Annotated in this window: 106 protein-coding genes and 1 pseudogene (1 of these 107 cut by a window edge); 67 read left to right on the top strand and 40 right to left on the bottom strand. The window is 59.0% G+C overall.

The features are described from left to right. Window positions 1-30, top strand: the end of a protein-coding gene (locus tag BMX68_RS15330) for an NAD(P)H-quinone oxidoreductase (RefSeq protein WP_017133013.1). The gene continues 933 nt to the left of window position 1, outside the view; 30 of the gene's 963 nt are visible here — the last part of the coding sequence; its start codon lies off the left edge, out of view; its stop codon occupies window positions 28-30. A gap of 51 nt (window positions 31-81) precedes the next feature. Here the strand turns inward: BMX68_RS15330 and BMX68_RS15325 are convergent, their stop codons facing one another. The 6 genes from BMX68_RS15325 to BMX68_RS15300 form a co-directional block, all read right to left on the bottom strand. Continuing rightward, complete coding sequence (locus BMX68_RS15325) at window positions 82-735, bottom strand: HAD family hydrolase (RefSeq protein ID WP_017133012.1); 654 nt, start codon at window positions 733-735, stop codon at window positions 82-84. 49 nt (window positions 736-784) lie between these two features. Then, complete coding sequence (locus BMX68_RS15320) at window positions 785-1,774, bottom strand: ABC transporter ATP-binding protein (protein ID WP_017133011.1); 990 nt, start codon at window positions 1,772-1,774, stop codon at window positions 785-787. Next, window positions 1,771-2,586 (bottom strand): ABC transporter permease, encoded by an 816-nt coding sequence (locus BMX68_RS15315; RefSeq protein ID WP_017133010.1) that lies wholly within the window; start codon window positions 2,584-2,586, stop codon window positions 1,771-1,773. The genes BMX68_RS15320 and BMX68_RS15315 overlap by 4 nt, the downstream gene beginning before the upstream one ends. Further along, a complete protein-coding gene (locus BMX68_RS15310) occupies window positions 2,573-3,418 on the bottom strand; it encodes an ABC transporter permease (RefSeq protein WP_017133009.1) in 846 nt (281 codons plus the stop codon). Before BMX68_RS15310 ends, BMX68_RS15315 begins: the two co-directional genes overlap by 14 nt. After that, entirely contained in the window at window positions 3,415-4,221 is an 807-nt protein-coding gene (locus BMX68_RS15305; protein ID WP_017133008.1) for an alkaline phosphatase family protein, read from the bottom strand. The genes BMX68_RS15310 and BMX68_RS15305 overlap by 4 nt, the downstream gene beginning before the upstream one ends. Window positions 4,222-4,296: 75 nt before the next feature. Next, window positions 4,297-5,364: an ABC transporter substrate-binding protein gene (locus BMX68_RS15300; RefSeq protein ID WP_017133007.1), complete on the bottom strand. Its 1,068-nt coding sequence runs from the start codon at window positions 5,362-5,364 to the stop codon at window positions 4,297-4,299. A gap of 383 nt (window positions 5,365-5,747) precedes the next feature. Between BMX68_RS15300 and BMX68_RS15295 the strand changes: the two genes are divergently transcribed. Further along, the gene (locus tag BMX68_RS15295) at window positions 5,748-6,461 is read left to right on the top strand and encodes a UTRA domain-containing protein (RefSeq protein WP_017133005.1); all 714 of its coding nucleotides are present in this window, start codon (window positions 5,748-5,750) and stop codon (window positions 6,459-6,461) included. Window positions 6,462-6,497: 36 nt separating this feature from the next. Here the strand turns inward: BMX68_RS15295 and BMX68_RS15290 are convergent, their stop codons facing one another. The 7 genes from BMX68_RS15290 to minC all read right to left on the bottom strand — a co-directional run bounded on the left by BMX68_RS15290 (window position 6,498) and on the right by minC (window position 13,226). Beyond that, a complete protein-coding gene (locus tag BMX68_RS15290) occupies window positions 6,498-8,654 on the bottom strand; it encodes a mechanosensitive ion channel family protein (protein WP_026013286.1) in 2,157 nt (718 codons plus the stop codon). A 63-nt stretch (window positions 8,655-8,717) separates the two neighbouring features. Then, window positions 8,718-8,900, bottom strand: coding sequence for a hypothetical protein (locus BMX68_RS15285; protein ID WP_017133003.1), 183 nt, complete (start codon window positions 8,898-8,900; stop codon window positions 8,718-8,720). Window positions 8,901-9,050: 150 nt separating this feature from the next. Continuing rightward, window positions 9,051-10,340 carry a M18 family aminopeptidase gene (locus BMX68_RS15280; protein ID WP_074862343.1) on the bottom strand — a complete coding sequence of 430 codons (1,290 nt, stop codon included), beginning with the start codon at window positions 10,338-10,340 and terminating at the stop codon, window positions 9,051-9,053. A 146-nt stretch (window positions 10,341-10,486) separates the two neighbouring features. Next, entirely contained in the window at window positions 10,487-11,122 is a 636-nt protein-coding gene (locus tag BMX68_RS15275; RefSeq protein WP_017133002.1) for an RluA family pseudouridine synthase, read from the bottom strand. A gap of 92 nt (window positions 11,123-11,214) precedes the next feature. Beyond that, window positions 11,215-11,469 carry a cell division topological specificity factor MinE gene (gene minE / locus BMX68_RS15270; protein WP_007898843.1) on the bottom strand — a complete coding sequence of 85 codons (255 nt, stop codon included), beginning with the start codon at window positions 11,467-11,469 and terminating at the stop codon, window positions 11,215-11,217. Window positions 11,470-11,472: 3 nt separating this feature from the next. After that, window positions 11,473-12,285, bottom strand: coding sequence for a septum site-determining protein MinD (minD, locus tag BMX68_RS15265; RefSeq protein WP_017127819.1), 813 nt, complete (start codon window positions 12,283-12,285; stop codon window positions 11,473-11,475). Window positions 12,286-12,488: 203 nt separating this feature from the next. Further along, complete coding sequence (gene minC / locus BMX68_RS15260) at window positions 12,489-13,226, bottom strand: septum site-determining protein MinC (protein ID WP_026013285.1); 738 nt, start codon at window positions 13,224-13,226, stop codon at window positions 12,489-12,491. 120 nt (window positions 13,227-13,346) lie between these two features. On the opposite strand from minC, the gene BMX68_RS15255 reads away from it, so the two are divergent. Beyond that, window positions 13,347-14,282, top strand: coding sequence for a lipid A biosynthesis lauroyl acyltransferase (locus BMX68_RS15255; RefSeq protein WP_017133000.1), 936 nt, complete (start codon window positions 13,347-13,349; stop codon window positions 14,280-14,282). 72 nt (window positions 14,283-14,354) lie between these two features. Beyond that, complete coding sequence (locus BMX68_RS15250; protein WP_017132999.1) at window positions 14,355-15,542, top strand: patatin-like phospholipase family protein; 1,188 nt, start codon at window positions 14,355-14,357, stop codon at window positions 15,540-15,542. On the opposite strand, the gene BMX68_RS15245 is transcribed toward BMX68_RS15250, so the two are convergent. The 3 genes from BMX68_RS15245 to BMX68_RS15235 all read right to left on the bottom strand — a co-directional run bounded on the left by BMX68_RS15245 (window position 15,539) and on the right by BMX68_RS15235 (window position 18,535). Next, window positions 15,539-16,342 carry a Cof-type HAD-IIB family hydrolase gene (locus BMX68_RS15245; RefSeq protein ID WP_017132998.1) on the bottom strand — a complete coding sequence of 268 codons (804 nt, stop codon included), beginning with the start codon at window positions 16,340-16,342 and terminating at the stop codon, window positions 15,539-15,541. The genes BMX68_RS15250 and BMX68_RS15245 overlap by 4 nt on opposite strands. A gap of 113 nt (window positions 16,343-16,455) precedes the next feature. Further along, on the bottom strand, window positions 16,456-17,244 hold the full coding sequence (locus BMX68_RS15240; protein WP_017132997.1) for an MlaA family lipoprotein: 789 nt from the start codon (window positions 17,242-17,244) through the stop codon (window positions 16,456-16,458). Further along, entirely contained in the window at window positions 17,237-18,535 is a 1,299-nt protein-coding gene (locus BMX68_RS15235; RefSeq protein ID WP_017132996.1) for a serine protein kinase PrkA, read from the bottom strand. The genes BMX68_RS15240 and BMX68_RS15235 overlap by 8 nt, the downstream gene beginning before the upstream one ends. A gap of 235 nt (window positions 18,536-18,770) precedes the next feature. Between BMX68_RS15235 and BMX68_RS15230 the strand changes: the two genes are divergently transcribed. After that, entirely contained in the window at window positions 18,771-19,127 is a 357-nt protein-coding gene (locus BMX68_RS15230) for a hypothetical protein (RefSeq protein WP_017132995.1), read from the top strand. Between the two features lie 93 nt (window positions 19,128-19,220). Here BMX68_RS15230 and BMX68_RS15225 read toward each other — a convergent pair whose 3' ends face one another. Beyond that, the gene (locus BMX68_RS15225) at window positions 19,221-20,798 is read right to left on the bottom strand and encodes a glycoside hydrolase family 17 protein (RefSeq protein WP_051000663.1); all 1,578 of its coding nucleotides are present in this window, start codon (window positions 20,796-20,798) and stop codon (window positions 19,221-19,223) included. Between the two features lie 333 nt (window positions 20,799-21,131). Between BMX68_RS15225 and BMX68_RS15220 the strand changes: the two genes are divergently transcribed. From BMX68_RS15220 to BMX68_RS15210, 3 genes are all read left to right on the top strand, one after another. Further along, on the top strand, window positions 21,132-21,983 hold the full coding sequence (locus BMX68_RS15220; RefSeq protein WP_026013284.1) for a glycine betaine ABC transporter substrate-binding protein: 852 nt from the start codon (window positions 21,132-21,134) through the stop codon (window positions 21,981-21,983). A gap of 205 nt (window positions 21,984-22,188) precedes the next feature. Then, window positions 22,189-22,500: a DUF485 domain-containing protein gene (locus tag BMX68_RS15215; RefSeq protein ID WP_017127829.1), complete on the top strand. Its 312-nt coding sequence runs from the start codon at window positions 22,189-22,191 to the stop codon at window positions 22,498-22,500. Then, the gene (locus BMX68_RS15210) at window positions 22,497-24,155 is read left to right on the top strand and encodes a cation acetate symporter (RefSeq protein ID WP_017132992.1); all 1,659 of its coding nucleotides are present in this window, start codon (window positions 22,497-22,499) and stop codon (window positions 24,153-24,155) included. The genes BMX68_RS15215 and BMX68_RS15210 overlap by 4 nt, the downstream gene beginning before the upstream one ends. 190 nt (window positions 24,156-24,345) lie before the next feature. On the opposite strand, the gene gltA is transcribed toward BMX68_RS15210, so the two are convergent. Beyond that, window positions 24,346-25,635 carry a citrate synthase gene (gene gltA, locus BMX68_RS15205; protein WP_017132991.1) on the bottom strand — a complete coding sequence of 430 codons (1,290 nt, stop codon included), beginning with the start codon at window positions 25,633-25,635 and terminating at the stop codon, window positions 24,346-24,348. Window positions 25,636-26,001: 366 nt separating this feature from the next. Between gltA and sdhC the strand changes: the two genes are divergently transcribed. The 10 genes from sdhC (at window position 26,002) to brnQ (ending at window position 39,137) form a co-directional block, all read left to right on the top strand. Beyond that, on the top strand, window positions 26,002-26,376 hold the full coding sequence (sdhC, locus tag BMX68_RS15200; protein WP_017132990.1) for a succinate dehydrogenase, cytochrome b556 subunit: 375 nt from the start codon (window positions 26,002-26,004) through the stop codon (window positions 26,374-26,376). Next, window positions 26,370-26,738, top strand: coding sequence for a succinate dehydrogenase, hydrophobic membrane anchor protein (sdhD, locus tag BMX68_RS15195; protein ID WP_017132989.1), 369 nt, complete (start codon window positions 26,370-26,372; stop codon window positions 26,736-26,738). Before sdhC ends, sdhD begins: the two co-directional genes overlap by 7 nt. A gap of 3 nt (window positions 26,739-26,741) precedes the next feature. Then, window positions 26,742-28,514 (top strand): succinate dehydrogenase flavoprotein subunit, encoded by a 1,773-nt coding sequence (sdhA, locus tag BMX68_RS15190; protein ID WP_017132988.1) that lies wholly within the window; start codon window positions 26,742-26,744, stop codon window positions 28,512-28,514. Between the two features lie 11 nt (window positions 28,515-28,525). After that, window positions 28,526-29,230 (top strand): succinate dehydrogenase iron-sulfur subunit, encoded by a 705-nt coding sequence (locus BMX68_RS15185; protein ID WP_017132987.1) that lies wholly within the window; start codon window positions 28,526-28,528, stop codon window positions 29,228-29,230. A 276-nt stretch (window positions 29,231-29,506) separates the two neighbouring features. Further along, window positions 29,507-32,338: a 2-oxoglutarate dehydrogenase E1 component gene (locus BMX68_RS15180; protein WP_026013283.1), complete on the top strand. Its 2,832-nt coding sequence runs from the start codon at window positions 29,507-29,509 to the stop codon at window positions 32,336-32,338. 41 nt (window positions 32,339-32,379) lie between these two features. After that, a complete protein-coding gene (odhB, locus tag BMX68_RS15175) occupies window positions 32,380-33,597 on the top strand; it encodes a 2-oxoglutarate dehydrogenase complex dihydrolipoyllysine-residue succinyltransferase (RefSeq protein ID WP_017132985.1) in 1,218 nt (405 codons plus the stop codon). Between the two features lie 112 nt (window positions 33,598-33,709). Further along, entirely contained in the window at window positions 33,710-35,146 is a 1,437-nt protein-coding gene (lpdA, locus tag BMX68_RS15170) for a dihydrolipoyl dehydrogenase (RefSeq protein ID WP_017132984.1), read from the top strand. 331 nt (window positions 35,147-35,477) lie between these two features. Then, window positions 35,478-36,644 (top strand): ADP-forming succinate--CoA ligase subunit beta, encoded by a 1,167-nt coding sequence (gene sucC, locus BMX68_RS15165; protein WP_017127972.1) that lies wholly within the window; start codon window positions 35,478-35,480, stop codon window positions 36,642-36,644. Beyond that, window positions 36,644-37,525: a succinate--CoA ligase subunit alpha gene (sucD, locus tag BMX68_RS15160; protein ID WP_017132983.1), complete on the top strand. Its 882-nt coding sequence runs from the start codon at window positions 36,644-36,646 to the stop codon at window positions 37,523-37,525. The genes sucC and sucD overlap by 1 nt, the downstream gene beginning before the upstream one ends. Window positions 37,526-37,823: 298 nt before the next feature. Next, window positions 37,824-39,137, top strand: coding sequence for a branched-chain amino acid transport system II carrier protein (brnQ, locus tag BMX68_RS15155; protein ID WP_060783433.1), 1,314 nt, complete (start codon window positions 37,824-37,826; stop codon window positions 39,135-39,137). Between the two features lie 104 nt (window positions 39,138-39,241). Here the strand turns inward: brnQ and BMX68_RS15150 are convergent, their stop codons facing one another. After that, window positions 39,242-39,487, bottom strand: a complete 246-nt coding sequence (locus tag BMX68_RS15150) for a hypothetical protein (RefSeq protein WP_017132981.1) — start codon at window positions 39,485-39,487, stop codon at window positions 39,242-39,244. A gap of 367 nt (window positions 39,488-39,854) precedes the next feature. On the opposite strand from BMX68_RS15150, the gene htpG reads away from it, so the two are divergent. Together htpG and BMX68_RS15140 are read left to right on the top strand one after the other, a co-directional pair. Continuing rightward, on the top strand, window positions 39,855-41,759 hold the full coding sequence (gene htpG / locus BMX68_RS15145) for a molecular chaperone HtpG (RefSeq protein ID WP_026013282.1): 1,905 nt from the start codon (window positions 39,855-39,857) through the stop codon (window positions 41,757-41,759). A 66-nt stretch (window positions 41,760-41,825) separates the two neighbouring features. Then, a complete protein-coding gene (locus BMX68_RS15140) occupies window positions 41,826-42,554 on the top strand; it encodes a dienelactone hydrolase family protein (protein WP_017132979.1) in 729 nt (242 codons plus the stop codon). 123 nt (window positions 42,555-42,677) lie between these two features. Here the strand turns inward: BMX68_RS15140 and fabB are convergent, their stop codons facing one another. The 5 genes from fabB to BMX68_RS15115 all read right to left on the bottom strand — a co-directional run bounded on the left by fabB (window position 42,678) and on the right by BMX68_RS15115 (window position 49,620). After that, window positions 42,678-43,898, bottom strand: a complete 1,221-nt coding sequence (gene fabB / locus BMX68_RS15135) for a beta-ketoacyl-ACP synthase I (protein WP_017132978.1) — start codon at window positions 43,896-43,898, stop codon at window positions 42,678-42,680. Between the two features lie 11 nt (window positions 43,899-43,909). Beyond that, entirely contained in the window at window positions 43,910-44,425 is a 516-nt protein-coding gene (fabA, locus tag BMX68_RS15130) for a 3-hydroxyacyl-[acyl-carrier-protein] dehydratase FabA (protein ID WP_060783431.1), read from the bottom strand. A gap of 238 nt (window positions 44,426-44,663) precedes the next feature. Next, a complete protein-coding gene (locus BMX68_RS15125; protein WP_017132976.1) occupies window positions 44,664-46,559 on the bottom strand; it encodes an ATP-binding protein in 1,896 nt (631 codons plus the stop codon). Continuing rightward, window positions 46,556-47,470 (bottom strand): ABC transporter substrate-binding protein, encoded by a 915-nt coding sequence (locus BMX68_RS15120; RefSeq protein WP_017132975.1) that lies wholly within the window; start codon window positions 47,468-47,470, stop codon window positions 46,556-46,558. The genes BMX68_RS15125 and BMX68_RS15120 overlap by 4 nt, the downstream gene beginning before the upstream one ends. A 23-nt stretch (window positions 47,471-47,493) precedes the next feature. Then, window positions 47,494-49,620, bottom strand: a complete 2,127-nt coding sequence (locus BMX68_RS15115) for a TonB-dependent receptor plug domain-containing protein (protein WP_017132974.1) — start codon at window positions 49,618-49,620, stop codon at window positions 47,494-47,496. Between the two features lie 199 nt (window positions 49,621-49,819). On the opposite strand from BMX68_RS15115, the gene BMX68_RS15110 reads away from it, so the two are divergent. From BMX68_RS15110 to sixA, 3 genes are read left to right on the top strand one after another with little or no spacing between them, the layout of a single operon-like run. Beyond that, window positions 49,820-50,845 (top strand): NAD(P)H-dependent glycerol-3-phosphate dehydrogenase, encoded by a 1,026-nt coding sequence (locus BMX68_RS15110; protein ID WP_017132973.1) that lies wholly within the window; start codon window positions 49,820-49,822, stop codon window positions 50,843-50,845. 21 nt (window positions 50,846-50,866) lie between these two features. Further along, entirely contained in the window at window positions 50,867-51,202 is a 336-nt protein-coding gene (locus BMX68_RS15105; protein WP_017132972.1) for a DUF4389 domain-containing protein, read from the top strand. Further along, entirely contained in the window at window positions 51,199-51,648 is a 450-nt protein-coding gene (gene sixA, locus BMX68_RS15100) for a phosphohistidine phosphatase SixA (RefSeq protein WP_017132971.1), read from the top strand. The genes BMX68_RS15105 and sixA overlap by 4 nt, the downstream gene beginning before the upstream one ends. Before the next feature lie 209 nt (window positions 51,649-51,857). Here sixA and BMX68_RS15095 read toward each other — a convergent pair whose 3' ends face one another. Continuing rightward, window positions 51,858-52,535: a pentapeptide repeat-containing protein gene (locus BMX68_RS15095; protein WP_017132970.1), complete on the bottom strand. Its 678-nt coding sequence runs from the start codon at window positions 52,533-52,535 to the stop codon at window positions 51,858-51,860. 482 nt (window positions 52,536-53,017) lie between these two features. Between BMX68_RS15095 and BMX68_RS15090 the strand changes: the two genes are divergently transcribed. The 5 genes from BMX68_RS15090 to BMX68_RS15070 all read left to right on the top strand — a co-directional run bounded on the left by BMX68_RS15090 (window position 53,018) and on the right by BMX68_RS15070 (window position 57,301). Further along, the gene (locus BMX68_RS15090) at window positions 53,018-53,461 is read left to right on the top strand and encodes a hotdog fold thioesterase (protein ID WP_017132969.1); all 444 of its coding nucleotides are present in this window, start codon (window positions 53,018-53,020) and stop codon (window positions 53,459-53,461) included. A 106-nt stretch (window positions 53,462-53,567) separates the two neighbouring features. Beyond that, window positions 53,568-54,377, top strand: a complete 810-nt coding sequence (locus BMX68_RS15085; RefSeq protein ID WP_074862340.1) for an alpha/beta fold hydrolase — start codon at window positions 53,568-53,570, stop codon at window positions 54,375-54,377. Then, a complete protein-coding gene (locus BMX68_RS15080) occupies window positions 54,374-55,228 on the top strand; it encodes an alpha/beta fold hydrolase (protein ID WP_017132966.1) in 855 nt (284 codons plus the stop codon). Before BMX68_RS15085 ends, BMX68_RS15080 begins: the two co-directional genes overlap by 4 nt. A 129-nt stretch (window positions 55,229-55,357) precedes the next feature. Continuing rightward, window positions 55,358-56,176 carry a DUF4892 domain-containing protein gene (locus tag BMX68_RS15075; RefSeq protein WP_026013281.1) on the top strand — a complete coding sequence of 273 codons (819 nt, stop codon included), beginning with the start codon at window positions 55,358-55,360 and terminating at the stop codon, window positions 56,174-56,176. 72 nt (window positions 56,177-56,248) lie between these two features. Next, window positions 56,249-57,301, top strand: a complete 1,053-nt coding sequence (locus BMX68_RS15070) for an AI-2E family transporter (RefSeq protein ID WP_017132964.1) — start codon at window positions 56,249-56,251, stop codon at window positions 57,299-57,301. 99 nt (window positions 57,302-57,400) lie between these two features. Here BMX68_RS15070 and BMX68_RS15065 read toward each other — a convergent pair whose 3' ends face one another. Next, entirely contained in the window at window positions 57,401-58,459 is a 1,059-nt protein-coding gene (locus BMX68_RS15065; RefSeq protein ID WP_017132963.1) for a HAMP domain-containing sensor histidine kinase, read from the bottom strand. Continuing rightward, entirely contained in the window at window positions 58,459-59,223 is a 765-nt protein-coding gene (locus BMX68_RS15060; protein ID WP_017132962.1) for a response regulator, read from the bottom strand. Before BMX68_RS15060 ends, BMX68_RS15065 begins: the two co-directional genes overlap by 1 nt. 367 nt (window positions 59,224-59,590) lie before the next feature. On the opposite strand from BMX68_RS15060, the gene kdpF reads away from it, so the two are divergent. The 6 genes from kdpF (at window position 59,591) to BMX68_RS15030 (ending at window position 67,559) form a co-directional block, all read left to right on the top strand. After that, window positions 59,591-59,680, top strand: a complete 90-nt coding sequence (kdpF, locus tag BMX68_RS15055) for a K(+)-transporting ATPase subunit F (RefSeq protein ID WP_017128001.1) — start codon at window positions 59,591-59,593, stop codon at window positions 59,678-59,680. Window positions 59,681-59,691: 11 nt separating this feature from the next. Beyond that, the gene (gene kdpA, locus BMX68_RS15050; protein ID WP_017132961.1) at window positions 59,692-61,401 is read left to right on the top strand and encodes a potassium-transporting ATPase subunit KdpA; all 1,710 of its coding nucleotides are present in this window, start codon (window positions 59,692-59,694) and stop codon (window positions 61,399-61,401) included. Between the two features lie 11 nt (window positions 61,402-61,412). Then, a complete protein-coding gene (gene kdpB / locus BMX68_RS15045; RefSeq protein WP_026013280.1) occupies window positions 61,413-63,467 on the top strand; it encodes a potassium-transporting ATPase subunit KdpB in 2,055 nt (684 codons plus the stop codon). 75 nt (window positions 63,468-63,542) lie between these two features. Further along, entirely contained in the window at window positions 63,543-64,094 is a 552-nt protein-coding gene (gene kdpC / locus BMX68_RS15040) for a potassium-transporting ATPase subunit KdpC (RefSeq protein WP_017132959.1), read from the top strand. A gap of 63 nt (window positions 64,095-64,157) precedes the next feature. After that, entirely contained in the window at window positions 64,158-66,809 is a 2,652-nt protein-coding gene (locus BMX68_RS15035; protein ID WP_017132958.1) for a DUF4118 domain-containing protein, read from the top strand. A gap of 36 nt (window positions 66,810-66,845) precedes the next feature. Beyond that, window positions 66,846-67,559: a response regulator gene (locus tag BMX68_RS15030; RefSeq protein ID WP_017132957.1), complete on the top strand. Its 714-nt coding sequence runs from the start codon at window positions 66,846-66,848 to the stop codon at window positions 67,557-67,559. Window positions 67,560-67,599: 40 nt separating this feature from the next. Here BMX68_RS15030 and BMX68_RS15025 read toward each other — a convergent pair whose 3' ends face one another. Beyond that, window positions 67,600-68,640 carry a patatin-like phospholipase family protein gene (locus BMX68_RS15025; protein ID WP_017132956.1) on the bottom strand — a complete coding sequence of 347 codons (1,041 nt, stop codon included), beginning with the start codon at window positions 68,638-68,640 and terminating at the stop codon, window positions 67,600-67,602. A gap of 245 nt (window positions 68,641-68,885) precedes the next feature. On the opposite strand from BMX68_RS15025, the gene BMX68_RS15020 reads away from it, so the two are divergent. From BMX68_RS15020 to BMX68_RS15000, 5 genes are all read left to right on the top strand, one after another. Further along, a complete protein-coding gene (locus tag BMX68_RS15020) occupies window positions 68,886-69,164 on the top strand; it encodes a hypothetical protein (RefSeq protein WP_017132955.1) in 279 nt (92 codons plus the stop codon). Window positions 69,165-69,253: 89 nt separating this feature from the next. Further along, entirely contained in the window at window positions 69,254-70,171 is a 918-nt protein-coding gene (locus BMX68_RS15015) for an AAA family ATPase (protein WP_017132954.1), read from the top strand. Then, window positions 70,141-71,124, top strand: a complete 984-nt coding sequence (locus tag BMX68_RS15010) for a DUF58 domain-containing protein (protein ID WP_026013279.1) — start codon at window positions 70,141-70,143, stop codon at window positions 71,122-71,124. The genes BMX68_RS15015 and BMX68_RS15010 overlap by 31 nt, the downstream gene beginning before the upstream one ends. Continuing rightward, the gene (locus BMX68_RS15005) at window positions 71,121-73,091 is read left to right on the top strand and encodes a transglutaminase TgpA family protein (RefSeq protein WP_074862336.1); all 1,971 of its coding nucleotides are present in this window, start codon (window positions 71,121-71,123) and stop codon (window positions 73,089-73,091) included. Before BMX68_RS15010 ends, BMX68_RS15005 begins: the two co-directional genes overlap by 4 nt. Window positions 73,092-73,097: 6 nt before the next feature. Next, complete coding sequence (locus BMX68_RS15000; protein ID WP_017132950.1) at window positions 73,098-73,862, top strand: CHAD domain-containing protein; 765 nt, start codon at window positions 73,098-73,100, stop codon at window positions 73,860-73,862. A 154-nt stretch (window positions 73,863-74,016) separates the two neighbouring features. On the opposite strand, the gene BMX68_RS14995 is transcribed toward BMX68_RS15000, so the two are convergent. Continuing rightward, window positions 74,017-74,250, bottom strand: a complete 234-nt coding sequence (locus BMX68_RS14995) for a hypothetical protein (protein ID WP_017132949.1) — start codon at window positions 74,248-74,250, stop codon at window positions 74,017-74,019. A 187-nt stretch (window positions 74,251-74,437) separates the two neighbouring features. After that, a complete protein-coding gene (locus BMX68_RS14990) occupies window positions 74,438-75,244 on the bottom strand; it encodes a TatD family hydrolase (RefSeq protein ID WP_060783413.1) in 807 nt (268 codons plus the stop codon). A gap of 239 nt (window positions 75,245-75,483) precedes the next feature. On the opposite strand from BMX68_RS14990, the gene BMX68_RS14985 reads away from it, so the two are divergent. Then, the gene (locus tag BMX68_RS14985; RefSeq protein ID WP_017132947.1) at window positions 75,484-76,920 is read left to right on the top strand and encodes an MltF family protein; all 1,437 of its coding nucleotides are present in this window, start codon (window positions 75,484-75,486) and stop codon (window positions 76,918-76,920) included. A 239-nt stretch (window positions 76,921-77,159) separates the two neighbouring features. Then, the gene (locus tag BMX68_RS14980; protein ID WP_017132946.1) at window positions 77,160-77,468 is read left to right on the top strand and encodes a hypothetical protein; all 309 of its coding nucleotides are present in this window, start codon (window positions 77,160-77,162) and stop codon (window positions 77,466-77,468) included. Window positions 77,469-77,574: 106 nt separating this feature from the next. Here BMX68_RS14980 and BMX68_RS14975 read toward each other — a convergent pair whose 3' ends face one another. The 5 genes from BMX68_RS14975 to BMX68_RS14955 all read right to left on the bottom strand — a co-directional run bounded on the left by BMX68_RS14975 (window position 77,575) and on the right by BMX68_RS14955 (window position 83,609). Further along, window positions 77,575-78,567 carry an ABC transporter substrate-binding protein gene (locus BMX68_RS14975; RefSeq protein WP_074862333.1) on the bottom strand — a complete coding sequence of 331 codons (993 nt, stop codon included), beginning with the start codon at window positions 78,565-78,567 and terminating at the stop codon, window positions 77,575-77,577. Beyond that, window positions 78,564-79,787, bottom strand: coding sequence for a Gfo/Idh/MocA family protein (locus BMX68_RS14970; protein ID WP_039792720.1), 1,224 nt, complete (start codon window positions 79,785-79,787; stop codon window positions 78,564-78,566). The genes BMX68_RS14975 and BMX68_RS14970 overlap by 4 nt, the downstream gene beginning before the upstream one ends. Continuing rightward, window positions 79,787-81,106: a Rieske 2Fe-2S domain-containing protein gene (locus BMX68_RS14965; protein WP_017132943.1), complete on the bottom strand. Its 1,320-nt coding sequence runs from the start codon at window positions 81,104-81,106 to the stop codon at window positions 79,787-79,789. Before BMX68_RS14965 ends, BMX68_RS14970 begins: the two co-directional genes overlap by 1 nt. Before the next feature lie 61 nt (window positions 81,107-81,167). After that, complete coding sequence (locus BMX68_RS14960) at window positions 81,168-82,142, bottom strand: PDR/VanB family oxidoreductase (RefSeq protein ID WP_017132942.1); 975 nt, start codon at window positions 82,140-82,142, stop codon at window positions 81,168-81,170. A 111-nt stretch (window positions 82,143-82,253) separates the two neighbouring features. Continuing rightward, the gene (locus BMX68_RS14955) at window positions 82,254-83,609 is read right to left on the bottom strand and encodes an MFS transporter (protein ID WP_017132941.1); all 1,356 of its coding nucleotides are present in this window, start codon (window positions 83,607-83,609) and stop codon (window positions 82,254-82,256) included. A 200-nt stretch (window positions 83,610-83,809) separates the two neighbouring features. On the opposite strand from BMX68_RS14955, the gene BMX68_RS14950 reads away from it, so the two are divergent. Beyond that, window positions 83,810-84,397 (top strand): MarR family winged helix-turn-helix transcriptional regulator, encoded by a 588-nt coding sequence (locus BMX68_RS14950; protein WP_026013277.1) that lies wholly within the window; start codon window positions 83,810-83,812, stop codon window positions 84,395-84,397. 22 nt (window positions 84,398-84,419) lie between these two features. On the opposite strand, the gene BMX68_RS14945 is transcribed toward BMX68_RS14950, so the two are convergent. After that, complete coding sequence (locus tag BMX68_RS14945; protein WP_017132939.1) at window positions 84,420-85,358, bottom strand: LysR family transcriptional regulator; 939 nt, start codon at window positions 85,356-85,358, stop codon at window positions 84,420-84,422. Between the two features lie 87 nt (window positions 85,359-85,445). On the opposite strand from BMX68_RS14945, the gene BMX68_RS14940 reads away from it, so the two are divergent. From BMX68_RS14940 to BMX68_RS14925, 4 genes are all read left to right on the top strand, one after another. Continuing rightward, the gene (locus BMX68_RS14940) at window positions 85,446-86,393 is read left to right on the top strand and encodes an amidohydrolase family protein (RefSeq protein WP_081503050.1); all 948 of its coding nucleotides are present in this window, start codon (window positions 85,446-85,448) and stop codon (window positions 86,391-86,393) included. 49 nt (window positions 86,394-86,442) lie between these two features. Then, a complete protein-coding gene (locus BMX68_RS14935; RefSeq protein ID WP_051000660.1) occupies window positions 86,443-87,765 on the top strand; it encodes an MFS transporter in 1,323 nt (440 codons plus the stop codon). Window positions 87,766-87,924: 159 nt separating this feature from the next. Next, window positions 87,925-89,286 carry an MmgE/PrpD family protein gene (locus BMX68_RS14930; RefSeq protein WP_017132936.1) on the top strand — a complete coding sequence of 454 codons (1,362 nt, stop codon included), beginning with the start codon at window positions 87,925-87,927 and terminating at the stop codon, window positions 89,284-89,286. A 95-nt stretch (window positions 89,287-89,381) separates the two neighbouring features. Further along, a complete protein-coding gene (locus BMX68_RS14925; RefSeq protein WP_017132935.1) occupies window positions 89,382-90,743 on the top strand; it encodes an OprD family outer membrane porin in 1,362 nt (453 codons plus the stop codon). A gap of 105 nt (window positions 90,744-90,848) precedes the next feature. Here the strand turns inward: BMX68_RS14925 and BMX68_RS14920 are convergent, their stop codons facing one another. After that, window positions 90,849-92,549 carry a sigma-54-dependent Fis family transcriptional regulator gene (locus tag BMX68_RS14920; protein WP_017132934.1) on the bottom strand — a complete coding sequence of 567 codons (1,701 nt, stop codon included), beginning with the start codon at window positions 92,547-92,549 and terminating at the stop codon, window positions 90,849-90,851. Window positions 92,550-93,252: 703 nt separating this feature from the next. Here BMX68_RS14920 and BMX68_RS14915 point away from each other — a divergent pair. Continuing rightward, the gene (locus BMX68_RS14915) at window positions 93,253-93,933 is read left to right on the top strand and encodes a GntR family transcriptional regulator (protein ID WP_017132933.1); all 681 of its coding nucleotides are present in this window, start codon (window positions 93,253-93,255) and stop codon (window positions 93,931-93,933) included. Between the two features lie 68 nt (window positions 93,934-94,001). Here BMX68_RS14915 and BMX68_RS26395 read toward each other — a convergent pair whose 3' ends face one another. Together BMX68_RS26395 and BMX68_RS26665 are read right to left on the bottom strand one after the other, a co-directional pair. After that, window positions 94,002-94,124 carry a hypothetical protein gene (locus BMX68_RS26395; protein WP_256218795.1) on the bottom strand — a complete coding sequence of 41 codons (123 nt, stop codon included), beginning with the start codon at window positions 94,122-94,124 and terminating at the stop codon, window positions 94,002-94,004. A gap of 20 nt (window positions 94,125-94,144) precedes the next feature. Beyond that, a pseudogene (locus BMX68_RS26665) lies at window positions 94,145-94,324 on the bottom strand (NIPSNAP family protein); the annotation flags it as partial. 168 nt (window positions 94,325-94,492) lie between these two features. Between BMX68_RS26665 and BMX68_RS14905 the strand changes: the two are divergent. From BMX68_RS14905 to BMX68_RS14820, 18 genes are all read left to right on the top strand, one after another. After that, window positions 94,493-95,386, top strand: coding sequence for an NAD(P)-dependent oxidoreductase (locus BMX68_RS14905; protein ID WP_017132932.1), 894 nt, complete (start codon window positions 94,493-94,495; stop codon window positions 95,384-95,386). Window positions 95,387-95,444: 58 nt separating this feature from the next. After that, a complete protein-coding gene (locus BMX68_RS14900) occupies window positions 95,445-96,875 on the top strand; it encodes an aldehyde dehydrogenase family protein (RefSeq protein ID WP_017132931.1) in 1,431 nt (476 codons plus the stop codon). Between the two features lie 113 nt (window positions 96,876-96,988). After that, complete coding sequence (locus tag BMX68_RS14895; RefSeq protein ID WP_017132930.1) at window positions 96,989-97,384, top strand: carboxymuconolactone decarboxylase family protein; 396 nt, start codon at window positions 96,989-96,991, stop codon at window positions 97,382-97,384. A 57-nt stretch (window positions 97,385-97,441) separates the two neighbouring features. After that, the gene (locus BMX68_RS14890) at window positions 97,442-98,776 is read left to right on the top strand and encodes an MFS transporter (RefSeq protein ID WP_017132929.1); all 1,335 of its coding nucleotides are present in this window, start codon (window positions 97,442-97,444) and stop codon (window positions 98,774-98,776) included. A gap of 41 nt (window positions 98,777-98,817) precedes the next feature. Beyond that, window positions 98,818-99,729, top strand: a complete 912-nt coding sequence (locus BMX68_RS14885) for an NAD(P)-dependent oxidoreductase (RefSeq protein ID WP_026013275.1) — start codon at window positions 98,818-98,820, stop codon at window positions 99,727-99,729. Further along, window positions 99,726-100,115 (top strand): cupin domain-containing protein, encoded by a 390-nt coding sequence (locus BMX68_RS14880; protein ID WP_017132927.1) that lies wholly within the window; start codon window positions 99,726-99,728, stop codon window positions 100,113-100,115. Before BMX68_RS14885 ends, BMX68_RS14880 begins: the two co-directional genes overlap by 4 nt. Window positions 100,116-100,182: 67 nt before the next feature. After that, window positions 100,183-100,938 (top strand): carboxymuconolactone decarboxylase family protein, encoded by a 756-nt coding sequence (locus BMX68_RS14875; RefSeq protein WP_017132926.1) that lies wholly within the window; start codon window positions 100,183-100,185, stop codon window positions 100,936-100,938. A gap of 93 nt (window positions 100,939-101,031) precedes the next feature. Then, the gene (locus BMX68_RS14870; protein ID WP_017132925.1) at window positions 101,032-101,880 is read left to right on the top strand and encodes an N-acyl homoserine lactonase family protein; all 849 of its coding nucleotides are present in this window, start codon (window positions 101,032-101,034) and stop codon (window positions 101,878-101,880) included. Further along, window positions 101,877-102,656, top strand: a complete 780-nt coding sequence (locus tag BMX68_RS14865; RefSeq protein ID WP_017132924.1) for an SDR family oxidoreductase — start codon at window positions 101,877-101,879, stop codon at window positions 102,654-102,656. The genes BMX68_RS14870 and BMX68_RS14865 overlap by 4 nt, the downstream gene beginning before the upstream one ends. Window positions 102,657-102,704: 48 nt before the next feature. After that, a complete protein-coding gene (locus tag BMX68_RS14860) occupies window positions 102,705-104,099 on the top strand; it encodes an MmgE/PrpD family protein (protein ID WP_017132923.1) in 1,395 nt (464 codons plus the stop codon). Window positions 104,100-104,124: 25 nt separating this feature from the next. Next, on the top strand, window positions 104,125-105,009 hold the full coding sequence (locus BMX68_RS14855) for an NAD(P)-dependent oxidoreductase (RefSeq protein ID WP_026013273.1): 885 nt from the start codon (window positions 104,125-104,127) through the stop codon (window positions 105,007-105,009). A gap of 538 nt (window positions 105,010-105,547) precedes the next feature. Continuing rightward, on the top strand, window positions 105,548-105,802 hold the full coding sequence (locus BMX68_RS14850; RefSeq protein ID WP_017132921.1) for a phenol hydroxylase subunit: 255 nt from the start codon (window positions 105,548-105,550) through the stop codon (window positions 105,800-105,802). A gap of 44 nt (window positions 105,803-105,846) precedes the next feature. Continuing rightward, the gene (locus tag BMX68_RS14845) at window positions 105,847-106,842 is read left to right on the top strand and encodes an aromatic/alkene monooxygenase hydroxylase subunit beta (protein WP_017132920.1); all 996 of its coding nucleotides are present in this window, start codon (window positions 105,847-105,849) and stop codon (window positions 106,840-106,842) included. Next, on the top strand, window positions 106,839-107,111 hold the full coding sequence (locus BMX68_RS14840) for an MmoB/DmpM family protein (RefSeq protein ID WP_017132919.1): 273 nt from the start codon (window positions 106,839-106,841) through the stop codon (window positions 107,109-107,111). Before BMX68_RS14845 ends, BMX68_RS14840 begins: the two co-directional genes overlap by 4 nt. A gap of 56 nt (window positions 107,112-107,167) precedes the next feature. Continuing rightward, window positions 107,168-108,724, top strand: coding sequence for an aromatic/alkene/methane monooxygenase hydroxylase/oxygenase subunit alpha (locus BMX68_RS14835; protein ID WP_017132918.1), 1,557 nt, complete (start codon window positions 107,168-107,170; stop codon window positions 108,722-108,724). A gap of 73 nt (window positions 108,725-108,797) precedes the next feature. After that, complete coding sequence (locus BMX68_RS14830; RefSeq protein ID WP_017132917.1) at window positions 108,798-109,157, top strand: phenol hydroxylase subunit P4; 360 nt, start codon at window positions 108,798-108,800, stop codon at window positions 109,155-109,157. Window positions 109,158-109,167: 10 nt separating this feature from the next. Beyond that, on the top strand, window positions 109,168-110,229 hold the full coding sequence (locus BMX68_RS14825; protein ID WP_017132916.1) for an NADH:ubiquinone reductase (Na(+)-transporting) subunit F: 1,062 nt from the start codon (window positions 109,168-109,170) through the stop codon (window positions 110,227-110,229). A 90-nt stretch (window positions 110,230-110,319) separates the two neighbouring features. Continuing rightward, complete coding sequence (locus BMX68_RS14820; RefSeq protein ID WP_051000658.1) at window positions 110,320-111,231, top strand: SphA family protein; 912 nt, start codon at window positions 110,320-110,322, stop codon at window positions 111,229-111,231. Between the two features lie 255 nt (window positions 111,232-111,486). Here the strand turns inward: BMX68_RS14820 and BMX68_RS14815 are convergent, their stop codons facing one another. Continuing rightward, complete coding sequence (locus BMX68_RS14815) at window positions 111,487-112,449, bottom strand: LysR family transcriptional regulator (protein ID WP_017132914.1); 963 nt, start codon at window positions 112,447-112,449, stop codon at window positions 111,487-111,489. 339 nt (window positions 112,450-112,788) lie between these two features. Between BMX68_RS14815 and BMX68_RS14810 the strand changes: the two genes are divergently transcribed. Beyond that, on the top strand, window positions 112,789-113,325 hold the full coding sequence (locus BMX68_RS14810) for a carboxymuconolactone decarboxylase family protein (protein ID WP_017132913.1): 537 nt from the start codon (window positions 112,789-112,791) through the stop codon (window positions 113,323-113,325). A gap of 91 nt (window positions 113,326-113,416) precedes the next feature. Then, complete coding sequence (locus tag BMX68_RS14805) at window positions 113,417-113,962, top strand: carboxymuconolactone decarboxylase family protein (RefSeq protein ID WP_074862328.1); 546 nt, start codon at window positions 113,417-113,419, stop codon at window positions 113,960-113,962. The last annotated feature ends 705 nt before the right edge of the window (window positions 113,963-114,667 follow it).

Below are 114,667 nucleotides of genomic sequence, written 5' to 3'. Positions count from 1 at the left end.
GTACTGGTGATCGACGAAACGCTGGTGTGAATCCACCGTAGGCCTGTGGCAGCGGCGTTGCGCTTCGATAGGCACGAGGGGCTATTTCCAGTGATGGACAGGCCAGCCGGCTCCTTGTGCCTGTTCGCGTAAAACCGGGTCGGGGTTCACCGCGTGCGGATGGTCGACCTTCAGCAGCAATGGCAAGTCGTTGTGTGAGTCGGAATAGAAACTCGCGCCCTCGAGGTTTTCCTCTTCGGCGTCCAGCCACTCCAGCAGACGAGTGATCTTGCCTTCGCGGTAGGTCAGGGTGCCGGTGGTATGGCCGCTGTAGACACCGTGCATGATCTCCAGCTCGATGCCCAACACTTCATCGATGCCCAGGCGTTCGGCAATCGGTTTCACCAGGTGGGTGCCGGAGGCGGAAATCAGCAGGATCCGATCGCCCGCTGCCCGATGGGCCGCAATCGCCTTGCAGGCATCACTGTAGATCAACGGCTCGATCACCTCTTCGACCCAGGGTTCGACTAAATGCTCGATCTCTTGCGGGGTGCGTCCGGCCATGGGCTCCAGGCTGAACAGCATGTAGTCCTCCATGGCCAACTCGCCTGTATCGTAGGCGGCCATCAGTTCATTGTTGCGGCGCATGAAGGACTCCGGATCGACCCAGCCCAGGCGCCCCATCTGCTCGCTCCAGAGCGTCGCGCAGTCACCGTGGATCAGGGTTTCATCGAGATCAAAAATTGCCAGGGCCATCAACGACACTCTCTCTTCAAGAAGACGTTCTGCAAACGCGTCAATAACATCAGGCTACCTCACGCAGGGCCGTTGGATCGATAGACAGCGCCAGGCGCCGACCATCGGGGTGCAGATCGGCGGCTGAGCGGTTGAGCACATCGACCACCAGTTCCACGCCCCGCGCCTCTACCCGGTAGCGAATGACGTTGCCCAGCAGGCTATGGCTGCGGATCAGCGCATCCAACTCGCCGTCGATGCTCAGTTCGATGGCTTCCGGGCGAATGGCGATGCGCCCGTTGATCGGGCGCTGCAGCAGGCGGCTGGCGGCGTCGGCATCGAGCAGGTTGTAGTTGCCGATAAAACCGGCGGCAAACACGTCCACCGGCGCGGTGTAGAGCGATTCGGCGTCGCCGCTCTGGACGATCTTGCCCTGGTTCATCAGGAAGATCCGGTCGCTCATGGTCAGGGCTTCTTCCTGGTCGTGAGTGACGAAGAGGGTCGTCAGGCCCAGCTCACGCTGGATCGCCCGAATCTGCTCGCGCAGGTGCTTGCGGATCCGGGCATCGAGGGCCGACAGCGGCTCGTCGAGCAGCAATAGACGTGGACGGGTAACCAGCGAGCGAGCCAGGGCCACGCGCTGGCATTGACCGCCGGATAGCTGGTGCGGATAGCGAGCGGCTAAGTCGTGTAGCTCTACCAGCTTGAGGGCTTCGATCACTCGTTGGTGGCTCTCGTCGGCATTGACCTTCTGCATTTTCAGACCGAAAGCAACGTTCTGTGCCACGGTCATGTTGGGGAACAGCGCGTAGCTCTGGAACACCATGCCAATCGCGCGTTTCTGCGGGCTGAGGGGAACGATGTCCTGACCGTCGAGGCGGATCTTGCCGCTGTCCACCGCAGTCAGGCCGGCAATGCAGCGCAGCAGCGTGGACTTGCCGCAGCCGGACGGGCCGAGCAAGGTGATGAACTCACCCTTGGCGATGTCGCAGTCGATGTCGCTGAACACCGTGGTGCCGGCGTAGGTTTTCTTCAGGTTCTGGACACTGAGGAAGCTCATTGGCTTTTGTCCTTCTCTTTTGGTGAAGCGTTCAAATGATTGGCGACCCAGGTGAGCGCCAAAACAAAGAGGAAATAGGAGATCACCAGGGCGCTGGTGAAGTGGCCGCTGCTGTTACGCATGTTGTTCAGGTACACCTGCAGGGTTTCATAGCGAGTGCCCACCAGGATATTGGCGAATACGAATTCGCTGAACAGGAAGGAGAACGACAGGAGCAACGCGACCATCAGACCTTTACGCAAGTTGGGCAACACCACCAGGAGCGCGGCCTGCCAGGTGCTGGCGCCGAGCAGATGGGCGGCGTCCATCAGGTCGCGCAGGTTGATCGCCTGCAAGTTGTTGGTGATGGCCCGGTACATGAATGGCAAGGCTACGGTGAAGTAGCAGCCGATCAGGATCCACGGCGTACCGACCATGGCGAACGTCCCGGAACCGTACAGTTGCAACAGTCCCACCGAGGACACCACGGGCGGCACCGCGAAGGGCAGCAAGATCAGGATATTCATCAGCGCGTCGAGCTTGGGGAAGTGGTAGTGCACCACGAACAGCAGCGGTAGGATCAGCACCGTCGACAGCACCAGCGAGCCGACGCAGACGATCAGCGACTGGCCGAAGGCGCTGAGAAAGCGCGGGTCGCTCCACAGCTGCAGGTACCACTTGAAGGTGAAACCGCTGGGCAGGATGGTCGCTGACCAACTGCTGGCAATGGAATAGACCAGAGTGCCGGCCAGCGGCAGCAGCAGGATCAGGAACAACAGGTAGACCACTACGCGGTGGTACAAAGCGCCGGAGCCGGGTTCAACGCGCGACATGATAGTGCCTCTTCAACAGCCACTGGTGGATCACGGTCACGAAGGTCATCAGGCTCACCAACACCACCGCCAGCGCACTGGCCATGTTCGGGTCGAGACTGATGTCGCCGGAGACCATGGCGGCGATACGGATCGGCAACACGTTGAAGTTACCGGTGGTCAGGGCATAGACCGTGGCGTAGGCGCCGAGAGCGTTGGCCAGCAGGATCACGAAAGTGCCCAGCAGTGCCGGGGTCAGCACCGGCAGGCCGATGTGCCGCCAGAACTGCCAGCTATCGGCACCGAGCAGCGCCGCGGACTCGCGCCAGTCCTCGCGCAGGGCATCGAAGGCCGGGTAGAGCAGCAGCACGCCCAGGGGAATCTGGAAGTAGGTGTAGAGAATGATCAGGCCCGTCTTCGAGTACAGGTTGAAATCCTGGATGATCCCGGCTTGTTTGAGCATCAGGGTGAAGGTGCCGTTAAAGCCCAGCAAGATAATGAACGCGAAGGCCAGGGGCACGCCGGCGAAGTTGCTGGTCATGTTGGCGAAGGCGTTGACGAAATCGCGCAGGCGCGAGTCGACTCGGCGCAGCGAGTAGGCGCCGAGCACCGCGATAAACATGCCGAACACGCTCGACCAGAAGCTGATCTCCAAACTGAACTGGATCGCCTGTAGATAGAACTTCGAACGCAGGATTTTGCTGAAGTTAGCCAGGCCCCAGCCGCTTTCCTCCGATTGCAGGCTGTTGATCAACACCCATACCAGCGGTGCAATCTCGAACACAATAAAGAACAGGGCAAAGGGCACCAGGCAGAGCACGGCGAGTGATTTGCCACGTATGAGTGAGTTCACTTCAATAGCTCTCGGCAAACAGGCTTGTCATGGGGAACGCCCAGCAGCTCGCAGATCGTGCCGCAGAGCTGCGTCTGTTGGGGCGCGGCGTCGGGATTGAAACTGAAGGCAGCGCCGAGAACGAACAGCGGCACGGCGCGCTCTTCGGCCAGCAGGCCATTGTGGGAGCGGTCGTTGTTCATGCCGTGGTCGGCGGTCACCAGCACTTGGTAGCCAGCGTCGAGCCAGCCTTGCAGGTAGTCGGCCAGGATGATGTCGGCCGAACGCGCGCTGTTGCGGTATTGCGCGGTATCGAGACCGTGCTGGTGACCGGCATCGTCGATATTCATCGGGTGTACCAGTAGGAAGTTCGGCGCGTATTGCAGGCGCAGGCTTTCGGCATCGGCGAATAGATGGGAGTCGGGATAATGATCGACCCAGTAGAAGTGCCCATATTGGATCGGCAGACTGTCGTTGCGAGTATGGCGGTCGCGGGCCGCGACGAAAGGCGAGCGGTTGTACAGTTCGCTGATCCAGTGATAGGCCGCCGCGGCGGTGCTCAGGCCGGCGTCGCGGGCGTAATGAAACACGCTGCGCTGGTTGGACAGGCGTGAGACATGGTTATGCACAATGCCGCTCTGGATCGGAGCCACACCGGTGAGAATGCATTCGTAGAGCGGTCTTGACAGCGCAGGTAACTCGCATTCCAGTTTGTACAACGCTGCGCGTCCGGCGCCTGCGTAAGCCTGGAGATGGCCCATGGCGTGGCGGGCGACCTCGTGGTTCAGGCCATCGAGCACCACCAGGATAACGTTGTGCCGCATAAGCCGGACCTCGTGACAAGGGGGAGACCCCAACCCCTGTGGGAGCGGGCAAGCCCGCGCACAGGGAGGATGGTGTTATGGCATGTTGATGATGACTTCTTCCTGCCATTGCTGTGGCAGCGCCTTGGACGTCTTTTCCCAGGCATCGGCGTCTTTGATTGGTGTGACTTTCTGGTACTGCTCATTAGGCAGCAGCTTGGCTTTCACGTCTTCCGGCAGGGTCAGGTGCTCGGCACGGATGGGGCGTGCGTTGCCGCGAGCCAGGTTGGTCTGGCCGGCATCGCTGAAGATGTACTCGCGGGTCAGCTTGGCGGCGTTCGGGTGCTTGGCGTATTTGTTGATAAGGGTGGTGTAGCCGGAAATCACCGAACCGTCCGATGGGATCAGCACGACGTAGTCATCCGGATTAGTCATCTTGGCCTTGTAGCTCAGGCCGTTGAAGTCCCAGACCACGCCGACTTCGACTTCGCCTTTTTCCATGGTAGCGATGGTCGGATTGGCGAGCGACAGGCGGCCTTGCTTGGCGATTTCGGCAAACATCAGCAGCGCGGGCTGGATGTTCTTCTCGTCACCACCGTTGGCCAAGGCGGCGGCCAGTACGCCGTTGGCGGCCTGCGCGGCGGTGCTCACGTCACCGATGGAGACCTTGTATTTGCCGGTCTTGAGGTCCGCCCAGCTTTTCGGGGCAACGGAGCCATGCAGCAACTTCTTGTTGATGATGAAAGCAATGGTGCCGGTGTAGGCCAACGCCCAGTTGCCGTCCTTGTCCTTGGCCCAATCGGGGACCTGAGCCCACGTGCTCGGCTTGTACGGTTGGGTCACACCCTGCTTGACCGCGATGGGGCCGAATGCGGCCCCGACGTCGCCGATGTCGGCGCTGGCGTTGTCTTTTTCCGCCGCGAACTTGGCCACTTCCTGGGCCGAGCTCATGTCAGTGTCGATATGCTTGAGGCCGTACTTGTCGCTGAGGTCCTTCCAGGTACCCACCCAATTCGCCCAGTCATCGGGCATGCCAACGCTGTTGACGGCGCCTTCTTGCCTGGCGGCGGTTTCGAGTGCCTGCAAATCGGTGTCGGCGGCCATGGCATAGGTGCACAGGGCAATGGTCGAGCCTAACAATGATGCCAGGAAAAGCTGTTTCATCCGAAGCTCCTTTGGGCGTTTTCAACCCTGAGATTTTTATCGACGGTTTTTATAAAAATAGTGCGACGGCGCGGATTGTTTGGTCTAGGTCAGCAATACCTGAGCCAATTTAAGCTTGCCGGATGACACTTTGATGTCGGCATCAGTCCCAGGAAGTTTTTTCCGGTAGCGCTCATGGTTGCTGAACTCAGCGTAGACCATCTTTAATTTATTGAAATTTAAGTTAATTTTTTTCATAAAATAGTTGTTAAGGCGTACCGGTTCGTCGCTTTGTCACATATCAGTCATCTGTATTGCCTAGGCTGAGTACTAAAACCAGAGATCGCGATCTTGCGCAACTTTGCTCTCGAACGCTGCTGGACTAGTCCAGATGGGTAACATTGATGCGCGCAGAAACACCCAAAGCGGTGACAGCCATCGCTCAGGCGCTCCATGAGCAGATCGAACACGGGTTGTTGCCACCGGGAAGCAAGCTGTTGGCCGAGCGCAAGCTCAGCGAGTTGTTCAGCACCACTCGGATCACCGTGCGCGAGGCGTTGTTACAGCTGGAGGCCCGAGGGCTGATCTATCGGGAGGAACGCCGGGGCTGGTTTATTTCGCCGCCGCGACTGGCCTACAACCTTATGCAGCGTAGCCACTTTCACGCGATGGTCAGCGCCCAAGGGCGGGTGCCCTCCACCCAGGTAATATCCGCGCGCCTGCAACCGGCTTCGGCGGCGGTGTGCGACTGGTTGCAACTGCCGGCGTTGTCCAGCGTGATCCAGATCTGCCGGGCGCGACGGATCGACGAGCGGCTGGTGCTGTATGTCGAGCACTACCTCAATCCGCGGTATTTTCCGGGCATCCTGGAGTTCGACCTGAACCAGTCGATCACCGAGCTGTATGCCCGCCACTACGACCTGCATTACGGGCGGGTGCGCTTCGAAATCGTGCCGACCTCGTTGCAGGTGGAAGCGGCTGCGGCGTTACGGGTATCGGCGGGTAGCCCGGGCCTACGGATTGCCCGGGTCAACTACGACCAGCATGAACGGCTGATCGACTGTGACCTGGAGTTCTGGCGACATGATGCGATTCATGTTGGGGTGGATGTGGTGTAGCCCGCTCGCCGCCAATAACGCTCGGCTTCGATCGCCTTATTCTTTCTCCAGACCACCCCCGGCGGTCACCACCTGTACACTCAGGCGTGGGGTCGCCAAGTCCATGCCGGCCTCGTCCATGGTACGTTTGAGCGACAGGTTGAATGCCCGTGACACTTCCCATTGCTTGATCGGCGCGGTCTTGAAGCGGGCCCGCAGGATCGCGCTGCCGGACTCGAAGCTCTCGACGCCCTGGATCTCCAGTGGCGACCAGATGTTGCGCCGCTGCAGCGCATCGGTGCGCATCTTCTGGCCGACATCGCGCATCAGCTTGATCGCGTCGTCGATGGGCATGTTGTAGGGGATCGCCACCCGAAAGATCGCATAGCCGAACTCTCGCGAGTAGTTCTTGATGCTCTTGATTTCGCTGAAGGGAATGGTATGCACGATGCCGTCGATGTCCCGCAGCCGCACGGTGCGGATGGTCAGGCCCTCGACAGTGCCGAGGTGGCCGCCGACATCCACGTAGTCGTCGATGGCCAGGGAATCCTCGATAATGATGAACAGCCCGGTGATCAGGTCCGCCACCAGCGACTGCGCGCCAAAACCGATGGCCAGGCCGATCACACCGGCACCGGCCAGCAGTGGCGTGACGTTCATGCCCATGTTTGCCAGGGCGACGATCAGCGCGATGATGAAGATCGCCACGAACAACACGTTGCGGATCAGCGGCATCATGGTTTGCGCCCGGGCATTGGCCAGGCCCTTGCGCGAGCGGGTCAGGGCATGGTGCACGGCGGTGTCGCTGAGGATCCACACCAGCCAGGCGAAAATCAGTGTGCCGCCGAGGCTGAACAGCCGGACGCTGACTTCATGACCTTCGCCTTCGGTAAAGCGGATCAGCGACATGCCCCAAACCCGTAGGCCCAGCTCGATAAAGACCAGCCAGACAAACAGATGCACCAGGGTGTAGCAGAAACTCTTCAACCGCTCGGAATACAGCGCATGGCGCTTGTGCCCGCGCTGCGGCTTGAGGGCATGGCGTCGGACCAGGCCATTGATCACCATGCACAGCACCACCAGCACGGTGCAGATCAGCGACTGACGCAGGGCAGTGCTGGTATCGCCAGCGGAGACAAAGGTGGCGAACAGCGAGATTGCCACCAGGATCAGGGCCGGAACGAACCAGAAGGTGCCGAGAATCTCGATGGTATCGCTGAGGGCGCGACGGGTCAGGCGTCGCGACAGCGGCTGGTTGCGAATCAGGTGGGCGATGGGGCGTCGGAAACGCAGAATGAACAGTCCGGTGGACAGCGCCGCCATGACATTGGCGAAGGTCGCGGCGGTATGGGCCAGGTGGCTGCCGAGGGTGGCCACCAGGCGCGGATCGCCGAGGGCTTCGCCGAACGCGGCGAAACTGCCGATCAGCCACAATGGCCGAAAGGCCCTGTGGCGCAGGATATGCAGCGCCTGGTGGCGGTGTGGACCATCGAGCACGGAGAAGGCGATCACGCAGATCGCCGAGAAACAGGTCCCGACCACCAGCGCATAAGCGAGCACCATCGCCAGGTCCTTGCCCAGGGACGATGGCAGGGCATAGCTCAGGTACACGGTAATCAGCAGTGCAATCATCCAGGGACCGAGCTTGCGCAGGGCGAAGCGTAGCAGGTCGACCGTGCGCGGATGCTGAGGCAGTTCCTCGGTAAGGCCGAAGCGCAGGCGGACCCGGTGACTGAGCCAGATCATGGTCCAGGCGAGGAAGCTCCAGAGCAGCAGAATCAGCGCGAAGGCGAAGATGATCGGTAGCCATTCACTGAGCGGAAGCATCAGCGCGAGCATTTCTTCCTTGGCCTGATCGAGCTCCTGCGACCAGCGATTGAGCGGGCTGTCAGTGCCGGTGAACTGTTTTTCAAAGTTGGAAAGGGTACTGCCGATCAGGCCGAGCACACCCTCCTCGGTGACCGGCTGGGCCTTTTGAGTACTGTCCCGGAGTTTTTTCAGGTCGCTCAGCAGCTTGCTGCGCTGCTGGTCGTTCTCCAGGTTCTTGATCACTTCGTCCAGCGATTGGGCCAGGGGCTCGACCGGTTGCGGCTGGTTTTTTTCGGCGCTGCTTAACAGGCTGGGCAGGCCGATGGCCTGGGCGGGAGCCAACGGCATCAGCGTCAGTAAGCAGATAAACAGACAGATGGGCAGAGCGAAAAGACGGGCGAACACTAGGCAGTCAACCATACAAGATGCGGATTGATCGAGTGTACGCCAGCCTCAGGCGCCGCGCATTTATTCAGCTTCTGCCAATTTGGCGAGGATCTTGTACACCACGGTGCCGAGAATGCACAGCATCCCGAGCCAGATCAACACCGGACCGGCATTGCGCTCACGGAAATTGAAGCCGACGGCCAGCATCAGCATGCCTGCCAGGATCGGAATAAGCATGGAGTGAAACGCAAACTGGCTGATCATCGCGACGGCCTTGTCGAGGGAGGTACTGTGAGTCTAGGTCGCTTTGGCGCAACTGCTGTGGATGTGTATCAGGCGCAATATGGGAGGAAGGCAGCCTGGTGGCGAGCGAGCTTGTCCGCTCGCCACCAGGCTGGGTTGCCAGGCGGATGGCTACGGCAACTCGCGGCTGGCGAAGAAGGCGCTGAGCACTTTGACCAGGTGCGCCAGGTCATGGCTGCCCGCCAATTCGCGGATCGAGTGCATGGCGAAGGTCGGCAGGCCGATATCCACGGTGCGCACGCCCAAGTGGCTGGCGGTGATCGGCCCGATGGTCGAGCCGCAACCCATGTCGCTGCGGACCACGAAGCTTTGCACCGGGACTTCTTCGGCCATGCACAGGTGACGGAAGAAACCAGCGGTTTCGCTGTTGGTGGCATAGCGTTGGTTGCTGTTGACCTTGATCACCGGGCCGGCATTGAGTTTCGGGCCGTGATTGGCGTCGTGCTTGTCGGCGTAGTTCGGGTGTACGCCATGGGCATTGTCGGCCGAGACCAGCAGGGACTTCTGGATCGTGCGCACGAATTCGTCGCCTTCTGGCAGCAGGCGGCGCAGGGTTTGTTCGAGCATCGGGCCATCGGCGCCGCAGGCGGAGCAGGAACCGACTTCTTCATGGTCGTTGCAGACCAGTATGCAGGTTTCCTCGGTGTCGCTGGTGAGCAGTGCCCGCAGGCCGGCGTAGCAGGACAACAGGTTGTCCAGGCGGGCACCGGCGATAAAGTCGCCGTTCAGCCCGATCACGGCGGCGTTCTGGGTGTCGTAGAAGCTCAACTCGTAGTCGAGCACCACATCGGCGTTGAGGCCATGTTCGCGGGCCAGTTGCTCGGTGAGCACAGCGCGAAAATCCACCCGCACGTCACCCGCGAACTGCGCGAGGATCGGCGGCAGTTCGTTCTGGGCATTGATCGCCCAGCCCTGGTTGGCTTCACGGTTGAGATGAATCGCCAGGTTGGGAATGATCGCGATGGGGGCCTTGAAGTCGATCAACTGGCTTTCGACCTTGCCGTCGCGGCGAAAGGTGACGCGCCCCGCCAGGGACAGGTCGCGGTCGAACCAGGGGGCGAGCAGGGTACCGCCGTAGACTTCGACACCCAGTTGCCAGAAGCCCTGGCGCTGTAGCTCGGGCTGTGGCTTGACCCGTAGGCACGGGCTATCGGTGTGGGCGCCGACCATGCGAATGCCGTCCAGCAGCGGCGAGGCTTGACCGAGCTTGATGGCGATGACGGAAGAGTCGTTGCGGGTGACATAGTAGCGACCGTTGGCTTCGGTGTTCCAGGTCTCGCGTTCGTCGAGGCGTTGATAACCCGCCGCTTCCAGGCGCTGGACCAGGCTGGCGGTGGCATGAAAAGGGGTGGGAGAGGCCTTGAGGAAATCGATCAGGCCTTGGTTCAACTCTTCGCGCATAAGTAGCTCCAGACAGCAGTGTCGGAAGTTTACCGTATTGCTGGGTAGTTTTGCCGAGGACTCAAGATTGAAGTCATTCTTTAGCGTCGGATGCACCACGGTGAGCGATTTTACGATGGCTTCGCCGAGCACGGCGGGTACGGTCGTCAGAACGGTGCCGGGCACTCGAAGCGCAGGCGTTCGCCACTCTGTGGATGGGTGAAGCTCAGCATGCTCGCATGCAGGCACAGGCGTGGCCAGGCCGCCAGGGCCTGCGGGTGCGCGTAAAGGCCGTCGCCGAGCAGTGGATGGCCAATGGAAAGCATATGCACCCGCAACTGATGCGAGCGTCCGGTAATCGGGGTCAACTCGACGCGACACCCCTCGCCACGGCGTTCCAGCACTTTCCAGAACGTCAGTGCGTGCTTGCCGAACTTGTGGTCGACCACATGCCGGGGCTTGGTCGGCGGGTCGTAGCGCAATGGCAGGTCGATGCTGCCGCTGTCCTGTTCCGGCTGGCCCCAGCAGAGCGCGGTGTAGGCTTTTTCGGTTTCCCGGTCGTGGAACTGTCGCGACAATTCACGATGGCTATCGGCATCGCGGGCCAGCAGGATGATACCCGAGGTTTCCCAATCCAGCCGATGCACGATGCGGGCTTCGGGGTAGCCGTTTTCCTGCAGGCGCGTAATCAGGCAGTCCTTGTTGTCATCGGCCCGGCCTGGAACGGAGAGCAGCAGGGTCGGTTTGTCCACCACCAGTACGGCGGCGTCCTGGTGGATGATGCGGAGAGTGGACAACGGCATTAAAACAGTCTCGTGACAAACGCCAACGGCGGCTCAATCGCCTCCATCCTGGAGTGAAGGCGATTGAGCCGCCGTGGCTGCAACCGGATCGATCAACGATCGGGCAGGGTGATATTGAGTTCCAGGATCGAGCAACTGCCCTGGTTTTCCAGGGCAACGTGCACGTCATCAGACCCGATATTGACGTACTTACGGATCACCTCCACCAACTCCTTTTGCAGGGCAGGCAAGTAGTCCGGGGTACTGCGTTGGCCGCGTTCGTGCGCCACGATGATCTGCAGACGCTCTTTCGCGACCGACGCGGTGCTTACTTTTTTGCTGGCACGAAAGAAGTCAAAAAGGTTCATTGCTTAATTGCCTCCAAACAGGCGCTCGAAGAATCCCTTCTTCTGTGCATCGAGGAAACGATGCTCGACGGTCTTGCCCAGCAGACGGTCAACTGCGTCGCTGTAAGCCTGGCCAGCATCGCTCTGGTCGTCGAGGATCACCGGTACACCCTGGTTGGAGGCCTTGAGCACCGCCTGGGATTCCGGGATCACTCCCAGCAAGGTCACCGCCAGGATTTCCTTGACGTCTTCGACACCGAGCATTTCACCCTTGCTCACGCGCTCCGGGTTGTAGCGGGTCAGCAGCAGGTGTTCCTTGATCGGCTCTTCGCCTTTCTCGGCACGACGCGACTTGCTGGCCAGCAAGCCGAGCATGCGATCGGAGTCACGTACCGAAGAAACTTCCGGGTTGGTCACGACAATCGCTTCGTCGGCGAAGTACATCGCCAGGTGCGCACCGGTCTCGATGCCAGCCGGGGAGTCGCAAACCACGAACTCGAAGGTTTCCTTGAGTTCCATCAGGACTTTTTCCACGCCTTCCTTGGTCAGTGCGTCCTTGTCACGGGTCTGGCTGGCCGCCAGCACGTACAGGTTTTCCAGGCGTTTGTCCTTGATCAGGGCTTGCTGCAGGTTGGCTTCGCCGTTGACGACATTGACGAAGTCATACACCACGCGGCGTTCGCAGCCCATGATGAGATCGAGGTTACGCAGGCCGACGTCGAAGTCGACGATGACTGTCTTGTGGCCGCGCAGCGCGAGGCCGGTGCCGATGGCGGCGCTGGTGGTGGTCTTACCCACACCACCCTTGCCGGATGTAACCACGAGAATCTTGGCCAAGGTGTTTCACCCCTAAGGAAAAAGGACTTTCCAGTCCCTGAAGAACGTCACTGAAAAACAACTGTAGTCGTGCAGCTTCAACTGGGAGGCGCCGAAATGTTCAAAGTGCCGTCGGTAAATGTTTACATTTCGTGTTTTCTTACGTCGTTGAAGCTATTTTCGCTACGAGAAGGCGACGTTTTGGAAATGGCGCCAAGTATCCGTTAAAGACGGATGATGTTCAACACGTCGCCGGACAAGCTGATCTGAACGCCTGCACCCCATAGCGGATCGCGGCGCAAATCCTCGGAAACCTTGTACTGGCCGGCAATCGAGATCAGTTCGGCACTCAACTGTTGGCAGAAAATCCGCGCCTGGGCGTCACCCTTGACGCCGGCCAGGGCGCGCCCCCGCATCGGTCCGTAAACATGGATGTTGCCATCGGCCAGAAGTTCCGCGCCGGGGCTGACGGAAGACACCACCACCAGGTCGCTGCCCTGGGCGTAGACCTGCTGGCCGCCACGGACCGGGGTGGTGATGATCTTGGTCGGTTTGAGCGTTGGTTCCGGCGGTTTTTCCGGTTTTTTCTTCACGGCGCCTTCCGTCGGACCGAGCGGCCGTTCGCGGGCACCGGACGGCGGCAGTACGGGCAGGTCGATGGCAATGGCGGCCGCGATATCTTCGATGCGGTTGGCGCGGATCGCCAGGGTCCGCAGGCCGTGCTGTCGGCAAACACGCATCAGGCCGGGCAGGTCGATGGCACCTTGGTCGGCGGGCAGCTGGTCCAGTGCCAGGACCAGCGGCGTGTTGCTGAAGAAGTTGGGGGCTTGGGCTACCTTGGCGGCCAGTTGGCGATCAAGCACATCGAGGTTGTTCTGCGACAGTTCCAATACTGTGATGGCGAGCATGCTGCCCTTTAGCTGGAACACGGGATCCTGGTCTAGCGGTTCGGTTTGGCTCATGGTCGGCATAACGCGGCTTTTCACTAAAAGTGCCGAGACTTATAACGAGAACGCCCGCGCCCCGCAAGCCGGGTCGAACCGTTGTAGAATGCGCGGCCCTGTGTCTGTCCGGAATCATTAATGGATCGCCCGCGTTTTCGAGCTGCTTTTTTTCACCCGCGCTACTGGTTGCTTTGGTTGGGTCTGGGGCTATTGTGGTTGATTGTTCAGTTGCCTTATGGCGCCCTGTTGTGCAGCGGTCGAATGCTGGGCGCGTTGATGTATCGGGTTGCCGGTGAACGCCGGCGGATCGCCGCGCGCAACCTGGAATTGTGCTTTGTGGAAAAGTCCGCCGCCGAGCGCACGCGACTGCTCAAGGAAAACTTCGCCTCCACCGGCATCGCCTTCTTCGAAATGGCCATGAGCTGGTGGTGGGCCAAGCCGCGCCTGGCGCGTCTGAGCCACATCGAGGGTCTCGAACATCTGAAGCAGGCTCAGCTCGAGGGCAAGGGGGTGATTCTCATGGCCCTGCATTTCACCACCCTGGAGATCGGTGCGGCCCTGCTCGGCCAGCAACACACCATCGATGGCATGTATCGCCAGCACAAGAGCGCGGTGTTCGACTTTATCCAGCGACGGGGGCGTGAGCGGCATAACCTCGATTCCCTTGCGGTCGAACGCGACGATGTTCGCGGCATGCTCAAGTTGCTGCGCGCTGGCCGGGCGATCTGGTACGCACCCGACCAGGACTACGGCATCAAGCAGAGTATCTTCGTGCCGCTGTTCGGGATTCAGGCGGCGACCGTTACTGCCACCAGCAAATTTGCCCGCCTGGGTAAAGCGCTGGTGGTGCCGTTCACCCAGGAGCGCCTGGCCGACGGCAGCGGTTACCGGCTGGTGGTTCATCCACCGCTGAAGGATTTCCCCGCCGAGTCCGAGGAGGCCGATTGCCTGCGGATCAATCGGTGGATTGAGGCATCGTTGCGTGAATGCCCCGAGCAGTACCTTTGGGCCCATCGCCGATTCAAGAGCCGACCGCCGGGCGAACCCAGGCTCTACGATAAAAAAGGCCGATAATCTGTCGTCGACGCTTGCTGGCGAGGAGGAGCCTGGTGTATCAGGTAACTACCTGATTGAAGGAGTGTCGCGATGAGCCTAAGTGAACCGGTGACTGGCTTGATTCTCTCGGGTGGGGGCGCACGAGCTGCGTATCAGGTAGGCGTGCTGGCGGCGATAGCCGAGCTGTTGCCGCCAGGGGCGGCTAATCCGTTTCCGGTGATCGTCGGCACTTCGGCGGGTGCGATCAATGCAGTCAGTCTCGCCAGTGGGGCGATGAATTTCACGGCGGCCATCGAGCGCCTGACTGCTTTTTGGCAGAGCTTTCGCAGCCACCGGGTATTGCGCAGCGACTGGCCGGGGGTGATTCGTCAGGCGACCCGTTTTATCGGTCACAGCCTTTTCGGCCTCGGCGCCCAGGTACCGGTAGCTCTGCTCAACAGCTCGCCACTGCGTGATCTGCTTAACGAAAAGATCGATCTGCCGGGGATCGAACAGGCCATCGAGCACCAACAATTGCGTGCCGTGGCGGTGACCGCCTTCGGTTATGAGTCGGGCCAGGCGGTGACTTTCTACCAGGGCAAGGGCACCATTGGTTCCTGGTTACGCCATCGGCGTATCGGCCAGCCGACACAATTGACCGTCGAGCATCTGTTGGCCAGCTCGGCCATTCCGTTGTTGTTCGAGCCGGTCAAGCTCGGCCAGGAGTATTTCGGCGACGGCGCTGTACGGCAATCGGCACCCATCAGTCCGGCGTTGCACCTGGGAGCCAATCGCGTGCTGGTAGTCGGGGTCAGCGGCAACCCGCGAGGTGTCGATACCCAGGCCGGCATCGAACGTATCTATAGCGGGCAGCAGCCGAGCCTGGCGCAGATCGGCGGGCATATGCTCAACAGTACCTTTATCGATAGCCTGGAAAGCGATATCGAATTGTTGCAGCGTCTGAACCAGTTCAGCCGGTTGTTGCCGTTGCAGTCGTGCAGCCTGGGCCTGGCGCCGGTGGAGGTGCTGGTGATCGCGCCGAGCCAGCCGATCGATGAGATTGCCGCGCGCCATCGTCATGAGCTGCCGTCGGCGTTACGCCTGTTCCTGCGCGGGCCGGGCGCCACCAAGACCAGTGGTGCCGGCGTACTCAGTTACCTGCTGTTCGAGGCCGGTTATTGCAGTGAATTGATCGAACTCGGCCGCCGCGATGCGATGGCCAAGCGCGATGAGTTATGCCGATTCCTCGGCCTGCCCCAACGGTCGCCGGCCTTGCAGGTAGCTTCAGTCAGCAGCTAGAGCAGATGCGCCGCCAAGTACCGGGCCACCGACTCGTCGGTGCAGGCACCGATTGTTTCGTGCTCGGGCAGCGCCTGCATCACCTTGTGGTGAGCGGTGCCCATGATCAGGCCCTTGCCGGCTACCGTGAGCATCTCCACATCGTTCATGCCGTCGCCGAAGGCGATACATTGGCTCATGGGCACATTGAGGAACGCGGCGAGCTTTTTCAGGGCATTGCCCTTGGACACCGTGCTGGCCATCATTTCCAGGCACCAGGGTGCTGAAAAGGTGCTATGCACGGCCTGACCGACCAAGGGCTTGAGTTGTTCGTCGAGTAGCACCAGCGCATCGTGGTCCTGGTCTCTGTGGATAAAGAACACTTTCTCGACGGCCTCGAGCGGAAACGCTTCGACATCCAGGACGGTTGGCTGGAAGTGGTGGTTATGGTTGAAGTCCTCCAGCAGCTGACTGTCGGCGTTGGTGATCCAGCGCGAATCGCAGTAAACGTTGGTCACCAGGTTCGGATCAGCCTTTGTCGCGTCGAGCAATGCCCGTACCACGGTTTCGGGCAGGTGCTCGCTGGCCGTCAGGGTTTTGCAAGCGCTGGTGATGCGGGCGCCGTTGGAGGTGATCAGGTGCACCGGCAACGGATAATCGCGCAGGATCGATTCGACATCGGATTGGCTGCGACCGGTGGCGATCACCACGTGCCTGCCGGATTCGACGAGCCTGTCCAGGACTGATCGGGAAAACTCACCGATGCGCTCGTCCGCAAGCAGCAGGGTTCCGTCCAGGTCGGAAGCGATGAGGCGGTACATGCTGTTGTCCTTAACCGTATGGAGTGTGCAGGAGTCTGCCCGGCGGGACTGTAGAGATCAATTGTGTTATTCGGTTGATAGTGGCCCGTCTCAGCTGAGGCGGGCCTTGGCGTTTATTCGGCGATCTGCAGCTTGCGCGCCTCGGTATACACGTAGCGTACCTTCTCGTATTCGAACGGCGAGTTCAACTGACCGTAGCGCAGGCTTGTGGTGTAGCGCTTGTCGATGGCCCGTAGGGCATAAATTTCCGGATGGTCGTCGCTGGCCTGGGAGACGTTGAGGAAGTTGATCTGCGATTCGGCGGTGAAGTCGAAGATCAGCCCGCCGGTGTCGCGCAGGTTCGATGGCCCGAAGAACGGCAGCATCAGGTAGGCGCCGCCCGGTACACCATAAAAGCCCAGGGTCTGGCCGAAGTCTTCGGTTTGGCGCGGTAGGCCCATCCTGGTCGCCGGGTCCCACAGGCCGGCGACACCGAGGGTAGTGTTGAGCAGCAGGCGTCCGGTGGTTTCCAGTGAACGCTTACCCTTGAGCTGGAACAGGCTGTTGAGCAGGTTGGAGATATCCCCCAGGTTGCTGAAGAAGTTGCTCACTCCCTCGCGCAGGAAGGTCGGCGTGACATAGCGGTAGCCGTCGACCAGTGGCAGGAACACCCACTCGTCGAAGCGATAGTTGAAGTGGTAGATGCGGCGGTTCCAAGACTCCAGTGGGTCATAGACGTTCAGTGCATTGAGCGTCGAGCGTTCGAATTCGCGCTGGTCCAGGCCTGGGTTGAACTTGAGCTGTTTCATCGGCTCGGTGAAGCCGTCCGGATCGGGCACCACCGGATCGTGGGCCTTGCTGTTGTCCGCCTGGGCGTAGCCTGCGCAGAGCCAGGCAGCGATAAGCATCAGATGTTTAGCCACGGAAAAACTCCAGCATGGCGTCTGCGTTGACGCGGTAATTGAGGTTGCCGCAGTGGCCGCCGTGGGGGTAAACGGTCAGGCGATCACCAAAGGTGCGGCGCAGAAAACCCAGGTCGCCCGGACCGAGGATGACATCGTCGGCGTTGTGCATCACGGCAATTTTCGGGCTGTCGCGCAGGTAGTCCTTGAGGGCATAGAGGCTGACCTGGTCCACCAGCTGCAGGAGGCTGCCGCCGTCGGTACGGGCGCGCCACATCGGGATCACCTGTTCGGTCAGATAGCAGTCGAAATCGCATTGCAAGGCGCGCTTGAGCATTGGGGTCAGGCTGGTACCTTCGGTGATCGGGTATTTTGGTGGAGTGATCAGTCCGCGACGGTTGATCAGGTCCGACGTAAAGGCGATGTCCGCGGCCGAGAAACGGAAGGAAGTACCGATCAGCATCGCCATCTGTTCATTGGTCAGGTGCTGCTTGGACTGTTGGAAGTCGTAGAGCAAGGCGTCGTTGAGGTCGATATAGCCTTTCTGCTGGAAGTAGCGGGTCAGCTTGGCCAGGACCAACTCATAGAAGGTCGTGGTGTCGTTGATGTCCTTGACCTCGGTCTGGACCATCTTGTCGAGGTTGGTGATAGAGGTATAGAGGTTGACCGGGGGGTTGAGCAGCAGGACTTTCTTGAAGTTGAAGCTGCGACGGGTCTCGTCCAGCTTACTGACAAAGGCTGCATCCAGCGCGCCCAGGCTGTAGCCGGTGAGGTAGTAGTCGGTCACCGGCAGTTTCGGGTTTTGCGCCCGCACGGCCTGCATCACCCGATACATGTCCTCGGCGTCTTCCTGGCTCACTCCAGGAGTGGCAAAGCGCGAAGCGGCGCTCATGAAGTCGAAGCTGGTGGGCGATGATAGCTGGACGACGTGATAGCCGGCCTTGTAATAGAGCTTTTTCAGGTACTCGTTGAGGCTGCTGTCATAGCGTGCACCGGTGCCGGCGATCAGGAAGATCAGTGGCGCGGCGTGGTCCTGCCTGGCGAGGCGGTAGGTGAGTTTCTTCACCGCCCAGAAGTTGTCCGGAAGGGTGAACTCGCGTTCCGGTCGTAGTTTCAACTGGTAGTCGGACTGATCGATGTCGTCATCGCTGGGCAATTGCGGGCGCAGTTCTGGCGGAGTCGTGGCGAGGGTCGCTTCGAACGGGTTGGTCAACGGATAGCCATAGCTGGCGGCGTCGACATCGACCGCCAGCGCAGACGCACTCAGAATGAGGCCGCCGATGAAAGCCGCGAGGCGCAGAAAACGGAACATGACTACATCCCTTTAAAGGAAAATGCCGAATGGATGGCGCGGGCTATGACCACTGGACTACTGTCAAGTGCCCTGTTTCATTGCATAAATAGTGCAATCGGAGCGCGTTCATCAGACCATAGCTTACAGACGATACACTTTGCCTCATTTTGCGGGCCCGCCGCGAGTGGTTAACGCTTGCATACGCCGTCCTGGCGACTATGCTGGGCGCCGTTTTCGCCTATCGGAGTTGTTCATGTCCCACCGTTTGCCGCTGATCCTGCTGCTTATCGTCCTGCCCCTGTGGCTGATCGCCAGTTACGGCGTGCGCTACGGGTTGATGGAGGATGGGCAGTGGGTTGGCATTTGCGTCGACGAGGCGCTGCGCTGGGAGTGTCAGGCGCGGTCGAATTTGGGTTGGTTGATTCATTTCCAGGTATTGGGCTGGGCCGCTTTGGGCGCGGCGGTGCTGGGGTTCCTGGTGCCGGGCCGGGCCGGTCGGGTACTGGCGGTGCTGACGTTGCTGATCGGCTTTCCGGCGTTGGCGTTGTACAACACCAGCCTGGCGGTGTTTGCGGTGGTGCTAGGCGGGTTGCGGTTGGTGAGGTCCTGAGGCTGTCTCCCTGGTTCGGCATGGGGTTGTGGCGAGCGGGATTGTCGGTACGCCGCACCGCCACGCTCTGCCTGATTCCCGATTTTTGCGGTTTTAGGGGGTTTCGCCCCCAGCGCGGGCAAGCCGGCTCGTCACCAGGCTACGCCATAGCGCGGCAACCATCAGCACGCTGACCGCCGCCCAGCCCCAGGCCTGTGGGTTTTCCAGGCCTTCGCGATACAACTGCGGGGCGATCCCGGCACCGATGATAAAGGCCAGCAGGGCGACTTCTCCACGCGGTGCCCGGACCGGACGAAACAGAAAGACCAGCGCCGGCAACAGCAGCGCCGCACTCGGGAAACTGCGGTAGCGCGGGTCCAGTACCAATTCCAGCATCATCACTGCACCAGCGAATCCGGCACCCGCCAGCAGCCAGCCGGCCCGTTGTTCCAGCCGGTTGAAGGCAGCCGCGCGCCATCCCGCCCGGCTGCCCAGGGTCAATGCGGCATAGATCAACACCAGCAGGTTCAGGACCAGCAACAAGGCTGCCCAAATCCATTCGCCGGCAAAGCGGCTGGTCACCCGTGCCAGCTCTCCCCAGGCGCCGATGGAACAAGCGGCCAGTGCACCGAGCAACGGCAGGGCCAGGGCGGTTCGAGTAGCGTGTACGCGCCCGCCGACCAGCAGGGTGCCGAGGAAAACCAGTCCGCCAACTGCCAGCCATTGTGGCCAGTACGGCAGGTTTGACACCGGCCCGGCGAGGATGCCTTTGTCCTGGCGGTCGGCGTCGAATAGCCCCCAGTAGCCGCCGACCGCACCTTCGCTGCCTCGCTTCCAAGGTTGGTCGAAGGCTTCGATCAGGTTGTAGTGCCAGCCGTTCTGCTCGGCCAGGGTGACAAAACCGCGAATGAAGCGGGCTTCGTTGACGCGGCTTGGCAGCGCGGTTTCCCGCTGACGACCTTCGCTCGGCCAACCGGTTTCGCCGATCAGGATATCCTTGGGAGCAAAGCGCTTACCGAAGGTCTGGCGGATCTGCGCCACATGGTCGATGGCTGCGTCGATTCCGGCTGGGTCATCTTCCCAGTAGGGGAGCAGGTGGATGGTCAGGAAGTCCACCGCCGGCGCGATTTGCGGATGGCTGAGCCAGAACTCCCAGACATCGGCGTAGGTCACTGGCTGTTTCACATGCTCCTTGACCTTGTGGATCAACCTGACCAGTTGCGGCGCCGTCACTTCCTTGCGTAATAGGGTTTCGTTGCCGACGATCACTGCCGTGACCACGTCGGCGTTGGCATTGGCCGAGGCGATCAGGGCATCGACTTCCTTTTCCGTGTCCACCGGATTGCTGTTGACCCAGGCACCGATTATCAGCTTCAGGCCGTGCTTGCGCGCCAGCTCAGGCAAGGCTTCAAGACCGGTCATGGAGTAGGTGCGAATGCACTCGAAGCGGCTGGCCAACAGGGCCAGGTCGGCATCCATGCGTTCCGGGCGAGGCTTGAAGGGTTGGTCGAGGGGCGACTGGTCCTTGTCGAACGGCGTGTAGGACGCGCATTGAAGCTTGTGTGTCGGCGTCGCGGCGTCCGGCAGGATTACCGGCTGGCCGAGACCATACCAAAAACCACAAAGGGCAAAGATGCCCAGCAGGCAGGCGAACAGATAGGGCAGGAGCGGGAAGCGGGTGGTGGCGGGCATGGTCAGGCCGTCTGGGAACAAAGCTGCGCATATTACCCGGAATCATCCTGGTCTTGGGCCTGCGCAGTATTTTGTCATGCAAAGTTCGGGCGCAATAAATGAGCCGCTGTCTCGAAGCCCTGATTGCTGGCGTTCTGATGTCGTTTCTCGCTGCCTTGAGGTCGCTGCCAGAGCAGGTCGATTGGCGGGCCGGGTTGATGATCAGGGCGTCAGTACTCCGCTGATGATCGAACGGGTTTTGACCCTGGGGCGTGAAGGGGGCGCCGTGCACCCTAACTATCATGTTGATGTTGCTCGACAGCCGTCGGGCGCAGCACTTTCGGGGAAGTAACGATGAAGATACGACGACTCTTAGGCGTAGGTGCCGCTCTGGTGTTTGCGGTCAGTTCCAGCTTGGCCGGTGCCGATGCAAAGACGGTGACCATTGGTTATGTCGATGGCTGGTCCGATAGTGTTGCCACCACCCATGTGGCTGCTGAAGTGATCAAACAGAAGTTGGGTTACGACGTGAAGTTGCAGGCCGTGGCCACCGGGATCATGTGGCAGGGCGTTGCCACCGGCAAGCTCGATGCCATGCTTTCGGCCTGGCTGCCAGTGACCCATGGCGAGTACTGGGCCAAGAACAAGGACAAAGTGGTCGACTACGGCCCCAACTTCAAGGATGCCAAGATCGGGCTGATCGTGCCGGAGTACGTCAAGGCCAAATCCATCGCCGACCTCAAGGACGACGCGACCTTCAAGAACAAGATCGTGGGTATCGATGCCGGCTCGGGCGTGATGCTCAAGACCGAGCAGGCCATCAAGGACTACGGTCTCGATACCTACAAGCTGCAAGCTAGCTCGGGGGCGGCGATGATTGCGGAACTGACCCGTGCGCACGAGAAGAACGAATCCATCGCCGTGACTGGCTGGGTACCGCACTGGATGTTCGCCAAGTGGAAACTGCGTTTCCTCGACGATCCGAAGAGCGTGTATGGCGCGGCTGAAACGGTGAACAGCATCGGCAGTAAGGGCCTGAATAAGAAAGCGCCGGAAGTGGCGGCTTTTCTGAAGAAATTCCAGTGGGCTTCGAAAGACGAAATCGGCGAAGTCATGCTAGCGATCCAGGACGGCGCCAAGCCTGAAGCGGCGGCCAAGGAATGGGTAGGCAAGCATCCCGATCGCGTCGCCGAGTGGACCCAGTAATACTTCGAAGGCCTCAGGCGAAGGCGGCCTGGCCGTTCTGCCCGGTGGCCTTCGTGTTGCCGTCTGTTGAAGATTTGCCTCATTGCCCACCGCTGTTCCGAATCTGGACTAGTGTCGTTCTAATACTAAGGTCGTCTGGTTTCGCTTCCCCAGCCGCCTAAAGTAAAAAATGTTTCATCTCATCTGTGCTGCGAGGATAAAAACAATGAACGACAGCATTTACCTCTCGATTCAGAACAGCCCGCGCTTCAAGGAGCTGGTCAGGAAAAGGGAACGATTCGCCTGGATTCTTTCGGCGATCATGCTTGGGTTGTATTCGGGCTTCATTCTTTTGATTGCATACGGGCCGCAAGTGCTGGGTGCCAAGCTCAGTCCGACGTCTTCGGTTACCTGGGGAATACCGATTGGCGTCGGGCTGATTGTCTCGGCTTTTATTCTCACTGCAATCTACGTGCGTCGCGCCAATGGTGAATTCGACGACCTTAACAATGCGATTCTCAAGGAGGCTCAGCAATGATCCGGCATCTTCTAGCAGCCTTGGGCCTCATGGCCTTCGCTTCCACCTTGTGGGCCGCCGATGCGTTGACGGGCGAAGTGCACAAACAACCCCTTAACGTCTCAGCAATCGTGATGTTCATCGCGTTTGTCGGCGCTACCCTGTGCATCACTTATTGGGCTTCCAAGCGCAACAAATCGGCCGCTGACTATTACGCGGCGGGCGGCAAGATCACCGGCTTTCAGAACGGCCTGGCAATTGCCGGCGACTACATGTCGGCGGCGTCCTTCCTGGGGATTTCCGCGCTGGTGTTCGCTTCGGGCTACGATGGCCTGATCTACTCCATCGGTTTCCTGGTGGGCTGGCCGATCATCCTGTTCCTGATCGCCGAGCGCCTGCGCAACCTGGGCAAGTACACCTTTGCCGACGTGGCATCCTACCGCCTCGGACAAACCCAGATCCGCTCGCTGTCGGCCTGCGGTTCGCTGGTGGTGGTGGCGTTCTACCTGATTGCCCAGATGGTCGGTGCCGGCAAGCTGATCCAGCTACTGTTCGGCCTCGACTACCATGTCGCGGTGATCCTGGTGGGTATCCTGATGTGTCTCTATGTGTTGTTCGGCGGCATGCTGGCAACCACCTGGGTACAGATTATCAAGGCGGTACTGCTGTTGTCGGGCGCCTCGTTCATGGCGCTGATGGTGATGAAGCACGTCAACTTCGACTTCAACACGCTGTTCGCCGAAGCGATCAAGGTTCACCCCAAGGGTGAAGCGATCATGAGTCCGGGCGGGCTGGTGAAAGATCCGATCTCAGCGTTTTCCCTCGGCCTGGCACTGATGTTCGGTACCGCCGGCCTGCCACATATCCTGATGCGCTTCTTCACCGTGAGCGACGCCAAGGAAGCGCGCAAGAGCGTGCTGTATGCCACTGGTTTCATCGGCTACTTCTATATCCTGACCTTTATCATCGGTTTTGGCGCGATCCTGTTGGTCAGCACCAACCCGGCGTTCAAGGATGCCGCAGGAGCCTTGCTCGGCGGTAACAACATGGCCGCGGTGCACCTGGCCGACGCAGTGGGCGGTAGCGTGTTCCTCGGCTTCATTTCGGCGGTGGCGTTTGCGACCATCCTCGCGGTAGTAGCGGGCCTGACCTTGGCCGGTGCGTCGGCGGTGTCCCATGATCTGTATGCCAGTGTGATCAAGAAGGGCAAGGTCAACGAGAAAGATGAGATCCGTGTCTCGAAGATTACCACCGTCGCTCTCGGCGTGCTGGCGATCGGCCTGGGTATCTTGTTCGAAAGCCAGAACATCGCGTTCATGGTCGGCCTGGCGTTTTCCATTGCCGCCAGTTGCAACTTCCCGGTGCTGTTGCTCTCCATGTACTGGAAGAAGCTGACCACCCGTGGCGCGATGATCGGCGGCTGGATGGGGCTGCTCAGCGCAGTGGGGCTGATGATCCTCGGCCCGACCATCTGGGTGCAGATCATGCATCATGAAAAGGCGATTTTCCCTTACGAGTATCCGGCACTGTTCTCGATGGTCATTGCGTTCATCGGGATCTGGTTCTTCTCCATCACCGATAAGTCGGCGGCGGCCGAGAACGAGCGGGCGTTGTTCCTCCCGCAGTTCGTGCGTTCGCAGACCGGCCTGGGGGCGAGCGGGGCGGTTTCTCACTAAGGGGTACAGGCGTCTATATAGGCGATGCCGAAACGAAATGCCCTGATATGAGATCGGGGCATTTTTTTGCCGTCATGGTGTCCGCGAAGATGGCAGAGCAGGCTCGGCAGGGCTAGAAAGAGCGCCACAAACAGAAACGGCCCCTATCAAGGGGCCGTTTTCGATGCAGCTAAAGTCTCAGCGCCAGACTTTACTTGCGGTCTTCCAGTCGGCTGATGTCACGCGACTCGTAGCCGGTGTACAACTGGCGTGGGCGGCCAATCTTGTACGGGCTGGAGAGCATTTCCTTCCAGTGGGAGATCCAGCCCACGGTCCGCGCCAGGGCGAAGATCACGGTGAACATACTGGTTGGAATGCCGATTGCCTTGAGGATGATCCCCGAATAGAAGTCGACGTTCGGGTACAGCGAGCGCTCGATGAAGTAGGGGTCGGTCAGGGCAATCTCTTCGAGACGCATGGCCAGTTCCAGCTGTGGATCGTTGGTGATGCCCAGCTCTTTGAGTACTTCGTCGCAGGTCTGCTTCATCACGGTGGCGCGTGGGTCGCGGTTCTTGTAGACCCGGTGGCCGAAGCCCATCAGCTTGAACGGATCGTTCTTGTCCTTGGCCTTGGCAATGAACTTGTCGATGTTCGAGACATCGCCAATTTCATCGAGCATGGTCAGGACCGCTTCGTTGGCACCGCCGTGGGCGGGGCCCCACAGTGCCGCGATGCCGGCGGCGATGCAGGCGAACGGGTTGGCCCCCGAGGAGCCTGCCAGACGAACGGTAGAGGTCGATGCGTTCTGCTCGTGGTCGGCATGGAGGATGAAGATGCGGTCCATGGCCTTGGCGAGCACCGGGCTGATCGGTTTGATCTCGCACGGGGTGTTGAACATCATGTGCAGGAAGTTTTCCGCGTAGGACAGGTCGTTGCGCGGGTACATCATGGGTTGCCCCATGGAGTACTTGTACACCATGGCTGCCAGGGTCGGCATCTTGGCCACCAGGCGGACCGCGGAGATTTCGCGGTGTTGGGGGTTATTGATATCCAGGGAGTCGTGGTAGAAGGCTGACAGGGCGCCGACCACGCCGCACATGACGGCCATCGGATGGGCGTCGCGGCGAAAGCCGTTGAAGAAGGTCTTCAACTGCTCGTGCACCATGGTGTGGTTCTTCACGGTGCTGACGAACTTGGCTTTCTGCTCTGCGGTCGGCAGTTCGCCGTTGAGCAGCAGGTAGCAGGTTTCCAGGTAGTCGGATTTCTCGGCCAGTTGCTCGATCGGGTAGCCACGATGCAGCAAAGTGCCGTTATCGCCGTCGATATAGGTGATTTTCGACTCGCAGGACGCAGTCGACATGAAGCCAGGGTCGAAGGTGAACCGACCCGTGGCCGTCAGGCCCCGCACGTCGATTACGTCAGGACCCACGGTGCCGGTTAAAATGGGCAGCTCGACGGGGGCTGCGCCCTCGATGATCAACTGCGCTTTTTTGTCAGCCATATGGCCTCCTATTTATGCTTGAAATCATCAGACAGGCCCCCCACGCAGGGCCCGCACCACTATAGTGAGATAAATTCGAAAGTCAATTTGCCAAAAGTCATGTGCCAGAGCGCTTGGAGTGCTATTTTTCCTCGAAATTGACCGCTATTTACGCCTTTTATCCCACTAATGCAATGCACCACTGGAGGTAGTCCTTTGCGTTGTCATTAGTAGCCTAACTGTCTATACTCGGCGTCCGACCGCCAGAGGCTTTTGGGCCTGTTTTTATTGGGGGTCGTCACTCCCTGGGTGGTGGGTACCTGACCAGTGCACTTGCCCAACAACTTTGCCCTGATTGTTAGGGGCTCTTCAGTGTGAAAAAAAGCCGTGAAAAGCCAACGACCTGTAAACCTAGACCTAAGGACCATCAAACTCCCAGTCACTGCTTACACGTCCATTCTTCACCGTATTTCCGGTGTCGTCCTCTTTGTCAGTCTGGCCATCATGCTCTATGCATTGGACAAGTCGCTGAGCTCCGAGGAAGGCTTCGGTCAGGTGAAAGCGTGTCTGACCAGTCCGCTAGCCAAGCTAGTGATTTGGGGCATCCTATCCGCCTTGTTGTATCACCTGGTTGCCGGCGTGCGCCATCTGATCATGGACACGGGCATCGGCGATACGCTTGAAGGCGGCAAGCTGGGCTCGAAAATCGTTATCGCTGTTTCCGTAGTGGTAATCGTTCTGGCAGGAGTCTGGATATGGTAACTAACGTCACGAACCTCTCGCGTTCGGGCCTCTATGACTGGATGGCACAGCGCGTGTCGGCGGTCGTTCTCGCGGCTTACTTCCTGTTTCTGATCGGATACCTCATCGCGAACCCGGGCCTGGGCTACGCCCAATGGCACGAGCTGTTCTCTCACGGTTGGATGCGCATCTTCAGTCTGCTGTCGCTGGTGGCCCTGGGCGCTCACGCCTGGGTTGGCATGTGGACCATCGCGACCGACTACCTGACGCCGATGGCGCTCGGCAAGTCCGCGACTGTAGTGCGTTTTCTTTTCCAGGTGGTATGCGGCATTGCGATGTTCGCGTACTTCGTCTGGGGTGTGCAGATTCTCTGGGGTATCTGATTCATGGCTAACATTCCAACGATCTCTTTTGACGCCATCATCATTGGCGGCGGCGGCGCAGGCATGCGTGCCGCACTGCAGTTGGCTCAGGGCGGCCACAGGACGGCCGTGATCACCAAGGTGTTCCCGACCCGTTCACACACTGTATCGGCTCAGGGCGGCATCACCTGCGCCATTGCTTCGGCCGACCCGAACGACGATTGGCGCTGGCACATGTACGATACCGTCAAGGGGTCCGACTATATCGGCGACCAGGACGCTATCGAGTACATGTGTCAGGAAGGCCCTGCCGCGGTGTTCGAGCTGGATCATATGGGCTTGCCGTTCTCCCGCACTGAATCCGGTCGTATCTACCAGCGCCCATTCGGCGGCCAGTCCAAGGACTTCGGCAAGGGCGGCCAGGCGGCACGTACCTGCGCGGCGTCCGACCGCACCGGTCACGCCCTGCTGCACACGCTTTACCAAGGTAACCTGAAAGCCGGCACCACCTTCCTGAACGAGTACTATGCCGTTGATCTGGTGAAGAACCAGGACGGTGCGTTCGTCGGGGTGATCGCCATCTGCATCGAAACCGGTGAAACCAGCTATATCCGTGCCAAGGCCACTGTCCTGGCTACCGGCGGTGCCGGTCGTATCTACTCGTCCACCACCAATGCCCTGATCAACACCGGCGACGGCGTCGGCATGGCCCTGCGCGCTGGCGTACCGGTGCAAGACATCGAAATGTGGCAGTTCCATCCGACCGGTATCGCCGGCGCCGGCGTGTTGGTGACCGAAGGTTGCCGTGGTGAAGGTGGTTATCTGATCAACAAGCACGGCGAGCGTTTCATGGAGCGTTATGCGCCGAACGCGAAAGACCTGGCCGGTCGCGACGTGGTTGCCCGTTCGATGGTGAAGGAAATCATCGCCGGCAACGGTTGCGGTCCGAATGGCGACTACGTGATGCTCAAGCTCGACCACCTTGGCGAGGAAGTGCTGCACAGCCGCCTGCCAGGTATCTGCGAGCTGTCCAAGACGTTTGCGCATGTTGACCCGGTGACTGCTCCGGTCCCGGTTGTGCCAACCTGCCACTATATGATGGGCGGCGTTGCCACCAACATTCATGGCCAGGCCATCACCCAGAACGCCGAAGGCGTCGACACCATTATCCCTGGCCTGTTCGCGGTGGGAGAAGTGGCGTGCGTATCGGTTCACGGCGCCAACCGCCTGGGCGGTAACTCGCTGCTCGACCTGGTGGTATTCGGTCGTGCGGCCGGCCTGCACCTGGAAAAGGCCCTGACCGACGGTATCGAATACCGTGACGCCAGCGACACCGACGTCGAAGTTGCCCTGAACCGCCTGGCCAAGCTCAACGAGCGTACCGACGGTGAAGACGTGGCTACCCTGCGTCGCGAGTTGCAAAGCTGCATGCAGAACTACTTCGGTGTATTCCGCACCGGTGAATACATGCAGAAGGGTATCGCCCAGTTGGCTGGCCTGCGCGAGCGTATTGCCAACGTCAAGATCAACGACAAATCGCAGGCATTCAACACCGCACGTATCGAAGCCCTGGAGCTGCAGAACCTGCTGGAAGTGGCCGAAGCCACAGCCATCGCTGCAGAAGTGCGTAAAGAGTCCCGCGGTGCCCACGCCCGTGAAGACTTCGAAGACCGCGACGACGAAAACTGGCTGTGCCACACCCTGTACTTCCCGGGTGAGAAACGCGTTGCGAAACGTGCCGTGAACTTCTCGCCGAAGACCGTTCCGACTTTCGAACCTAAAGTCCGGACTTATTAAGGGTGACCGCTATGTTGCAAGTCGAAGTTTATCGTTACAACCCCGACACCGACTCGGCACCGAAAACCCAGGTTTTCCAGGTCGATACCGGCGGCAAGGACCTCATGGTGCTGGACGTGCTGGCGCTGATCAAGGAGCAGGACGAGGGATTCTCCTATCGTCGCTCCTGCCGTGAAGGCGTTTGCGGTTCCGATGGCATGAATATCAATGGCAAGAACGGCCTGGCGTGCATCACGCCGCTGTCCGCCGTGGTCAAGGGCAACAAGCTGGTTGTTCGTCCGTTGCCTGGTTTGCCGGTTATTCGTGACCTGGTCGTCGATATGAGCATCTTCTACAAGCAATATGAGAAGGTTAAGCCATTCCTGCAGAACGATACGCCGGCTCCGGCCATCGAGCGTCTGCAGTCTCCGGAAGAGCGTGAAAAGCTCGACGGCTTGTACGAGTGCATCTTGTGCGCTTGCTGCTCGACGTCTTGCCCGTCCTTCTGGTGGAACCCAGACAAATTCCTGGGCCCGGCCGCTCTGCTGCAAGCCTACCGCTTCCTGTCAGACAGCCGCGACACCAAGACTGTCGAGCGTCTGGCTTCGCTGGATGACCCGTTCAGCGTATTCCGCTGCCGTGGGATCATGAACTGCGTCAACGTATGTCCGAAAGGCCTGAACCCGACTAAGGCCATCGGTCACATCCGTCTCATGCTGCTGCAAAGCGGCGTGTGATTGGATTGCTGTAATCCGGTTGTTGTAAATGCAGTACCGCTGTACCTGTAGAGAGCTGCGGCGCGGGCTTCAACCGGCGCCGTAGTTTTAACCTGAGCGACGGCTCATAAAGCTGTGGCTCTTATTTTGAAGAAATGAGACCAGCAGGGGCATCCGGGCTGGTACCCGGACTATCAGCGTGATCCTAAGTGACTTGTTCAAGTCGCGGCATTCGGACTTTTGCAAGCTTGCTCGGTGTTTTCGCCGATGGTGTCCCCTAACCGAGGGTGACCAAGCATGCAAGAAAGCGTGATGCAGCGCATGTGGAATAGCGGCTATCTTTCAGGTGGTAACGCTGCCTATGTGGAAGAGCTCTATGAGCTCTACCTGCACGACCCTAACGCTGTGCCAGAAGAGTGGCGCACCAAATTTCAGACGTTGCCCGCTGACGGCAACGCTGCCACCGATGTATCGCATTCTACAATCCGCGAGCATTTCGTGTTGCTGGCAAAGAACCAGCGCCGCGCCCAACCGGTTTCCGCCGGTAGCGTGAGCAGCGAGCACGAGAAGAAGCAGGTTGAGGTGCTGCGACTGATTCAGGCCTACCGGATGCGTGGCCACCAGGCAGCCCAGCTCGACCCGCTGGGACTGTGGCAGCGTCCTGCACCCGCGGATCTGTCGATCAATCATTACGGCTTGACCAATGCCGATCTTGATACAACCTTCCGTGCCGGCGACCTGTTCATCGGCAAAGAAGAGGCGAGCTTAAGCGAAATTCACGAAGCGTTGCAGCAGACCTATTGCCGCACCATCGGTGCCGAGTTCACCCATATCGTCGACTCCGAGCAACGCCACTGGTTCCAGCAGCGTCTGGAAAGCGTGCGCGGTCGCCCGACCTTCTCCCCGGACGTCAAGAGCCACCTGCTCGAGCGCGTCACCGCCGCTGAAGGTCTGGAAAAATACCTGGGTACTAAATACCCAGGCACCAAGCGTTTCGGTCTGGAAGGTGGTGAGAGCCTGATTCCGATGCTGGATGAGATGATCCAGCGCTCAGGCTCCTACGGTACCAAGGAAATTGTTATCGGCATGGCCCACCGTGGCCGTCTGAACGTGTTGGTCAACACCTTCGGCAAGAACCCACGCGAGCTGTTCGACGAGTTCGAAGGCAAGAAGAAGGTCGAGCTGGGCTCCGGTGACGTGAAATACCACCAGGGCTTCTCATCCAACGTGATGACCACAGGTGGCGAAGTGCACCTGGCCATGGCGTTCAACCCGTCCCACCTGGAAATCGTTTCCCCGGTGGTCGAAGGTTCGGTTCGTGCCCGCCAGGATCGTCGCAACGATGTGACCGGTGACAAGGTGCTGCCGATTTCCCTCCACGGCGATGCTGCATTTGCAGGTCAAGGCGTGGTCATGGAAACCTTCCAGATGTCGCAAACTCGCGGCTTCAAGACGGGCGGCACGATCCACATCGTGATCAACAACCAGGTCGGTTTCACCATCAGCAACCCGCTGGACTCGCGCTCCACCGAGTACGCCACCGACGTCGCGAAGATGATCCAGGCTCCGATCCTCCATGTGAATGGTGACGATCCGGAAGCCGTGCTGTTCGTCACTCAACTGGCGGTCGACTACCGCATGCAGTACAAGCGCGACGTAGTGATCGACCTGGTCTGCTACCGTCGTCGTGGCCACAACGAGGCTGACGAGCCAAGTGGCACTCAGCCGCTGATGTATCAACAGATCACCAAGCAGCGTACTACCCGCGAGCTGTACGCCGAGCGCCTGGTCCAGGCCAAGGTGCTGGACGAGGCACGTGTTCAGGCGAAAGTCGACGAATACCGCAACGCCCTGGACAACGGCCTGCACGTGGTGAAGAGCCTGGTCAAGGAGCCGAACAAGGAGTTGTTCGTCGACTGGCGTCCTTACCTGGGGCACGCATGGACTGCCCGTCACGACACCCGCTTCGATCTCAAGACCCTACAGGAGTTGTCCGCCAAGCTGCTGGAAACCCCAGAAGGCTTCGTGGTCCAGCGCCAGGTCGCGAAAATCTACGAAGACCGCCAGAAGATGCAAGCCGGCGGCCTGCCGATCAACTGGGGTTATGCCGAAACCATGGCCTACGCGACCCTGGCGTTCGAAGGTCACCCGATTCGCATGACCGGACAGGACATCGGTCGCGGTACGTTCTCACACCGTCATGCCGTGCTGCACAACCAGAAAGACGCGGGCACCTACATCCCGTTGCAGAATCTGTATGAAGGTCAACCACGTTTCGACTTGTACGACTCCTTCCTTTCGGAAGAAGCGGTGCTGGCGTTCGAGTACGGCTACTCGACCACCACACCGAACGCCCTGGTTATCTGGGAAGCCCAGTTCGGTGATTTCGCCAACGGTGCCCAGGTGGTGGTCGACCAGTTCATTACCAGTGGCGAGCACAAGTGGGGCCGTTTGTGTGGCCTGACCATGCTGCTGCCGCACGGTTATGAAGGTCAGGGGCCGGAACACTCTTCGGCCCGTTTGGAACGCTACCTGCAACTGTGCGCCGAGCACAACGTTCAGGTCTGCGTGCCGACCACCCCGGCGCAGATCTACCACCTGCTGCGCCGTCAGGTTATCCGTCCATTGCGCAAGCCACTGATTGTGCTGACGCCGAAGTCGCTGCTGCGTCACAAACTGGCAATCTCTACCCTGGAAGATCTGGCCGAAGGTTCGTTCCAGACCGTTATCCCGGAAATCGACGCCCAGGATCCGAAAAAGGTCCAGCGCCTGGTTCTGTGCAGCGGCAAGGTCTACTACGACCTGCTGGAAAAACGCCGTGCCGAAGAGCGTGACGATATCGCCATCGTGCGTATCGAGCAGTTGTACCCATTCCCCGAGGACGACCTGATCGAAGTCCTGGCACCGTACAAAAACCTGAAACACGTCGTCTGGTGTCAGGAAGAGCCGATGAACCAGGGCGCCTGGTACAGCAGCCAGCACCACATGCGTCGCATCATTAGCTGCCACGACAAGTCGCTCATACTCGAGTACGCCGGTCGTGACGCTTCTGCTGCTCCTGCTTGTGGTTATGCATCGATGCACGCTGAGCAGCAGGAAAAACTGCTGCAAGATGCCTTTACTGTTTAACGCCTCGCGCACCTGAAACCGAATTTAAGGAACCACAGATAATGGCTATCGAGATCAAAGCCCCCACTTTCCCGGAATCGGTTGCCGATGGCACCGTTGCTACTTGGCACAAAAAGCCGGGCGAGGCAGTCAAGCGTGACGAACTGATCGTCGACATCGAAACCGACAAGGTGGTCCTGGAAGTCCTGGCCACTGCCGACGGCGTGGTGGGCCCTATCGTCAAGAACGAGGGTGACACCGTTCTGTCCGACGAAGTACTGGGCTCCATTGTCGACGGCGATGCCGTTTCTGCTCCGGCTGCTGCGCCTGCCGCCGCTCCATCTGCTGCCCCAGCCGCCGCTGACGGTGAAGATGATCCGGTCGCTGCTCCGGCCGCGCGCAAGCTGGCTGAAGAAAACGGCATCGCCATCGCTTCCGTTGCCGGCACCGGCAAAGGCGGTCGTGTGACCAAGGAAGACGTGGTGGCTGCCGTTGCCGCGAAGAAGGCCGCTCCGGCGGCGGCTCCGGCCAAAGCTGCCGCCCCGGCTGCCGCTGCTCCGGTATTCGCTGCTGGCGACCGTACCGAGAAGCGTGTACCGATGACCCGGGTACGTGCCACCGTGGCCAAACGTCTGGTCGAAGCCCAGTCGAACATGGCGATGCTGACCACGTTCAACGAAGTCGACATGACCGAAGTCATGGCCCTGCGTTCGAAGTACAAGGATCTGTTCGAGAAATCCCACAATGGCGTGCGCCTGGGTTTCATGTCGTTCTTCGTGAAGGCAGCCACCGAGGCGCTGAAGCGCTTCCCGGCGGTCAACGCCTCGATCGACGGTGCCGACATCGTCTACCACGGCTACGCCGACATCGGTGTGGCTGTTTCCAGCGATCGTGGCCTGGTGGTACCGGTACTGCGTAACGCCGAGCTAATGAGCCTGGCCGAAATCGAAGGCGGTATCGCCACTTTTGGCAAGAAAGCCCGTGACGGCAAGCTGTCCATTGACGAAATGACCGGCGGTACGTTCACCATCACCAACGGTGGTACATTCGGTTCGATGATGTCGACCCCGATTGTCAACCCGCCACAAGCGGCGATTCTGGGGATGCACAACATCATCCAGCGTCCGATGGCAATCAATGGTCAGGTTGTGATCCGTCCGATGATGTACCTGGCTCTGTCCTACGATCACCGTTTGATTGACGGTAAAGAGGCTGTGACCTTCCTGGTTACCATCAAGAACCTGCTGGAAGACCCGGCTCGTTTGCTGCTGGATATCTGACTTTACCCAGGGCGGGCGCCTGGCGCCTTGCCCTCGGTGTAAATGACCAGCTTCGTCCCACGACGGTCGCGTAAAGGCGACCGTCCGGTTTGATTCGATAAAGGAATGACACATGACTCAAAAATTCGACGTGGTAGTGATCGGCGCGGGTCCTGGCGGCTATGTCGCTGCCATCAAGGCCGCGCAACTTGGTCTCAAGACCGCCTGCATCGAGAAGTACCAGGACAAAGAAGGCAAGCTGGCCCTCGGTGGTACTTGTCTGAACGTTGGCTGCATTCCTTCCAAGTCGCTGCTGGACAGCTCCTGGAAGTATCATGAAGCCACTGAGGCTTTCGCCGTTCACGGCATCACCACGGGGGACGTGAAGGTAAGCGTTCCGACGATGATCGGTCGTAAGGACAACATCGTCAAGAACTTGATCGGCGGTGTTGCTACCCTGTTCAAGGCCAATGGGGTGACTTCCATTCAGGGTCACGGCAAGCTGTTGGCCGGCAAGAAAGTTGAAGTAGTCGGTCCCGATGGCGTTGTACAAATCATTGAAGCCGAGAACGTGATTCTGGCTCCGGGCTCGCGTCCGATCGATATCCCGCCAGCTCCGGTTGACCAGAACGTGATTGTCGATTCGACCGGTGCCCTGGAATTCCAGGCCGTGCCGAAGCGTCTGGGTGTGATCGGTGCGGGCGTGATCGGCCTGGAGCTGGGTTCTGTCTGGTCCCGTCTGGGGGCTCAGGTGACCGTCCTGGAAGCCCTGGACACCTTCCTGATGGCTGCCGACACCGCCGTTTCCAAGGAAGCCCTGAAAATCCTCACCAAGCAGGGCCTGGACATCAAGCTGGGTGCTCGCGTGACCGGTTCCCAGGTCAATGGCGAAGAGGTTGTGGTGACTTACACCGACGCCAACGGCGAACAGACCCTTACCTTTGACAAGCTGATCGTGGCCGTTGGCCGTCGCCCGGTGACGACCGATCTGCTGGCCGCCGATTGCGGCGTGACCCTCGACGAGCGTGGTTTCGTGCATGTCGACGATCAGTGCGCAACCACCGTACCGGGCGTCTACGCCATCGGCGACGTGGTTCGCGGCATGATGCTGGCGCACAAGGCTTCCGAAGAAGGCATCATGGTTGTCGAGCGCATCAAGGGCCACAAGGCCCAGATCAACTACGACCTGATTCCATCGGTTATCTACACCCACCCGGAAATCGCGTGGGTCGGTAAAACCGAACAGACCTTGAAAGCTGAAGGCGTTGAAGTTAACGTCGGCACCTTCCCGTTCGCCGCCAGTGGTCGTGCCATGGCAGCCAACGATACCGGTGGTTTCGTCAAGGTTATCGCTGATGCCAAGACCGACCGCGTCCTGGGCGTCCACGTGATTGGCCCGAGTGCGGCCGAGCTGGTACAGCAAGGCGCAATCGGTATGGAATTCGGCACCAGTGCCGAGGACTTGGGCATGATGGTCTTCTCCCATCCGACCCTGTCCGAAGTGTTGCACGAAGCGGCCTTGGCGGTGAATGGCGGCGCCATCCACATTGCCAACAAGAAAAAACGCTAAAGGATTGCGTGAAAAGCTAACGAGCAAAAGACGAGGTAAAAACAGGTGAGAAGGCGCCGTTGATATTAGTCAATGCGCATTTCGAATCTGCTTTTACGTCGTATTTTTGAGCGCGGCAGTTTTCACGCTGTTCGTCGGATAATAAGAAACCACGGCGGTTTGCCCGTCGTGAGCCTTGCGCGCAAGACTCACCGCGGAACTTCCGCCGGACGCAGTCTTGCGTTGTATCGTCGGGCGACCGGATAACGACGCAAGCGGCAGTCACAGGTGGTGCGGCATTGCAATCAGTGCAGCACCGAACGCGCAGTACCTAACGAAGACGGTAAAAAGCATGAATCTTCACGAGTATCAGGGTAAGCAGCTGTTCGCTGAATACGGCCTGCCAGTATCCAAAGGTTACGCGGTAGACACCCCGGAAGAAGCAGCAGAAGCTTGCGACAAGATCGGTGGTTCCGAGTGGGTGGTAAAAGCTCAGGTTCACGCCGGTGGTCGCGGTAAAGCGGGCGGCGTCAAGCTGGTTCGCAGCAAAGAAGACGCTAAAGCGTTCGCACAGCAGTGGCTGGGCAAGCGTCTGGTGACCTATCAGACTGACGCCAATGGCCAGCCTGTCACCAAGATCCTGGTTGAATCGTGCACTGATATCGCTAAAGAGCTGTACCTGGGCGCTGTCGTTGACCGTTCGAGCCGCCGCATCGTGTTCATGGCTTCCACCGAAGGTGGCGTGGACATCGAAAAAATCGCTCACGACACCCCTGAGAAAATTCTCAAGGCAACCATCGACCCACTGGTGGGTGCTCAGCCATTCCAGGGTCGCGAGCTGGCATTCCAGTTGGGTCTGGAAGGCAAGCAAGTTGCCCAATTCGCCAAGATTTTCGTAGGCCTGGCCAAGCTGTTCAAGGATCACGACCTGGCGCTGCTGGAAGTCAACCCACTGGTGATCAAGGCCGACGGCGACCTGCATTGCCTCGATGCCAAGATCAACATCGACGCCAACGCGATGTACCGCCAGCCTAAGCTGAAAACTTTCCACGATCCGTCCCAGGACGATCCGCGCGAAGCGCACGCTGCTAAGTTCGAACTGAACTACGTCGCTCTGGAAGGCAACATCGGCTGTATGGTCAACGGTGCTGGCCTGGCCATGGGTACCATGGACATCGTCAACCTGCATGGCGGTAAGCCAGCCAACTTCCTCGACGTAGGCGGTGGTGCTACCAAGGAACGCGTCACCGAGGCGTTCAAGATCATCCTGTCCGACACCAACGTCGCTGCAGTACTGGTCAACATCTTCGGCGGTATCGTTCGTTGCGACATGATTGCCGAAGGCATCATCGGCGCTGTGAAAGAAGTCGGCGTGAAAATCCCGGTGGTTGTACGCCTTGAAGGCAACAACGCTGAACTGGGCGCTAAAGTATTGGCAGAAAGCGGCTTGAACATCATCGCCGCTACCAGCCTGACCGACGCTGCTCAACAAGTTGTCAAAGCTGCGGAGGGCAAATAATGAGCGTCCTGATCGATAAAGACACGAAGGTTATCTGCCAGGGTATTACCGGTTCGCAAGGTAGTTTCCACACCCAGCAAGCCCTCGAATACGGCACCCAAATGGTCGGTGGCGTAACGCCGGGCAAAGGCGGCACCGAGCACCTGGGCCTGCCAGTGTTCAACACCGTGAAAGACGCCGTGGCAGCCACTGGCGCCACCGCCAGCGTGATCTACGTTCCAGCTCCGTTCTGCAAAGACTCGATCCTGGAAGCGGCATTCGGCGGCATCAAGCTGATCGTCTGCATCACCGAAGGCATTCCTACCCTGGACATGCTGGACGCCAAGGTCAAGTGCGACGAACTGGGCGTGATCCTGATCGGCCCTAACTGCCCAGGCGTGATCACGCCAGGCGAATGCAAGATCGGCATCATGCCAGGTCACATTCATTTGCCAGGCAAGGTCGGCATCGTTTCCCGTTCCGGCACCCTGACCTACGAAGCCGTGAAGCAGACCACCGATGCCGGTTTCGGTCAGTCGACTTGCGTCGGCATCGGCGGCGACCCGATTCCAGGTTCCAACTTCATCGACATCCTGAAGCTGTTCCAGGAAGACCCGAAGACCGAAGCGATCGTCATGATCGGCGAGATCGGCGGTTCGGCTGAAGAGGAAGCGGCTGCCTACATCAAGGCCCACGTGACCAAGCCGGTGGTTTCCTACATCGCTGGTGTGACTGCTCCTCCGGGCAAGCGCATGGGCCATGCCGGCGCAATCATTTCTGGCGGCAAAGGCACTGCGGACGAGAAGTTCGCCGCGCTGCAAGACGCCGGCGTGAAAACCGTGCGTTCGCTGGCGGACATCGGCAAGGCCCTGGCCGAGCTGACCGGTTGGACGGTCAAGTAAGCCTCGCGCTTAGCTGACGCTTCACCGGCAAAGGCCACCTTCGGGTGGCCTTTGTGCTTTCCGGGGTTTCTTTTTCATATGAAAACACGACGCAAAGATGTCGCTTATCGGACAATATGCCCTCTAATAGTGCGTTGCTCGCCCAAATTCGTTAGGCTGGCGAACATTTTTGCGTTTGTTCCCCAAAAAAGGGATCGACGCGCTAAACGGGTCAACCTCAAACGGGTCGACAGCATTTCCCTCACCCCATGGGAAGTCACTCTCTAAATTCCGATTCAGCAGTGTGGTATTTCCTTAAATGAAAGTGTTGAAAGGCCAGGACATACTGGCACTTGGTTTTATGACGTTTGCCCTGTTTGTCGGGGCCGGCAACATCATCTTTCCACCGATCGTCGGCCTACAGTCCGGCCCCCATGTTTGGATGGCGGCATTGGGTTTCCTGATTACCGCGGTCGGCCTGCCGGTCATTACCGTCGTTGCCCTGGCCAAGGTCGGCGGCGCGATGGACGCCTTGAGCAGTCCGATCGGTAAGCTTGCCGGCGGCTTGCTGGCGGCGGTCTGCTATTTGGCAGTCGGCCCACTGTTCGCCACGCCGCGAACCGCGACGGTGTCTTTTGAAGTCGGCCTGGCGCCGTTGACCGGCGACAGCCCGTTGGCGCTGTTCATCTACAGTCTGGTGTATTTCCTGTTGGTGTTCTTCATCTCCTTGTACCCAGGGCGCCTGCTGGATACTGTCGGGCGCTTTCTCGCCCCGTTGAAGATTATTGCCCTGGCGGTGCTGGGCATCGCGGCATTTGCCTTGCCGGCGGGAGATATCGGTACCGCCCTGCCTGAATACGTGGTCGCGCCGTTTTCCCAGGGCTTCATCAATGGTTACCTGACCATGGATACCCTCGGTGCTCTGGTGTTTGGCATCGTCATTGTCAATGCCATCCGGTCGCGCGGAGTCGAGTCACCGCAACTGATCACCCGCTATGCGATCATCGCCGGGCTGATTGCCGGCGTTGGGCTGGCGCTGGTGTATATCAGCCTGTTTCGCCTGGGGTCGAGCAGTCATGAAGTGGCTGTCGGGGCCACCAACGGTGCGGTGGTGTTGCATGGCTACGTGCAACATACCTTCGGCTCCTTGGGTAGCGGGTTCCTGGCGGTGCTGATTTCCTTGGCTTGCCTGGTGACGGCGGTCGGCCTGACCTGTGCCTGCGCTGAGTACTTCAGCCGTGTGCTGGCGCTATCGTACAAGACTCTGGTGGTCATCCTGGCGGTGTTTTCGCTGTTGGTGTCGAACCTGGGGCTGACCAAGCTGATCGCGTTCTCGATTCCGGTGCTGACGGCGATCTATCCGCCCTGTATCGCCTTGGTGGCCCTAAGCTTTTGCAAGGAGTTCTGGCACTCCCAGGGGCGTATCGTGGGCCCGGTAATGCTGGTGTCGTTGTTGTTCGGCATGGTCGATGCGCTCAAGGGCGCCGGCCTGGCGGACTGGATGCCTGCGCAGCTATCCCACCTGCCATTGAGCGAGCAGGGGCTGGCCTGGTTGGTGCCTTCGGTGGTGATGCTGGCGATTGCGGTAGCGATCGACCGCCTGCTCGGCAAGCCTGGCGAGGCCCTGGCCTGATCACCGGTCCGGCACCAGGCAGAAAAAATAAAACCCGCACCAGGCGGGTTTTATTTTACGGGAGGTTTTTGCCGTGAGGGTCTTTGCAAGAACCTCCAGGGCCATCAGGAACCGGTGGCTGGCTCGGCGCCTTCTTCGGCGGCCGCTTTGTTCGATTCAGCCTGAGCTTTAGCGGCTTCAGTGTTTTCCTTGGCGGCCTCGTTCACCTTATCCTGAGCCTCGTTCATTTTTTGCTGAGCTTGCTCGGCGTGTTGGTTTGCGTCTTGAGCTTTGTCCTCTGATTTTTTATCGCAGGCAGCGAGACCCAGAGAAGCGGTCAGCATCAAGGCAATAGCTAAAGTTTTACGCATGGGTGTTGCTCCTTTGTGAAAATAGTGATTGCTGGCCTTTTGAACCCGATTTCGCGGGTTAAGTTCCTTGATTTGCCAAGATATATAGCTCTTTCAGGTTGGGAACTTTCGCCAATTGTGCAGATTCTCTCGCCGCCGGTATTGATATGAGACATGTCATCTCATGAGCCAAACCCTCGTTTTTGAGCGCACCACGCTTTTTTTTCGGCGCGCTCAGGCGTGGCTCGATCAGCGTGGAACTCAGTTCAAGAGCGAAGAAACACCCCAGGGCACTTGAAATCCCCACTCTAGCCCCCAACTTTCATCACAACCTACCGCCAACCCTCAAGGGGAGCGGTCACTGCCATCCAATTGGAGTTTGATGACCATGAGTGTGGAAACTCAAAAGGAAACCCTGGGCTTCCAGACCGAGGTGAAGCAACTGCTGCACCTCATGATCCATTCGCTGTATTCCAACAAGGAAATCTTCCTTCGCGAATTGATCTCCAACGCTTCCGACGCTGTCGACAAATTACGTTTCGAAGCCCTGTCCAAGCCTGAGTTGCTGGAAGGTGGCGCCGAGCTGAAAATCCGTGTGAGCTTCGACAAAGACGCCAAGACCGTCACTCTTGAAGACAACGGTATTGGTATGAGCCGCGACGATGTGATTACCCACCTGGGCACCATCGCCAAATCGGGCACCGCCGATTTCATGAAGAACCTCTCGGGCGACCAAAAGAAAGATTCGCACCTGATCGGCCAGTTCGGCGTAGGTTTCTACTCGGCCTTTATCGTCGCCGACCAGGTGGAAGTGTTCAGTCGCCGTGCCGGCCTGTCGGCCAGCGAAGGTGTGCACTGGTCCTCCAAGGGCGAGGGCGAGTTCGAAGTCGCCACCGTCGAGAAGGCTGATCGCGGTACCCGCATTGTCCTGCACCTGAAGTCTGGTGAAGACGAGTTCGCCGACGGCTGGCGCCTGCGCAACATCATCAAGAAGTACTCCGATCATATCGCTCTGCCGATCGAATTGCCCAAAGAGGTCGCAGCCACCGAAGGTGAGGAGAAGTCCGAGCCGGAATGGGAAACCGTCAACCGCGCCAGTGCCCTGTGGACTCGCCCGCGCACCGAGGTGAAGGACGAGGAATACCAGGAGTTCTACAAGCACACCGCCCATGACTACGAGAACCCGCTGAGCTGGAGCCATAACAAGGTCGAAGGCAAGCTGGAATACAGCTCGCTGCTCTATGTGCCGGCCCGTGCGCCGTTCGACCTGTACCAGCGCGAAGCGCCAAAAGGCCTCAAGCTTTACGTCCAGCGCGTGTTTGTCATGGATCAGGCCGAGTCCTTCCTGCCGCTGTACCTGCGCTTCATCAAGGGTGTGGTCGACTCCAATGATCTGTCCCTGAACGTGTCGCGGGAAATCCTGCAGAAGGATCCGATCATCGACTCGATGAAGTCGGCGCTGACCAAGCGCGTGCTCGACATGCTGGAAAAACTGGCGAAGAACGAGCCTGAGCAATACAAGGGCTTTTGGAAGAACTTCGGCCAGGTCATGAAAGAAGGCCCGGCCGAGGACTTCGCCAACAAGGAGAAAATCGCCGGCTTGCTGCGCTTCGCCTCCACCCAGGGCGAAGAGGGCGAGCAGGTAGTGTCCTTGACCGAATACCTGGCACGCGCCAAAGAAGGCCAGGATAAGATCTACTACCTGACCGGCGAAACCTACGCCCAGGTCAAGAACAGCCCGCATCTGGAAGTCTTCCGCAAGAAAGGCATCGAAGTGCTGCTGTTGACCGATCGTATCGACGAGTGGCTGATGAGCTATCTCAACGAATTCGACGGCAAGAGCTTTGTCGACGTGGCACGGGGTGACTTGGACCTGGGCAATCTGGACTCGGAAGAGGACAAGAAGGCTGCCGAGGAAGTCGCCAAGAGCAAGGAAGGCCTGGTTGAGCGCCTCAAGACCGCTCTGGGCGAGGCTGTCAGCGAAGTGCGGGTTTCCCACCGCTTGACCGACTCGCCGGCGATTCTGGCCATCGGTGAGCAGGACCTGGGCCTGCAAATGCGCCAGATCCTTGAAGCCAGTGGGCAGAAGGTGCCGGGTTCCAAGCCGATCTTCGAATTCAACCCGAGCCACCCACTGATCGAGAAGCTCGATGCCGAGCCGGATGAAGATCGTTTCGCCGACCTGTCCCATATCCTGCTTGATCAGGCGGCCCTGGCGGCCGGTGACAGCTTGAAGGACCCGGCGACCTATGTGCGTCGACTGAACAAGTTGCTGGTTGAACTGTCGGTTTGATCAGACTGTAGAAAAAGCCCGCTTCGGCGGGTTTTTTAATTTCCAGGTGTCCTTAGGGAGTATGCAATGAGCCAAATCACTGTGAGTTCTGTGATCTATCAGATTGATGGCCGGTCCTACGAGGGTCGCCTAGCTTTCGACGCCAGCCACCCGGGTGCGCGCCCGGGGCTGTTGATGGCACCCAACTGGATGGGCATCGGCGCCGGGGCGCAAAAGATTGCCGAGTCCGTGGCAGCCAAAGGTTATGTGGTGCTGATCGCCGACCTCTATGGTCAGTCGGTTCGCCCGTGCAACGGTGACGAAGCGGGAGCGGCGATGATGCCGTTGAAGAACGATCGGGTCGAGCTGCGCAAGCGCATGCAGGCTGCGTTCGAGGCGTTGCAGGGGCAGGGCCTGGCAGCGGTCGATGCGTCGAAGCTGGCGACCTTCGGTTTCTGCTTCGGCGGTTGCTGCTCGCTAGAGCTGGCTCGTACCGGTGCGCCGTTGAGAGCCGCCATATCATTTCATGGCACCCTGGATACGCCAAATCCGGCGGACGCGCAGAACATCAAAGGCTCGGTCCTGGTGCTGCACGGCGCTTGCGACCCGTTGGTGCCCAAAGAGCAACTACCGGCGTTCGAGGACGAGATGAACGCTGCCGGTGTCGATTGGCAGTTGCTTAGCTACGGCGGTGCGGTGCATTCGTTCACCGATCCGCATGCCGATGTACCGGGCAAGATGATGTACGACGCGAAGATTTCCAACCGCGCCTTTGCATCGATGCATAGTTTGCTCGACGAAGTGTTCAGCGTCTGAGCCTTCCCGTGCTCTTCTCACCGGGGCGACATAAAGGAGCATAACGCTATCGGTAAGGTGCAGCCCCGGCAAAAAAAACGCCTCGACAATGCGAGGCGTTTTTCATATGACCAGCAGCCTGGACTACTTGCCTTGCCAGCGCTTCAGGACCAGGGTAGCGTTGGTGCCACCGAAACCGAAGCTGTTGCTCATCACGTTGTTCAGCTCGACGTTTTCGCGCGTCTTGGTCAGCACTGGGAGGTCGGCGACTTCCGGGTCCAACTCGTCGATGTTGGCGGAACCGGCAATGAACTTGCCTTCCATCATCAACAGGCAGTAGATCGCTTCGTGAACGCCGGCGGCGCCCAGTGAGTGACCGGACAGGCTTTTGGTCGAACTGATGAACGGGGCCTTGTCGCCAAACACTTCACGCACGCCTTTCATTTCCGCGACGTCGCCGACCGGAGTCGAGGTGCCGTGAGTGTTCAGGTAGTCGATCGGACCGTCAACAGTGGCCATCGCCATCCGCATACAGCGCACGGCGCCTTCGCCGCTGGGCGCAACCATGTCGTAGCCGTCTGAAGTCGCCCCGTAGCCAACGATTTCGGCGTAGATTTTCGCGCCACGGGCCAGGGCGTGTTCCAGTTCCTCGACCACTACCATACCGCCGCCGCCGGCAATGACAAAACCGTCACGCTTGGCGTCATAGGCGCGGGAGGCCTTTTGCGGTGTGTCGTTGTACTGGGTGGACAGCGCGCCCATGGCGTCGAACAGGAACGACTGGCTCCAGTGCTCTTCTTCACCGCCACCGGCGAAGACGATGTCCTGCTTGCCCATCTGGATCTGTTCCAGCGCGGTACCGATGCAGTGAGCACTGGTGGCGCAGGCAGAGGAGATCGAGTAGTTCAGGCCCTTGATCTTGAACGGCGTGGCCAGGCACGCGGAAACGGTGCTGCCCATGGTGCGGGTCACGCGGTAGGGACCGACGCGCTTCACACCTTTTTCGCGCAGGATATCCAGCGCTTCCATCTGGTTCAGGGTCGATGCACCGCCGGAGCCAGCCACCAGGCCGGTACGCGGGTTGGAAACCTGCTCGTCGGTCAGGCCTGAGTCGGCGACCGCGTCCTTCATGGCCAGATAGGCGTAAGCCGCCGCGTGGCCGACGAAGCGATAGACCTTGCGATCGATCAGTTCTTCGAGGTTGAGGTCGATGGAGCCGGAAACCTGGCTACGCAGACCCATTTCGGCATATTCCGGGTTGAAGCGGATGCCAGGGCGGCTTGCACGCAGGTTAGCGGAGACGGTCTCTTTGTCATTGCCCAGGCATGAAACGATGCCCAGACCAGTGATAACGACGCGGCGCATGCGGATAACCCTTAGAAGTTGTCAGTGGAGGTGAAAACGCCGACCCGGAGGCCTTCGGCGGTGTAGATCTCGCGGCCGTCGACCGCCACCGAACCATCGGCGATGGCCAGGTTCAGCTTGCCTTTGAGGACGCGCTTGATCTGAATGTTATAAGTGACCTTTTTGGCGGTCGGCAGGACTTGGCCGAAAAATTTCACTTCGCCCGAACCTAGTGCGCGGCCACGGCCCGGAAGACCTTGCCAGCCGAGGAAAAAACCGACCAATTGCCACATGGCATCCAAGCCCAGGCAGCCCGGCATGACCGGATCACCTTCGAAGTGACAGGCGAAGAACCACAGGTCCGGGGTGATATCCAGCTCGGCGACCAATTCACCTTTGCCGTACTTGCCACCCTCTTCGCTGATATGGGTGATGCGATCCACCATTAGCATGTTCGGGGCGGGCAGTTGCGCGTTACCTGGGCCGAACAGCTCACCGCGACTGCAGCGAAGCAGATCTTCCCGGGTAAAGGCGTTTTGTTTGGTCATGCGAGCTCCTCAATAATCCCATGCGGCAGGGGTGGGGCAAATCTTCCCGATCGATCGAAGCCTTCATGCCTCGAATCGACAGCCTATCCATAGACTATTGCGTTGTAGTGAAAGTCACAGCACAAGGGACATGAATGTACACTTGTGCACTGAAATTATTATTCAAGCCGGTTTCACAGCTCGTTTGGGTGCCTAAGACTGCCGCACTTTCGCCTTTCACGCCAGTCGCACATTGTATTCAGGGTACCCAACGCCGCAGAATTTGCTGGAGATCAGTGCGTTTGAAGGGCTTGGCCAGATAATCGTTCATGCCGGCCAACAAGCACTGTTCGCGGTCGCCCTGCAAGGCGTTGGCGGTCAGGGCGATGATTGGCAACTGCGCGCCGTCTGGCAGTTGGCGGATCTGCCGGGTAGCTTCGTAGCCGTCGACGAGCGGCAGCCGGCAATCCATCAGAATCGCCGCGAAGTCGCCGTTTTTTACCTGTTCGACGGCGCCGATGCCGTCGTGAGCCAAGCTGACCTCGAAGCCCAGGCTGCGCAACATGGCTTCGATCACTGTCTGGTTCACCGGATTGTCTTCCACCAGCAGGACCTTGCGCCCTTCGCCGTGGCCAGCCGACGGTTGCGGCAAATCCTCGGGCTCGACCTGGCGGTACATGGCCAGTGGGATTTCCAGGGTAAACACCGAGCCCTGACCCTCTTCGCTACGCGCGTAGAGGGTGCCGCCCATGCGCTCGGCCAGGGTTCGTGCAATCGGCAGGCCGAGGCCGGTGCCGCCATAACGCCGGGAGATCGAGCTGTCGGCCTGCTGGAACGCATCGAACATCAGTTCCAGCCGTTCGGCGGAAATACCGATGCCGGTGTCGCGCACCGTGCAACTGAACCAGATCACCTCATCATCCAGGCCCTGCCAGGCCGGTTCGATGCTGACGCTGCCGTGTTCGGTGAATTTCAGCGCATTGCCGATCAAGTTAACCAGAATCTGCCGGATCCGTGTCGGGTCGCCCTTGACCTGCAGGCTGTGCAGGCCCGCCGGGAGCTGCAGATTCAATTGCAGCTTACGTTGCACGGCGCTGTGCTGGAAGGCTTGTGCGCAGCTGGTGATCAATTCGCCGAGGCCGAACGGAATATGTTCCAGTTCCAGGGCCGAACGCTCTATCCGAGAGAAATCGAGGATGTCGTTGATCACCTTGAGCAGGTGTTCGGTGGACTCCGAGGCGAGAGTCGCGTACTCGGCCTGTTCGTCGGTCATTTGCGTGGTTTCGAGCAGTTGCAGCATGCCCAAGACACCGTTCATCGGGGTGCGAAGTTCATGGCTCATCATTGCCAGGAAGTCGGACTTAGCGTTGTTTGCGCGTTCCGCCTCCTCGCGAGTCTGGATCAGTTGTGCAATGGCTTGGTGCTGCTCGCGGCTGGCTTGTTCAAGACCGGTCGCGAGGTTGTTGATATGCCGCGCCAGATCGCCGAGCTCGGTGTCATCCGGCACCGGCAACGGGGTCTTGTAATCGCCCTGCTGGATGGCCTTGACGGCGTGGCCCATGGCGCTGATCGGCTGTGACAGATTGGCCGCCAGGCGGCGGGCCAGCAGGAAGGTGAAGAGCAGGGCAAACAGCGCCAGGATCCCGGCCTTGAGCAGGATCTCCTGCTGGCGCTGGTTGAAGGCGTCGTTGGACATGCCCACGACCACCCGCCCCAGGTAATCCTCGCCCGCCGCCATACCGGCACCGTTGGTGCCTTGCAGGAAGTCGCTGTCGAGCTGGATGCGTTGCAGGCGCACGGGGGCCTGGAACACTTCGACTTGCTGGGCACGGCTGTGACCTTCAGGGGGTTGCTCGACGTACACCAGAATGTTGTTGCTGCGGTCTTGGACTTCGAGGAAACGCACGTGCGGAGTGGTCAGGCTGGCCCTCATCAGGCTTTCGAGCACTTCATTGTTACCGGATATGACCCCGTATTCGGTGGCCGGTGCCAACTGGTTGGCGATCAACTGGCCGGTGTGATTGAGTTCCTGACGCAGGTCCTGGATTCGCACGAAGGTGAAGAAGCTGATCAGCAACAGAGTCAGCAGCAGGGCCGGGCCGAGGCTGATCATTTGGGTGCGGGCGTTGATGCCCCAATGTCGGCGCGGGGTCATGGACGGGATTCTCCTTCGGCCAACCGGGTGGCGACCGAGACTTCGTCGATCGGCTCCAGGCTCAGCGAGCGGGCAACCTGCGGATTGCTCAGTATTTTGAAACGCGGCGGGTAGAGCGTGCGCGGCCAACTGGCAGGGGGCTGGTCGAGCAGCTTGTCGAGAATTGCCAGCCAATCGTTCTGGTCGCTATAGCTGCTGGCCAGGCTGCCGGCCTTGACGAAGCCGGCGTTCGGCCCGATTAGCGCCAACTGCCGGGCATAGCTGCTGAGCAGCAGGTTTTTCGCGGTCTTGGGGTTATACAGTGTCGGATCGTCGACCCCCAGTAACACATCGCTGCCGCGCAGCAGGATTTGCAGGGGACGGCTGTCGGCGGTGTTATCCCAGCGTTGGGGGACGATTTCCAGCCCCAGTGGCTGGGCTGCCTGACGTAGTTCGGCCAAGAGGAATTCGCTGTCATCGTCATACAGCACCCCGACCCGCCGTGCTTGCGGCAGCACCGCGTTGATCAGGTGCAATTGCCGTGAGGGTGGCGGGTCGCTCCAGAGCAGGCTGAGCTGGTTCGGCAACTGTTCCCCGAGGCGCCGGTGAGCTTGTAGGCGGCTGATGCGCAATACCAGGGTGGCCGGGCCCTGGCGGTCTGCCAGGCGCCATTCGAGGCTGGGTAGGTCGAGTAGGATCAAGCGTATGCCTGGTGGCAGTTGGCTCGGTGGCGGCAGTTGCCCAAAGGGAACAAAACGTACCCGGTCGTCGGGACGTTGATGTGCCAGGGCGTTAGTAAAGGCCTGCACGCCAGAGCTGTCTTCGGCACCGGTGACCAATACCTCAGCGGCTCGGGCCTGGACAATCATCAGCAGCAGCAATAGCAGACCGCCTGCCAGCTTGCCGAGCCCGCTGCCGCGGGCCGATGTCATCCTTGACTGACGGTCGTCCATGCTCAGAATTCCAGCTCGGCACTGAAGTAGAATACCTGGCGCTGGTCGTAGTTGTTATCGGGCCAGGTAATGGGTTGGTGATCCAGGCGCTGCTGCATGACCCCGGACAGTTCCAGGCTGGCCTTGTGCAAAGGGATGCGCTTGGCGACCCGCAGGTCGACCCGTTCGAAACGGTAGGTGTTGATCGCGTCGTCGCCGTAATAGAACAACGCGCTCGACCAGCCCGCACCCCAATCGCGCATCCAGCCGGCGGAGCCGCTGTTGCGGGCGGTGAACTGTTCGTCGGTGGGGTTGCTGGCCTGAGTGTCGACATAGGCGTAGGTCAGGCGCAGCCGGTCGGCGTCGCTCAGGTGCCAATCGAGCTGGGTTTCGCTGCCGCTAAAGCGCGCGCTGTTGGCATTGCTGGCGATGTACTGGTTGTTGCGCAGCGGCGAGCTGACCATCGAAGTGATTTCGTCGTAGAACAATTTTACGTCGAGGTTCAGCCCGATATCCGCGAAGAAACCGTTATAGCCTAGTTCCCGCGAGCGCATCCGCTCCTTGTCGAGGTTACCCGGGCCGCGTGTCTTGACGAAATACTGGCCGCTGGTCTGGCCGTAGGTCGGCGAATCGAAGTTGGTGACCCGGTAGCTCCAATTGACGTTGTTCTCGAACATGTCCGGCGAGCGGATGGCCTCGGAATACACGGCGCGCAAACCGTGTCGCGGATTGATCAGGTAGTTGACGGCAAACCTCGGAGTCAGTGAGTCGCCGGTCAGTTGCGCGTTTTCATACATGGCGCCACCCTGGAGCAACCAGTGTTCGCTGGCGCGCCACTCGAGCTGGCCGAACAGGCGCCACGTGTTGTCGTCGAGGGTGCCATTGAAGTAGGTCTCGGAATCTGCGCGGTCATAACGGTAGTTCATGCCGCTGACCAGGCGCAGGTTGTCCGACAGACTTAGGGTGTCCTGCAATTCCAGGTCGTAGCGGGTCTCGCGGGTACTCTGGTCGAGATCGCCGCAGACCGGTTGGTTGGCCCCGTGATTGTACCATTGGTCCAGAACCTGTCTGGCCAGTGTCTGCTCCGAGGCGCCACCGGGAGGCGGGCTGCCCACGGTGTATCGATTCATGTTGCGCGCCAGATTTTCGGCATAATTGGGATTTAACTGCCACAACTGCGTCAGTTCCGGGCTGAACGACACTTTCGCGTCACATGCGCGCCAGACCTGCTGGCGATCCCAGTGCTGGGCCGAGCCCTGGATGTAGAGGCTGTGTTGCGGGCTGATATCCAGGTTCCAGCGCAGGGAACCGGCGTAGTCCTTGGCGACTACATCGGAGTTGTCGCCTGCGGCCTGGATGTCGGGAAATACCGCCTGATAGGTATACGGGCGCTGGTTGGTGCCTTCCTTAGCGTTCAACTGCCAGTCGATACTCTGGCTCTCGTCAAGCATCTGGCTGACTGACAGGTTGAAGCGATTCAAGCGTCGGCTGTCGTGATAGTTGGCACCGACACGATCGCTGTCGAAACCATCGTCCTGTTGGCCGGACATCGACAGGCGCAGGTCGCCGGTTTCCCAGTCGATGCCTTCGCTCGCGTACCAGTCATTGATGCCGCGTTCGCCGCGGGTGATCTTGATGCGCGAGCCGTGAGTGCTGCCGGGTGACTTGGTCAGAATGTTGACCACCGCCATGAGTGCGTTCGCGCCGTAGCTGACGGTGTTCGGGCCACGGAAGACTTCGATGCGCTCGATATCCTCCATGGCCACGGGGATATCGTTCCAGTCCACCGTCGCCAGCCCGGCCCGATAGACCGAACGACCGTCGATCAAAACCTGCATGCGCCGGGCGTTGGCGGCATCGGTCCCGTGGTAGTTGATCGCCGCCTGATTACCGTTGGTGTAGCCGACCATCATGCCCGGCACCAGGCGCAACAGCTCGGCGATATCCCGCGCACCGCTGGCCTTGATCAGTTCGTTATCGATCACGGTCATGCTGCCGGGCACCGAGGCCGGGGATTGTTTCAGGCGTGTCGCGGTCAAAACCTCGGGCAGCGGCTGGCTTTCCAGGAACAGGTCGTCGGCCAGCAGCTGGCCGCTGAACGACAGCGTCAGGAGCACGAAGGAACGTATGGTGGGATGGCCAAAGTACACGGCTCAGCCTTGATGACGGGTAATAGCTGTGCATGTTAACCGAGCCAAGCGAGTTTGCCATGGCACCGGGCCTGTATTCTGTCCGCAAAATGGACAAATCCTAGTGCCAGGGTCCCTGGCGCTGACGGCGTTTGGGGCTGGCTGCTGGCGGGCGGCTCCGTATAATGCGGCCATCGCCATTGCTATAAACGGATTGCATATGACTGAACAGCACCCTATCGCGGTCCTGGGAGGCGGGAGTTTTGGAACCGCTGTGGCCAATCTGCTGGCCGAGAACGGGCATCGGGTACGTCAATGGATGCGCGATCCTGAACAGGCCGAGGCCATTCGCGTCAATCGCGAGAATCCGCGTTACCTCAAGGGCATCAAGATTCATCCGGCGGTCGAGCCGGTCACCCACCTGCCCGCGACCCTCGAAAGCTGCGAGCTGTTCTTTGTCGCCCTGCCGTCCGGTGCCCTGCGCAGTGTACTGGCACCCCATGCCGGGCAACTGAACGGCAAGTTGCTGGTGAGCCTGACCAAAGGCATCGAGGCACAGACGTTCAAACTGATGAGCGAAATCCTCGAAGACATTGCCCCACGGGCGCGGATCGGCGTGTTATCGGGGCCGAACCTGGCCCGCGAAGTGGCTGAGCATGCGTTGACCGCCACCGTGGTCGCCAGCGCAGACGAAGAACTCTGCACGCGGGTCCAGGCCGCGCTGCACGGGAAGACCTTTCGCGTCTATGCCAGTGCCGATCGGTTTGGCGTCGAATTAGGCGGAGCGCTGAAAAATGTCTACGCAATCATCGCTGGCATGGCGGTGGCCTTGGGCATGGGCGAGAACACCAAGAGCATGTTGATTACCCGGGCCCTGGCGGAAATGACCCGATTTGCCGTGAGCCAGGGCGCCAACCCGATGACCTTCCTTGGCCTGGCCGGGGTCGGTGACCTGATCGTTACCTGCTCCTCGCCCAAGAGCCGCAACTATCAGGTCGGCTTTGCCCTGGGCCAGGGCTTGAGCCTGGAAGACGCGGTGACCCGCCTGGGGGAAGTGGCCGAAGGGGTCAATACTCTCAAGGTGCTCAAGGCCAAGGCCGAGGAATTGGGCGTCTACATGCCGTTAGTGGCTGGATTGCATGCGATTCTGTTCGAAGGGCGCACGCTCGATCAGGTGATCGCCTTACTGATGCGCGGCGAGCCGAAGACCGATGTCGATTTCATTTCCACCAGCGGCTTCAACTAACCCAGGCGACAGGAGTAAGACATGAACCAAGTCAAGTACGAATCCATAGTGTTACGCATGGTGTGGATGCTGCTGTTCCTGCTGGTCTGGCAGGTCGCGCAGTTGCTCCTCGGCGCCTTGGTGCTGGTGCAACTGATCTACCGGCTGATCTATGGGGCGCCGAGCGCCAACCTGATGAACTTCGGTGATAGCCTCAGCCAGTTTCTGGCCCAGATCGGTCGTTTTGGCAGTTTCCACAGTGACCAGAAGCCCTGGCCATTCGCCGACTGGCCGACGCCCCGCGCGCCCGAGGGCGAAGCACCTCACAGCGTGTCGCCGGCCCCGTACCCGCCCCATGACGAGGAACCCAAGCTATGAAGTTGTGGGTGCTGCGCCATGGTGAAGCCGAACCTCGATCGCGCAGCGACGCCGAGCGCAACCTGACCGCCCATGGACGCAAGGACGTGTTGCGCAGTGCCGCACACCTGATCGGCCAGCCTTTGACTGCGATCTACGCCAGTCCCTATGTTCGAGCCCAGCAGACCGCGCAGTTGGTGTGCGAGGCGCTGAGGTTCGAGCCGGAGATCATCAGCGTGCCGTGGCTGACGCCCGAGTTCCATCCGCTCAAGGTACTGGAGCACCTCGACAGCACCGACAACCTGCTGCTGGTCAGCCATCAGCCTTTGGTGGGTAGCCTGATCAGTCTGTTGCAGCACGGCCACCTGCATGCGCCGCAGCCGATGAGTACCGCCGATCTGGCGGAGCTGGAAGGGGACTGGCCCCTGGCCGGTGGTATGCGGCTCAACGGCGTTCGTCAGCCCTGACCGGCTCGCTGACGGCAACCGGCCTGGCGGCTGTCGGTTTGTGGGGTGGAGGTTTTGTAGGGCGGCGAGGTGGCCGGTAGCCGTGATTTCGGGAAATTTAACTGGATTTCGGATGTGAGCTACAAGTGGTCAGGATGTTTTCTGATTTTTTAACCTGAAGTGCCATCAACCCTTAGGGAGCGCAGGTTGGGGGCCGCTCCCTCGGTGGTTCATGGGGTGAGTATCGCCCCGATCAGTTCGGTCCTGGCCTGCTTCAAGGTCACCGTGTCGACCTTGGCGCCTTTGAAGGTGCAGTGCTCGAAGTACCCCGAGAACATGGCGTGGCGCAGGTCGCAATGATTGAAGTTGTTGCCCTTGAAGCCGCTCGACAACAGGGCGCCTTTGAGATTGGCGGCCATGAAATTCGCCCCGTGATACTGGCCGAAAAACCGCACCCCTGCCAGGTCGCCACCACTCAGGTCGACTCCAATCATGTTGACGTTGGTCACTTGCAGCGTGCGCAGCGCCTGGCAGATGGCGTCCTTGCGCCAGTTCCTGAACGGCAGCCGGGCATCGACGTCATGGAAGGGCAGCGAGTCCACGGCGTCCACCGCATATCTGCCTGCCGCCGCGATATTCAAGGCACACAGCTTCATCGCCCGGGTCAGCGACGGCGACAACGTGGACGGCACCCGCAAGTCGAACAGTTTTTTTTCCACATGCAGGGACACCCGTCCACCACCTTCCAGCGGCACCCCATCCCAGCTTTGCAAGATGCCGGGAAAACGCCAGGTGCAGGCCACCATCAATTCGAGCAACCCACCCAGGGGATAAGGGCGCAGATCGGGAACGGCAGCGAGGAAAGCTTGCGCCGACGACAAGCGATCCTTGAGTCCCAATACGGCCATGTGTTGTTCGATGGTTGAAAAGCCCGGTGCTGGAACGGCTTCTGACAATGGCTGCCGAGGCGGATTTGTCGGTGGCGCGGGTGTTACCGGCTTATGTGCCTGCTTTGTTCGTGGGTTGCAGACAGGGATCAAGCTTCGAAAAAGGCTGCCTATCGTTGACATGAACGTCTCGTAAAGGGGCTGGGAAGCCGGAAATTCGACGCGATCCATCGTGGACCGGCTATCAGATTCCACTCTTTTTCTTCGCGGGAAACTTAATCACTGGGCCTGCGGGAGGTCCGCCAGGGGCCTCGACAACCATCAGCGCTTGCGTGCGCTGGTGGTGGTGAAAGATAGTGGGACGGTTAAACGGCGTTCTGCCGTCGGCCCGAAGCTTAAGCGCGCTGCTCGAACCGTGCCACGGCGCGCGGTTTCAGGTGTGGAGCAAGCAGGGCCTGCCGGTGTTATGGTAGGAATCACAAATAGAAACCGAGGAGTGCAAGATGGCCTTGTGGCGTACCGTTCCGAATATCGACCAACTCAATGCCTCGGCAAAGAACACTATCTGCCAAGTACTGGATATCCGCGTTGAAGCCTTTGACGACGAGTCGCTGACCGCCAGCATGGTGGTCGACCATCGTACACACCAGCCGTTCGGCCTGCTGCATGGCGGCGCCTCGGTGGTGTTGGCGGAAACCGTCGGCTCCATGGCCAGCTACCTGTGTGTCGATACCAGCCAGTACTACTGCGTCGGCGTGGAAATCAATGCCAGTCATCTGCGCGGTGTGCGCAGCGGACGGGTGACGGCGGTGGCGACCCCGATCCATATCGGTCGCACCACCCATGTCTGGGATATTCGCCTGAGCAGCGATGAGGGCAAGATCAATTGTGTTTCGCGCCTGACCATGGCGGTGGTACCGCTGGGACAAACGCCGCCGAGCCGCTGACAGACGGTGATGGCCGGACTGTCATCATTCCTGGCCATTACGGTCATTGCCGATGGCGAATGTGCTGTCGACAATGAACACCTGTTTTCCATGAAGTGGTTCCGGTATGCCGCAGCACGTGTTCTTCGCCCATGCCAACGGGTTTCCTTCGGGCACCTATGGCAAGTTGTTCACCGCCCTGGCGCCCGAATATGAGGTTGCGCATTTGCAACAGCATGCCCATGACCCGCGTTTCCCGGTAAACGACAACTGGCGCAACCTGGTCGACGAACTGATTCATCACCTCGAACAACAGCCCGAACCGGTCTGGGGCGTTGGGCATTCCCTGGGCGGCGTTCTGCACCTGCACGCGGCCTTGCGCTGTCCGCAACTCTACAAAGGCCTGGTGATGCTCGATTCGCCGGTGCTGACCCGCCTCGACCAGTGGCTGATCCGTGCGGCCAAGCGCTTGGGCTTCATTGACCGCCTGACCCCCGCCGGGCGTACTCTGGGGCGGCGCGAAGAGTTTGCCGACCGGGAGGCGGCTCGCCACTATTTTGCTGGCAAGGCGCTGTTTCGTGGCTTCGACCCGGAGTGCTTCGATGCCTACCTGCAATATGGCTTGCGCCCCGAAGGCGATCGATTGCGGCTGAGCTTTGACCCGGCTACCGAAATCAGTATCTATCGCGGCGTGCCCCATACCAGTCCAGGTTTGGCCCGGCACCTGCAGGTGCCGCTGGCGGTGGTGCGTGGCCGGTCGAGTCGTGTGGTAATGCGCCATCAAAGCCGTTCCGTGGGGCGTTTTCCTCATGGCGAATCCCTGAGCATGCCTGGAGGTCACATGTTTCCATTGGAATACCCGCTGGACACCGCCGAGCTGCTCAAGGCCATTTTCAGCCGCTGGCAGCGGCGTGCCGCCGAGGAACGCCCGGCATGAGCACGGCGGTCGAGGAAGTGCGCCTGAGTCTGCCGCATATCGAGCTGGCCGCCCAGCTGTTCGGCCCCGAAGACGGCTTGCCGGTGATTGCCCTGCATGGCTGGCTGGACAACGCCAACAGCTTTGCGCGCCTGGCGCCGAAGCTCGAAGGCCTGCGTATCGTCGCCCTGGACCTGGCCGGTCACGGGCATTCCGGGCACCGTCCGGTGGGTGCCGGCTACGCGCTCTGGGACTATGCCCATGACGTGTTGCAGGTGGCGCAACAGCTCGGCTGGAATCGTTTCGGTTTACTCGGGCATTCGCTCGGAGCGATTATCTCGGTGGTGTTGGCCGGCGCACTGCCCGAGCGGGTCACGCACCTGGCACTGATCGACGGGCTGATCCCGCAGACCGCCCAGGGTGAGAGTGCCGCCGAGCACTTGGGCATGGCCCTGCAGGCGCAACTGAAACTGCAGGACAAGCGCAAGCCGTTGCACAAGACCCTCGACCTGGCTGTCGAGGCACGCATGAAGGGCCGGGTAGCGGTCAGTCGCGAAGCCGCCGAGTTGCTGGCCCAGCGCGGGCTGGTGCCAGTGTCCGGCGGCTATACCTGGCGCAGCGATAGTCGCCTGACCCTGGCCTCGCCGCTGCGCCTGACCGAAGAACAGGCCCTGGCCTTTGTCCACCGGGTGGCCTGCCCAGCCCAATTGGTGGTGGCCGAACAAGGCATGTTGGCCCAGCGCCGGAGTCTGCTGGAGCAGCTACCCTTCAACCGGCAAGTGCTGCCTGGCGGGCATCATCTGCACCTGAACGACGAGGCCGGAGCGGTCCTTGTTGCAGACTGTTTCAATCGCTTCTTCGCCATGCCTTGACTTGCGCTCGGCAACTGTCGAGGCTTGGCGGGTTGAAAGGGAGACAACCATGCCAGATCTCGACACCACCGCGACCTTTTGTCACCACCTTCCGGCATCAGTGCCCAGCATTCAGGCGCCGCCGATTTGATCAAATTATCCACAGTCCTTGCCAGCGCCCTGGGCCTGGCGTGTTTCAGTTCCGCGCTGTTGGCCGCCGACGTACCGGGCAGCCATGACCTGCCGTCCGTGCCGCGTGTGCCCGACGCACAGATCGTCGACTACCGTGCGCCGACGGACCTGGAGCGGATTTATCCACAGAGCTCGATCCGCAAGATCAGCAACCGCTTGCGTAGCGACGGGCAGGTCAATGTTCGTGGGCCGATGACCTCGGTGACCTACGAGTTGCCGCCGGAACGTAGCGCCAACGAAGCCTTCACGGTGGCCCGCGAAGCCTTGCAGAAGGAGGGCGCACAATTGCTGTTCTGGTGTCAGGCACGCGATTGCGGCGAAAACAGCTTGTGGGCCAATGAGGTCTTCGGCAATTCGCTGCTGTCCGGGGCGGACGATCAACAGGCCTACTTACTGTTGCGCCTGGCTGCGCCACAGGATAATTCGCTGGTGGCGCTGTACAGCATTACCCGGGGTAACCGGCGGGCGTATCTGCACGTCGAGCAATTGACCGCGAATGCACCGTTGGGCGAACTGCTGCCGACTTCGGCGACTTTGTTGCGAGAGTTGCGTGACACCGGCAAGCTCGATTTGCCACAACTCGCCGGGGTTCCGCAGGCTAGCTGGGTCACCCTGATTTCCCGTGGCCTGAACCTGGATGCCACTTTGCGGGTCAGCCTGTCCGGAGCCTCCGCCGAAGCCTGGCGCCAGGCTCTGGTGGCCGCCGGGGTCAGGGCTGCGCGGCTGGAGTCGGGCGCCCGCGACACCGGTGGCCTGCACCTCGAACTGTTGCGGTAGCGGCAGGAGCGGCGAACACACACACGTGTGTTCGCCTAGACTTTCCTTTCTGATCTCTTTCGTGGAATCCCCATGCTCAATAATGATCGGCTGTTGGTGCAGATACTGCTCCTGGTGCTGTTCGGCGCCAGTCTGTGGGTGATGGCGCCGTTCTGGTCGGCGCTGTTCTGGGGCGCTGTGCTGGCCTTTGCCAGTTGGCCACTGATGCGTCTACTGACACGCCTGCTCGGTGGCCGCGAGTCGCTGGCCGCCGGTTTGCTGACCCTGGGCTGGATGTTGCTGGTGGCCGCACCCTTGGTGTGGCTAGGGTTCAACCTGGCGGACCATGTGCGCGATACGGTGGCTTTTATCAAGGACGTCCAGGTCGACGGCCTGCCGCAAGCTCCGACCTGGTTGGCGTCGGTACCGATTATCGGGGAGTGGCTGGTGGGCGTCTTGAACACCATCGATCAACAGGGCGCGGCGCTGATGCTGGCGATCAAGCCTTACCTGGGGCAGGTCGGCAACTGGTTGCTGGCTCGCAGCGCGCAGATCGGTGGCGGGATTCTCGAGCTGACCCTGAGTATTCTCTTCGTATTCTTCTTCTATCGCGATGGTCCGCGCCTGGCGGAGTTTGTCCATGGCCTACTGGAACGGCTGATCGGCGAGCGCGCCGATTATTACCAAGAACTCGTGGCCGGGACGGTGCAGCGGGTGGTCAACGGCGTGATCGGTACGGCGGCGGCTCAGGCTGTGCTGGCGCTGATCGGCTTTCTGATTGCCGGAGTGCCCGGCGCGTTGGTGCTGGGGATTGCCACTTTCCTGCTGAGTCTGATTCCTATGGGCCCACCGCTGGTATGGATTCCGGCCACCGCCTGGCTGGCCTGGAAAGGCGAGTACGGCATGGCGATATTCCTGGGGATCTGGGGCACATTCATCATCAGCGGCGTGGACAACGTGCTCAAGCCTTACCTGATCAGCCGTGGCGGCAACCTGCCGCTGGTGATCGTGCTGTTAGGGGTATTCGGCGGGTTGCTCGCCTTCGGCTTTATCGGGTTGTTTATCGGCCCGACCCTGCTGGCAGTGGCGTACAGCCTGCTGCTCGATTGGAGTGCGAGTCAGAAGCGGCGGGAGGAGAAGAGCTGAGCATACAGACCTTTTGAGGACGCTGCATCGACGGGTGCCGATGCCCAACGGCAGGTGTCGAGGGTATGCAGGCTTTGTATCGACTGATGTACACACCCATCAGGCACGAGGCAGGCTGACCACGGCGGTTAACCCACTGCCAAGGGTTTGCTCCAGGGTCAAGTCGCCACCCAGACGCTGGGCGGCCTCCCGTGCGATGGTCATGCCCAGGCCGACCCCGCCTGAGTTACGGTTGCGCGACGCTTCCAGGCGATAGAACGGTTCGAACACCGCTTCGCGTTTTTCGGCGGCGATGCCGGGGCCGTGGTCGATCACGCGGATAATCAACTGCCGCCGGCTGTCTTCCAGCGTGATCAGTGCATCGCCGGCATAGCGCAGGGCATTGTCCAGTAGATTGTTCAGGCATGAACGCAGGGCCATCGGTTGGACCAACAATGGCGCACAGTAGCCGCTGGCGCGGACGCGGGCACCCTGGTCCTGGGCGTTTTCACTGATCGATTCCACCAGGGCCTGAACGTCCATCCACTGCATGGCTTCACTGGTGCGTTGCTCATGCAGGTAGCTCAGGGTAGCGTCGAGCATGCCAATCATATCGTTCAGATCCTGGCGCATCTGGCCTTGCAGTTTCGCATCCTCGATTTGCTCCAGGCGCAGCTTGAGGCGCGACAGTGGCGTGCGCAAGTCATGGGACACGGCGCCGAGCATTCGCCCACGCTGCTGTACCTGCTCGCGGATACGCTGTTGCATCAGGTTGAACGTCGCGGCTGCCTGCCGGGCTTCCCGTGGGCCGGTCTCCTCCAGCGGCGGGCTGTTGAGGTCTTCGCTCAGACGCTCGGCCGCATCGCTCAGGCGCTGAATCGGCCGGGCGAGCAACTTGGCACCGTACCAGGCGGCAATCACCAAGGCGATCAACTGAAACGTAAGCGGGATTACCGGCCTGCCAAACCATGGGCGAGACGGGCGATGAACCGGCATGGGTAGCGCTGGCAAACGCGATTCGACATTTTCCGACCTGTTCGCGAAACAGGCTGGAGGCGATAACGCAGAACCGCCGCCATAATGACGAAACCAGAGAAAGGCCAACAGGTGAGCCAGGACAATAGCCAGCAGCAGCACGCCGAACAAGCGACCGAACAGCGTGTTGAGGCGTAGGCGCATCAGCCGATGTCTCTCGCGTCGAACAGATAGCCTTCACCGCGCACGGTCTTGATCAACTGCGGCGATTTTGAATCGTCACCGAGCTTGTGCCGCAGGCGCGAGACCAGCAGGTCGATACTGCGGTCGAAGGCTTCGATAGAGCGGCCTCGAGCGGCGTCGAGCAACTGCTCGCGACTGAGCACTCGACGTGGGCGTTCGATAAAGACCCAGAGCAGCCGAAATTCGGCATTCGACAGCGGCACCACCAGGCCATCGTCGGCGATCAGTTGGCGCAGCACGCTGTTCAGGCGCCAGTTGTCGAAGCGGATATTGGCCCGTTGTTCGGTACGGTCATCGCGCACCCGACGCAGGATGGTCTGGATCCGGGCCACCAGCTCGCGCGGCTCGAAGGGCTTGGCCATGTAGTCGTCGGCACCCAATTCCAGTCCGATGATCCGGTCGGTGGGCTCGCAGCGGGCGGTCAGCATCAGGATTGGGATATCCGATTCAGCACGCAGCCAGCGACACAACGACAAGCCGTCTTCGCCCGGAAGCATCAAGTCCAGGACCACCACGTCAAAGGTTTCCACCTGCAGCGCCTGGCGCATTGCGACACCGTCGGTGACACCGATGGCCTGGATACTGAAGCGGGCCAGATAGTCGATCAGCAGTTCACGGATCGGGATATCGTCGTCGACGATCAGCGCGCGGACATGCCAGCGCTTGTCATCGCCCGGTGAGAGCGATTTGTGGGTGTCAGCCTGAGGAGCGGGAGTGTTCTGCATGCGTGTGGTTATCTGCCGGTAAAGCCGCGAAGCACAAAAAAGCCCCCACGAGAGGGTCGCACGATATAGAGATTCGAGCCCCCAGGCGCGGAGCCCATTTCAAATATAGCTGCGCCAGAAGCTACAGGCGCCGCATGTTGGCCGGTTGTCGGTTGTGTATCAGTCTCGATACACAATCATGACCGCCCGACCCCTCTCGGTAGCGGGGCACGGTTACCCGTCCGCGGATTCTAGGGCGTAACGCTTACGTAAACCCACTCTTTACGCCTTCTTTACGCATTGCCCCGGGTGTCGCTCTCGTTCCTTTACAGCCTTCCTTCCGACAATGGCTCCACACACGGCAATCGCTGTGCCACGGAGAAATCCCATGAGCATTCTGGACGGCGTGTCACTGCTGCTGGCGGTGGCACTGTTCATTTATCTACTGGTTGCGCTGTTGCGCGCAGATCGGAACTAGGAGCGGCGGTTATGCACAGTTATGACTATTTGCTGATCCTGGCGTTCCTGGCGCTGGTGTTGGTCCCAGCCCCTTTTCTCGGGCGGTTCTACTACAAAGTGATGGAAGGCCAGCGCACCTGGCTGAGCCCGTTGCTCGGGCCGCTGGAGCGGGTTTGCTATCGCCTGTCCGGGGTTGATGAAAAGGCCGAGCAGAGCTGGCAGAAGTACGCCCTGGCCGTGCTCGCCTTCAATCTGGCGGGTTTCTCACTGCTGTTCGTGATCCTGCAGCTCCAGCAATACCTGCCGCTCAACCCGCAGAACCTGCAGGGTCTGGCGTGGACCTTGTCGTTCAACACCGCCGTCAGCTTCATGACCAATACCAACTGGCAGAGCTACAGCGGCGAAGCGTCCCTGAGCTACTTGAGTCAGATGGTCGGCCTGACCGTGCAGAACTTCGTCAGTGCCGCTACCGGCCTGGCCGTGCTGGTCGCCTTGTGCCGTGGTATCGGCCGGCGTTCGGCGGCGACTCTGGGCAACTTCTGGGTCGACATGACCCGAGCCACCCTCTACGGCCTGCTGCCATTGTGCCTGGTGCTGGCGCTGTTCCTGGTCTGGCAGGGTGTACCGCAGACCTTTGCCCATTACATTAATGCCGTGACCCTGCAGGGCGCTGACCAGGTGATCCCACTCGGCCCGGCAGCCAGTCAGATCGCAATCAAGCAACTGGGTACCAACGGCGGTGGTTTTTTCGGGGTCAACTCGGCGCATCCGTTCGAGAATCCGACGGCCTGGAGCGATCTGTTCGAACTGGCATCGATCATCCTGATTCCGGCGGCGCTGGTGTTCACTTTTGGTCATTACGTCAAGGACCTGCGTCAGAGCCGAGCGATCATGGCTTGTATAATGGCCCTGCTGCTGACCGGCGGTGCCACCTCGCTGTATGCCGAGTATCAGCCGAATCCGACCCTGGACAGCCCGGTGGTGGAACAGACCGCACCGATGGAAGGCAAGGAAACCCGTTTCGGCACCACCGCCAGCGTGCTCTGGGCGGTGACTACCACGGCGGCGTCCAACGGTTCGGTCAATGCCATGCACGACAGCCTCAATCCGCTGAGCGGGATGGTCGCACTGGTCAACATGATGGTTGGCGAGGTGATCTTCGGCGGTGTCGGTGCCGGCCTCTACGGCATGCTGCTGAATGTGTTGATTGCGGTGTTCCTTGCGGGCCTGATGATCGGTCGTACCCCGGAATACCTGGGCAAGAAGCTCCAAGCCAGGGAAGTGCAACTGCTGGTGCTGACTTTGCTGGTGATGCCGGTGGGCGTGTTGGTGCTCGGTGCAATTGCCGCGACGCTGCCAGGGCCTGCGAGTGCCGTCAGCAATCCTGGCCCCCATGGTTTTAGCCAGTTGCTCTACGCCTACACCTCGGCCAGTGCCAACAACGGTTCGGGGTTCGGCGGTTTCAGTGCCAACACGCCGTTCCACAACCTGATGCTGAGCTTGAGCATGTTGCTCGGGCGCTTCGGCTACATCCTCCCGGTACTCGCCCTGGCCGGTAGCCTGGCGGCGAAGAAGGCTGCGCCGATCGGCCAGAACAGCTTCCCGACCCATGGTCCGCTGTTTGTCACCTTGTTGACCGTAACCATCTTGCTGGTGGGCGGCCTGACGTTCCTGCCGACCCTGGCCCTTGGGCCGATTGCCGAACATTTGCGCATGGCTGCCCTTGGGTTCAAGGGCTGAGGATTTAGATGATGAATAGGCCTTTTCCCGCAACAAAAACCGCTGTGCTCGAACAACCCAGGACTGCGATCACCGAGCTGTGGCGTCCGGCGCTGGTACAAGCCTTCGTCAAGCTCGACCCGCGCCAGTTGCAACGTGCGCCAGTCATGCTAGTGGTGGAGTTGACCGCGATCCTGACCACGATCCTCTGTCTCGTGCCCGATACGGCCGTGCCGACCTACGTGTCCGCGCAGATTGCCCTCTGGTTGTGGTTCACCGTGCTCTTCGCCAACTTCGCCGAGGCCCTCGCCGAAGGTCGCGGCAAGGCTCGCGCCGACAGCCTCAAGGCCGGCAGCGAAGGCCTCAGTGCCCGTCGGCGCACAGCCGATGGCAGCTATCAGGTGGTTTCTGCCACCGGCCTGCGCAACGGCGACGTGGTACGTGTCGAAGCCGGGGAGATGATTCCCGGTGACGGTGAGGTGATCGAAGGCATTGCGGCGGTCAACGAGGCGGCGATTACCGGTGAATCGGCGCCGGTGATCCGCGAGTCCGGTGGTGACCGTTCAGCCGTGACCGGCAACACCCGGCTGGTTTCCGACTGGTTGCTGGTGCGCATCACTGCCAACCCCGGTGAGTCGACCGTGGACCGCATGATCGCCTTGGTGGAAGGTGCCAAGCGCCAGAAGACCCCCAATGAAGTTGCGTTGGACATTCTGTTGATCGGTCTGACGCTGATCTTTCTGTTGGTGGTGGTGACCCTGCAGCCGTTCGCCCACTTCGCCGGCGGCAAGCTGCCGCTGGTGTTCCTGGTGGCGCTGCTGGTGACCTTGATCCCGACCACCATCGGTGGCCTGCTGTCGGCTATCGGTATCGCCGGGATGGATCGCCTGGTGCGCCTGAACGTGATCGCCAAGTCCGGTCGAGCGGTGGAAGCCGCCGGTGACGTGCATGTGCTGCTGCTGGACAAGACGGGCACCATCACCTTCGGTAACCGTCGTTGCGCCGCGATTCACCCCGCGCACGGCGTGCATGTCCGTGAGCTGGCCGAGGGGGCTTTGTTGGCCTCGCTGGCCGACGACACCGCTGAAGGTAAGTCGATCGTCGAATACCTGCGTGACCTTTATCCACAACAGGAACCCGCCTCCACGGAACTGACCGCCGTGCCGTTCAGTGCCGAGACACGGTTGTCGGGTGTCGACCATCAAGGCCAGGTCTATCGCAAGGGCGCGGTGGATTCGCTGTTGAGCTTCATCGGCCAGAAGCGCGGCGACTTGCAAGCGGCGCTGTCTCAGGAGATCGACAAGATCGCCCAGAGCGGCGGTACGCCATTATTGGTTTGTGCCAATGACAAGCTGCTCGGTGCCATCCACCTCAAGGACGTGGTCAAACCAGGGATTCGTGCGCGTTTTGCCGAGCTACGCCAACTGGGGATTCGCACCGTCATGGTGACCGGCGACAACCCGCTGACGGCGGCGGCGATTGCCGCGGAAGCCGGGGTCGACGATGTGCTGGCCGAAGCCACGCCGGAGAAGAAACTGGCGCGCATCCGCTTGGAACAGAACGACGGTCGCTTGGTCGCAATGTGCGGTGACGGTGTCAACGACGCTCCGGCGCTGGCCCAGGCCGACGTGGGCATGGCGATGAACGACGGCACCCAGGCCGCGCGGGAAGCGGCGAACATGGTCGACCTCGACAGCGATCCGACCAAGTTGCTGGACGTGGTGCAGATCGGTAAGGAACTGTTGGTAACCCGTGGTGCGCTGACCACTTTCTCGATTGCCAACGACGTGGCCAAGTATTTCGCGATCCTGCCAGCCTTGTTCGCGGCAATTTATCCACAGCTCGGGGTGCTCAACATCATGCACCTGGCCAGTCCCCAGAGTGCGATTCTTTCGGCGATCGTGTTCAACGCTCTGATCATTGTGGTGCTGATCCCGCTGGCGCTGCGCGGTGTGCGGGTGCAGGCGGCGAGCGCGGCACACCTGCTGCGGCGCAACCTGCTGATCTACGGTCTGGGTGGGATTGTGGTGCCGTTCGTGGGCATCAAGGCCATCGACCTGCTGTTGACGGCGTTGCGGCTGGCGTAGTGCGTTTCCCCCGCTGGGTGTCGGCAGGCCGGCACTCGCAGGGGGTGTACCTCCCCTGAATTCGAGGAATTGAACATGTCTAGTGTGTGGCGCCCGGCCTTGAGCCTGTTGCTGTTGATGACCCTGATGACCGGTGTCGCCTATCCCCTGGCGGTGACTGGCGTGGCCCAGATAGTTTTCCCGAGCCAGGCCAATGGCAGCCTGGTACGCGATGCCGATGGCAAGGTGCGCGGTTCGGCCCTGATCGCCCAGGATTTCAGCGGCGATGGCTGGTTTCACCCGCGTCCCTCGGCGGTGGCCTTCGCGACCGTGGCCAGTGGTGCGAGCAACCTGTCGCCGAGCAACCCGGCGCTGGCCACGCGGATTTTCGCTGATGCGACCACGCAGGCCGTGCCCGGCCAAGGGCCGGTGCCGCTGGCATCGCTGACCACTTCCGGCAGTGGCCTCGATCCGCACTTGCCACCGGCGGCGGTTCGCTATCAACTGGCGCGGGTAGCGCAGGCGCGCAATCTGCCGGCGGCGACCCTCGAGGAACTGCTGGAGGCGCAGATCGAACAGCCGTTGGTTGGCCCGCCGGTGGTCAACGTGCTTGCATTGAATGCGGCGCTGGTCGATATCTCCAAGTGAGTTGTTCATTGTTCCCACGCGGAACGGGGAACAATGAAGACAATTGATGATGGGAACCCCGAGATGAGTGATTCCGGTCGCGCCGACGCGCTGTTAGCAGAACTGCCCCGCGACGGTCGTGGCCGGCTCAAGGTGTTTCTCGGTGCCGCTCCTGGCGTGGGCAAGACCTATGCGATGCTGCTGGCCGCCCACAGTCAGTTGCGTCAGGGTGTGCAATTGATCGCCGGGGTGGTGGAAACCCATGGGCGGGCCGAGACCGAGGCACTGCTCGGCGGCTTGGTGCAACAACCCCTGCTGCGGTCCGAATACCGTGGCGTGGTGCTCGAGGAACTAGACCTTGACGGTCTGCTCAAGGCCAGGCCGAAACTGGTGTTGGTCGATGAACTGGCCCACAGCAACGCCCCCGACAGCCGCCACGTCAAACGCTGGCAGGATGTCCAGGAGCTGATGGCGGCCGGTATCGACGTCTTCACCACGGTCAATGTCCAGCACCTGGAAAGCCTCAATGACCAGGTGCGCGGCATCACCGGGGTGCAGGTGCGTGAGACCGTGCCCGACTGGGTCCTGCAGGAAGCCGATGAATTACTGCTGATCGACCTGCCACCACGGGAGTTGCTGGAGCGCCTGCGCGACGGCAAGGTTTATGTGCCGGAGTTGGCGCGGGCGGCGATCGATGCGTTCTTCACCCAGACCAACCTCACTGCCCTGCGTGAGCTGGCCATGCAGACAGCCGCGGCCCAGATCGACAACGATTTGGCCCAGGGCTACCGGACCCGCGGCGAGGCCGCGCCGGCCATCCGTGGGCGGCTGCTGGTGGGGGTGGATGGCGATGCTCAGGCCGAGCGCTTAGTTCGCCATGCCAGCCGGGTCGCTCAGCGCCGACACCTGCCTTGGAGCCTGGTGCATGTGGATAACGGCAGGGCGCGTGACGAGCCGTCGCGCCTGCGCCTGCAAAGTGCTCAGCAACTGGCGGAACGGCTGGGCGGCGAGGTGGTGCAACTGCGGGCCGGTGAAGTGGCCAGGACGCTGATCCAGCATGCAACTGAACGCCGTGCCAGCCTGGTGCTGGTCGGGCAGTCGCGCCAGCGCCTGCGTCGTCGCCTGTTCGGCGGTGGCCTGGCGGCGCGGCTGTTGCGCAATGCCCCGGGCTTGGAAATCAACGTCTTGGGCAGCCAGGAAGAACAACGTCAGCCGCGTGTGCGAGAGCCGCAGAGCGTGGTCTGGCTCGACTACCTGTTGGCGCTGTTGGCGACGGTCTTGGCCAGTACCCTGGCCTGGGCCGTGGCCGGTGTGTTGCCGTTGCCGAATATCTCGCTGGTATTTCTTGCCGCCGTATTGCTGGTGGCGGTTCGCAGCAGCCTCGGCCCGTCCCTGGCTTGTGCGGTGCTGTCATTCCTGACCTATGACTTCCTGTTTATTCCGCCGAATTTTTCCTTTGCGATTCAGCGTGAAGAGGATGTGCTGACGCTGCTGTTCTTCCTGATGATGGCGGCGCTCACCGGTAACCTGGCGGCGCGTCAGCGGCGGCAGTTGCAAGCCCTGCGCGATACCCAGGAAGAAACCAGCGAGCTGCTCGACTTGTCGCGCAAGCTGACGGCTGCCACCGACCGTCAGGCGGTGATCAGCGCCGCGTCGCAACACCTCAGCGGCTGGGAAGAGCTGGAACTGTGCCTGCTCAATCGCGACGGCCAGAGTGGCTGGAAGGTCGAGACCGGCGGACCGCTACGGTTTTCCGAGCCCGAGCGCGCGGCGGCCGACTGGGCCTGGCAGCACAATCAGCCGGCCGGGATGGGCACGAGTACTTTGCCCTCCGGTAGCTGGTGGTGGTGGCCATTGTCGGTGGAAGAGGGGCCGCTGGCGCTGCTCGGTGTTCGTCCGCGAGAAGGCCAGCCGCTCACGGGCCAGCGCCGTCGCCTGCTGGCCGCCCTCAGCCAGCCGTTGGCCCAGGCACTGGCGCGGGCACAATTGGCCGACGATCTTGAGGCGGCGCGCTTGCACGGAGAAACCGAGCAGTTGCGTAGTGCCTTGCTGGCATCGGTGTCCCACGACCTGCGCACCCCGTTGACCTCAATGCGCGGCAGTATCGACAGTCTGTTGGCGTTGGGCGAAGCGATTCCCCTGGAGGACCGCCGGGAACTGCTGGAGGGCACCCGCGACGAGGCCGAGCGGCTGGACCGGTATATCCAGAACCTGCTGGACATGACGCGCCTGGGCCATGGCGCGCTGAAACTGGCCCGGGACTGGGTATCGCCTGCGGACATCGTCGCCAGTGCGCTGAACCGGTTGCGGACGGTCCTCGCGCCGTTGCAGGTGAGCACCGAGGTACCGGCCGAGTTGCCGTTGCTCTACGTGCATGCGGCGCTGATCGAACAGGCACTGATCAATGTCATGGAAAACGCCGCGCGCTTTTCTGTGCAGCATGGCCGCCTGCAGGTGCGTGCCGGGGTGATCGGCGGCGAGCTGTTCTTTGCCGTCAGCGACGAAGGTCCGGGAATCCCGGAGGATGAGCGGGCGAAGATTTTCGACATGTTCTACACCGCTGCCCGTGGCGATCGTGGCGGCCAGGGCACAGGCCTGGGGCTGGCAATCTGCCTGGGCATGGTCGGCGCCCACGGCGGGCATATCGAGGTGGATGACGGTATCGCCGGCCGTGGCACCTGTGTGACGTTATTCCTTCCGCTGCGGGAGCAACCGGGATTTGAAAGTGAGGCCTGATATGCTGTGGCGAACCCTCGCCACGATGTTGCAATTATGAGCCAGAGCTCGACCATCCTGGTCATCGACGACGAACCGCAGATTCGCAAGTTCCTGCGTATCAGCCTCGCCTCCCAAGGTTACAAGATACTGGAGGCCGGAACGGGCGCCGAAGGCCTGGCCCATGCGGCGCTGAACAAGCCCGACTTGTTGGTGCTCGACCTCGGCCTGCCGGACATGGACGGTCAGCAGGTGCTGCGCGAGTTTCGCCAATGGTCCACGGCGCCGGTGCTGGTGCTGTCGGTGCGGGCCAGCGAAGGGCAAAAAGTCCAGGCTCTGGACGGTGGTGCCAATGACTATGTGACCAAGCCCTTCGGCATCCAGGAGTTCCTGGCGCGGATCCGTGCACTGTTACGCCAGGCGCCCAACGGGGAAACCCAGGAAGCCGCCTTGAAGTTCGGCCCGTTGACCGTTGACCTGGCCTATCGGCGAGTGCTGCTGGACGGCGCGCAGGTGGCGTTGACGCGCAAGGAGTACGCGGTGCTGGCCCAGTTGGCACGGCATTGCGGGCGAGTGATCACCCAACAGCAACTGCTCAAGGATATCTGGGGACCGACCCATACCGACGACAGTCATTACCTGCGGATCGTAGTGGGCCATCTGCGCCAGAAACTGGCGGACGATCCGACCCGGCCACGCTTTATCGTCACCGAGGCGGGCGTCGGCTATCGCCTGCTCGATAACCAGGACGGAGTGCATCCCGCTGTTTGATCGTGGCCACGCTTTAGTGTGGAGACGGATCAAAATCCAGTCAGCGCCGCTCCTGCTCATAACGATCCATGGTGTCGCGGGCGATCTCGCGACCCAGGGCGATCAGTTCCGGTGCCTTGTAGAACTCGAAGAGCCGGCACACGCGCTTGGGCACGTTGATCAGGATATCCGGCGGATATCCGGCGATCTTGTATTGCGCCAGCGAGGTTTGCATCACCTCGAAACTCTGGTTGATCAGGTCCAGCAGCGAAGCCGGGCCGACGTTGTCGATGATAAATGAACCGGTGGCCGATTTCGGCGCACCCGCAGTTTGAGGGGCCGCCGCAGGTTGCTGGGCATCGGGCTCTGCCGGTTCAAGCCAGGGGTTGGCAATATCCGCGGAGTCGGCGGCGAAGGTCTGCTGTTCGATGCGCAACAGCTCTTCGGCCTGCTTGCGCCGGAAGGGCAGGCGCGAACCCATGGAGCTGAGCAGGTTGTTAAAACGGCTCTTGAAGGCAGGCGGACGCTGGATCACCGGCAGTTGATAGTGCTTCTGGTTGGTCGAGTTGAGGTTGACGGCGATGATCAGGTCGCAGTGGCTGGAAACCACCGGCACAATCGGCAGCGGATTGAGAATGCCACCGTCGACCAACATGCGATTGCCCTGCATCACCGGCGTGAACAGGCTTGGGATCGCCGCCGAAGCGCGCATGGCCTGATGCAGACAACCTTCCTGGAACCAGATCTCCTGCTGGTTGGTCAGGTCGGTGGCGACGGCTGTGTAAGGGATGCGCAGGTCTTCGATATTGATCTCGCCGACGATCTTGCGGATCTGGCCGAAGACCTTTTCGCCACGGATCGCCCCGAGCCGAAAACTCACATCCACCAGGCGCAACACATCGAGATAGTCCAGGCTTTCGATCCACTTGCGGTACTCCTCCAGCTTGCCGGCAGCATAGATGCCACCGACCACCGCGCCCATGGAACAACCGGCGATGCAGGTAATTTCATAACCGCGCCGTTCGATTTCCTCGATCACCCCGATATGGGTATAACCCCGGGCTCCACCTGAGCCCAACACCAATGCGACACGCTTTTTCATCATGGATTCCTTGAACGGTCGGTTACTAACAATGCGCCCATAGGCTGTTGTGGCACAATCGCGAGTGGTCTGCGAACTTAAGCTAACGAACTCACCGTACCGGCCACTGGTTCTGTTGGCCGAGTTCGGCGGGTCGGACGCCTATTGTTCATATTGACTGGCTAAGCTTGTAGAGTAGAGCAAGGCACTTTTTGCCTGGCACACCGTCATAACCTGCACGATTGTTTTTTCTTGAGGTGTCATCGATGAAAGCCTGGATCTGTGTGCCATTGATTGCGTTGGTGTTGGCCGGTTGCGCGGGCAAGACTGCCTATCGCGAGAGCTGCGGTAGCCAGTTGGATGCTGCCTGGCGCGAGCTTGACCTGGCCAAGGCCGAAGGCTTTGCCGGCACCGTCAGTTACTCCAAGGCCCTGTCGTTGTTGACTGGGGCCAAAACCCAGCAACAGTTCGAAGCCTACGAAGGCTGTTCGTCCAAGGCCGAGAAGGCACGCTTCTACATCCGCGAGTCGCGCGCCGGGCGTTGAGCCTCGGGGGATCGTTCCGGCGCTTTGCGTGGGAACGATCAAAAAACCTGTAACATCTGCGGCGTCTCCCCGCGTTTGGATGCCTGCCTATGCGCAGTAAGCTGCAAGCCTGCTTGCAGGCTGTCAACCAAGTGGTATTAGGCAAGGATGCACAGGTTCGCCTGGCCCTCGGCTGTCTTCTGGCCGACGGCCATCTGCTCATCGAAGACCTGCCCGGCATGGGCAAGACGACCCTCAGTCACACCCTGGCCAAGGTCCTCGGCCTGAGCTTCCAGCGTATCCAGTTCACTTCCGATCTGCTGCCCAGCGATATCCTTGGCACTTCGGTATTCGACAAGGACAATGGTTGCTTCGTATTCCACCCCGGGCCGATCTTCGCAGAGCTGGTGCTGGCCGATGAAATCAACCGGGCCACGCCCAAGAGTCAGAGCGCGTTGCTTGAGGCCATGGAAGAAGGGCAGGTGACCATTGAAGGTGCCACCCGCCCGCTGCCTTCGCCGTTCTTTGTGATCGCCACACAAAACCCCACGAGCCAGGGCGGTACCTTTGCCTTGCCCGAGTCGCAGTTGGACCGCTTCCTGATGCGCGTATCCCTCGGCTACCCGTCCAGAGCGGCGGAAAAGGCCCTGTTGCTTGGCGACTCGCGACGAGATTTGTTGCCACGATTGCAGCCTATCCTCAGCCATCACGAACTGGCGGCCTTGCAGCAGGAGGTCAAGCAGGTCCGGGCCAGCGATGCGCTGGTCGACTATGTGCTGCGCTTGGTCGGCGCGACCCGTGGTGACGCGCGGTTTGCCTGGGGACTCTCGCCGAGGGCGAGCCTGGCGATCCTCGCCGCAGCCCGGGCCTGGGCCTTGCTGGCCGGGCGTGATTATGTGATTCCGGAAGATGTCCAGGCCGTGTTGCCGTCTGTGGTCAGTCATCGCCTGCGCGAGCGCGCCGACCCGGCCGGGCAGGGCGGCGGTGTGCTGGCGCAGTGGTTGTTGCGCGAGGTGCCGGTACTTTGATTGGCCAACTGTGGGCCTCCTGGCAGGCCTGGCTGAGCCGGCGCTTGCCGCCCTCGACGCGGATCGAACTGACCCAGCGACGGATCTTCATCATGCCCAACCGCGCCGGCGGTGTATTCGTCGCGTTGCTGTTGCTGATCTTGCTGGTGGCGATCAATTACCAGAACAGCCTGGCCTACGGCTTGTGTTTCCTGCTGTTGTCGGTGTTCGTCGTGGCAATCCTGCACACCTATCGCAACCTGCGGGGCCTGGTGTTGAGCGCCGGCGTCGGGCCGACCGTGTTTGTCGGTGAACAGGCGCGTTTTGTCGTGCGCCTGGAGAGCGCCGGGAAAAGCCACCAGGCGATCCAGTTGGGCTGGTCGAACCCCGCGATGCAGACCGTGGATGTGCTGCCGGGGGGATTTTGCGAAGTGCAATTGACGCGCCCGACACAGGCACGCGGCTGGTTGTCGGCGCCGCGCATCGACGTGTGCAGCAGCTTCCCCCTGGGTATCTTGCAGGCTTGGAGTTGGGTCGATCTTGGCCAGCAGGCCATGGTTTATCCACAGCCTCTGGAAGGCGAATTACCGATCCTGCCTGGTGTGTCCGACGATGAACAGGATGAAGGCACGCGGGCTTACGGGCCAGGTGTCGACGATTACCAGGGTTTGAAGTCCTATCAGCCCGGCGATTCCTGGCGACGGCTGCACTGGAAGGCCTATTCTCGTGGACAGGGGCTGCTGATCAAGGACTTTGCCCGCCTTGAGGGGCAGGAGTTCTGCCTGGATTTCCTGGCGCTGGATGGGGATGTCGAACAGCGTCTGTCGCGCCTGTGCTATTGGGTGTTGGAGTTGTCTCGGCGGCAGGAGCCGTTCGCCTTGAAATTGCCCGGTCAACGACTGGCCATGGACTGCGGCGCGGCCCACTGTGAGTTATGCCTGCGAGCCCTTGCCTTGTTCGGGAACGGTTCATGAGCCGTGCGCCGCCGATTTCCCGGGCCAGTCTGGTCTGGCTGCTGGTGGCCCAGGCCCTGGTGATGTTGCCGTTCTGGCTACACGTGCCACTGTGGATGGTCGCGTTCTGGCTCGGCTGCACGCTCTGGCGCATCCAGGTTTACCGCATGCGGGCGCGGTTTCCTGGCAAGGTAGTGGACGTCCTGCTGCTGGTCGCGACCATCGCGGGCATCTGGCTTTCGCGCAAGAGCCTGATCGGCCTGGATGCTGGCGCGGTGCTGTTGGTGGCGATGTTTATCCTCAAACTGGTGGAGACCCGGACCCGCCGCGATGCGCTGGTGCTGATCTTCCTTGGGTTGTTTTGCGTGGCGGTGGCCTATCTGTTCGAGGACGGCCTGCCATGGGCGATCTATAGCCTGTTGTCGATCGGCACCTTGCTGGCGGCCCTGATCGGTTTGCAGCAAGGCCCAGGCACCCGGCCGGCGGCCACCTTGAAGCTGGCCGCGACCCTGCTGGCGCAGGCCTTGCCATTGATGCTTCTGTTGTTCCTGCTGTTCCCGCGCATGGCCCCGTTGTGGTCCTTGCCACTGCCGGGCGACAAGGGCGTGACCGGGCTTTCGGAAAGTATGTCCCCCGGAGAGGTGGCCGAGCTTGGGCGTTCCGCCGAACTGGCATTGCGTGCGAGTTTCGATGGTCCGCTACCGCCGCGCCAGGAGTTGTACTGGCGGGCTCTGACCCTGGAGCAGTTCGACGGCCAGCGTTGGAGTCAATCGCCAGGAGTGTCCTCCAGTCCGGCGCCGAAATGGCAAGCCAGTGGCGCATCCTGGCGCTACAGCGTGATCCTGCAACCGAGTGGCAAGCCCTGGCTGCCGACGCTGGATGTGGCCAGCAGCGATCAGGAGGATGTGCGTCAACTGGCGGACTACCGCCTGCAGCGCCAGCGCCCGGTGCAGCAGGCACTGATGTATCGGGCCAGCTCCTGGCCGCAGGTGCTACGCGATCCCCAGCTCAACGAGCGGGCTCGCCGTCAGGCCCTGCAGTTGCCTGCCCAGGGTGATCCGCGGACCCGTCAGTGGGCCGCCGAACTGCGCCAGCGTTATCCACAGCCCGCGGCATTGGTGGCAAGGCTACTCCAACATTTTCGCGACGAACCGTATCGCTACACCCTCAAACCGCCGATCCTGGGCACAAACAGCATCGATGACTTCCTGTTCGACAGTCGCCAGGGTTTCTGCGCGCACTTTGCCGGCGCCATGACCTACGTGCTGCGCGCTGCGGGAATCCCGGCGCGAGTGGTAGCCGGTTACCAGGGCGGCGAGTTGAACCCGGCGGGCAATTTCCTCACAGTACGCCAGTACGACGCCCATGCCTGGGTGGAATACTGGCAGGTCGGGCAGGGGTGGCGCCGTGTCGATCCGACCTACGCCGTGGCGCCAGAGCGGATCGATCAGGGTCTGGAGCAAGCCCTGGCGGCGAATGAGGGCGTATCCGAGGCTTCGGTATTCTCGCCGTTGCGTTACCGCCAGGTGATCTGGTTCAACGAGTTGCGCTTGGGCTGGGATAATCTCAACTATGGCTGGCAGCGCTGGGTCCTGGGGTATCAGGGCGAGCAGCAGTTCAAACTCATGGGGCGCCTGTTCGGCGATCTCGCCGGGCTGATATTGCCGATCGGCTTGGTGCTGGTTCTCGCGCTGCTGTCGTTATGGCTGTTGCGGCCCTGGCGGGCCGAGGCCGACCCGCCGCTACGGCTGTTCGCCGCCTTTGAGAAACTGCTGGCACGCCATGGCCTGGTGCGCGAGCCGGGTGAGGGGCCTGCTGCGTTCGCCGAGCGCGCGGCCCGGCAGTTGCCGCGTCAGGCCGACCTTATTCGCGAGTTCGCTCAGCTGTTCATCAGGCAGCGCTATGCTGAACAGATCCCGTCGATGGATGCATTGCAACAAGCGTTGCGATCATTGCGTCGCAGTCTTGGAAGTTCGATTGGGGAGTGAGTGTCGATGTCGGTCCTGGTAGATCGCTTGGTGGCTCGGGTGCTGGGCCTGGAAGTACGGTTGTTGGCCTGTCATGCGCGGGTAGATGCGCTGACCGATAACGAGGGGCTGCATGACCTGCGCATCACTGTCCGGCGGCTGCGCAGCCTGTTGCGGCCATTGCGCGGATGGCCGGGGGTCGAGCAACTGGAACAGGCGGCGGCCGAGGTGGGACGATTGACCACGCCGATTCGCGACCGTGAGGTGCTGGCGGCTTATCTGCATGGGCAGGGCCGTCATATCGCCGCTGCACGACGTACCGCGCAATTGTCCGAGGACTACTGGAAAGTGGCCGGCAGCGATGAGCTGAAGAAGCTCTTTGGCATGCTCGATGCTTTCCCCCGTTTTTTGCGCGCTTCTCAGTACCAGGGGTTGCTCAAGGGCGTGCGCAAACGCATCGAAAAGCGTCTGGCGAAACAGTGGGATGCCCTCGACAAAGCCTTGCATGACCCAATGCACAATCGCCATCGTCTGCGCCTGCTGATCAAGCGGGTGCGTTACGCCGCCGAGGCCTACCCGGAGCTGGATCGCCTGCCGGCGCCGGCATTGAAGCACCTCAAGACGGCTCAGCAGGCTCTTGGCGATTGGCATGATTGCTGGCAGTGGCTGTTGCAGGCCGAGCAACAGCAGGATCTGCAACCTAGCGTGGCGGGTTGGCGCAGCGCTATGGCGCGGGCTGAAAGCAAGGCCGATCGAGTGCTTGATCGCCTGAGCGAAAGCTGTTTCGACTGACCTGTGTGGCAAGCTGGTCGGCCGGTATGGATGCTACGTCCCGAGAGTCGAGTGGTAGAGGTTTATCACCGCCCTGGTTTCGATCAGCGAAGCTCATGACGCTCGAAATCGTCAAGGATGCCTGCACGGGCCAAGTGAGCCGCTACAAAAAGACTCAGGCCTGGAGTGTATGCCCCTTCTGCTTGAGGCTATAGGCCGCCGCCAGGCCGATCACGCCGATGGCGACAGTGGTCGGATCTTCGCTGAACACGCCCGAAGCGACCAGCAGAAAGGCCAGCGCAAAGAGAATCATCGAGAGCAGCCGCATGCCTTCGCGGGTGCCGTCGTTCGACGTATTCGGCGCCACACGCCATTGCCAGGCAGGCAGATTGGGATGAGGTTTGCCCATGGCTATGCTCCTTGGTAGATGCTTTCGATAAACCAAAGATAGGCCGAACAAACCCTGGCGGCGAATCAACTTTTGCTATCGATTCTATAGCTTGAGCGGGTCGATGATTTTGCTCAATTCAACGGTCAGAGTCACCCGTTTATTGTGAGTGGTGGCCGAGTCCGGTGCCTGTTGCGCATGACATGAATCACACAATCGAAGGTAAGCCGAAGAAGCTCCGGGCGCAGGCGGTGCTATGGGCGGCCAGCTCGGTTTCGCTTACACCGCAATGCAGCGCCACTTCCCGCAGCACTTCGGTCAGGTAGGCCGGTTCGTTGCGGCCGTTTTTCGGTTTCGGTCGCAGGCTGCGGGGTAACAGGTACGGTGCGTCGCTTTCGAGCATCAGGCGTTCGCGGGGGATTTCCTTCACCAGCCGATGCAGATGAGTGCCACGGCGCTCGTCGCAGATCCAACCGGTGATGCCGATATGCAGGTCCAGGTCGAGGTAGCTGAACAAGGCCTGTTGTTCGCCCGTGAAACAATGCACCACGGCGGCGGGGAGGTGGTCGCGGTAGTCACGCAGAATCTCCAGAAGGCGCGGGTTGGCGTCGCGCTCATGGAGGAACACCGGCAACTGCAACTCCACCGCCAGAGCCAGGTGTTCCTCGAGGACTTTTTCCTGCTGCGGGCGTGGGGAAAAATCCCGGTTGAAATCCAGCCCGCACTCACCGACCGCACAAACGTTGGGCTCCTTGAGCAGAGCTTTCAGACGAGTGGCGCTGTCAGTTGTCCAGTCACTGGCGCAATGGGGGTGGATACCGGCGGTGGTAAACAGCCGGCGACCGCTTTCGTCCAGTGTCCGGCATAGCTCCAGGGCCTGCTCGGAGCCCTCGATGCTGGTGCCGGTCAGGATCAACTGACAGACCCCGGCGGCATAGGCGCGATCCAGTATTTCCTGGTGTTTTCCGGCAAAACTGGGGTTGGTCAAGTTGACGCCGATATCAATGAGTTGCATGGTGCTACCTCAGGCCACAGGCCGCAAAGCATATCAGAGCGGTAGATTTATAATAAAAACCAAGAACTACAACGAGTTGTGACTGTCCTTTTAAGCTTGAAGAAAGCATCGATTGGTTTCGCGTTCGTCGCTGTGCCAGTCTTTCGCACTTTTTCGCGTTCATAAAGACACTCGATTTCTGTCGCTCCTTATTCAAGTCATGACGCTTGAGGTGAGACGGTATTCTTTCCGGAGAACGGATGAAGCAACCTTCGCTATTGCTCCTGCTGTGCCTGTTCTGGCTGCTACCGTCGCCTGCGCTTGCGCGTCTGACCGGACCATTGGAAATCGGCCAGCCGAGCCAGGTTCGCGACCTGGCGCAGATTCGCGATAGCCGGGTCTTGCGGGTGCTGGTCAACCAGAGTCGTAACAGTTCCGGGGAAGTCGAGGGCGAAGCGATCGGGGTCGAGTACCATCGGCTGCGTGCGTTTGAGCTGTATCTCAACGGATATGCCCGCGACCAGCGGGAAATCACCCTCAAGATCATTCCCAAGGCCAAGGACCAATTGCTCGGGGCGTTGCAGCGCGGGGAAGGGGACCTGGTCGCTCCCGGTGAGTTGCTCGAAGCGCAGCCCAGGCAGGTGGTGAGTGCCAGCAAGCCAATCGGTAATCCAGTGCCCTTGCGGCTGGTGGGACTCAAGGGCGAAAAGCGTTTTACCCGGTTCGAACAACTTTCCGGTCGAACCCTGGCCCTGACCGCTGGCAGCGCCGCTGCTGACGCGGTGAACCAGATCAACCAGAAGCTGGCGCTACGCAAGCTGGCGCCGGTGAAGATCGAATGGGTCGATCCGAGCCTTGCCGTGGAAGATGTACTGGAGATGGTCCAGGGCGGTATCTTCCACCTGACCGTCGTCGAACAGCCAATTGCCGAGCGTTGGGCCAAGATCATGCCCAAATTGCGTTTTGACAAACAGGTGCTGGTCGGCGAGGCGGGGCAGATGCACTGGTTCGTGCGGCCTGATGCGCCGATGCTGCTGGCCAGCGTCGACCGCTTTTTCAAGACTTATCAATCCCCTTCCGACCAGGACGCGGCTTTCCTGCGGGTCTACCGACGTCTGTACCAAGTGCATTATCCCCTGGCTAAGTCGGATCGGCAAAAGCTCGAAAAGCTGCGACCGGTGTTGCAGCGCCACGCCCGGGCCCAGGGTATCGACTGGTTGGACCTGGCGGCACTGGCGTTCAAGGAGTCGACACTGGACCCCAATGCCGATGGCGCAAGCGGTGCCACCGGACTGTTACAGATCACTCCGTCGGCGGCGCAGCGGGTGGGCGTCGGCAATATCCAGAATGTCGATAACAACGTACAGGCCGGGGCCAAGTACCTGGCGATGATCCGCCGCCAGTTCTTCTCCAGCCCCAAGCTCAACGAACGCGAACGCATGGCCTTTGTCCTGGCGGCGTACAACATGGGACCGGAGCGGGTCCAAGCCATGCGTGCCGAAGCCCGCCGACGTGGCCTGAACGCCAACCAATGGTTCTTCCAGGTCGAACGTGTAGCGATGGAACAGATGGGAATGGCCTCGGTCAACTATGTGAACAGCGTGAACAAGTACTACCTGGCGTTCGACCGCGAGCGCCAATCCCTGGAAGGCCATGCGCTGGAAAGCAATGAGCAGAAAGGTGCCTCGCGCAAGTAATGGACCAATTCGATTGCCATGCAGCGGGTTTTTTTTCGTTGGGCACGATTCTTGACAGCGGCCCGCGGGGTTCTCTAGGATATTGATTATGCGCCGATTTAAACAGCTACTTGCGGGGCGCCAGGAGAGTCGCACGCTCTCCGACAGAAGCTTGATCCAAGCTTCGAAATACCGCTAAAGCGCTGGTTCGGTGTTGCCTCACACCTGCCCGGCAGATCGTTGAGGCGGAGACACGCACGTTGAACAACCCGCGCCCCGTTGTATGCCTTACGCCGATTACGGCCAGTCTTCCCGATCGCAACCCGAAAATCCTCCTCGGTGGCAAACATCAGCCGACGCTGCTGCGTTATCTCGATGGCTGGCCGCGACGCAAAGGGCGCGCCTCGGCCTTCCTGATCCAGTTCGTCGAGGACGGTGATCCGCTGGAGGGTTTTGCCGATAACAGTTTCGACCTGGCGGTGATCCAGTCGCCTATGGCCGAACAAGCCGACGCGCTCATCCGGCAGTTGATCCGGGTGGCGCGCCAGGGCCTGATTACCCGGCGCTGAGTTTCAGGGAGAACTGATGGCGGTGCTGCACACCCACTCCACCTGGCTTGTTCAAATACGCTCGCACCTATTTTTACGAGAGGTGTCTGTTACGTTGTGAGTCCCGTTAAATTTTAAAACTCTCCAGCGACGCAGGATGGAATAGCTCCTCTGGCTGCAGTAAGCGAGACGACAGTCCTTCGCCATAGTGACGTTCCAGGAAGCGACTGAGTACATGGCGGTTGGCGGCGAAACCATAGGACCAAAAATCTTCGCCCAGCAGCTGGCGCGCCGCTCTTATCTGATCCTCGATGAACGGCAACGTGACCTTGGTCGCGGAGGTGTCGCTTAGTTTTTGCAAGGCGACGGACTTGGACTTCTCGAAGGCTTTGGCAACGGCCCCAGGTAACCAGGGATGCTGTTCAGCCAACGTGCGCCGGATCCCCAACACGTGCATGATCGGGAACAACTGAGTGCGGCGATACCAGTCTGAAGCAGCTCCCTGAGGATCACGGTAGAGATAGCCCACCTGAGGATGGCCCTGAGTAAAACACGAAGGGGCACGTGGGCCGATCACGGCGTCCAGTTCACCGGAGGCGAGCATGCCGGAGAGGGTTTGGGTCTCGGGCGCATTCTCGACGATGACATCCGTCGGCAATTTCAGGACAATTTTTTCCAGCCGTCCAGGTTCCTCATACCCCCCACGAATCCAGGTGACATCGGAGGCTTTGAGACCGTGATCTTCTTCCAAGAAAAGCCGCACCCAGACGTTAGCCGTCAACTGGTACTCTGGCACGCCGATGCGTTTGCCCTTGAGATCCGCCGCGGACTCGATGCCGCGGTCGTTACGGATATAGATCGAGGTGTGACGAAACGCCCGAGACGGGAAGATAGGCACGGCAATATAGGGACTGGTGCCCGCAGCGGTCTTAACGCTGTAGCTACTCAACGACAACTCACAGATGTCGTAGTCGGCATGGCGAAAAGCGCGGAAGAAGATTTCTTCGGGATCTTGCAACATAAAGATTGGATCAACTCCGTCAATCTGTACTTCGCCGTCCACCAATGGCCGGATGCGATCGTAATTGCCCACAGCGACGGATAGATTCAATTTGTTCATGAAGGGGTCTCGCAAGATTGAGTGGTTGCAACATTCACACCCAGTGTGATGTCACGTTGTTCATCGCTGGATTGCAGCATGGCAAGGCAGATTTCCAAGGTGTCGCGAGCCCATTGGCCGTCATGCAATGGCGCGACTCCGCAAAACCGTGCCAGATACAATTCGTCTATGACCTCGGATCGCGGTACCGTGGGTGGCTCCAGCCGCAGACGGTCACGGCTATCGGGCCGGTAAATCATGACGGCATCAGCCATCGGCTTCAGATCGCCACCTTCGCACGACACGATAATCGGGCCGAAATGCTGGAAGGCTGTCGCGTTGTCAGGAGAGGCGGCGATGTAGTGCTTGCCGCCGTAAGTGGACTCAGCTTTGAGTCGCGCCTCTTCCTCCGCCGATTGCACCTGTTGCAACAAACGACGGGCCTTTCCATAAGCCTCGGGGGTTTTGGGCTTGCCCATTTCGCCGACCCATCCCATCCATTCATCGGAGTCGAAGTAGCCGTAGCCGTTGTAGGTAATGGATGCGAACGCGCCGTTCTCGAACCAAAGCGTGGCGGTGTAGGCGCCTTCGGTTGGCCGCGCAGGGTCCCAATTACCTACGGCCGCTCGGACTCGGATAGCGCGACTACCCGCCAGCAAACGAACCACATCGACTTGGTGCGCGGCTTGACTGAATACCGCTCCGCCCCCTTCAGCGGTCGAGAGTTCTTCTGGGCGGCGAGGACGCTGCAGGTAGTCGGTGTAGTTCAGCGCCTGAATCATCTTGACGGCGCCGAATTCGCCGCTGCCTATCAGCTCCCGAGTACGCAGGTACGGGGTATCGAAGCTGTGGCAGTGCCCAACGATCATGTTCACGCCGGCCTGCGCGCAATCGGCGATCATCCGGTCGCACTCGTTCAACGATAGCGCCATGGGTTTTTCGACCAGGACGTGTTTGCGATGAGTGGCCGCTATACGGGTGTGCTCAGCGTGAAACTGATGCGGGCTGGCGATGTATAAGGCGTCGACATTGCTGTCTGCCGCCAAGGCTTCGATGGTCTCGAAGGCAGGCGCGGCAAAATCCCTTTCGAATTGCTCGCGTGCTGATGCACGCGGATCGCACGCGCCCACCAATTGAACGCGTCGGTCGGCCAGGAAGGTTGGCAGCATAAGTGTGAATGCCCGACCCAGACCGACTACACCTAGGCGCAAGCGGGGTGGAGACTCTGCGTGGCTGGGCATCACGCTCGAACCTCGTAATCGGGTTCGGCAACCCTATGGGCATTGTCACCGGCCCATACGTAATGACTTTTATACTCACGCCAGTCGATGTCCTTGGGCACGATTGCCTGGAACGAGCAGATACTGGAAGGAATCGCTTTCTCGCCGGTACCGATAGCCGTATCGCCTGCTTGGAATGCTGCCAATGCATCGAGCATCACTCGGCGGAACTCCACGACCGCGACGTCACTGGCGCCCAGGCGTTCATCGGAGCGGTTGGCGATAGGCCCCATGGTCACCCACATGGCAATATCTTGATTGGGGAAGCCTTTGATACCGGTAAAATTACCGTTTTTCATGGCTTCGCGATCCTGCCAGAAACGGTTCTCGTTGTTGCGCAGCGGACGGTAGCCGTCGTCCAGATCGATGCCGGTTTGCTGGCCGAGAAACTTGCGCCAGGTTTCGGTTTCCGGAGTGTGATCGGGATTTCCCCAGGCCATGAAATAGAAGGCCGTGTGGGTATCGTCGATGGGCACATTGATATTCGCCACGTTATACAAGTTATTCGGCGGAATCAGCGCGGTTGCGGGCGCTACAAACACGGTAGATCGCACATACTCGTTGGTGGCGGCGTTCTGAAGGGGGCGGCGCAGCGCGGCATAACGAAAGCCATAGCTGGTGCGGTCAACTTGCATGCGTGGCGCTTTGTCCGTAGAAGGTCGCAGCCAGTTTTTTGCGGTGGCCTCGGCGCTTGCGACCCGTGCGGGAACGAAATCAGAGGAGTGCAGGCTTGAGCTGTGTGCCGAGTCGATAGCGCCTTCCAGAATTTGCGCCCAGTTGCAAGGAATAATCGCCTTTGCGATGCTCACCCGAACCTTCTCATGGGGCGCCCAGGCCGGTGGCACGAATTCAGGAATCGCGTCTTGTGGCCCCATGTACGCCCAGACAAAACCGCCCCATTCGCAGGTTTTGTAGGCAGTGTGCTTGACCTTCTGGCACAGGCTGCTGGAGGCGGGTTCGGAGACCATTTCCAGCACATTGCCGTCCACGTCCATCTTCCAACCGTGATACAAACAGCGTAATCCTGAGTTTTCATTGCGCCCGTAGATCAGCGAGACACGGCGATGGGGACAATATTCATCCATGACGCCCACGCGACCGTCACTGTCGCGAAAAACTACCAAATCCTCACCGAAAAGACGGGCCCTGATTGGCGTGCCATCAGGTTCGCTGACTTCTTCGATCAAACACACCGGGGTCCAGTGACGGCGCATCATCTGACCCATCGGCGCATCGCCTTCGACACGACACAGCAACAGGTTTTCTTCAGGGGTCAACATAAACTCTCTCCAGCTATCACTCATCGTCTGTAAAAAAGGTCCTGTCGAGCTACACAGGCCACTAGAGGTCGAGCACCAGCACGGCATTTCTGGATCGGGAAACGCAGATCATGATCTGGTCGTGGTGTTCGTCCTCTCGCAGCACCCTGTCGCGATGCTCTGCGTCACCTGCGATCAGATGGGTACGGCACGAGCCACAGGTACCACTCTCACAAGAACTCGAAACCCGGATGCCGTTGTCGCGCAACACCTCCAGAATCGAGCGATCAGCGGGAACTTCGAGATGGTTTCCGCTCCGCTTGAGCGTCACCGAGAAGGGGCGGTTTTCTGTGAAGCAGCTTTGGTCCACGCCGAAGTTTTCGAAATGAACGGTGCCGGGTGGCCAATGCCCCGTCATATCCAGCACGCTGTCCATCAATGGCCGGGGACCACAGCAGTACACATGGGTGCCATTGCTTGGCTTGTCGAAAATTGGCCAGAAATCGTAGGCATCCGCAGGGTTGCCGAAATCATGATGAATGATCACCGTGTTGGAAAACTCGGCCCCTGAAAGCTCATTCAGGAAGGCGGTGAGTTCCGGATTACGGGTGCAGTAATAAAGTTTGAAGGGGGTATCGGTGCTGGCCTTGAGATGGCGCATCATCGACAGGATTGGGGTGATACCGATACCTCCGGCGACGAATATGAACTGCCGGGCATGCTCGGTGAGTTCGAACTCGTTTTGTGGGGCCGTCACCGGTAACAGGTCGCCGACCTCGACACCATCAACCATGCTCAGCGAACCACCTCGGCCATTGGCATCACGTTTGACCGCAATGACATAACGATCTCGCTCTTGGGGGGCGTTGCTCAGGGAGTAATTGCGAATGCTGCCGTTGGGCACTCTGACTCGCAGGTGCGCTCCGGCGGTGAACTCGGGTAGGAGCGCACCCGTTGGATGGGTCAATTGGAAGCAAAAAATGCCGTGGGCAATTTCGGTTTTGGCGACCACCCTTAGCGCTGTGAACCCATCATCGAGCCTTTCGGAACTACTCATCGCTGTCTCCTTGTCTCATTCGGTCGCAGGACCAACAGCTCCGCGACTCGGGTGTTTCATAGATATCTAATGTTTTCTAGGCGTAGTGCTGCCATTCAAGACTGCTGGTCCCTAATCGTCGATCAGTGGTTTTTCACTCAGGGTGTTAGCCGGTACGGCAATTAGCACCGCTAGACCACCTGCCAGGACCAGCGCACCGATAGCCGTCAGTCCGATGGCGAGGCTGCCGCTCACCGTGTTGATCCAGCCTAGCCCGACCGGCGCGCAGAAAGCGCCGACTTGGCCAAGGGAACTGATTGCCGAAATCCCCCCTGCGGCGGACTCGTCATTAAGGTAAGCCGGTGGAATGGACCAGATGATTGCTGCCGCGCCGAAGTACGACACGGCGATCATGGCCAGGCAAGCAATCGAAATAATGGCTGAGTCCAGGACATGGGGCAGCAAGCAGGCGCCCGAGGCGCCGAAGGCGACGCTGAAGAAGAAGTGCCAGCGGCGTTCCAGGCAAATATCGGAGCTGCGTGCGATGAGAATCATCGCGACTGCGCCCACGATGTAGGGCAGGGTGGATAGCAAACCGACCTGCAATACATCGTTAATGCCGGTCTGGCGAATGATGGTGGGTGTCCAGTAGTTAAGGATCGTGCCGCATAGCGGCACGGTGGCCCAGCCAGCCGCAAGAACATATACACGCGGATCTTTAAGGGCAGCCAGCAAAGCATGCCGCTTATCCGTAACGGGGTGCTTACCGGCACGGTCGGCAGCCAAGGCGTCGAGAATAATTGCTTTTTCCTCGTCGTCGAGCCACCGCGCCTGTTCGGGTTTGTCTACCAGGTAAAAGTAGGCCATCACCCCCATTGCGACCGCTGGCAGGCCTTCTAGGATGAACATCCATTGCCAGCTTTTCATTCCCATGACGTCGATGAAATTCACCAGGATCCCGCCAGATAGCGGGCCGCCAATAATTCCTGCAGCGGCAATAGCCAGCAAAAAACGTGAGGTTATGCGAGCTCGCCTGGCGCCGGGATACCAGTAGGTCAGATAGAGAATAATTCCTGGCCAGAAGCCTGCCTCGGCCGCCCCTAATAGTGCTCGGGCTATATAGAAATGAACGGGAGAAGTCATAAATGCCATGGAGGCTGAAATGATGCCCCACAGCAGCATGATCCGAGTAATGGTCAACCGGGCGCCGATCTTTTGCAGATAAAGAGTGCTGGGGATCTCCAGGGCGATATAGCCGATAAAAAACAAGCTGACGCCAAGGCCATACGCTGCGTCGCTCATGCCCAAATCATGCTTCAAGTGAATTTGCGCGAAGCTGATGTTCACCCGATCAAGATAATTGAGTACCCAAGCCACGAAAATAAATGACATCAATCGTAGCGTGACTTTTCTGTAAACCCTGTCAATGCGTTCGCTGCTGCGCTGAAGAGGGGTGGGCACGGCGTCTACGGTTACTGTTCTTGTCATTATGTGCGCCTCGGTCTTTTGTGTAGCACTCCGAAACCCTGCAGGGTTGAGGTGGCTTTATTATTAGGTCTCTAAGAATATTAGGAGGTAATTTTTGGATAAGCAATAAAAAAAGCAATGAATGGAGATTTTTCTGGCGCGCAAGGCAGTTTGAAGGGCAACGCGTTATGCTTACGCAAGTAATGAGATTGGATCTTGATATGACCGCGCGAAAACCTTTGGGCCAGGAACGGCCCGAGACTCAGGAAATACTCAGGCACTGGCACGACGTGGTGCCCAATGATCGATTAGCTCACTTGGTCAAGGATGCGACCCGTGCTCTGATCAGAGCGCTTCAGATGCGCTTGACCGAACACGATGTATCCTTTGGACATTGGGCTTTTCTGCGGATTCTCTGGGAGACAGATGGATTGACACAAAAACAACTCAGCACCCAGGCTGGGCTGATGGAGCCTACAACGTTCGCGGCGGTAAAGGCGATGGAGAAACTGGGATACGTCGTCCGGCAGCAACTGCCGGAAAACAAGAAAAATGTTCACGTCTTTCTGACCGAGGAAGGGCGTCGTCTGAAGGGGGTGCTGATTCCTTTGGCTGTGGAGGTCAACGAGGTGAGTGTTCGCGGGCTCAAGGATGAAGAGGTCGAGATCGCTCGACGGGTTTTGTTGACGGTGATCGAGAATCTTGCAAACGCTGAAGCGAGCTCCATCAATCCTTCCCATCGGATGCCATCAACGCGGGAAGTCGGACGCATGATCAACGAGCGCGGCGAGTCGACGGACACCGATTAAACAAAAAAGCAGACGCATAGGTTCATTTACAGCCGGTCTCCACAGGATGCAGCATGGGAGCCTCGCCGAACTCGGCGCACTGTATCTTCAGATGAGCAAGGAAATCCTCCAGCAATCTCGACCTCGGGGCATCGTGATGACGAAGTATCAGCGTTCTAACTTCGATACATGGATTGAAAGGTCGGGCCACCAGCCCCGGAATACCCATCACTGACAAGAGAAAGGGCTCCACCAGCGCGATCCCCGCGCCAAATTTGGCGAGCATCATCCCCGATAGCGACAGGCTGACCTGCGAGCGGATATTGGGGAACACACCCGCCTCGCTTAGGGCGCGATCAACATATGAGCGCATGGGCGACTGATTCAGATACGTAATAACAGGGTAGGGCATCAGGTCACTGATCTTAATGGCTGATCGTGTCGCCAGCGGGTGATCGTCTGGCATGACGCAGGCAATACTTGAACTGAATAGCAACTCCGTTTCAACTTCGTTGTGCACGATAGGGCCGTAGGCGATGCCCACATCTACCTCTCTGTTGGCGACCTGCTGAAGCACCACCGGTGATGAGCCGGAGTACAGCGCGATGCGTGTTTCCGGGCGCTCAGCCATAAAAGACGCGGCAGCTTGTGCCAAGACCCCATTGGTAACGGGAAAGCTGCCTGCCAGGGTGAGCGTACCCTGTATGCCGCCATTCAAGTCACGGATCAGTCGGTCAACGGCCGCCAGTCGATCAAAGATTCCCGCGACGTCAGGGAGAATCGCCTGGGCTTCCGGTGTCGGGATCAGTCGTGCACCCGTTCTTAGGAATAACGGCATGCCCAGTTGGCTTTCGCAATGGCGAAGCACTGCGCTGATCGCGGGCTGGCTGACATTCAATTGACGTGCCGCCGCCGTCACCGACCCGGTGCGCATGATGGCGTGGAATACCTCGAGCTGTCGCAGGTTCATGGCAAAACCCATAATTCTGTCTTATAGGTTTCGATGGTAATGTGATTGGAACGTTATAGGCAATCCTCCCAGAATGAACGGGCTTAGTAGGAGCCCGTTATGAACACCACCCTTTTGTCCAACGCGCCGGATGCGCCATCGAATTCCCTCACGCCTTTATCGGATGCGGTTACCGGTGCCAGCATCACTCCCCCCGGCGCCTGGCTGCCCAGAGGTGCCTGGGATTGCCACGTTCATGTGTTTGATTCGAGATTTCCCTTTAGTCCCCACCGCACGTTCACTCCGGCGAATGCATCGTTGCCGGCATTGCGGGAAATGCGTCAGCGGTTGCGGCTTGATCACTCGGTGATCGTACAGGCCAGCGCGTATGGTTCGGACAACAGCCTGTTGATCGAATGCCTGGAGCACGCGGAAGGACTCCTTCGCGGCGTGGCCGTGATTGATCAAGCTGTGACGGATGACCAGTTGCAGCGAATGAATGAGGCGGGAGTGCGGGGGGTGCGTCTTAATCTAGAGACTTTCGGCGTGACTGACCCCGAGAAAGCCAGTGCGCATCTGCATGCGTTGGCCGAGCGAATTCAACGTTTCGGTTGGCACATCCAGATCTATAGTCGGCTGGCCGTGTTCGTGGCGCTGAAAGCTGTCCTGGCGAACCTTTCTTGCCGAGTTGTGATAGATCACTTCGGCGGCGTGCAAGCGGCCGGGGGTATCGATCAGCCTGACTTCGCTGAGTTTTTAGCGCTGCTGGCGGGCGGAAACGTCTATCTGAAGCTTTCAGCCCCATCGCGTATCTCGCGCCTGACCTCCCAGGAGGATATTCAACCGATCATCGAGGCGCTTCTCAAAGTACGTCCTGACCGCTTGCTGTGGGGATCGGACTGGCCACATACCGGAGGTCTGCCGGGCCAAATCCGTCAGCGCGACGCCATCGAGCCTTTCGTGGCAATCGATGACGGGGCCAACCTCAACCAGTTAGCGAGCTGGATTAGCGATCCCTCTCAACGAGTAGACATCTGGCAAGCCAATCCCGCAGCACTTTATGGCTGACCGCTTACCTGGCGGTGCCCTCACAATAACAAAACTAAGGGTGAATATTATGGATGCGCCTCAGGTGCAATCTCTCGAGCGAATGACTATGCGTCAGATAACGTGGCGGCTACTGCCGTTTCTGATGCTGTGTTATTTCGTTTCTTATATCGACCGTATCAATGTCGGTTTTGCCGCGCTACAAATGCGGGGTGAACTGAAACTCACGGCTCAGCATTTTGGCCTCGGTGCCAGTCTGTTCCTGATTACCTATTGCCTCTTTGCAGTACCGGCCAACACCGCGCTTCGACGTTTCGGCCCACGCCGCTGGATTGCTTCGATGATGGTGGTATGGGGTTCGCTTGCCATGGGTATGGCCCTGATTGAAGGGCCTTACTCTTTCTATGGTTTTCGCTTGCTCTTGGGGGCTGCCGAAGCAGGATTTTTGCCTGGGGTGATTTACTACATCGCCCGGTGGTTCCCGAAGGAATATCGGGCGGGAATATCGGCATTGTTCCTGGTGGCTATCCCAGCGTCGAGTTTCGTCGGGGCTCCTTTGTCCGGGACATTGATGCAGCTCCATGGCTGGCACGGCTTGAGTGGCTGGCAGTGGTTATTTCTGCTCGAAGGGCTTCCTGCCGTTTTGCTTGCCGGATGCTGTCTGCGGGTATTGCCTGACACACCGGCTGAAGCTCATTGGCTTTCAGTGGGCGGACGCGATTGGCTCATTGCACGCCTGGAGCATGAGTCACGAGATCATAAGGCGGTAGGGCGTATGAGTGTCTGGCAAACACTTAGGAGTGGGCCTGTATTAACGCTTTGCCTGATTTATTCGGGTGTTATTTCCGTCGGTATCAGCTTATCGCTGTGGCAACCCCAGATCATCAACGGTTTTGGTTTGAATACCTTGCAAAATGGCTTGCTCAGCTCCGTGCCATTTGGCTTGGCGACCGTGGCAATGGTTATCTGGGGACGTCGCTCGGACAAGCACAACGAAAGGACTTGGCATACCGCCATTCCGCTGGCGTTATCCGGAATGGCGCTGGCTGCTTCTCCGTTTGTCGATTCGCTGGCTGGCACCATCCTCATTTTGAGCTTGGCCTTAATTGGCACTTATGCCGCTAAGGGGCCGTTCTGGGCAATGGTTACTCAATGGTTGCCCGCCGAGAGAGCCGCCACCGGGATTGCCGTAGTGAGTGCCATGGGCGGGCTATCGGCTTCTATCACAACATATTTGCTCGGTGCCATCAGCGCGTCGACAGGCAGCTTTACCTTGGCACTGATGCCTTTGGTGGTGCTAGCGGCTTTAGGAACAGCGGCGCTTTTCCTGGCCAATGCTGGAAAGTCCACGTGCAGCCTCAAGGCCTGCGAAGCGGGAAAGTCGAAATGTTGAGTTGCCGCCGTTTGCTTTGTTCCTTGGACATTGTCGCCGCTAGCGTTCCTGCGTGGCCTGAAGCCGGCGTCGCAGCCGTTGCAAGTGCGCGTGGATAACTCAGTTCGCCTTGACTGGGCCGTTTGATCGCGCCCACCTACATAATAAGCAGGTAATGATATGGAACTGACACGTGCGCTGGCTTCGCACATCGTGGGCCTTACTTCGGCTGATTTATCAGCCAAGGCGATACATAATGCGAAGGTTGTCATACTGGATACTTTAGGCTGCGCGCTAGCGGGCGCGTATGAGCCTGTCGTTGAGACGCTACTGAAAACTCCAGGTTTGAACGTTATCGGTCATGCGATTTTATTCGGCCGTAACGAGCGCCTCGAACCGCTGTGTGCTGCTCTGGTCAATGGCGCCGCCGCCCATGCATTAGACTTTGACGACGTTAATATGGCCATGGGCGGTCACCCGTCCGCACCGATTTTACCGGCGTTGTTTGCCTTGGCGCAAAACCATGTGTGCTCGGGTGAAGAGTTGTTGTTAGCGTTTATCGCAGGCTTCGAAACTGAAACAAGATTGGCGCGTAGCGTAAACTTCGTTCATTACGACAAGGGCTGGCATCCGACCGCAACGCTGGGAGTATTCGGCGCGGCGGCTGCCTGTGCCAAGTTGTTGAACCTGACCGAAGAACAAACCGCGACGGCGTTGGCTTTGTGCGTATCGCTGTCATCGGGGGTCAAGGCCAATTTCGGCACCATGACCAAGCCTTACCATGTAGGACATTGTGCGCGTAATGGGTTGATGGCCGCGTTGCTGGTGGAGCAGGGAATGACCGCGAGCCTGGATGCCTTCGAGCATGTCCAGGGGTTCTTCAACGTCTTCAACGGTCCGGGCAACTTTGATCGTGAACGTGCGCTCAGTGGATGGGGTTCTCCCATGGACATTGAGGCGCCGGGCATCGGTATTAAACTCTACCCGTGCTGTGACAGCACGCACGTGGCGTTGGATGCTCTGTTTGCCTTGCAACGGGAACACAGATTTAGTGCCGATGATATCAAACGCATTGACGTACAGATTCATCCTTTGCGCTTGACCCATGTGAATCGGCCGATCCTGCGTAACGCATTGGATGCGAAGTTCAGTGTGCAGTATTGCTTGGCTCGGGGTCTGTTGGATGGCCGCATTGTTCTCGACAGCTTTATCGAGGCCGCGTATTCAGCCCCGGAAGCGCATGCACTCATGCAAAAAGTAAAAGCTGGGCCCCATACGAATCTTTCACTGGCTAGCGAAGGTAATTACCTCACCTTACTACAGATAGCCTTGGCGGACGGTCGAGAGCTGTCTTTGCAACTTGACCGGCCCGATGGCCGAACGGCAGAACAGCCAGCGCCCTTTGAACTCATTGTCGAGAAGTATTTGAGTTGTGCAGGCAAAGTGCTTAATGCTGAAGCAGCACAAACACTACAACAGAAAGTTATGTCACTGGAAACACTGCCTACGCTGAAAGAGATTACTCAGCTACTGGCAGTATGAGTCTGTAATTCGATACAGCAGACCTTAAGAAGTCTTAATAAAAAATACTCGCGGCGCACCATCCATAAGAAAAAGATCAGCCAAAGGAGTAGCACGTGTTTAAGATAAATTTTTGCCGGGCATCTATTGTCGCAGCAGGTTTTGCGGCGGGTGTCATAGGGGCACAGTCGGCCAGTGCGGATTTCCTGAAAGATTCTAAAGCTAGTATAAATTCTCGGACTTTGTATCTTGAGGCCGATAATCGTGAGCAAGATGCTGACCAGCGCCAAACGGCCACCGGCCTCAAGTTTGATTATCTGTCTGGCTATACCGAAGGGACGTTAGGGGTTGGCCTGGACCTGCAAGGCATCATGGGCATAAATCTGGGCGGCGGAATTGACAACCACGGAACTTCGACAGCTAACAACTTCACGCCTGTTGACACTGACGGGACACCGGTGGCCGAGTGGTCAAGCCTTCGTGGCGCGGTAAAGATAAAGCTTTCCAAGACGGAGGCAAAAGCGGGTAATGCCCTGGCACCGAACCTCCCCATTCTAGTGAGCAACGACGGTCGCCTCCTACCGGCCTCCTACCAGGGGGCAATGGTGACCTCCAAAGACATCGACAACGTTGTCATTACCGCTGGCCGATTAAATCGCGAGATTGCCCGAGCCTCATCCAATTGGGCCGGTATTGCCGCCAATGGTGGCACTCATGGTTCGAATGGCTTCTGGTTCGGTGGCGCGGATTGGAAGGTTCGGAATAACCTGACCTTGCAGTATTACTATGCCACGCTCGAGGATTATTATCGGCAGAACTTCTTCGGTCTTATTCACACCTGGCAGATGACACCCAATCAAAGCTTTAAAACCGATTTGCGATACTTTAACAGTCGATCAGACGGCCGTAATGGAAACTCGGGGTATCTGTTTAATAACAATAGTGGTTTCGCCAAGCATGCCGGTGAAGTAAACAACGACACCTGGTCGGCGTTTTTTACTTATACTCTCGCGGGACATGCCTTTCTGCTGGGACACCAACAGGTAGGTGACGACGGGGGGATGGTTGTTGTCAATAACGGCAGTGTGGCTGATGGACGAGGGCGTCCGGAGGGCGAGATTGGCACCAGTTATTATCTTTTTACCGATTCGATGGCCAACCCTTTTGTCCGTGCAGGTGAAAATACCACGTTTGGACAGTATAGCTTTGATTTTGCGAGTATTGGCGTCCCTGGATTGAAAGCCGCTGTCGCTTACCTGCATGCCACGGGGATCAAAGATGCTAAAGGTTTAAATGAAACTTACAGAGAGTGGGAGCGCGACTTGCGCGTTGATTATGTTATCCAGTCCGGGCCCGCTAAAGGGCTCGGATTTACTCTGCGGCGTGCGAATTATCGAACAGGCGTGCCAGACGGGCAGGGAGGCTACGATATAGATCAAACCCGCTTATACCTGAATTATACCTATACCTTCATGTAAGGCTGGCGGGCGAGGGAACGGATAGAGGCATTTTCGCCCACATTCAACCCTGCTGCCCGCAGAGCTCGCCAGATACAGGCGGCCAGTAGCACGTCGATAACCGCATCAGTTCGCTTGATCTTTAGCTTCCGGCAGCTTCTTCAAGCGGTAGGCCAGCGCTGGTCGAGTCATGCCCAGTAGTCGCGCAGCTTCCGAGACGTTCTGATTGGCGCGATCCATGGCACCCTGTAAAAGTTGATCTTCCAAATCATTCAGACTCACCCCAAGATCGAGCAGCTTATCCACCCAGTCATCCGCGGGCTGAAGTGCCTGGCTGATCAAGTTACCGTCGCTCGACAGCCCTATGCTCAGGGCCTCTACTGACATGTGCGGGAAGAGTGCCTCCACCGATATACTTTTATTATTGTCAGTGATGATCACGCCACGCTCTATCAGGTTTTCAAGTTCACGAATGTTGCCAGGCCAGTCGTAGCGCAGGCATGCCTCGCTGGCACGGTCGGACAAACCGAGGGTCTTTTTCTCGTAGCTTCGGTGGAGCTTTTCCAGGAAATGCTCAATCAACAACGGAATATCTTCGCGACGGTCACGCAGTGCGGGAATGCGCACAGGATAGACATTCAAGCGGTAGTAGAGGTCGGCTCGAAATCTTCCTTCTTGCACGGCCTGGCCGAGTTCTTCGTGTGTGGCACCGATGATACGAACATCGACTCGGCGGGTCTGGCTATCGCCCACCCGCTCGAGTTCTCCCTCCTGCAACACGCGCAATAAAGTTGCCTGCGCACGCGGACTGAGTTCGATTATCTCATCGAGAAAGAGAGTGCCCCCGTGTGCCCGTTCGAAACGGCCCATACGAGACTGTTGAGCGCCGGTATAGGCGCCTCTTTCGACACCAAACAGCTCAGCTTCAATCAAGTCCGGGCTGATCGCCGCACAGTTCAGTGCAATGAACGGACCGCCGGCGCGCTCACTGCGCAAATGCACGCTACGGGCGATGACCTCCTTGCCAACTCCGGTCTCACCTAGCAGTAGCACGGATGCTTTTCCTGGGGCGACCTTGTCAATCAGATCACAGGTCTTTCGATAACTGGCCGACCGACCGATCCCGTAGAACTGACCCGCATGCAGTTGGAGGCATTGGTTCATGCTATCGATCTGAAGCTGCAGGGTGCGCAGTTCATCGATGATGGGATCGCTCTGGAAGTAGCGCATGAATGTATCGGCATCCTCCCACTCCTCGGCGGGCTTACCGATGATGCGACATAACTGGTCCCCGCAGCCACGGCAACTGACTTCCTTGTAGATGATCTGGCGACCAATGAAGAATGATGAATAGCTGATCGCGTATCCGAGCAGCATCCAGCAAATCGGTTGCTCGGAATGCAGTTGTTCGCTCCGGTGGTTTTCGACCTCAAACGAGTCAACCCACTCGATATCGGCGTAGAAGGTGCCTGCCTCGATATCGATGTCCATGACCAGTGGAATGACTTTGACCATGCCCTTGAGCGAGTGCAACTGAGGGCCTATCAGGAACATGTCGATGTCACTGCCGTTAGGCCTCAATTTGCGGGCCAATTCGGCATCCTTGAGTCCGGACTGATAACCCAGGCGTAGGAAAAAGCCCTTGGCGCGTTCTTCGCCAATCATCTCGATCAGCTCTCTGCGAAAGGACGCCATCGCGGCAACCTGCATCAACAACATCCGCTGCTCATCAAGCCAAATCTTTCCTTCGCTACCGAGGAAGTGAATGCGATCGGTCAGGTCCTTGAGCAGCGCAGAGTGCTCGGAAGCTCGGTATTTCATGGTCATGCAAACGCACCCCTCTGTCTTTTTGTTTGTGGGGAACTCTTGGCTCCTGATGCCTGGGGCTGGAGCATGTGGCGTTCTGGGTCAACGTTCCGGCAGCGGCCGGAGCGCCTGAAACGCTTGTCCAAACGTCCCGAGGGCTGGAGAAAATCAGCTCTCAACGCCTTTTCATTGTAGGGTTGATGATATCCCTCCTTTTTTATCGAGGCATAAAAGATACGACACTTGATAGGGAAAAAGGGAGCCAATATGAACGATTAAAACGAGTCCACGTTCATCGAATGGCAACTGGCCATGAGCCGGGCTCGATGGTGCGAAAGAGGCACTATTGCTGATCGTGCGTAGGCTCGCCCACGACATGCGGATGCTGATTGCCGCACGTTGTCCGTGCATGAGTTACGAGGATTGCGGTGCGCCGGTCAGGCCGCCGAAGTGTGGGGGAGATCGACCGGTCATGCGTTTCAGCGCTGGCACGGTGCAATCCGGTCGATGAAATGGCGCGTGTCTGGCCTTTTGCCTGTATCCCCTTTCCATTACACAATTTTCTTCTGTATGGTTTGTAGGGTTTCGTGTCATACAATCATATTGACTTGCGGCATCAACGCTGGCCGTTGGGCAGGGTTGCCCAGGGCGCTCGGGAATTCAGTTCCCGGCGAGAGACCGCCTACTCGCATCATTACTACTATTAAGGTTTTGGGAATACATTATGAAAGTTCACCGCCAGGCGGCTTCATTGCGGCATCAGGTGCAGGATGCCCTACGCAACGAAATCATTTCCGGTCGGTTCAAGCCAGGCGATCGCCTTGTGGAACAACAACTCTACACGGCCCTGGATGTCAGTCGGACCTCGTTGCGCGAGGCGCTGCGGCAATTGGAAGCAGAAGGCCTGGTGGAGCAAGTCCCGCATCGTGGGGCGTATGTCGCTTCGGTAAATGCCAAGGATGCGATCCAGATATACGACGTGCGCGGGGCTCTGGAGGTGCTGGCGGTGCGCAATTTCGTGCGCCATGCCAGTGACGAAGACGTTGCCGAATTGGCTACAGTCTTTGACGAATTCGTTCAGCAATCCCATATCGCTCGGCGCGACGGCACGGCGTTGCTGGATATCAAGCAGCGTTTCTATCACGTGCTGCTCGACATTGAGCAGAGCGCCGTCGTCGGCGGCATGCTCGAACAACTCAACAATCGCGTCAGTCTGTTGCGCGCGCTGTCCCTGGGGCGCGAGGGGCGCATGGTGCATACCCTGGCAGAACTCAAGGAAATCGTGCGGCTGGTTCAACTTCGCGATGAAGCCGGCGCGTGCGCGGCAGCGTTGCGGCATGTGGAAAATGCCTCGCAAAATGTTTTGGAGTTGCTGGAGCAACGCCACGCCACCCCAGTCGCCTGAAGAACATTGATCCCGTAGGAGTCGGGCCGCCGCTGACGAACGTCAGTGGGCGGCTGACCCTGCTTGCCTTAACGCAGTGCCGAATACGCGGTGGGCGCCAGAAACTGGTTCTCGATCCGTTCGACGATAATGCCCTGTGCTTCGCTTTGCGAGCGTTTGGCGATCCGGGATCTGCCTGGAACGCATTCCATTTCGCTTCGCGCTCGGCAAGGCTTGCCCATTTGAGCAGATAGCTCAGCGCCTGATTCGTCGGGCCGGCCAGGGTCGTCCAGAAGCCCACCTGCTCGATGCCATACTTCTCGAAGAACCCCAACGTCGTCTTGGTAAAGCGCTCGTGCAACGCAGGAAGGCGCCCCGGTGCGCAGTGGTAGATACGCCATTCAACAATCATTTGAATCTCCTGAGGAAGGTATCGGTCAAAAAATAGGCTGATTATCCTATTGACCGATTGTATGACAGTCATATAGTTTTAGTCCAATCACTGGTAGGCCTCGAAACAGCCACTGTGCTGACGAGAGCCGCCAAGGCATGACCCGACAAAAAACAACAGGGCTTGGAAATGACTCAATCGCAACGAATCGGCTTCATCGGGCTGGGCATGATGGGGGGGCCGATGACGACCTGCCTGTCAGAAGCCGGTTATGAGCTGTTCCTCGCCGACGCGGATGCAGGGCGTCTGACGCAGACACTGTCCCAACTTAAGGCGACAGCCCTCGATGCCGGCAATGCCCGATCCCTTGATGTGCTGATCACCATGTTGCCGAACTCCGCCATCGTCGAAAGCGTGTTGCTGGGCAGTGCCGGCACGCAGGGGTGGGCGGCGTCGTTGCGAGCGGGCGCGGTGGTGATCGATATGAGCTCCTCGGAGCCGGCGCGCTCGCGTGATCTCGCACTGAAATTGAAGGCCCTGGAACTCGATTACCTTGATGCACCGGTTTCCGGCGGCGTCAAACGGGCGGTAGAGGGCACGCTGGCCATCCTGGTCGGCGGCGATGGGGGGGTGATGGCGCGCTGTCAGCCGGTGCTCGCCGCCATGGGCAAGAACATTCTGCACATCGGCACCGCCGGTTCTGGCCATGCGGCCAAGGCCTTGAATAACTACGTCTCGGCGGCTGGGTTGATGGCCACCGTCGAAGCCCTGCACGTGGCCGAGCGGTTTGGTATCAACCCGGATGTGATGGTCGATGTGCTCAATGCCTCCAGCGGGCGCAGCAACACCTCGGAAAACAAGGCCCGGCAATTCATGCTCAGCGGCTCGTTCGGTTCCGGCTTCTCGATGCAGTTGATGAACAAGGATCTGAAGATTGCCCAGGGCCTGGCCGACGCGCTCGGCTACCCCATGCGCCTGGGGAAAACCGCCACCGCGCTCTGGGACGATGTGTCGAAGCAGGCGACAGTCACCACCGACCACACCGAAATGTACAGACTGCTGGTCGACAACGACGGCGAATGAGTGCTCGTCCGGGTTTTTTGCCAGCAGCAATCCATCATTCAGTAACGGAGTGAATCGAATGTCTCGCGCAGCCAGTTTCTATATCGGCGGACAATGGGTGGCGCCAGCTTCTGCCAAATGGTTCGAGGTCATCGACCCTGCAACCGAAACCGTTGTCGACCGATTGGCAATGGGCAACGCCACTGACGTCGATCGCGCCGTCGCGGCAGCCCGTGGCGCATTACCCGATTATGCCGAACGCAGCGTTGCCGAGCGCATCGCCTTGCTTGAGCGCATCGTGGCCATTTATGAGCGTCGCGAGGCAGACTTCGCCGAAGCGATGCGCGTGGAAATGGGCTCACCGATCACCTTCGCTCGCAAAGGTCAGGTACCGCGTGGCCCGTTGCACCTCAATCAACTGATCGAAGTGCTCAAGCGCCTTGCGTTCGAACAGCCTCAAGGCAGTACCTTGTTGCGCTTCGAACCGATCGGGGTCTGCGGGCTGATCACGCCGTGGAACTGGCCCATCAATCAGATCGTGGTGAAAATCGCCCCGGCGCTGGCGGCCGGTTGCACCATGGTGCTCAAACCGAGCGAGTATTCCCCGCTCAGTGCGCTGCTGTTTGCCGAGGTACTGGATGAGGCCGGTGTGCCACCCGGTGTGTTTAATCTGGTCAACGGTGACGGGCCTGGTGTGGGAGCAGCCATCGCGGCGCATCCGGGCATCGATATGCTGTCATTCACCGGATCGACGCGGGCGGGCGTGCTGGTGGCGAAAGCCGCCGCCGAAACGGTCAAGCGAGTGGCCCAGGAGTTGGGCGGGAAGTCTGCCAACATCCTACTCGACGACGTTGATCTGGACGATGCCGTGACCCGGGGTGTCGCCGCCTGTTTTACCAACAGTGGCCAGTCCTGCTCGATCCCCACCCGGATGCTGATTCCCCGTCCATTGATGGCCGCCGCGATACAGATTGCCAGACGTGCGGCGCAAGCCTTCAGCGTCGGTCCCACTGACCAAGCCTCGACTCAATTAGGGCCGGTGGTCAATCAGGCGCAATTCAACCGCGTACAGGCGCTGATTCAGACCGGCATCGAGGAGGGCGCGCAACTGGTGATTGGCGGGACGGGTCTGCCGGAAGGCATCTTTCGCGGTTATTACGTCAAGCCTACCGTGTTTGCCGGGGTCACGCCGGCAATGACTATCGCGCAAGAGGAAATTTTCGGACCCGTGCTCTCGATGATGGCATACGACAGCGAAGCCGAAGCCATCGAGATCGCCAATGGAACGAACTACGGTCTGGCGGCCTATGTGCAATCTGCCGACCTGAAACGCGCACGTCAGGTGGCGCGCGCCCTGCGGGCCGGTAGCGTGCATTTGAATTATCCTCCCGCCGATTTCGCGGCACCGTTCGGTGGCTACAAGCAGTCCGGTAACGGTCGGGAATGGGGCGAGTATGGGTTGCGCGAATACCTTGAGGTCAAATCCATGGTCGGCTACGCCGGCAGTTAGGTTTCATGGCGATAATTTTTGGGGAGGTGAGGCATCTCACGCCCAAAAAAATTTAACCGTTTTGATTGTATGACAATAACTCGATACTACGATATGCCTACTGGAGAGAGACAATGGAAGACAACGAGCGCTTCGTCAAAGGCTTCGAAAATCGCAAGGAGGTCTTAGGCGAAAGCCATGTCGAGAAATCCTGGGCAGCAGCCGACGACTTCAACCGCCCCATGCAAAAGCTCGTCACCGAATACTGCTGGGGAGAGATTTGGGGTGATTCCACACTCGCGTTCAAGACGCGCAGCATCATCAATCTGGCACTGCTAACGGCCATGAGCCAGCACCATGAACTCGCTGTTCATGTGAAAGGAGCACTCAAGAATGGGGTTTCCAAAGAGGAAATTCGCGCGGTACTGACACAGGCGTCGGTGTATTGCGGTGTTCCGGTGGGGCTTGCCGCGTTTCGGGTCGCCTCTGAAGCGATCAAGGCTTATGAAGCGCAGGCTGATCAGCACTGACCCCAAGCCTATTCGATACCACGCTTAACGTCTCAACAATAATTATAAGGATACGTCATGGCTACCTATGCATCCGTCCGACAGATTGAATCGGACCAGTCGATTGAAAAAAAGAGGAAAAATGCCATCAAGGGGGCATTTTTCTCCGAGTACATCGACATGTTCGATATCTACCTGCCGGTGGTGGTTCTGGCCCCGGTGCTGTTCTATTTTCAGCCAACCAATCTGTCGACCGGCATGGAAGCCATTCTCGCCTCGTTGGTGTTTATCACCACGCTGTTGGGACGACCTATCGGTGCCCTCTTGTTCGGCATGATCGCCGATACCACGGGGCGACGGATGGCATCGATCTATTCGGTGACGGGCTTTGGCGTGGTGACATTATTGATCGCGCTGTTGCCGGGGTATGACAGCATCGGCATCTGGTCTTACCTGTTGTTGGTGTTGCTACGGTTCATCGATGGAGTTTTTCTCGGCGGCGGCTACACCGGGGCCATGCCGTTGGCCATCGAGTATTCGAAAAAGCACCAGCGTGGTTTTGTCGGCGGGCTGATCATCGCCGGATTCCCGCTTGCCTACGTCAGCATCAACCTGGTCGCGATGTTGATGTTCGCACTCTTCCCCCTGGCCGGTGCCGACTCGCCCTATGTGCAATGGGGCTGGCGCATTCCGTTCGTGGTCGGCGCGCTGCTGGCCGGGGTGTTGGCCTTGTACTACGTGTTCGCGGTGTCTGAATCGGAAATCTGGGAAGTCGACGCCAGCAAACCGAAGGACAAGCTGCCGCTGACCGATCTTCTGCGCGGCAAAAGCGGCCGTAACCTGCTGCAGGTGCTGGTGATGATGACCGGTTTCTGGCTGACGCAAAACATCATCACGATTTTCCTGCCGACCGGATTGTTGGTGAAAACCCTGCACCTGTCCGGATTTGAAGTCACAGCCACGCTGCTGATTTCCTACACCGTGCTGTTCTTCAGCTACATCGCCTCGGGCATGTTGGGACAGAAAATCGGCCGGCGCCGCTTCTTCCTGATTCTGGGGCCAACCATTGCGATCCTGGGCGCGGCAATCATGTACGTACTGGCCAATGTGCCGGGGCTGTCGCTGGCGCTGATCATGTTCCTGGTCTGCGTGTTGTCGGTGGTGGTGACTGCGCCCTGGGGCGTGATCGTGACCTATATCAATGAACGTTTTGTCACGGATGTGCGGGCAACGGGCTTCGGTGTTGGCTTCAGCCTGTCAGTGATCATTCCTTCTTTTTACGCCTTTTACATGAACTGGCTTGGCCTGGTCATGCCGTTTACCGTCACGCCTGCGGTCCTGCTGTTGATGGGTGGAATCATCGGCACGCTGGGCGCGTTCATGGGGCCGGAAACCAAAGACGTGGACTTCTGACGGGGCCACAACCCGTCGTTTTGAACATCAGGAGAACTGCCGTGAACAACAGAACAATAGGCTTTGTCGGACTCGGCAACATGGGCGGCCGGATGACCCGCTGCCTGGTCGACTCGGGTTTGACGGTACTCGGTTACGACACCGACCCGCAGCGAGTGCGTGTTGCCGGTGCGCAACTGGCAGGCTCCATCCACGAGGTGGCGGACAAGGCCGACATCATCCTGTTGTCGTTGCCGGACAGCAAAGTGGTTGAGGCGGTCGTGGAGGGCATCGACGGCCTTCTGCGGCATTGCCGTAAAGGGCAGACGATCGTCGACCTGAGTACCGCTGCCGCCAGTTCGACCATCCGCTTGAATGGCCTGTTCGCCAAACGCGGCGTGCAGTACATCGATGCCGGTATTTCCGGTGGCGCCGCTGCCGCGCAAAAAGGCACGTTGACGCTGATGGTGGGCGGTGACGTTGCGACAATCGAGTCGCTGGGCTGGGTGTTCGAACCCATTGCCAGCCAGGTGTTCAACATGGGCGAAAGCGGCGCCGGGCACACCACCAAGCTGCTCAACAACTTCCTCAATGCGGTCAGCCTGGCAGCCACCGCCGAGGTGATGATCGCGGGTAAGAAAGCCGGGCTTGACCTTCACCGCCTGCTGGATGTGCTCAACAGCAGCAGCGGTGTCAACTTCGCCACCCAGAGCCGCTTTCCCTACATCGTCGATGGCAACTACCTGGAAGGCGGGCTTACCGGCAAGTTGATGAGCAAGGACGTCGTGCTCTACATCGAACGCGCCCGTGAACTCGGCGTCGCGTCACTCAACGCGTCCGGGCCGCTGGCCAGCTTCGGCCTGCAGGTGGCCCTGGGTTACGGCGATCAAATCAGCAACAAAGTCGTGGATGCCATTGGCGACATGTCCGGTGGCATCCGGCTTCACGAACCATCATCAGGAGGCAAGGCATGAAGGTTATTCACGGTAACGCCCATGGCGCGGTTTCAGAGCAACGCTCGTCGACATTCACCGGGGTGGTCTGGGCCGATCCGGTGATGCCCACCACCGATGGCGTGACGATCAACAACGTGTCGTTCACCCCGGGTGCGCGCACGTTCTGGCACAGCCATGAGCAGGGCCAGGTGCTCTACGTCAGCGCCGGCAGCGGCTGGATCTGCGTCGAAGGCCGCGAGCCGGAAGTCATTCGCCAGGGCGACACGGTGTGGATCGGTCCGCACGAGCGCCATTGGCACGGCGCCGACACCAGCCACTTCATGGTTCATCTGGCGACCTCGATCGGCAAAACCGTCTGGCAGGAAGCCGTCTCGGACGAGGACTATTTGCAGGCAGCACGGTGATCGGTCAATAGCCCGGTATCCCGGCGGGCAGTGCCGTTCGCCAGGATACCTTGATGAAGGAGGGACGATGATGCTTACGCAAAAACAGCAGCAGGTAAAACAGGCTTTCATTGAGGCGGGCGGTATTTGGAGCCCGGCCTGGGAGAGCATTTTGCGTCTGGATGCCGGTTTTCTCGAAGCGTACTCGGGGTTTGCCGCTGTCCCGTGGAGAAAAAATCATCTGGAGAACAAGGTCAAGTCCTTCATTGCCATTGCGGCCAGTGCCAATGCTACCCATCTGTATGCGCCGGGCGTTCAGGAACATCTGCGCGCGGCGATCAAACATGGCGCCAGCGCTGAGGAGTTGATGGAGGTGCTGGAGTTGATCAGCACCGTCGGTATCCATGCTTCGAACGTCGGCGTGCCGGTGCTGTTGGAGGTGCTGGCGGAGGAAGGGCTGCGTAATGGCCCGGCGGTGCTGGATGCCCGGCGTGAAGCGCTCAAGGACAGTTTCGTGAAAAACCGTGGCTATTGGCATTCGTCCTGGGAAGGTTTGCTGGAACTCGATCCAGAGCTGTTCGAAGCCTACGTCGAATTTTCCTCGGTGCCCTGGCGCACCGGTGTGCTGCCAGCAAAAATCAAGGAGCTGATCTACTGCGCCTTCGATGCGGCTGCCACGCACTTGTATGTGCCGGGCCTCAAGTTGCACATGCGAAACGCGTTGCGCTATGGCGCGACGACCGAGGAAATCATGGAGATGCTGGAGATCGTCAGTGTCATCGGCATTCACGGTGCGCTGCTGGCGGCGCCGATGCTTGAGCAGGCGCTGGGTGATGCGCGCTAGCAACCCCTACGCCCCCTTATAAAAATAAAAGCACAGTGCCCTGGTGTCATGGCTTGACCCACGCACTTGCATTCTTGTCTTGAGGAGTCAGATATGAACACCCCATCAGCGGTGGCCGTGAAACCCGACTGGATCAATCCTGAAGTGATCATCGTGCGTTACGGCACTCGGCAAACGACCAAGAGCGAGTGCTATTACAACTTCCGCGCCTACAGAGAGCCGGATAGCGAAATCACCATGGATTACTTCTTCTGGATCTTTCGCAACGCCGAACAGACCATTGTCATCGACACCGGCTTCAGCCCCGAAGCCGCCATCGCCCGGCGCCGTCAACCGCTGGTCGCACCGGCCGATGCCTTGGCTCGCCTGGGGATCGACCCGGCAGAGGTCAAGCTGTTGGTGTTGACCCACGCGCACTACGATCACGCCGGCAATCTGGGCCTGTACCCCAACGCGAAAATCGTCATGTCGCGCAATGAGTTCGACTTCTGGGCGTCGGACATGAGCCAGCGCCCTCAGTACGCTCACCATATCGACCCGCTGGATATCCAGCGCATCCAGGCACTGGCCGACGCGGGCCGGATCACCTTGCTCGACGGGCCTCGCAACACCTTGATCCCAGGGATCGAGCTCTACGAAGTCGGCGGTCATACTCCAGGCCAACTGGCCGTTGTGGTGCAGATGCCCGAAGGGCCGGTGATCCTCGCCTCGGACGCCATTCACTACTACGAAGAACTGGAGCAGGACCGTCCTTTCGCCGTGCTCGATAGCCTGGCCGCCATGTATCAAGGTTATGCACAAATCCGCCAATGGCAAAAGGAACAACCCGACGCCGTGGTTATCCCCGGCCATGACCCGGACGTTATGCATCGCTTTGCCCCGGTGGATCCGAGCGACCCTTCATTCGCGGTCCGTATCGGCTCACCCAGGATGTCGGCATGAAAGGTAAAACGGCGCTGATCACCGGTTCATCGAGTGGGCTCGGCCTGGCGATGGCCCAGGGCTTGGCCGGTGCCGGTTGCAACCTGGTGCTGCACGGTCTGGAGTCGCCGCAGAACATGACGCCGACCTGCCAGGCCTTGGCACAAGCGCATGGCGTAGCGGCTTGTTACGTCTCTGCCGACCTGACGGAATCCGGCGCCATCGAGGCGCTGATAAACACCGCGCAGACGCAGATGGGAGGCATTGACGTGTTGATCAATAACGCCGTGGTCCGGCACTTTTCGCCCCTTGAGGATTTTCCGGGCGAACGTTGGGATCAGGCGCTGGCAGTCAATCTCACCGCCGCCTTTCGCGCCATCCAGTTGTGCTTGCCGGGCATGCGTGCTCAGGGCTGGGGGCGGATTTTCAATATGTCATCCGCCTATGGCTCACGCGCCATCGCCAACCGTATCGATTACGTCACCACCAAAACGGCCTTGCTCGGCCTGACCCGCGCGGTGGCGGTGGAAACCCAGGGACAGGGCATTACCTGCAACGCGGTGTGCCCGGGTTCGGTACTGACAGACAACATTGAAAGCCGTCTCACGGCATTGATGGCGCACCAGCAACTGGACCGCGACACGGCGACCCGCGAGTTCCTACGGGGCAAACAGGGCACCGGGCGGTTTATCGATGCTGCGCATGTGGCGGACCTGGTGGTGTTTCTGTGCAGCGCCTCGGGCACCCACATCACCGGTGCCACCTTGCCGGTGGACGACGGCTGGCTGGCCAGTTGAGTTCCACGAAAACAGCGAAAAGCCGGGACACCATTGAAGGAGACAAGCATGACCAGAGGCGACGTTCGCCCCGACATTGATCGCGCCATACCGACGCCACCGTTGACGCGACAACTGGCCGGCTTCATCGAGCGTACTCGGTGGAAGGATATTCCACCAGCCGTGCAATATGAGGCCAAGCGGGCGCTGGTGAATTATTTTGCGGTCTGTCTGGCGGGGTGCGGCGACCCTGATGTCGCCAAGGCAATCTCGCTGTTCCAGCGCTTTTCCTCGGGACAGCAAGCGCAGTTGGTCGGGCGCACCGAGCGGATGGACCTGCTCAATGCCGCCTCGTTGAATGCGATGAGCGCGAATGTCTACGATTTCGACGACACCCATATTCCGACGATCATTCACCCGACCGCACCGGTGGCGGCAGCGCTGTTCGCATTGGCCGGGACGTCGCGGTTCAGCGGTGAACAACTGCTGTTGGCGTTTGTGCTGGGGGTCGAAGTTGCATGTCGATTGGGCATGGCGATTTTTCCGGATCACTACCGGCGTGGTTGGCACATCACCTCCACCTGCGGTGTTTTCGGCGCGGCGGCGGCGTCGGCAAAACTGCTTGGCCTGAACGCGCAGCAACACCTATGGGCCTTGGGGAATGCCAGTGCGCAGTCGTCAGGTTTGGTGGAAACCCTGGGCAGTGCCTCAAAAAGCCTCGGCGTGGGTAACGCCGCACGTAACGGCTTGTTGTCCGCGCTGCTGGCCCAGACGGGTTTTGCCGGTCCCGAGCACCCGATCGAAGGTGAGCGCGGCTTTCTGCGGGTGATGGGCGAACGCCCGGATTTTCTGCAGATCAGCGAGGGTTTGGGCGCGCGCTGGGCATTGTTGGCCAACACCTACAAACCTTACCCCTGCGGTGTGGTGTTGAACCCGGTGATCGAGGCCTGTCTGGGGCTTTATCAAGACCGGGCATGGACGATGGACGAAGTGGTGCGCGTCGAGCTGACCGGCCACCCGCTGCTGCGCCAACGCACTGACCGTCCAGACATCCGCAGTGGGCGTGAATCACAGGTCAGTGCCCAGCATGCGGTCGCCGTTGTCTTGTCGACGGGGGCGGCGAGCCTCGCGCAATTTGGCGATACGGCGGTGGCCGAGCCAGCACTGCGAGCACTGTATCCCAAGCTGGTGTTTATCGATGATGCCGACTATGCGGTGGAGGCGGCGCAGGTGCGGATCTTTCTGCAATCGGGCCAGACCCGCTGTCGCCAAGTCTCCGTTTGCCGGGGCAGCCTGGCCGCGCCGCTCAGCGACCTGGACCTGGAACGCAAACTGCGCGAACTCGCCGACTACGGTCGTTCAGGCTGTGCGGCCCAGCCACTGATCGATGCGTTGTGGTCATTGGATCAGGCGGCCGATGCGAGTGTCGTGATGCAACTCGCCGCCGCCGGCGATGCGGCGTAACGGTTTCCAATTTTCAGGAGCTGACATGACGAACGACAGATTACTTGGATTTATTGGCGTAGGTGTCATGGGCCGGCCAATGGCGCGACGTTTGATCGAGCAGGGCCATCAGTTGGTGATCTTCGACACCGATGCCAAAGCACTGGATGAATTGGCGGCGCTGGGCGCACGGGTTGCCCACAGCGTCCGGGAGGTCGCCGACAGCGCTGAAATCATCTTCACCAGTTTGCCCAATCCGGCGATTTTCAAAGCCGTGGCCCTAGGCGCCAACGGTATCGTCGACGGCGCTGCGGTGCGGATTCTGATCGACCTGTCGACGGTCGGCTCTCGCGCTGAACAGGAAGTCGCGGCAGGCCTTTGCGCCCGAGGTATCGAAACCGTCGATGCACCGGTCAGCGGCGGCGCCGCCGGAGCACAGAAAGGCACGCTGGCGATGATGGTCGCGGGCAAGCCTGGCGTCATCGCCGAGGTGCGCGAGCTGTTCGATGTGTTCGGCAAGGTGTTCGTGGTGGGCGAGCAGGCTGGACAAGGGCAGCTACTCAAACTGCTCAACAACATGCTCTCGACCACTGCGTTCGCGATCACCGCCGAGGCTTTCGTCGCCGGGGTGAAAGGTGGGCTCGATCCGCAAGTGATGATGTCGGTGATTAATGCCGGCAGCGGCAAGAACGGTGCGACTCTGGATAAATTCCCCAAACACGTACTGCCGCGCACCTTCGATTTTGGTTTTCCCATTGGCAGTGTCTGCAAGGACATCGGCCTGGCGGTCGATGAGTGTCAGGCGCTGGGTGTGCCGATGTGGGTAGGCAGCAGCCTGCGCCAGATGTGGAATGTCGCGGCGCTGCAAGACGGCGGCCAACGCGATCTGACCGAGCTGGTGCTCGACATCGAGGCGTGGGCGGGGCTGTAGAAAAAAACATCAGCAAATCCGTAACATCATGACGGCGGCACACGTGTCGCCGATCGGGATCAGCCCCGGTTGATCCTCAACTACACCTATAGCTTCATGTAGTGCCATGCTCGATTCGACGAAGCACTGCGGGACGATGGTGGGGCATTGCACCAAAATCCCGGAGTGCCTGATTCGAAACCTTCCTTCGCCGAACAATATCAATTAGTTGAGTGTCGTCGGTGATCTGCATCGACGCCAGCTTGGCACTCCTTTCGAACGTTTCCTGAACTCATCCTTCTATTCTCGACCTGACAGAACTCGGCACTACGAGCGCCGCTTGTCTATTTGCTCGAATCGAGGCGATTGACATTGACCAAATGATAAATTCGACACTATCGGTCTCCCTTCGAGGATAACCCTTGGCATTGAGGGTGGCTTATCAGTGTTTCGCTATTGCTATGTTTATTAAGGCTTTTATTTTTTATTTAGCACTCCCCCGGGGGGCTGGCATCGTTGTTGCTCCGTACTCCTTCATAACAATAGGGAGTGCCTGAGCATGAACCAACCTGGTAGCACCTTCGATCAAATGCCGCGCTACGTGCGTGTGCGCAGCAAGCCGGAAGATGCCTTTGTCGAATTCGACTTTGCCATCGGCTACCCGGAGTTGTTTGTCGAGCTGGTGCTTCCGCATCACGCGTTCAAGCAGTTTTGCGAGAGCAACCATGTGCAACACATGGACGCGCAAATGTCCGACGCCCTAGACGCCGATGCAAAAAAGTGGCGTTACGGCGAAAGCCGCGACGCTGAATAAGCCGTCCTTCCCTGCATAAAACAACAACTACAGGAGATCACTCCATGAGTGTCGAGATCAAGACGACGACCGTCGAGACGATCCGCAACACGTTCAGCCACACTCGCCGCCGGTTTGGCGACAAAGTTGCCAGCCGTTATCAGGAAGCCAGCTTCGATATCGAATCAGCGACCAACTTCCATTATCGGCCGCTCTGGCAGCCCGACAAATTGCTTAACGATGCCACGCGTACCGCCGTGGTCATGGCCGACTGGTACGCGGTCAGCGATCCACGTCAGTATTACTACGGCGCCTATGTCCAGGCACGAGCCAAGATGCAGGAGAACGCCGAGCACGATTACTCTTTCTGTGAGAAGCGCGACATGCTCGGTGGCTTGTCGGCTGAAAATATCCAGTTGATCAGTACGCTGTTGCTGCCTCTTCGTCATGCGGAGTTGGGTGCGAACATGAACAACAGCAATATTGCCGCCGACGGCTTCGGCACCAGCGTCACTCAGATGCACATGTTCCAAGCCATGGACCGGCTAGGCATTGCTCAATATCTCTCGCGCATAGGGCTGATGCTCGATGGCGGCGATGTGCAGATTCTCGCTCAAGCCAAGCAGCTGTGGCTGAACGATTCTGCCTGGCAGGGAATGCGTCGCTACGTCGAAGACACCTTGGTCATACGTGACTGGTTCGAATTGACCGTGGCGCAAAATGTGGTCAGCGATGGCCTGGTGTATCCGCTGTTGTTCAACAAACTCGACGAGCAACTGAGCGCTAACGGCGCCGGTCAGGTCGGCATGCTGACTGAGTTCATGCGCCTGTGGTTCGCCGAGAGCCAACGTTGGGTCGATGCGCTGCTCAAGACAGTGATCAACGAGAGCGCCGCAAACAAGGCCCTGGTGGAAAGCTGGATCGACCGCTGGAGCCAGCGTTCCGTCGAGGCGTTGCGCCCACTGGCCGGTCTTGGCCTGAATGAGTCCGCGTTGGATGCGGTGTGCGGCGAGTTCGCCACCCGACTGAAAAAAATCGGCTTGACCGGAGTGAACCCATGACCTCCCTCGTTTACATCAACCTGCAAGACACTGATTACGCGCGTTCAATCGTCGAAGCCATCAGGACAGACAATCCACACGCCGACATCCAGCATCAGCCTTCGATGATTCGCATCGAGGCGCCGGGACGCCTGGACATTCGTCGCGAAACCGTGGAACAGATCACCGGCAGCCCGTGGGACATCCAGGAAATGCTGATGTACGTGATCACCCTGGGCGGCAACGTCGAGGAAGAAGACGACAGTTTTTCCCTGCACTGGAACAGCTGAGCGCCATCAGCCTGCCGTGCGCGTTTGATCGATAACAAGAATTCCGGAGAATCATCATGGCCGTGAAAAAACGCCTCAATGCCAAAGAAAAGTATCGCTGCATGACTCGTGACCTGGACTGGGAGCCGAGCTACCAGACCCACGAGGACATCTATCCACACGAGCGTTTCGAAGGGATCAAGATTACTGACTGGGACAAGTGGGAAGACCCGTTTCGTCTGACCATGGATACCTATTGGAAATACCAGGCTGAAAAAGAGAAAAAGCTCTACGCGATATTCGATGCATTCTCGCAAAACAACGGCCATACCACCCTCTCGGACGCCCGTTATGTCAACGCGCTGAAGCTGTTCCTGTCGGGCGTAACGCCATTGGAATACCAGGCCTATCAAGGTTTCGCCCGGGTCGGGAGGCAATTCAGCGGCGCCGGTGCGCGCATCGCTTGTCAGATGCAGGCTATCGACGAACTGCGTCACGTGCAGACGCAGATTCATGCCATGAGTCACTACAACAAACACTTCAATGGCTTGCATGATTTTGCCCATATGCATGACCGTGTCTGGTTCCTCTCGGTGCCCAAGTCGTTCTTCGAAGACGCGCGCACGGCCGGCCCGTTCGAGTTCCTCACAGCGATTTCGTTCTCCTTCGAATACGTGCTGACCAACCTGTTGTTCGTACCCTTCATGTCGGGTGCTGCGTTCAACGGCGACATGGCCACGGTCACCTTCGGTTTCTCGGCACAGTCCGACGAAGCCCGCCATATGACCCTCGGTCTTGAAGTGATCAAGTTCTTGCTGGAACAGCATGAGGACAACGTGCCGATCATCCAGCGGTGGATCGACAAGTGGTTCTGGCGCGGTTACCGCCTGTTGACCCTGGTCGGCATGATGATGGACTACATGCTGCCCAACAAAGTCATGTCTTGGTCCGAAGCTTGGGGTGTGTACTTCGAAGAGGCCGGCGGTGCGCTGTTCAAGGATCTGGAGCGTTATGGCATCCGTCCGCCAAAGCATGTCGAAGAAGCCAACATTGGTAAGGATCACATCAGCCATCAGGCGTGGTCGATCTTCTACCAGTACAGCCAGGCCACCAACTTCCACACCTGGATGCCGACCGACGAGGAGTTGGATTGGTTGTCTTCCAAGTATCCAGACACCTTCGACAAAATCTACCGGCCACGCTTCGAACACTGGCGTGCGCTGCAAGAAAAGGGTGAGCGTTTCTACAACCCGACGCTGCCGATGCTCTGCCAGATCTGTCAGATCCCGCTGTCGTTCACTGAGCCCGACGAGTCGACAACCTTGAGTCATCGCAGCGCTGAGCACGAGGGCGAGCGTTATCACTTCTGCTCTCAGGGGTGCTGCGACATTTTTGAGTACGAACCCACGAAGTACATCCAGGCCTGGCTGCCCGTGCACCAGATTCTCCAGGGCAACTGCGGCGGTGCGGATGTCGAGACGATTGTCAGTGAGTACTACAACATCGAGCCGGGCCAAGACAACTTCGAATACCTGGGCTCCACCGAGCATCGGCGTTGGCAGGACTGGCACCCGAATGATCGCAACAGCGCGCCGGCTACGCCGGCTGACCCGACGCTGCGCAAGACCGGTTGAGGTCAGAGGCTGAACGAAGAAGCGGGTGTCCGCGCCCGCTTGCAAATTATCTGACAAGAAAAAGGACAAAATCATGCCCGTGACTGCCATTGGTACCTATAGCGCCCAACCTCTGGATAGCCAGAGCAACTTCAATGGCCTGCAACTCGTCTACCTGTGCTGGGAAAAGCACCTGATGTTTTGCGCGCCCTTTACCTTTCCGCTACCACCGAGCATGCCATTCGGAGCGTTCGTCGACCAGGTTGTAAAAGCGTCTATTTCGCAACATCCGGACGCCTCTCGCGTCGACTTTAGCCAAGTGCTGTGGCGATTGAACGATCAGCCCTTCACCCCGGACTACGCGGCCAGCCTGATCGATAACGGCATAGACCATAAAAGTCTGTTGCATATGAATACACCAGGCTTGAACGGCATTGCCGGCACTTTCAACTGAGGAACCGGTAATGAGCTACCAAGTAACCATCGAGCCCACCGGCGAGCAAATCGAGGTAGAGGAGGGCCAGACCATCCTGCAGGCGGCATTGCGCCAGGGTGTTTGGCTGCCATTCGCCTGTGGCCACGGTACCTGCGCCACCTGTAAGGTTCAGGTGCTCGAAGGTGATGCGGATGTGGGGGCGGCTTCGTCATTCGCCTTGATGGATATGGAGAGGGATGAAGGCAAGATTCTCGCCTGTTGTGCAATGCCTCTGAGCGATATGGTGATCGAAGCGGATATCGACGCTGATCCGGACTTTCTCGGGCACCCTGTCGAGGACTATCAAGCTGTTGTCACCCAGCTTGTCGACCTGTCGCCCACCATCAAAGGCGTCCACCTGAAGCTCGACCGACCCATGGCATTTCAGGCCGGTCAGTACATCAACCTGCAACTACCGGGAATTGAAGGGACGCGAGCATTTTCCCTGGCCAACACGCCCAGCCGTGCGGATGAAGTGGAACTGCATGTGCGCCGTGTAGACGGTGGCCTGGCCACGACCATGATTCATGATGAACTTCAAGTGGGCGACGCGGTGGAATTGTCCGGTCCCTACGGCCAGTTTTTTGTGCGTACCTCACAAAGCGGCGATTTGATTTTCATCGCCGGCGGCTCGGGTTTGTCGAGTCCTCAGTCGATGATTCTCGATCTTTTGGAGTCCGGTGACAGTCGCCAGATTGTGCTGTTCCAAGGCGCGCGCAATCGAGCTGAGCTCTATAACCGCGAGCTGTTTGAGGCGTTGGCGCGTGCCCATGACAACTTCATCTATGTGCCTGCTCTGAGCCAGGCAGCGGATGATCCGGAGTGGCAAGGATTCAAGGGGTATGTGCATGACGCCGCGAAGCAGTATTTCGAAGGCCGTTTCAGCAGCCGCAAGGCTTATCTGTGCGGACCGCCTGTGATGATTGATTCGGCCATCACCTGCCTGATGCAGGGGCGGTTGTTCGAGCGGGACATTTTCATGGAGCGTTTCTATAGCGCGGCGGATGGCGCTAGCGAAAGTACAAGGTCGGCGCTGTTCAAAAAAATCTGATTTCACCGTAGTAAAGATGCCCACTTTGCTGATCTCACAACGATCAGCAAGTGCTCGGCTGACTATAAAAACAACAAAAGATCATCGACTATGAAAGCGTTAACAAAATCAGCTCACGTTCGTCATCTGTATAATGCCGTTTTGAGCTTGTTAGCTGCCACCAGCATTGGGGTAGAGGCCACCGAGACCGGCGGATCCTCCTACCCCATGGGCTCTGAAAACTATATGTCAGGGGCGTTACCGCCGCCGGGCATCTATTCGCAGTTTTTCGCCAATCACTACGAGGCTGACTCACTGCGAGACAACCGTGGTAATAAGGTGCCGATTGATTTCAACGTGCGGGCCAATGTCATTGCGCTGCGGATGATCTGGGTAACCGAGCAGCAAGTGTTCGGAGGGAACCTGGCTTTTCACACGATCATTCCGGCGGCTGATTTGAAAGTAAAGATCAATGGCCAATCACAAACCAAACAAGGTTTGGCCGATGTGTTCTTTGGTCCCGCACTTGGTTTCCATCACAGTGAAAAACTGCACAGCATTCTGGCCTTGGACTTTATCGCCCCCACGGGTGAATACGACAAGAATGATTTGGCCAACATCGGGCGTAATTATTGGGTGATCGAACCTGTTCTAGCGGTGTCTTACGTCGACCCGAACGGACTGAACATAGATGCCAAAACGATGTATGACTTCAACCTGCGCAATAAAGATACCGATTATCGCTCGGGCCAGGAATTGCACACAGACTATGCGGTAGGTTGGGGGCTCGGTAATGGTTGGGTGGTGGGTGTAGGCGGTTACATTTATCATCAAACCACGGACGATCGGCAGCATGGTGATCGTATAAAAGACAATAAGGGCAGGGCATTCGCAATCGGTCCTTCCGTGAAATACATGAGTAATAAAGGATGGTTTCTGACAGCCAAATGGCAGAAAGAATCTCAAGTGCGAAATAGGGCGGAAGGCGATGCCTATTGGTTGAAATTGTCAATTCCTTTTTAAAGAGTCGTTCGATTGATAAGGGCGCTCGCTGGCGGAATGCGCTGTTAGTGCCCTTGTTATTATCATCTGCATTGGTGTGAGAAATCTCTAAAAAGTTTTTTTCCAAGAGTGCCTAGCCAAATCGGATAGGGAAGCTTATACGGTGGGATATTCAGAGTTTTCAACTCTTACAGGTACCCGACTGTATAAAAGGAAGCATGACCTGATAGGGGGCATATTCTATATTGGAGTCATTGGTTGTCGACACTTGAATAATTATAAGTCTGGGTATTCGGGTACAAGGGTATTCATTCCTGCTCGCAATCTATCTTTATCGCCGAGCAAGACTGACCTTAAGCGCGGTACAACGAAGTCAAAAAAGCTGCGAGTTTTTACCGGTAATGGTATTTGACCGGCGTGAACTAAATGAACGGGTATAGGCGTGGGTTCGAATTCACGAAGGACTAAGCGCAATTTTTGTTGTTCGACCGCATGGGAAATCTGATATGACAAAACATGAGTTAGCCCCACATTCGCAATGGCAGCATCAATAGCGGCTTCAGCGGTGTTGACTGAAAGGCGAGGTTTCACCATTACAGTCAGTATATTTGCCGGCGTTGCAGCAGGCGCGAAAGTCCACAAAGCACCTGAAGGCAATCCTTCGAAATTGACGCATGAATGCTCTATGAGATCATTAGGATGCGTGGGCTTTCCGTGGCTGGCCAGGTATTCCGGGCTCGCGCAAACCACCCGACAGACAGTTCCAACCTGGGTGGCCATCATGCCGCTATCCGGTAATCTACCGACTCGTACAGCGGCGTCGATATGATCATCCACAAGATGCATCGTCTTGTCGGATAATATCAATCGGATATTAATTTGCGGAAACGAGGCCAAGAAATCGTTAATGATGGGTAGGAGATGAAGGCGTCCAAAGACGACAGGTGCAGTTACAACCAACTCACCTCGAGGTGTCGTGTATTCACCGGAGGCAGAGCGCTCTGCTTCGGTCACCTGATCGAGAATTTGCTTACAAGATTGAAGATAGGTCAATCCTGCTTCAGTCAGCGTCAAGCTACGAGTAGAACGCATCAATAGCCGAACCCCCAAATGCTCCTCTAAAGCCGCGAGTTTTCGACTGACGGTTGGCAGCGGAACGGAGAGCTTGCGACTTGCAGCAGAAAAGCTCCCGGCTTCCACTGTAGCTACCAGGATGGCCATCGCTTCAAGACGATCCATTTTGTTAATCCTCTCAGAAAAGCACGCATTTTGGCACTGATTGATAACCTACCAGTCACTTTTGCGCAGGTAAAGGTGTGGTTCCGGCTATGCAAAATACGGGATAATCATGTGTCTTGATTCAGGCATTTTTGAGGGTTTTCTTTGTTTAATTATACGGTTGATTTTTAGCGTGAATGGTGGTGCCTGGCTGCTATGGTGCGTGGTACACGTCACTCTCGTCAATTGACTTCTGTTCTCATTTTTTGAAATGGTTCTTCTTGAAATTTTCTGGTTATCACTGCGCTCTCAAGTCGATAGACTGAACCGACAATACATATCTCTTACAGGTGGAAAAACATGTCACGCGTCGAAATTCCGAGCCGGGAAAACACACCGCCAGAAACGCACGCAGCCTTGGATGCGATAGGAAAGCGCCTTGGTTTTTTCCCCAATCTGTATCGGCTCACTGCAATGAGTCCGAAAACCCTCGCGGCGTTGGTGGGAATGCAAACTCCGTTGATGAAAGCATTGGATTTGAAGACACGTGAGCGAATCGCACTTGTTGTTTCAGAGGTCAACAGGTGTCATTACTGTGTAGCTGCTCATACCTTTGTTGGACTAAACCTGGCGAAAGACAGTCCGGAAGAAATGGCGCTTGCACGAAAGGGGCAATCGAGCAATCCGAAAATTCAGACTATTATTCAGTTCGCTGCAAAAGTTGCGGAAATGCGCGGTCACGTCAGTGAGGACGAGATTGATCGTGTACGAAAGGCAGGATACTCCGATGCGGAAATTATCGAAGTCATTGGCCTGGTAATACAATTCAGCTTTACTAATTACATCAATAACGTATTCGATACCGACATTGATTTTCCGACGGATACGTTGGCCTAAGCGTTTTATGAATCATTTAAGGCGTAGCTGCGATAGTGTCAGTACACCGCTCTTGAACCGTTACTGCCAAACATCCTATTGAGGTGCAGTCATGACCCGCACTATAATTCCCACACGAGACAGCGCCAAGGAGGAAGTGCGTCCTACGTTTGATACTGTTTACAAAAAACTGGGGTTTGTACCTAATGTATTGCGTTTGACATCACTCTCACCCAGCACGCTTACAGCCTTGGACAAAATGCAGCAGTCGCTGGACGACAGCTTCGATGCGAGGCTTCGCGCCCATGTAGCGCTCGCGGTGTCTGAGGTAAATACATGCCTGTATTGCCTGGCGACACATACCTATATGGGTATGAATTTTGGAAAAATGTACCCGAGTGATTTATTGCTTGCCCGACGAGGTATGTCCAACGACCGAAAAATGGCGGCAGTGGGGCGGTTTGTCAAACAACTTGTCACCACGCGTGGGCACGTTACCGAAGCAGAACTCATACTCATTCGCGAAGCAGGCTTCAGCGATGAGGAAATATTGAATATTATCGGTTTAAGTGTTCAATATATGTTTACCAACTACATCAATAATGTCTTCGATACAAAGATTGATTTTCCCAAGGTGGATGTGTTGGGCCCGAACTGACACGAGTCGGAATTAGCTCAATCTAACTATCTCATGTACATAGATGAAATTTATCATCTGTGAAGATCCGATCAAGCTTATTTGAGCCGGCCTCAAGGCGCGCAACGCTCGGCAGGCTTCCCTCCGCTCCTGCGTAGCGCTTACGGGCGACAATCCCAGAATGCTTCCAGCCAGCCTTGTTGAGAGACTTTGGGGAACATTCCGAATTGTTTTTGGGATGGATCTTACAGTCATTCCTTTTCTGCTTTGTTAGCGTCTACCTCAATTTAAATTTGCCTGACTCGGCATGGCGCGGATTTATTGCGCTTTGAGTTGCCCTGCCAGCGCGCCCAAGCCTGCCTTAGTCGGGCAAAAAACAACAATAAAAATTTCGTCTTCGGCAACCTACGCCGAGACACCCAGAACAAGGAAGTAGGCCCATGGCACAAACTTCATTCGCATATTTCAACGTCTTCAATCCCGGTAAATCCAGACACCGGGCATCACGCCTCAAATGGCGGGCGCCGACCCAGGTCGATGGCGATAAGCAAGATATTACTTTCTTGGCTTCTCACTGACCCCTTCGCCCTGGAGGCCTGAACATGCTCAACCCACCGCGCCCGATCTTCGACCATAGCCGGCACACACTCAGCGTTTACGGGGTTGACGCCTTGCTCGACGTCCTCACCTTTCAGGGCACCGAGGGCCTGAGCCAACCGTTCAACT

The organism is Pseudomonas agarici, from assembly GCF_900109755.1.
Classification (GTDB): Bacteria; Pseudomonadota; Gammaproteobacteria; order Pseudomonadales; family Pseudomonadaceae; genus Aquipseudomonas; species Aquipseudomonas agarici.
Note: the sequence above shows the minus strand (reverse complement) of the source record. Positions and strands in the feature narration are given on the sequence as shown.

Coding starts and splice junctions, on each gene's coding strand:
- BMX68_RS14975 (WP_074862333.1), bottom strand. CDS start 78,567: ATGAACAAATTGAATCTATCCGTCGCTGTGGGCAATTACGATCGCATC.
- BMX68_RS15070 (WP_017132964.1), top strand. CDS start 56,249: ATGCTCAATAATGATCGGCTGTTGGTGCAGATACTGCTCCTGGTGCTG.
- sdhD (WP_017132989.1), top strand. CDS start 26,370: ATGGTAACTAACGTCACGAACCTCTCGCGTTCGGGCCTCTATGACTGG.
- htpG (WP_026013282.1), top strand. CDS start 39,855: ATGAGTGTGGAAACTCAAAAGGAAACCCTGGGCTTCCAGACCGAGGTG.
- BMX68_RS15315 (WP_017133010.1), bottom strand. CDS start 2,586: ATGTCGCGCGTTGAACCCGGCTCCGGCGCTTTGTACCACCGCGTAGTG.
- BMX68_RS15065 (WP_017132963.1), bottom strand. CDS start 58,459: ATGCGCCTACGCCTCAACACGCTGTTCGGTCGCTTGTTCGGCGTGCTG.
- BMX68_RS15295 (WP_017133005.1), top strand. CDS start 5,748: ATGCGCGCAGAAACACCCAAAGCGGTGACAGCCATCGCTCAGGCGCTC.
- BMX68_RS15150 (WP_017132981.1), bottom strand. CDS start 39,487: ATGCGTAAAACTTTAGCTATTGCCTTGATGCTGACCGCTTCTCTGGGT.
- BMX68_RS15325 (WP_017133012.1), bottom strand. CDS start 735: ATGGCCCTGGCAATTTTTGATCTCGATGAAACCCTGATCCACGGTGAC.
- BMX68_RS14915 (WP_017132933.1), top strand. CDS start 93,253: ATGAAAGTTCACCGCCAGGCGGCTTCATTGCGGCATCAGGTGCAGGAT.
- BMX68_RS15025 (WP_017132956.1), bottom strand. CDS start 68,640: ATGAAAAAGCGTGTCGCATTGGTGTTGGGCTCAGGTGGAGCCCGGGGT.
- BMX68_RS14845 (WP_017132920.1), top strand. CDS start 105,847: ATGAGTGTCGAGATCAAGACGACGACCGTCGAGACGATCCGCAACACG.
- fabA (WP_060783431.1), bottom strand. CDS start 44,425: ATGACCAAACAAAACGCCTTTACCCGGGAAGATCTGCTTCGCTGCAGT.
- BMX68_RS14860 (WP_017132923.1), top strand. CDS start 102,705: ATGACCAGAGGCGACGTTCGCCCCGACATTGATCGCGCCATACCGACG.
- BMX68_RS15235 (WP_017132996.1), bottom strand. CDS start 18,535: ATGTTCCGTTTTCTGCGCCTCGCGGCTTTCATCGGCGGCCTCATTCTG.
- BMX68_RS14950 (WP_026013277.1), top strand. CDS start 83,810: ATGACCGCGCGAAAACCTTTGGGCCAGGAACGGCCCGAGACTCAGGAA.
- gltA (WP_017132991.1), bottom strand. CDS start 25,635: ATGGCTGACAAAAAAGCGCAGTTGATCATCGAGGGCGCAGCCCCCGTC.
- BMX68_RS14870 (WP_017132925.1), top strand. CDS start 101,032: ATGAACACCCCATCAGCGGTGGCCGTGAAACCCGACTGGATCAATCCT.
- BMX68_RS14825 (WP_017132916.1), top strand. CDS start 109,168: ATGAGCTACCAAGTAACCATCGAGCCCACCGGCGAGCAAATCGAGGTA.
- BMX68_RS14875 (WP_017132926.1), top strand. CDS start 100,183: ATGATGCTTACGCAAAAACAGCAGCAGGTAAAACAGGCTTTCATTGAG.
- sixA (WP_017132971.1), top strand. CDS start 51,199: ATGAAGTTGTGGGTGCTGCGCCATGGTGAAGCCGAACCTCGATCGCGC.
- sucD (WP_017132983.1), top strand. CDS start 36,644: ATGAGCGTCCTGATCGATAAAGACACGAAGGTTATCTGCCAGGGTATT.
- BMX68_RS15015 (WP_017132954.1), top strand. CDS start 69,254: ATGCGCAGTAAGCTGCAAGCCTGCTTGCAGGCTGTCAACCAAGTGGTA.
- BMX68_RS14855 (WP_026013273.1), top strand. CDS start 104,125: ATGACGAACGACAGATTACTTGGATTTATTGGCGTAGGTGTCATGGGC.
- BMX68_RS14805 (WP_074862328.1), top strand. CDS start 113,417: ATGACCCGCACTATAATTCCCACACGAGACAGCGCCAAGGAGGAAGTG.
- BMX68_RS15000 (WP_017132950.1), top strand. CDS start 73,098: ATGTCGGTCCTGGTAGATCGCTTGGTGGCTCGGGTGCTGGGCCTGGAA.
- odhB (WP_017132985.1), top strand. CDS start 32,380: ATGGCTATCGAGATCAAAGCCCCCACTTTCCCGGAATCGGTTGCCGAT.
- BMX68_RS15280 (WP_074862343.1), bottom strand. CDS start 10,340: ATGCGCGAAGAGTTGAACCAAGGCCTGATCGATTTCCTCAAGGCCTCT.
- BMX68_RS15180 (WP_026013283.1), top strand. CDS start 29,507: ATGCAAGAAAGCGTGATGCAGCGCATGTGGAATAGCGGCTATCTTTCA.
- BMX68_RS15275 (WP_017133002.1), bottom strand. CDS start 11,122: ATGCCGTTGTCCACTCTCCGCATCATCCACCAGGACGCCGCCGTACTG.
- BMX68_RS15085 (WP_074862340.1), top strand. CDS start 53,568: ATGCCGCAGCACGTGTTCTTCGCCCATGCCAACGGGTTTCCTTCGGGC.
- fabB (WP_017132978.1), bottom strand. CDS start 43,898: ATGCGCCGCGTCGTTATCACTGGTCTGGGCATCGTTTCATGCCTGGGC.
- BMX68_RS14990 (WP_060783413.1), bottom strand. CDS start 75,244: ATGCAACTCATTGATATCGGCGTCAACTTGACCAACCCCAGTTTTGCC.
- BMX68_RS14930 (WP_017132936.1), top strand. CDS start 87,925: ATGGAACTGACACGTGCGCTGGCTTCGCACATCGTGGGCCTTACTTCG.
- BMX68_RS14815 (WP_017132914.1), bottom strand. CDS start 112,449: ATGGATCGTCTTGAAGCGATGGCCATCCTGGTAGCTACAGTGGAAGCC.
- minC (WP_026013285.1), bottom strand. CDS start 13,226: ATGAGCCAAACCGAACCGCTAGACCAGGATCCCGTGTTCCAGCTAAAG.
- BMX68_RS15095 (WP_017132970.1), bottom strand. CDS start 52,535: ATGGCCGTATTGGGACTCAAGGATCGCTTGTCGTCGGCGCAAGCTTTC.
- BMX68_RS15060 (WP_017132962.1), bottom strand. CDS start 59,223: ATGCAGAACACTCCCGCTCCTCAGGCTGACACCCACAAATCGCTCTCA.
- BMX68_RS15305 (WP_017133008.1), bottom strand. CDS start 4,221: ATGCGGCACAACGTTATCCTGGTGGTGCTCGATGGCCTGAACCACGAG.
- BMX68_RS14840 (WP_017132919.1), top strand. CDS start 106,839: ATGACCTCCCTCGTTTACATCAACCTGCAAGACACTGATTACGCGCGT.
- kdpF (WP_017128001.1), top strand. CDS start 59,591: ATGAGCATTCTGGACGGCGTGTCACTGCTGCTGGCGGTGGCACTGTTC.
- BMX68_RS14945 (WP_017132939.1), bottom strand. CDS start 85,358: ATGGGTTTTGCCATGAACCTGCGACAGCTCGAGGTATTCCACGCCATC.
- BMX68_RS14900 (WP_017132931.1), top strand. CDS start 95,445: ATGTCTCGCGCAGCCAGTTTCTATATCGGCGGACAATGGGTGGCGCCA.
- minE (WP_007898843.1), bottom strand. CDS start 11,469: ATGAACCTTTTTGACTTCTTTCGTGCCAGCAAAAAAGTAAGCACCGCG.
- BMX68_RS14835 (WP_017132918.1), top strand. CDS start 107,168: ATGGCCGTGAAAAAACGCCTCAATGCCAAAGAAAAGTATCGCTGCATG.
- BMX68_RS15090 (WP_017132969.1), top strand. CDS start 53,018: ATGGCCTTGTGGCGTACCGTTCCGAATATCGACCAACTCAATGCCTCG.
- BMX68_RS14880 (WP_017132927.1), top strand. CDS start 99,726: ATGAAGGTTATTCACGGTAACGCCCATGGCGCGGTTTCAGAGCAACGC.
- BMX68_RS15230 (WP_017132995.1), top strand. CDS start 18,771: ATGTCCCACCGTTTGCCGCTGATCCTGCTGCTTATCGTCCTGCCCCTG.
- BMX68_RS14865 (WP_017132924.1), top strand. CDS start 101,877: ATGAAAGGTAAAACGGCGCTGATCACCGGTTCATCGAGTGGGCTCGGC.
- BMX68_RS15215 (WP_017127829.1), top strand. CDS start 22,189: ATGAACGACAGCATTTACCTCTCGATTCAGAACAGCCCGCGCTTCAAG.
- brnQ (WP_060783433.1), top strand. CDS start 37,824: ATGAAAGTGTTGAAAGGCCAGGACATACTGGCACTTGGTTTTATGACG.
- BMX68_RS15250 (WP_017132999.1), top strand. CDS start 14,355: ATGAGCCTAAGTGAACCGGTGACTGGCTTGATTCTCTCGGGTGGGGGC.
- BMX68_RS14895 (WP_017132930.1), top strand. CDS start 96,989: ATGGAAGACAACGAGCGCTTCGTCAAAGGCTTCGAAAATCGCAAGGAG.
- BMX68_RS14935 (WP_051000660.1), top strand. CDS start 86,443: ATGGATGCGCCTCAGGTGCAATCTCTCGAGCGAATGACTATGCGTCAG.
- BMX68_RS15110 (WP_017132973.1), top strand. CDS start 49,820: ATGACTGAACAGCACCCTATCGCGGTCCTGGGAGGCGGGAGTTTTGGA.
- BMX68_RS14960 (WP_017132942.1), bottom strand. CDS start 82,142: ATGAGTAGTTCCGAAAGGCTCGATGATGGGTTCACAGCGCTAAGGGTG.
- BMX68_RS15255 (WP_017133000.1), top strand. CDS start 13,347: ATGGATCGCCCGCGTTTTCGAGCTGCTTTTTTTCACCCGCGCTACTGG.
- BMX68_RS15285 (WP_017133003.1), bottom strand. CDS start 8,900: ATGATCAGCCAGTTTGCGTTTCACTCCATGCTTATTCCGATCCTGGCA.
- BMX68_RS15140 (WP_017132979.1), top strand. CDS start 41,826: ATGAGCCAAATCACTGTGAGTTCTGTGATCTATCAGATTGATGGCCGG.
- BMX68_RS15030 (WP_017132957.1), top strand. CDS start 66,846: ATGAGCCAGAGCTCGACCATCCTGGTCATCGACGACGAACCGCAGATT.
- BMX68_RS15300 (WP_017133007.1), bottom strand. CDS start 5,364: ATGAAACAGCTTTTCCTGGCATCATTGTTAGGCTCGACCATTGCCCTG.
- BMX68_RS15105 (WP_017132972.1), top strand. CDS start 50,867: ATGAACCAAGTCAAGTACGAATCCATAGTGTTACGCATGGTGTGGATG.
- BMX68_RS14970 (WP_039792720.1), bottom strand. CDS start 79,787: ATGCCCAGCCACGCAGAGTCTCCACCCCGCTTGCGCCTAGGTGTAGTC.
- BMX68_RS15120 (WP_017132975.1), bottom strand. CDS start 47,470: ATGACATCGGCCCGCGGCAGCGGGCTCGGCAAGCTGGCAGGCGGTCTG.
- BMX68_RS14955 (WP_017132941.1), bottom strand. CDS start 83,609: ATGACAAGAACAGTAACCGTAGACGCCGTGCCCACCCCTCTTCAGCGC.
- BMX68_RS14940 (WP_081503050.1), top strand. CDS start 85,446: ATGAACACCACCCTTTTGTCCAACGCGCCGGATGCGCCATCGAATTCC.
- BMX68_RS15005 (WP_074862336.1), top strand. CDS start 71,121: ATGAGCCGTGCGCCGCCGATTTCCCGGGCCAGTCTGGTCTGGCTGCTG.
- BMX68_RS15125 (WP_017132976.1), bottom strand. CDS start 46,559: ATGACCCCGCGCCGACATTGGGGCATCAACGCCCGCACCCAAATGATC.
- sucC (WP_017127972.1), top strand. CDS start 35,478: ATGAATCTTCACGAGTATCAGGGTAAGCAGCTGTTCGCTGAATACGGC.
- BMX68_RS26395 (WP_256218795.1), bottom strand. CDS start 94,124: ATGGAATGCGTTCCAGGCAGATCCCGGATCGCCAAACGCTCGCAAAGC.
- BMX68_RS15210 (WP_017132992.1), top strand. CDS start 22,497: ATGATCCGGCATCTTCTAGCAGCCTTGGGCCTCATGGCCTTCGCTTCC.
- BMX68_RS14905 (WP_017132932.1), top strand. CDS start 94,493: ATGACTCAATCGCAACGAATCGGCTTCATCGGGCTGGGCATGATGGGG.
- BMX68_RS14820 (WP_051000658.1), top strand. CDS start 110,320: ATGAAAGCGTTAACAAAATCAGCTCACGTTCGTCATCTGTATAATGCC.
- kdpB (WP_026013280.1), top strand. CDS start 61,413: ATGAATAGGCCTTTTCCCGCAACAAAAACCGCTGTGCTCGAACAACCC.
- BMX68_RS15035 (WP_017132958.1), top strand. CDS start 64,158: ATGAGTGATTCCGGTCGCGCCGACGCGCTGTTAGCAGAACTGCCCCGC.
- BMX68_RS14850 (WP_017132921.1), top strand. CDS start 105,548: ATGAACCAACCTGGTAGCACCTTCGATCAAATGCCGCGCTACGTGCGT.
- BMX68_RS15185 (WP_017132987.1), top strand. CDS start 28,526: ATGTTGCAAGTCGAAGTTTATCGTTACAACCCCGACACCGACTCGGCA.
- BMX68_RS14890 (WP_017132929.1), top strand. CDS start 97,442: ATGGCTACCTATGCATCCGTCCGACAGATTGAATCGGACCAGTCGATT.
- BMX68_RS14965 (WP_017132943.1), bottom strand. CDS start 81,106: ATGTTGACCCCTGAAGAAAACCTGTTGCTGTGTCGTGTCGAAGGCGAT.
- BMX68_RS15220 (WP_026013284.1), top strand. CDS start 21,132: ATGAAGATACGACGACTCTTAGGCGTAGGTGCCGCTCTGGTGTTTGCG.
- BMX68_RS14985 (WP_017132947.1), top strand. CDS start 75,484: ATGAAGCAACCTTCGCTATTGCTCCTGCTGTGCCTGTTCTGGCTGCTA.
- kdpA (WP_017132961.1), top strand. CDS start 59,692: ATGCACAGTTATGACTATTTGCTGATCCTGGCGTTCCTGGCGCTGGTG.
- BMX68_RS14830 (WP_017132917.1), top strand. CDS start 108,798: ATGCCCGTGACTGCCATTGGTACCTATAGCGCCCAACCTCTGGATAGC.
- sdhA (WP_017132988.1), top strand. CDS start 26,742: ATGGCTAACATTCCAACGATCTCTTTTGACGCCATCATCATTGGCGGC.
- BMX68_RS14810 (WP_017132913.1), top strand. CDS start 112,789: ATGTCACGCGTCGAAATTCCGAGCCGGGAAAACACACCGCCAGAAACG.
- BMX68_RS15320 (WP_017133011.1), bottom strand. CDS start 1,774: ATGAGCTTCCTCAGTGTCCAGAACCTGAAGAAAACCTACGCCGGCACC.
- BMX68_RS14995 (WP_017132949.1), bottom strand. CDS start 74,250: ATGGGCAAACCTCATCCCAATCTGCCTGCCTGGCAATGGCGTGTGGCG.
- BMX68_RS14920 (WP_017132934.1), bottom strand. CDS start 92,549: ATGACCATGAAATACCGAGCTTCCGAGCACTCTGCGCTGCTCAAGGAC.
- BMX68_RS15225 (WP_051000663.1), bottom strand. CDS start 20,798: ATGCCCGCCACCACCCGCTTCCCGCTCCTGCCCTATCTGTTCGCCTGC.
- BMX68_RS15245 (WP_017132998.1), bottom strand. CDS start 16,342: ATGTACCGCCTCATCGCTTCCGACCTGGACGGAACCCTGCTGCTTGCG.
- BMX68_RS15080 (WP_017132966.1), top strand. CDS start 54,374: ATGAGCACGGCGGTCGAGGAAGTGCGCCTGAGTCTGCCGCATATCGAG.
- BMX68_RS15020 (WP_017132955.1), top strand. CDS start 68,886: ATGAAAGCCTGGATCTGTGTGCCATTGATTGCGTTGGTGTTGGCCGGT.
- lpdA (WP_017132984.1), top strand. CDS start 33,710: ATGACTCAAAAATTCGACGTGGTAGTGATCGGCGCGGGTCCTGGCGGC.
- kdpC (WP_017132959.1), top strand. CDS start 63,543: ATGTCTAGTGTGTGGCGCCCGGCCTTGAGCCTGTTGCTGTTGATGACC.